We start from the raw sequence: 115,343 nt of genomic DNA, 5'->3' as shown, positions 1-115,343 counted from the left end.
GCAGGCAAACCCAATGATTGGCAGATAATCAATGATGGGGTGATCACTGCGACAAACATTGCCAGCAGATGTTGGGTTGCGGCAAACAGACTTTGGGCAAAAGGAGGGCGATCGTTTAATCCATAAATAAGATCGCTATTGCGCTTTGGTTGGCTCGACATTGCCATGGTTCCTAATTGTGTTGGCTCAATTGCTTGGTTTTGCTGCGCTGAATGGGCGACAAATGATCAAAGACGCCAATATCTGTGATTGCTGTTACTCAGAACGTCTAAGACCCCAAATGCTGAGCGGTTGAGAGTCGAGCGCTATTGTAGAGTAGTTTCATAAAATAGCAAACGTTTGCGTCTGTTTTGTTTATGGCTGAGTAGGGAGATGTTCATCAGGAATGCTACGGGGGATTTCTGCTGTTGTTGGAAAAGTAGGAACAAGCTAGCTCCTACTTTTCGCGCTTTCTAGACCGATCTTTAGGCGTTAGAGTAGTTTTCTCGATTAGCAAGCCAACGATCAATAATAGCTTTGGCGTTATCTGGATAGTTCTGATGAATATAACGAGCCAGCTTTTGAATTTGTGGAATCATATATTGGTCACGTACCAGATCTGCGACTTTAAATTCAGCAATACCTGTTTGCTTAGTACCTAATAATTCACCTGGGCCGCGAATTTCCAGATCCCGTTGTGCAATAACGAACCCATCGTTACTTTCTCGTAATACACCAAGTCGTTTTTGCGCCGTTTTCGAAAGCGGTGATTTATAAAGTAAGACACAGTGACTGGCAATGTTACCTCGACCTACGCGACCTCGAAGCTGGTGGAGCTGAGCCAAACCTAATCGTTCTGGATTTTCAATCACCATTAAGCTGGAATTAGGCACATCCACGCCCACTTCAATGACCGTTGTTGCGACCAGTAAATCCAATTCACCTGCTTTAAATTGCGCCATGATGTGTTGTTTTTCTTGCGCTTTCATTCGGCCATGAACTAAGCCAATTTTTAGTTCAGGTAATTTTTCCGTTAAATCAGCAGCAGTATCGGATGCGGCTTGTGCTTCAAGCACCTCAGATTCATCTATTAACGTACAGACCCAATACGCTTGACGTCCTTCGGTTTGGCAAGCGTGACGAATTCGTTCAATGATGTCATCACGACGGGAATCAGGTACCGCAACAGTCGTGATAGGCGTTCGTCCCGGTGGTAACTCATCAATTATCGAGGTATCCATATCGGCGTAAGCGGTCATGGCTAATGTGCGCGGAATTGGCGTTGCCGTCATGACCAGCTGATGGGGATAACGACCGTCGTTTGCCCCTTTTTCTCGCAATTCTAACCGCTGGTGGACACCAAAACGGTGCTGTTCATCGATGATCACCAAAGCAAGATTGGCAAATTTGACCTGCTCTTGAAACAGAGCATGAGTACCGACCACCATTTTGACACTGCCAGATTCTATTTTTTCTAACTCTTTTTCTCGTGCTTTGCCTTTTAACTTACCCGCTAGCCAACCGACTTGAATATCAAGAGGGTTAAACCAATTGGCAAAGTTGATCGCATGTTGTTCGGCTAACAGTTCAGTTGGAGCCATTAATGCCACTTGATAGCCATGTTCAATTGCTCGTAAAGCACTGAGCGCGGCTACCAAGGTTTTCCCCGAGCCTACATCACCTTGCACCAAGCGCATCATAGGCTGGGTTAGACTTAGGTCGTTTTCAATCTCAGCCACTACACGTTGTTGCGCGCGAGTTGGGGTGAAGGGTAAGGCGCTAAGCAGCTGTTGCTTTAGGGTATCTGTAGCAGATAACGGCCAACTGTTGTGCTGTTGACCTTTACTGCGTAGAGCCAGCATCGATAAATTTTGCGCTAAAAGCTCTTCTAAGATAAGGCGTTGTTGCGCTGGGTGTTTTCCCGTCTCTAGTTGATCCAAAGAGATATCTGGAGTTGGGCGGTGCATGGTGTGTAGTGCTTGCGCTAGCGTCATTTGTCGATCATAGAGTCCTTCTGGGAGTAACTCTCGCACTGCCGCTTTATCTAATAATTTCAATGCTTGATCGGTAAGGTTACGCAAGGTGAGTTGACGCAATCCGTCGGTAGTTGGGTAGACAGGAGTTAATGTTTCTTCTACCCGCAATTCAGTCGGCTCAGAGAAAACACGGTAATCTGGATGATTGATTTCTAAGCCGTATTGACCCCGCTTGATTTCGCCATAAGCTTTGACCTGACGACCTTCAATAAAGCTGTTTTTCATAGCGGCATTGAAGTTAAAAAAGCGTAATGTCACCGCTCCAGTATCATCGCCGATCTTAACCGTTAGCATTTTGCGTTTGCCAAAGGTCATATTACAAGTTAGGACTTCACCTTGAACGGTTAAGTGCTGGCCTGGTTTTATCTGTCCCATAGGCCAAATACGGGTGCGATCTTCATAACGTAAAGGCAGGTGAAAGAGTAAGTCTTGCACCGAATTTAAGCCTATTTTGCTAAGTTTCTCCGCCATTTTGGCACCAACGCCGCTTAACTCGCTGACTGCGATGGTATCGAGAAGTTGTCCGCTCATCCCGTATCCTATGGTTTATTTTTGTTTGTTTTTCTTTGGTTCGACCGCTTGCATGGTTGCCCACCAAGCATCATCTGCCACAATTTGTCCTTCGGCATCAAGCTCAGGATAAGGCAGCCCTTTACGTTTGGCGACGTTAGCTAGCACAGGGTGGCCACGTTCAAATAAAATACGATGAACCACTTCATCAGGCAATAGTGTTTCTGTGCGCTGATACATCCCAGCATTTTGGCGCTGACGTTGTGCTTCATACAGAATCAAGGCACTGGCTACTGAAACATTTAACGACTGTACCATGCCCACCATTGGAATAATGATATCTTGATCTGCAAGGGCTAAAGCTTCAGGAGTGATCCCATGTTTTTCGCCGCCGAGAATAATTGCAGTCGGTTTTGTGTAATCTATCTCGCGAAAATCAACCGCTCGCTCAGATAAGTTGGTTGCCAGAACCTGCATTCCTTGTGCTTTCATTGCGTGTACTGCATCAGTAATATTGGCGTGAGTTTCAAGTTCTACCCAGTTACGAGAACCGGCAGAGGTGTGGCTATGGAGACGCAGTTGTTCTGCTTGCCATACCGCATGAACTTTATGAACACCAACGGCATCTGCGGTACGAATGATGGCAGAAACATTATTTGGCTTATGGACCTGCTCAAGGCAAACCGTGAGATCGGGTTGGCGTGTGGCTAAGACTTGTGAAATGCGTTCAAAGCGCTCAGGAGTCATAAATAAATCCTATAAGAAAACCCAGCTTTTTTTCTTGCATGGGAGATAAACAAAACGCCCAGTTAAGGGCGTTTGTGATCGTAAATGGCTCAGAAAAATCAGTTCTTTTGACGTGATACTCGTACCACGTTTGGCATAACGCGAATACGGCGCATAATACTTGCCAAATGGACTCGACTCTTGGTGGTCAGTCGAACTGTGATGGTGTAGAGACGACCATCTTTTTCTTCGGTGGCTAAGCCTTGAATGTTAGAGCCTGTTGCTGCAATGGTATTGGTAAGATCTGCCAGTGCGCCTTGGTGGTTGTGCATATCCACTTTTAGGTTGGTGACAAACTCTTGTTCAATATCATCGCTCCATTCTACCGCCATGTACTTATCGGGCTCCTTACGGTGGCCTCGGATATTGGCACATTCTTCACGGTGAATGACTAGACCTCTGCCTGGGCTAACATGAGCAACAATTGGATCGCCCGGAATTGGGTGACAACAGTTAGCATACGTTAGCAAGATACCATCAGCCCCTTGGATAGGTAGGCGGTGGTGGTTATCTTTGGCATTAAGCTCATCGGCATTACCCAATAATCGACGGGCAATAACCACACTCATCAATTCGCCTAAACCAATCTCAGTGAGAAGCTCATCGGTTGATTCAATGCGAAGATCGCTTAGCACTTTATCGATATTTTCACTTGGCAGCTCGTCTAGCTTCACACCACCAAGGGCATGATTTAGCAAACGACGACCAAGAGTAATAGATTCTTCACGGCGCATGGTTTTCAGTACCTGACGAATCTTAGTACGAGCGCGAGAAGTTACCACATAGTTGAGCCAAGCGGCATTTGGACGTGCGCCTGGTGCGGTGATGATATCGATAGTTTGGCCATTTTTCAGTGGCTTGCTTAATGGGTATGGTTGACGTTCAACACGACAGCCGACACAAGAGTTACCGACATCAGTATGAACAGCATAAGCAAAGTCCACCGCTGTTGCGCCCATTGGCAGTTCAACAATACGGCCTTTAGGTGTAAAGACATAAATCTCATCTGGGCAGAGATCAGATTTAACGTTTTCGATGAATTCAAATGAGTTACCGGCACTTTGCTGTAATTCAATTAAACTCTGCATCCAACGTTGCGCTTTTAGCTGAGCAGTTGTGCTAGAGCCTGCGCCATCTTTCTTGTATGCCCAATGTGCTGCAACCCCTTTATCGGCCATTTGATCCATATCTTCGGTACGAATCTGTACTTCAACAGGCACCCCGTGAGGGCCAACTAATGAAGTATGGAGTGACTGATAGCCATTGGCTTTTGGAATTGCGATGTAGTCTTTCATTCGACTTGGGCGTGGTTTATACAGGTTGTGCACCTGACCCAAGACGCGATAGCAGGTATCAATGTCTTTAACCAGTACTCGGAATGCGTAGATATCCATAATGGAGTGGAAACGCAGTTCCTTGTTTTTCATCTTGTTATAGATGGAGTACAGGTTTTTCTCTCGACCTAATACTTGCGCATCAATTCCCGCATCAACGAGGCGACCCTCAATTTCAGCGTGAATCTTATTGATCATTTCTTTGCGGTTGCCCCTGGCCGCGGCGACGACATTTTTCAGCACTCGATAACGGTTTGGGTACAGTGCTTCAAAGCCGAGTTCTTCGAGTTCGGTTTTGATGTTATGAATACCTAAACGGTGAGCGAGGGGAGAAAAAATTTCGAGGGTTTCACGGGCAATACGACGACGTTTGTCCGGACGTAAAGCACCAAGGGTACGCATATTATGTGTACGGTCGGCCAGTTTAATCAGAATCACGCGAATATCATGAGCCATTGCCATGATCATTTTGCGAAAGTTTTCTGCTTGAGCTTCTTTACGGTCGCGGAATTTTAGCTTATCCAGCTTAGAGACCCCGTCTACCAGTTCTGCAACTGTATCGCCAAAGCGTGTTGCCAAGTCATCCTTGGTTACTTCGGTATCTTCAATTACATCGTGGAGAAGGGCTGCCATTAGCGTTTCGTAGTCCAAGCGCATTTCTGCCAGTATACGAGCTACAGCAATAGGGTGGATAATGTAAGGTTCGCCGCTTGAGCGTGTTTGGCCTTCGTGGGCGTCGCGCGCAACTAAATAAGCCTGCCTAAGAGCCTCGATCTGAGGCTCTGGCAGGTACTCAATTGCGACTTCTTTCAGGCTATCAAATAGATACAATTCGCCTGGTTCCCTGAATTAACGGTTGCCGCCAGCAATAGCACTTACAGCTGCAAGTTCAGCAGCTTCTTGCTCTTGCAGTTCCTGACGCTCGCGAGCATCTAGGATGTCTTTAGTAATTAGACCTTCTTCGATTTCACGAAGTGCAATTACTGTGTACTTGTCGTTTTCTTCTGGAACCAGTGGATCCTTTGCGCCAGTTTGCATTTGACGTGCGCGGCGAGCAGCAATTTGGATCAGATCGAAACGGTTGCCAATTTTATCAACAGCGTCTTGAACGGTTACGCGTGCCATGGAGGACTCCAGTGGTTATATAAGTAAAAGAGGGAAAATTGTACAAAAATACTTATTGATCTGCCAGTAGTGCAGCCAACATGCTCTTATATTTAGCAGCTTGTTTCGCTTGCTTCAATCGTTCTGCACGAATAATCGCTTTAAAATCGATTAAAGCTACGTCGAAATCATCATTAACGATCACATAATCGTACTCGTCATAGTGAGAAATTTCAGAACGAGCTTCTTGCATACGGCCCGCAATAACGTCGCTACTATCTTGACCTCGAGCATTCAAACGACGCTCTAGCTCTTCTTTTGATGGTGGCAGGATAAAGATGCTTTTTGCATTAGGCATTAGCTGGCGAATTTGGCGTGCGCCTTGCCAGTCGATATCTAAAAAGATGTCGATACCTTTGCTTAGTTGCTCTTCAATCCATAGACGTGATGTGCCGTAGAAGTTACCAAATACTTCAGCATGTTCAAGGAATGCACCTTGGGCAATCAAATCAGTAAATTCTTCTACGCTAACGAAATTGTAATGAACGCCATGTTCTTCACCCGGACGCATTCCACGTGTAGTGTGGGACACGGATACTTTTATGTCATAGGTCGGGTTTTGTTCCAGAAGGGCGTTAATCAAACTTGATTTACCAGCACCGCTTGGAGCCGACACGATGTATAGAGTACCTTTGCTCATTGCCTATTTTCACTCAGTGATAGAAGGGCGCGCAGATTATCATGATCTGCGCACAATTGAAATTAGCAGCTTGTTTGAAATTTCATCTTTTTTCGCACGAACTGCCATTGCGTTAGCCTTTTTATAAGCCTAGATGAAATGTTTTTTAGTGCCATAACAAAAGAAAGGCTACTAAGAGCCTCTCTTTTTAATAAGTCAGATAGAGCCTGATTTATTCAATATTCTGGATCTGCTCACGCATTTGCTCGATAAGCACTTTTAGCTCAACAGCAGCTGCGGTCACATCGGTATTGATTGACTTAGAGGCTAGGGTATTTGACTCTCGGTTAAACTCTTGCATCATAAAGTCTAGACGACGACCACATGCGCCACCTTTCTTTAGGATTTTTTGTGTCTCTTTTACGTGAGAGTCTAGGCGATCAAGCTCTTCGGCTACATCGCTCTTTTGCGCTAGCATTACTAACTCTTGCTCTAGACGGTTAGCATCAAGTTCAATCTTTGCTTCATCTAAACGAGACATAATACGTTCACGCTGCCAGGTCATGATTTCTGGCATCAATGCACGAACTTTACCTGCTTCTGCAGAGATCGCATCTAAACGCTGCTCGATAAGGGCACGCATGTTATCGCCTTCGCTTGCACGCGCTGCAATAAAGTCATCGATTGCAGCATCAAAGCCAGCAAGAAGATCTTTATTAATAGTATCCAGATCTTGCTCTGGTGCTTCCATTACGCCCGGCCAGTTCAAAACTTGGAACGGATTAATGCTACCTTCACCTGAGGTATCTTTTACCCACTTAGCCGCATTGATTACTTGCTTTGCCAGTGCTTCATTAATCGTTAGGTTAGTATTAGCTGCAGGGTTTGCTTCAAAACGCAGATTACATTCAACTTTACCGCGCGCTAGACGCTGACGGAAACGCTCACGCAATACAGGTTCTAGACCACGAAATTGCTCTGGCATACGTAGGTAAGTTTCAAGATAGCGCTGATTGACGGAACGGATTTCCCATACAGCAGTACCCCAGTCGCCTTTTACTTCGCGACGGGCATAGGCAGTCATACTATGGATCATTGGCTTTAGGCCCCTTTATTAAAACGAGTAGCGACGGCTCAAACTGGCTAACAAGCATGGATAGACAGTGTGTAGTCAATGAGAAAGTGCGTCGATACACAAGTGACTTTGATTATATGCAAAAACCATTTAGCTGCGCTACTTTTGACCAACGTATTCGATGAGTTTTTCGTGCAGTCCCGGCGACATATCGCTATAATCGCCGGTTAATGTTATCCAGCTAAAGGAAAGACCATCATGCGTCCAAGCGGAAGAAGTGCGTCTCAAGTCCGTCCAATTACTATTACTCGTCAATTTACCGCTCACGCTGAAGGTTCAGTGTTGGTTGAGTTTGGTAATACGAAAGTTATCTGTACGGCGAGTGTGGAAGAGAATGTACCACGTTGGCTAAAAGGACAAGGTAAAGGCTGGGTAACGGCAGAATATGGCATGCTACCTCGTGCAACTCATTCACGTAATCGTCGTGAGGCAGCAAGTGGCAAACAGGGCGGTCGCACCATGGAAATCCAACGTCTGATTGCACGTAGCTTGCGTGCTGCAGTAGATTTAGAAGTGTTGGGCGAGCAGATGATCACGGTTGACTGTGATGTTATCCAAGCTGATGGTGGCACTCGTACTGCTTCTATTACTGGTGCTATGGTTGCTTTAGTTGATGCAATTCACTACATGCTAGAGAAAGGCATGATTAAGAAGAATCCTCTGAAAACGATGGTTGCGGCGGTGTCGGTTGGTATTTACAACGGCGAGCCAATTTGTGATTTAGAGTATCTTGAAGACTCTGCGGCAGAAACCGATATGAATGTGGTGATGACCGAAGAGGGTAAGATGATTGAGATTCAAGGTACGGCAGAGGGTGAAGCCTTTAGCCATGAAGAGTTATTAGCTATGCTGGCTCTGGCCAAAGAAGGCATTAACGAAATCATTGCCCAGCAAAAACAAGCGTTAGCTAACTGATTGTAGAGCGGTTCCTATTGGAGCCGCTTTTTTTTGAGCAAAATTTATGGGAGTGAGGAATATCTCCAAAACCCCAGCGTGTTGCCATACGTAATTGGCGTAACATTTAGAAAGTTGTTTAAGGAGACACAATGAAAGCATATCAGCGTCAGTTCATCGAATTCGCTTTGGAAAAGGGCGTACTTAAGTTTGGTGAGTTCACACTGAAATCTGGCCGTAAGAGTCCATATTTCTTTAATGCGGGCTTATTTAATACTGGCCGTGACTTGGCTCGTTTAGGCCGTTTTTACGCTGAAGCTTTAGTTGATGCTGGGATTGAATTTGATGTGCTATTTGGTCCTGCTTATAAAGGCATTCCAATTGCAACAACAACGGCAGTTGCGCTAGCGGATCAACACGATATTGATACGCCTTACTGCTTTAACCGTAAAGAAGCAAAAGATCACGGTGAAGGTGGTAATTTAGTGGGTAGCCCATTAGAAGGCCGCATTATGCTGGTTGATGATGTGATCACAGCCGGTACTGCAATTCGTGAATCGATGGAAATCATCAAAGCTAATGGCGCGGATTTAGCAGGCGTATTAGTGGCTATCGATCGCCAAGAAAAAGGCAAGAGTGAACTTTCTGCGATTCAAGAAGTTGAGCGCGATTTTGGTTGTGCCGTTATCTCTATTGTCTCTTTAGGTGATGTGGTTCGTTATTTGGAAGAACAACCAGGTATGACAGATCACCTTGCTGCAGTACAAGCATACCGCGAACAATACGGCGTGTAATACAGTTATTGAGTAAGCAATAAAATAAACAAGGGCTCAGAATATGAGCCCTTGTTGTTTTTAGTTACTGTTTTTCGCTACTAGCCTCTTAACCAAGTTGTGAACTTAGTAGCTGCCAGTAATCATCAAAGCTTTCGGTCGGCTTGTATTTAAAGTTTGAACGAACAAAACGGTTTAAGCTGCCTTCCACTTGTCCTAATAACTGAGCGGCAAGAATACTTTCATCTACCGGAAAGCCTTTACCTTCGCGCAGTTTACGCTCTCGAAGAATCTGACGCAGTTGAGTTTCAATACGTTCAAATAGCTGATTTATACGAGCTTGAAGACGATCTTGTTCGAACATCAACGCGTGACCTGTCATGATACGAGTCAGACCTGGGTTACGTTCTGCAAACACCAAAATCAGTTGTAACACCATACGCAAGCGGTTTAGGGTGTCTTTCTCGTCATCAAGGATACGGTTAATACGGGTGGTGATTGAGTCTTCAATAAACTCAATTAACCCCTCAAACATGCGAGCTTTACTAGGGAAGTGGCGATACAGTGCCGCCTCAGAAAAGCCGACTTGAGCGGCCAGTTTTACTGTTGTAATGCGTTGGCTACCTTGAGGAGATTCCAGCATTTGTGCTAATGCTTGTAGGATCTCTTCGCGGCGATTATTTTTTTTGTTGCCAGCCATGAATTACCGTTCCTTTTCTCTATGTGACTGCCTGTCGACAGTTTTTGAAACCCGCTCATATTAACGATCACCCTCAATTATGAAAAGATTCAAATCAAGATATTGGGGGCTTAATCAGTAAAAAGCGTAAGCTAACTGCTCACGCTTTTATATGGTTAAGAAAGTATTAGCTCTGATCGATTAAACTGAAAAATAACTCAGCTTACTGACGGCCAGAGTGACCAAAACCACCTTCACCACGGTCTGTTGCCGAAAAATCTTCTACCAAGTTAAACTCAGCTTGTACTACAGGTACAAAGACTAATTGGGCAATGCGATCGCCAGGTTCAATCGTAAATGTTGATTGACCACGGTTCCAAACTGATACCATTAATTGACCTTGGTAGTCAGAGTCGATTAGACCAACTAAGTTCCCTAATACGATGCCATGCTTATGACCTAGGCCAGAACGAGGCAGAATGGTGGCAGCTAAACTGTTATCGGCAATATGGATTGCTAAACCGGTTGGTACGAGGTGAGTTTCGCCGGGTACAACAGTTAATGCCTGATCTAAACAAGCACGAAGGTCTAATCCAGCAGAGCCTTCAGTTGCGTATGCTGGCAGTGGAAATTCGTTACCAACTCGTGGGTCTAGAATTTTCAGGTCGATTTTTTTCATGCTTTTACTCTTAGCTCAATGATGTCGTTGATTGTTGATACAAGGCTGCAATTTCAGCGATAAGTTGCTGGCCAAGCTCTGCTTTAGAGCACAGAGGTAACTCTTTTTGTCCTGTCTGCCAAAATAGGGTTAGTGCATTATTGTCACTATTAAACCCCTGATTTTGGGCTGAGACATCGTTGGCGCAGATAAGATCCAGTTTTTTACGACTTAGCTTATCCATCGCATATTGCTCAACATTTTGGGTTTCAGCTGCAAAGCCTACCGTAAATGGACGCTGCTGCTCAAGGGCGGCAACAGCGGCAATAATATCTGGATTTTTCACCAAGCGGATAACCATCTCATCGCTATCTGCTTGTTTTTTCATTTTTTGCTCAGCTACTTCTGCTGGGCGGAAATCGGCCACAGCGGCGCAACCGATAAAGATTTGGTGTAAGACAGCTTGCTCTAGTGCAGCTTGATGCATCTCTTTAGCGCTAAAGACATTAATGCGTTTTACCCCTGCTGGCGTAGCAAGATTGACAGGCCCGCTAATTAAGGTGACATCTGCACCTTGTTTTGCCGCAGCCTCAGCAATGGCATAGCCCATTTTACCGGAGCTGTGATTGGTTAGATAACGAACGGGATCTATCGCTTCACATGTTGGTCCTGCGGTAATCGCAATTTTTACCCCAGCTAGTGCTTTTGGTGCAAAGAAGTGTTCGATACGTTCAACCAATTGCATCGGCTCTAACATGCGACCTGGGCCCACATCACCACAGGCTTGTTCGCCACTAGCTGGTCCCCAAATTTCAAAACCTCGACGAGCCAGTGTTGCGATGTTCTCTTGCGTGGCAATATTGCGATACATCTGTTGGTTCATTGCAGGAGCAACGGCAATAGGTGCATCGGTAGCAAGACATAATGTGGTTAATAGATCATTACCCATTCCTGCACTGACACGAGCGATTAAATCTGCGGTTGCTGGCGCAAGTAAAACGATATCGGCCCATTTTGCCAATTCAATATGACCCATAGACGCTTCAGCAGCAGGATTGAGCAGACTGTCAGAGACGGGGTTGCCTGAGACAGCTTGCATGGTTAATGGGGTAATAAATTCTTTAGCCGCTTTGGTCATCACTACCTGTACTTGAGCACCACGCTCAATTAAGCGACGAGTCAGTTCGGCACATTTGTACGCGGCTATACCACCACTGATCCCTAAGAGAATCTTTTTTCCTGCTAATGTCTGCATCATTTAGCCTGTTTCTGTGAGCCTTAAGAAGTGCAACAAAATAGCACCAAAACCGAAAGAGGTCATGAGCTGAAATCAAAGTCGACCAACAAAGTCGGCTAGCTTGGGTATATTTCGACCGAGTTAGGTTTTTCCTGAAAGGTAGATCGGCAAAAGATCCTTGGATCGTGAAAAAGATCTCACCATAGAGGCAATTCATTAGATCTATATTGAATTTCGTTGGTAAATCTTGTCCTCTGCTTGGTTCAATTAGGAAGCGAGCGATGTCACTTAAATTATTACCCAATGAATCTTTGCCTCGAGAAAAATTATTGGCTCGTGGTGCTCAAGCGTTAACCGATGCCGAATTACTGGCGATTTTTTTGCGAACGGGAATTGCTGGAATGAACGCCATTGAGTTGGCTGATTTTTTATTAAAAGAATTTGGCTCATTACGAGCATTGCTTAGTGCCGATCAAAAAACGTTTTGTCAGCATAAAGGATTAGGACCGGCAAAATATGCTCAACTGCAAGCCGTGATTGCGATGAATGAACGGCATTTAGAAGAGACATTAAAACGTTTCGATGTCTTATCATCTCCTCAACAGACCCGAAATTACCTCAGTCATAAGCTGCGCGACCAACACCGAGAAGTTTTTTTTGTTCTTTTTTTAGACAATCAGCATCGAGTTATCTGTGGAGAAGCGCTTTTTTTCGGCACAATTGACAGTGCAAGCGTATATCCGCGAGAAATTGTAAAAAGATCGCTAGAACTTAATGCAGCCGCGGCCATTTTAGCGCATAATCACCCATCAGGCGTTGCGGAACCTAGTCAAGCTGACCGCCGAATTACACAAAAGATCAGTGATGCACTGGCTTTAGTTGATATTCGCGTCCTAGATCATTTTGTCATTGGTGATGGGGAGTTAGTCTCGTTTGCTGAACGAGGTTGGCTATAATCTGCACTATTTTTCATTAAAAAAGTGAGAAAGGATCTGCTCGGGACTTGAGCAACAGGTTTAGACTTAGTATAATGCGCGACCTTTGATAGCTGTGGTTATTCGTGAAAGCATTTTTTCACACTTATATTTGACCACGGTTGATATCGAGCTGAAACGATTTGGAGAAGACAGTAATGTCCCGAGTATGCCAAGTAACTGGTAAGCGTCCTGTAACGGGTAACAACCGTTCACACGCACGTAATGCCACCAAGCGTCGTTTTCTGCCGAACCTGCAAACTCATCGTTTCTGGGTAGAAAGCGAAAAACGCTTCGTTAAACTACGCCTTTCTGCGAAAGGCATGCGTATCATTGACAAGAAAGGCATCGATGCTGTTCTTGTAGATATGCGTGCTCGCGGCGAGAACGTTTAAGAGGAATCTAAGCAATGGCTAAAGGCATTCGTGAGAAGATCCGTCTAGTATCATCTGCTGGCACAGGTCACTTCTACACAACTGACAAAAACAAGCGTAACATGCCAGGCAAATTTGAGATCAAGAAATTTGATCCAGTAGTTCGCCAGCACGTTGTGTACAAAGAAGCTAAAATCAAGTAATTGGTTCTCTGCTTTTTTGATAAAAACCCGGTTATTAGTAACTGGGTTTTTTTATATCTAAAATCTATGCTATACCCAATCACCTTGAAGGCTATTTCGCCTATTTAATGTTATTAGGTAAGGAAACGTTATGAAACTCACTCGTCGAGGCTGGAATAATGTCATGATTATCGGCGTCATCAGTTTTATTGCGATTATTCAACTTCCTGAGTTAATTAAGGCTCACTTAGCCAAAACAAGTACGCCTCAAGCTCCCCAAGCTCATATCATTTCACTATTACCTGCCAACGCTCATATTAATCAATTGCGTTTTCGCCAGCATGATATTGATTTATTACCCCATGGTTGGCGTATCAGGCCGAGCTCACCACAAGCTCCTGAGACGTTCGTTAACCACTGGCAATCATTACAAGGTACCGAAGTTCTGCCTGAGATGTTGGCAAAACTTAAGCCGCTTCTAACAGACCCACAAACGGTTGAAATAGGTTTAGTTGGTCATAATGAACCAGCACGCATTACGGTTTATCAACTACCTAAGTTTTGGTTAATGCAAAATCCACAAGGTAAATGGCTAGCAATTAGTGTCGATAACGGGTATTTATTTCCTTAAAAGAATAAAAAAGGAAGTCATTTCATGCCTGAATTACCTGAGGTTGAGGTAACCCGTTTAGGAATTACCCCACATGTTTTACATCAAACAGTAACGGATATTGTTATTCGTAATGGACGCTTACGTTGGCCAATTCCAGATGATATTAATCAAATAAAGCAACAGCCGATTACTAAAGTACGCCGTCGAGCGAAATATTTGTTGTTAGATACGCCTGTTGGTAGTGCCATTGTGCATTTGGGAATGTCGGGGAGTTTGCGTGTTTTACCTGCTGGAACGGCTCCTGAAAAGCACGATCATGTTGATTTGGTACTATCGAGCGGGGAAATCCTACGTTATAACGATCCACGTCGTTTTGGTGCTTGGTTATGGCAACCTGTTGATACAAAACATCATGTCTTAGCGAAATTAGGTCCTGAGCCGTTAACCGATGCATTCACTGCTGATTATTTACAGCAAAAAGCGAAGGGTAAGCGCACCGCGATAAAGCAATTTATTATGGACAATCACATTGTGGTGGGTGTTGGTAATATCTATGCCAATGAGTCACTGTTTTCGGCGGGTATCCATCCTCAAAAAGCGGCTGGAGAGGTAACTCCTCAAGCATTGACTGTGCTGGTGGATGAAATTAAAGCCGTATTAGCTTTTGCCATTCAACAAGGTGGTACAACGCTAAAAGATTTTAAAAATGCTGATGGTAAACCTGGCTATTTTGCTCAAGAACTACAAGTGTATGGCAAAGGTGGCCTGCCGTGCCCTAAGTGCGGTACTGAGCTTGCCGAGGTGAAAATAGGCCAGAGGGCAACGGTTTATTGCCCACAGTGTCAGCAATAACAAACTATAGGTTCAGTAATATTGATGGTAAGTGGTTTACCTAAAGATATCTCTTAACAGGTGATAGTGCTATGATCAAATCAGTATTGATAATTGGTTGATCATTTCAGCAATGATCTCGTAAGGAAGTAAGCAATGAAATATTTAGTGACCGGTGCTGCGGGCTTTATTGGAAGTGCAGTAACTGAGCGTTTATGTGCTTTAGGCCATCAGGTTGTTGGTGTTGATAACCTTAATGACTATTACGATGTGTCTTTAAAACAAGCGCGTCTGCAGCGTGCCGCTAATCCATTGTTTACTTTCATTGAATTGGATCTTGCGGATCGTGAAGGCGTGGCTCAGTTATTTGCAGATCAGCAATTTGATAAAGTGATCCATTTGGCGGCGCAAGCAGGAGTTCGTTATTCTATTGATAATCCTCTGGCTTACGCCGATAGTAACTTGGTGGGGCATCTAACGATTCTAGAAGGTTGTCGCCATCACAAGGTTAAACATTTGGTTTATGCCTCTTCTAGTTCGGTATATGGCTTAAATCACAAGACGCCTTTTAATACCTCAGACAGTGTTGATCACCCAATTTCGCTTTATGCTGCGACCAAAAAATCCAATGAATTAATGGCGCATACCTATTCTCATCTTTACGGTGTTCCAACGACGGGTCTACGCTTCTTTACCGTATATGGTCCATGGGGCCGTCCCGATATGGCGCTATTTAAGTTCACTAATGCCATTATGGAAGGGAAAGAAATTGATGTGTATAACCACGGAGATATGCGTCGAGACTTTACCTATATCGATGATATTGTCGAAGGGGTTATGCGTATTCAAGATGTGATTCCTGAACCAAATCCAGATTGGACAGTAGAGACAGGCTCTCCAGCGACCAGTTCAGCACCTTATCGAGTGTATAACATTGGCCATGGTAGTCCTGTAAAACTGATGGATTACATCGAAGCGCTTGAAGAGGCGCTAGGCATCGAAGCGAAGAAAAACTTTATGGATATGCAGCCGGGTGATGTTTACATGACTTATGCTGATACAGAAGATTTATTTAACGCAACAGGCTACAAACCTGAAGTGAAAGTAAAAGAGGGTGTAAAAGCCTTTGTGGATTGGTATCGAGCTTACTATCAGAAGTAATGATTCGCTTAAATAAGAAGGAGGCCTGATGAGCCTCCTTTTTTTATTCAAATGATAATGTCTTGCCTTGTTGTTGGGATAATGGACTATGTTCTCTTGCCCAGTAAAATTCACCCTGCTTGATAATTTTGGCTGGAATTCCCGCAGCAATAGTATGGCTAGGGAGCGATTTTGTAACAATACTGCCAGTTCCAATCACGGAGCCTTTCCCGATTGTCACTCCTTTTAGAATCTTAGTATCTTGCCCTATCCAGCAATGGGGCTGTAGAACAAGATCTCCTTTACCACTGTTAAGCAGTTGATCGTTTAAATCGTAGAGCGGGTGCGAATCAAAAGTTCGTAAACTGACATTAGAAGATAGCATGCAATCACGACCGATTTTGATCATAGGTGAGGCTGCAACATCATTTAGACTGATTTTATTTTCGCGGCCAATAGTCACGTTATCTTCAATAATTAGCCGGCTGTTATTTTGGGTAATGTTGATAGAGCTATGATCTAACGAAACATTTTTACCTATATATACGTGGTTATTATTACCACTAAAATTAAGGGTGAGGTGGCCCTGAAAATTTTCATCAATTATGACGCGGTTTTGTTGTGATTTTTTAAATCGTATTTTAATCAGCGATTTTTTAGGGGCTGTAATTTCAACCTGATTTGTATGCAGTTTACTGATATAAATTACGGATTTTTTTATAAAGCAGGCTAAATGAGATTGAATGCGCTGAATGAATGCGATGGGGTTTTTATTGGAAAAAAGATGGGTTTTCATCTCTACTGTTAACTAATGCTGATAATTTATGGTGATAATATCAGTATTAGGAATAAGAAGCTTGTGTTCCTACTTCTTATTCCTCAATATTTCTAGTGTTTGAATGCTAATTTTTTGTATAGTTGTATGCTAACTTCTTGGGGAACAAATTGGCTCACATCACCCTTATGAAGCGCGACTTCTTTAACTATGGTCGAAGATATAAATGAGTTCTCTTCAGCTGGGGTCAAGAAGACGGTTTCTAGCTCTGGCATCAAGCGGCGGTTCATATTGGCTAATTGAAATTCGTATTCAAAATCCGATACTGCGCGTAAACCTCGTACTAAAACATTGGCATTGTGTTCTTTGGCAAAATTGACTAGTAATCCTGAAAAACCAACAATTTCTACATTAGGAAGATGTTGAGTTACAGACTGAGCCAGTGCAACACGTTCGTCTAAATCGAAAAGTGGTTTTTTGGTTGGATTATATGCCACACCGACAATGACCGTATCGAACATCGCTGCTGCTCGCTCAATTAGATCAAGATGACCATTGGTGATGGGATCAAAAGTGCCTGGATAAATTACGCGTGTGGTCATGTGATTTTCCAAATAATGTCTAAATAAATTTATTAAGTTGTTCAATAACAGCATCAACTGTGATCGCTTGCATGAGGTTATCCCCCTTAACGCGAGTTCCCCAAGGCAGTTCTGCTACCGATTTTCCGTATTGCTGCTGAGCAAATTGATCGTACACACTAACAACGGTATCTAAGCTATTATAAGGGCCGGTTCGCTGAGGGTTACTGTGTGCATACAGGCCAATAACCGGGGTAAGTTGAGTTGTTGCTAAATGAGCAGGTCCAGTATCTGGCGCAATAACAACAGTCGCTTGCCCCAATAAAGCTGTGAGTTGTTTTAAGCTTGTTTTACCAATGAGGTTCAGAGGCTTGTGATTGCATAAAGCACAGATATCTTCGCCTAATTTCACCTCTCTTGCTGCAGGAGAGCCACATAAAATCACCTGTAGCTGTTTCTCTTGTGCATAATCGGCAATCGCAGCATAACGCTCTGTTAACCAGTTACGTTCATCTTTACTTGCTGCAGGTGATATGATCAGTGTTGGTTGTTGTATATGTGCTTGAGCAAATTGAATATCATCTTTGCTTTGCGGTATATGCCAGCTTGGTGTTGTAAATGGTACGCCAAGATAGCGAGCAAAATCGGCAAAATTATCTAGAACATGAAAGCTTTGTGTATCTGGTAGATGGCGATTGGTAAACCACCATTGACCTTCTTTTGTTCTATTTTTACTAAAACCAATACGATATTTTGCTTTAATGCCTAAAGATAGCGCGCTGGCACGCAATGCCACTTGCATATCAAGTAAGGCGTCAAAACGTTCCGACTTTAGTTGCTGCCAAACTGATTTCATGCCTTTATAACCCGCTTTTTTATCAAAAATGACAACACGGATATTAGGTAAATCACCAATTAATTGGGCTTCAATTTTACCGCACACCCAAGTGATTTTTGTCTTTGGCCAGTGCTTTTGAATTGCTTGTACCACGGAAATGGCATGACAAACATCGCCAATAGCTGAAAGTCTTAAGATACAAATAGACTGTGGTTGGGCAGAAAATAACGCCATAAATCGGTTCTCAACAGATGAATTAACACAAATTATGCAGTTCGATGAACTGATTGTAAAATACTCTGATTGCCATTGATGGAGATAACTTGTGCAAATCATACAAACGAAACAGCAATATATCTGTTACAACCCTGAATTATTAACTGAAACCCCAGAAATGGCATTTTCATCAGAGTTTTGGCAACAACAGAATAAGATCATTGGCAGTGCACAAGGTCGCGGTACAACATGGTTTGTCCAAGGTGAAAAATTGGCTATGGCACTGCGCCATTATCGTCGTGGTGGTTTGTTTGGGAAATTAGTGGCAGACAGTTATCTGTTTTCATGCTGGGATAAGACTCGTAGTGTGGCAGAATTTTCGTTATTGAACCATCTGATTGCACATCAAGTGAATGTACCTAAACCAGTAGCTGCTCGAGCTGTTCGCTTGGGGTGGTTTCGTTATCAAGCGGATATATTGGTTGAAAAGATCGCAAATAGTCGAGACTTGGTTGGAATTCTTGGCCAAGAAACACTATCTCAGCAGGTTTGGTTTGATGTCGGCGCCATGATTAAGCGAATGCACGATGCTGGCGTGTGCCATACAGATCTTAACTGCCATAATATTTTACTCGACGATCATAAGACCGTATGGATTATTGATTTTGATAAATGTTATCGCCTAGAAGGTGCGAACTGGCAGGAAAAAAATCTGGCTCGCTTGCATCGTTCTTTTATTAAAGAGCAAGGCAAGCGAGGGATCTTATTTAACGAGGATAACTGGCAGTGGTTATTGCAAGGTTATCATGGTTAATGGCAATAAGGAGCAATAGCTGCAACGGTGTTTGCAACGGCACCTTGGTTTGATTTTACAACATGTAAGGCTGCTTGCCCCATCTGCTGTTGAAGATCTTTTTGGCTTAACAGCTGACATATATTATGACTGATCTCTTCACTATTTTGACAGATGATCAATCCATTAGCGTGTTCTAATTGCTCTGAAATATCTGTAAAGTTATAAAAACTTGGCCCTGTCAAAATAGGTTTAGCAAGGGCTGCTGGCTCCAGCATATTATGTCCACCGACTGCATCCCCAATGAGACTGCCAGCCATAAAGACCACATCAGCGGCACCCATAAGCGTCAACATTTCACCCATAGTATCACCAAGATACACATCACTATTTAGCAAGCCATTATGATCTTGCGTTCTTCTTTGGGTGACAAAACCGTATTGCTGACATAGTGTGAAAACAGAATCAAAACGTTCTGGATGACGAGGGACTAAAATCAGTAAGGCATTAGGGATGTTTTGTTTTATGGTTTTAAAGGCGGCCAGAAGTTGCTCATCTTCGCCTTTATGAGTACTTGCGGCAATCCAGATTGGTCGTTCCATCCCCAGTAGTTGGCGTAATTGTTGAGCTTGTTGTCGAACCTGAGAGTTAATTTCTATATCAAACTTTACTGAACCTGTGACAGCAACTTTATCTCGGTCTATACCCAATTGAATAAAGCGGTTGGCATCATCTTGATGAAGACATAATACGTGATTTAAGTAAGGGCCAATGTGGGCAAATAACCAAGAGAATTGTTGATATCGTTGTGCTGAACGCTCTGATAAACGTGCGTTAATAACAGTAATTGGAATATTAGCTGTAGCAACCGTTGCTAACGTATTGGGCCACAGCTCAGTTTCCATGATAAGCAAGGCACAAGGCTCAATAGTGTTGATAAAGCGCTGTACACAACAGGAAAAATCAATCGGCATATAGCGGTGCTCCACCAAATTACCTAATTTTGCGATTTGCTCAGCACCTGTCGTTGTGGTTGTGGTAACAATAATCGTCTTATTAGGATAGGCCTGCTTAAGTGCTTTTATAACAGGAATAGCGGCAATCGATTCACCGACAGATACGGTGTGAAGCCAGATAGGGGCGGTTGCGTTTATCTTAGGTGTAATACCAAAATGTTCACGCCAGCGAGATCCAATTTGTGGTTTTCCAGGCTTCTTTTTATACAGCGAGTACAATAAAAAAGGTGCAGCACAAGCTAATAATAGGGAATATAGCAGGCGAAATAGCATAAAGTTATCATCATTTTTCATGTCGTTAGGCGTTATTATAACGAACTTAATCTGCAATATGATGGTATTGGTACAGAATCCCTATTGCGCTAACAAAAAAATCACGGAGTTAAGGTAGAATACCTCTCTTAATGTCCATTAATAACATCAGGTTAATGCTGCTATGGCCAAACGATATTTAATGTATATCGCTCAAAACTATTCCTATGCCATTTTGCGACCATTGCAAGAAGCTATTTTGCATCGAGGTGGTGAAGTATGTTGGTTCTTAGAGGGAAAAGAGGTTGATGCCAATTTCCTTCTTCCCAATGAGCGCCGTCTAAATACGATAGCGGAGGTTAAAGCGTGGCAACCTGATGCTGTCTTTGTTCCTGGAAATGTAGTTCCTCGCTTTGTTCCAGGTATTAAAGTTGGCGTTTTTCATGGCTTTGATGCCGGAAAAATGAATCGTCGAGGGCGTGAAGATCATTATGAAATTCGAGGATGTTTTGATCTCTACTGTACTCAAGGCCCAAACACGACATTACGATTTGAACAATTAGCCAAAGAGTATGGTTTTTTCAAAGTGAAGCAAACGGGCTGGCCGATGATGGATCCTCTGTTTCAACCGAGCCATGATAATCCTTATCTTGATAAGAAAGATGAGCGACCTACGATTTTAATGTGTTCAACATTTTCCCGAAATCTGACGTGTGCGCCACATCTTATTGAAACAATTAAACGGCTGTCTCAGTCGGGTAAATGGCGTTGGCTGATTCAATTTCATCCGAAGATGGACTCTGCCATTGTGGAACAATATAAGGCACTACAAGGCCCTAATTTGACCTTTGTCGAAACTGATAATGTTATTCCTCTGTTGCAAGCAGCTGATGTTATGTTATGTGATACTTCTTCGGTTCTATTGATGTTTTTATTGCAGCGAAAGCCTGTAGTGACTTTTCGAAATCAATCGCCAAAGCCTCACTTAATCAATATTGAGCAAGCTAACTTAGTTGAAGATGCATTAACACAAGCTTTAACTCGACCGCCCGAATTAATGGCAGAAATAGAGCAATATTGTCAGATGATTCATCCTTACTATGATGGTAAATCAAGTGAGCGAGTATTAGCCGCTGCTGATGAGATGATAGAATCAGGGCTAGTAGGATTAAAAAATAAGCCATTAAATATGATTCGTGAATTCAAAATGCGTAAAAAATTACATTTTTGGGGGATATAGTGGAAAAAAAACATACATTATCAGTCATTTTAATCACCAAAAATGAAGCAGATCGTGTTGAGGTTTGTTTACGTTCAGTGGCTGATATTGCTGATGAAATTATTGTGCTAGATAGTGGTTCTACCGATGATACGGTCGAAATTTGCCGCCGTTATACCGATGACATTACGACTACCGATTGGCCAGGATTTGGTAAGCAAAAGCAACGAGCGTTAGATAAGGCAAGTTGTGATTGGGTTTTATCTATTGATGCAGATGAAGCTCTTGATGATGAGATGAAGCAAGCATTGATTCAATTATTATCACAACAGTCGATCCAAGAAACGGCTTATCGCCTACCTTGGGGCGTAACTTTATATGGAACAACATTAAAGTATGGTCGTAGTGCTCGTTCAGTATTGCGTTTATTTAAGCGCGAAGGGGCAAAATATACTTTAGATGAAGTGCACGAAACGGTTATTCCTGCCACAGGTGATATCGGAACATTAAAGGGATTATTGCTGCATTACACGCATCGAGATTATGGGCATGGTCTTGATAAAGCCGCACAATATGCATGGCTTGGTTCACAGAAGTATCATCGCAAAGGGAAAAAGTCTCACGGTTTAGTACTGGCTTTACTCCGTGCGATATGGACATTTTTCCATATTTATATCATTCGCCGCGGCTTCCTAGATGGCAGTGTTGGATTTATCGTTGCGATGACCTATGCGCAGGTGAACTTTAATAAATACGTTGGTTTATGGTTGTTAGAAAACGACCGAAGTTAGAAAAATTAGGCATGGAATTAATCCCATGCCTTTGTTTTATCTGTGTTTAAATCTAGATGATAAGTTACTTAGTGGTAATTTAAAGGCTCGACGAATCTCTAGTAACCATTGGTGATAATTTTTAGGGATAGTGATCGAGTGATCGCAATATTTTTTATAAAGTTTGAGCCAATCGATATGACTAAATTCATTTGCTCGTTTTAGTTTTCGTTTGGATATCTTTCGTAATCCAAGACCCATTGTTTCAGGATCTGCAATGATAATATTACTTGCTAGAAACCGCTCCCACGCAATAATATCTTTTTGGGTGTAATCAAAGCGATGCTGCATTACTTTGGTTTTAGGATTTAATGCTTTAAGCCATATTTGACAATAAAATTGTTCAGCTTCAAGAGTGCAACTTGTTATGGAAGCTGATTTCATTATTGTAATCATTTCTTCAGCTATAGGTTGTTCTGCAATTAAAGGAAGCTGCCAAATTTTCTTTAGATCCTCTGTTGTTCCAAAATAAAAGAAATCACTAGGGCTCATTAAAACCGTTCGTCCATGCGAAGTTCGACGAAATAGGTTTGAGTTAATCACTACTTTTTCATTAAAAAGTTTCTGATCGCTTTCGTATTTTGAAAATGTTTGTTGAATTGAAACAAAATCATTACCAATTAGATAGTTATCTGAACGCAGTTTGATTGCATAAGGGGTTGTTACTTGTGCAAGACCCGCTTGTGTTGATACTAATTGGCGATCATAATTTTTTGGAAATTGCGGCAAACCATCAACTAAATTAACACCAGGATCTTGGCTAATCACAAGTTGGTCATAGCTTAACCCCGTTAAATCTTGATCCGGCCAGGTTGATAGGATGATTTTCGCACCGGGTAAATGTGTTCTAATACTTTCTAGGCAACGCTGAGTTATCCCTTCTTCATGATGGGTTCGCCCTTGGTAATTTTGAACGGGGCCTTGTACGACCACGGAGATCTGTTCAAATGTTTGTTGCCTCAAAAGGATGTCTCCAAAAATGCTGTGTATTCATCTGGTACGCCACAAAAAATAACATCATCACGCTGAATCAAATGGTAGTGAATATTTTTGTTTTGCTGAATTAAATAGTTGTATAAGGGCGCAATATAAAGTTCGCCTTTCGCCCATGTTTCTACTGGTTGCTGTATATATTGTTGGTAACTTTCAATAAAAAATGCGCTATCTGAAAAGTAATACAACCCTGTACTGCATAAGTCAGAAATAGGTTCTTTTTCCGCTGTTTTAATGACTTTTGTTGATAATGGAGATTCTGCTTTTGCAAATGACCAGTTATCACCTTCACCTTGAAATACTTCTAAATATCCATCCCATAGCTTAAGTTCTTCTGGGTAATGGAAATTAGGACGAAAAGTATCAATATTAAAAATCGTGATAGAACCTTGATACTCAGGCACTGAGTTTAAGCCTAAATAGACGGTTTCTGCTTGGCCTCGAGTGGGTTCCTGCAAAACATAAATATGACTTTGTTGGATTCCCAGTTTTTCGACTGACTGTTTAACAAAATCTACCGTACCGTCGATATCTCGCACGATAAACAAAAATGGCTCTGTTGCAAAATATTGCTCAAAACTATTGAGGGCATGGTCAAATAATGTTTTCCCGTGGGCCTGAAGCATATATTTAGGTTGAGTATAACCTGCTTTATAAAAACGAGAACTTAACCCTGCCATTGGAATAACAATCATGATGTTGAATCCTTTATCAGTAAATATAGGCGAAATGCATTAGCCATAAGAGCTTGTTGGCGCTTAGGATCATCAGCATGCAAAGGCAGCATTGAAAGAAAAAGTTGAATTTGCATCGCATATAAAGCATTAGCAGATAGTTGATAACGCTCGGCAATCATTTCAATGAATAATGTTTGAATTGCAGCAATGCCGCCAGATGGCTGAATATCAAATTGAATATGATGGTTAGTATAGTCGATATCAACTTGATAATAACCAGCAATAATCCAGTCATAGAGTCCTAATATTGAGTGACTTAGTTTGGCTAGATCATAACGTGTATCACCAAAAATGGTTAGATTACCTTGTAAATCAATACCTCGAGGATCAATCGTTTTTACTTTATTACTGCGAAAATCATACAAGATATTACTAAAGCAAAAATCGCCATGCATCACTGTACCTAGTTGATTTTCTGTTGGTAAGTACTGCTCACTTTTAGCCAATAAGTCTGAAAAAGAGGCGGAAAGGTTGCCGTTATATGTCCATGGTGTATTCAATTGTACCTGAATGGACTGACAGTATTCATTGAGCCTTTGGTGGGTCTTATTGCCAAATAAATCTTGTAATTGATTTGTATGGCTGTCGTCTACTGCTTGGTGCATTCTGCACTCATCAATAAACTCAAGACAACTGGTTAAAATTCGTTGCCATACCAATTCGGGTAAGTCAGAGAAAACATAAAGCTCATTTAAGGCTGTATTGTACAAATATTCTAGTCGGTAGGAGAGTGTATTGCCCACTTCACTTGAACCTAAGTACTGAGGTAGGTAAATCCGCAATGGAGCTGGAACAGTAGCAAACCAGTTTGCTTCAGCTGCAATTTTATTATTTTTAACACTGGATTTCTGAATCCATTTGTCGTTTATTTTTAACTGGTTAAATGCTCGTTGTGTTGTGAATTTAGCCTTAGAGCTGTAATAGGTATTAAGGTGACCAAAATCGAGCCATTCTTGGGTTTCAACTGCGTTTAATTGGTGCTTTTCATGGTAATAATTAAGACTTTGGATAAAGTCCCAATGAGCCATGGTGAGTGCTTTAACTAAGTGTCGTGGCTGATTAAATTTAAAATAACCGCAAACTACATTATTTGAATTAAGCTGCTCTCGATCTTCTGCTGTATTCAGCCAATAAGAGTGATCATGTGTGACCATCGCCCAGTCATAGCTATTTTCAACTTGTGAAATAGTGACAAGATCATTTCCTGAAGGAAGTTCTGTTAGTAATGTATCGCCAAATAATATGTGTAGTGGTGTTTCTGATGCTAAATCAGACAAGGCTAATGCAGACATCAATGAAGCCCCTAAAGATAGACCTTCAGGGATGCGAAGTAGATTTACATTATTGATTTTTAACCAGTTAGTATCATATTCGCTCACGCGATAGGTTTCAGGGATACTCAGGTAAACGTTAGCTCCCTTAGGCGCTAGTTTTATTTGGTGTTGAAATAAGCGACGATTACCAAGCGGCAGAAAAGAGGGCGGTATGGTACCAAATTCGGATTCTAGCTCTGAAGTAATATAAGCCGCTGACATGATCAGAAACATGCTTTTTCCTTTTCCAATAGCGTATTAATTTCATCTAATGTCATAGATGAAAATTCTGATGGACGAATCGCACGATCATCAATGTAAAAACCATCATGTCCACACCATGGTTTGCCAACTAAAATCTCATCATAAGGTACCTGATGTTTATCTAGCCATTGAGTAATGATTGGTAGAGTATGAATATTAATCATACCGACATTACCTTGATAAGTTCGCATGTTTCTTGCTGTGCTAATAGTAATAGTAAAGCCAATCTCTTTATAGTGACGTAATTGTTTTATGACTGCTAAATTAGGTGCTACATTTGCGTAATCATTGGTATTAGCTAAGGTGATGGTGCCATCTAAGTCGACCACTAACTTTTTCATCTTATATCCTTACTTGATTATTACTTTTTGAGTAGCAGCTCGAAAAATTCAATATGATGTTTAACTGTCATTGCAGCATTAAATTCTCGGTCTAATTTTTCTTTAGCAGCGATACTAAATTGTTCGATCTTAGATCTATCATGAATCAGTTTATTCATCGCTTCAGCAAACGCTTTTGCATCACCTGTTGGCACCACAAATCCAGTTTGACCATCATCAACCAATTCTGGCGAACCTCCAGTTGTTGTTACTACTGATGTTGTACCGTTTGCCATAGCCTCCACGATTGTTCGTGGTAAGCCTTCACCGCTAATGGATGGTTGAACCTGAAAATCAGCCATTGCCATAATTGACGGTACATCTTGACGATGGCCAACGAGATGAATTCGCTCAGCCATAGGGCTTTGTTTTATTTCATCAAAATGAGGCTCAAAACCACTGCCAACTAATAAAAGATGAAAATTAGGGTTATTGATATGATGAGTGGCTTCAATAAGTACTGAGATACCTTTACTTGGTCGAACATGAGCTGCACATACTGCGATGATATGGTCATCGGTTAAACCAAATTCGGAACGTTCAGTTTGAGGTACTTGATACCAAGCTAGTTGATGACCTTTATAAATTGTAACTACTTGATCTTTATTGTGCCAAACATGTTTGCGCACATCATCACGCACTGCATTTGATACACAAACAACCCCTTTGACTTTTGGGTGTAAGTGGGTGAGGTAAGCGCTTGGGTCGTGACGATATAAACCACCTGTTGTACCGCGATAGGTGACTAACTTTGCTTTGGTACCAATAGATGCAAAAGCCAGATTTGGAATGGTTTTTGAGTTAAAACCATAACAGATGTCATAATTGCCATCTTTTAATTCATGATGCAGCATTTTAATTGTTTTGAGGCAGATTTTTTTGCTTGGATAGCAATCAATAACTTTTACCCCACAATCGCGAAAGCGAGCAACATAGTCTGCATCGCCTTGAGTCGCAATCGTTACTTCATGACCTTGTTTGACCATCTCAATAAACATTTCTGCTTCAGGTCGCACACTGTTCCATGCGTGTTTGTAAGAACTGGCAATTAAAATTTTCATCGTTATGGTTTTCTCTTCATTCGAATTCTGTAGCAAGCATTATGATATTCGCGGCGAAAAAGCTCCGCCAAATTGAAAACTTCGCGTTTTAAACGACAATATAGATCTCGTTTAGGTTTGGCTCCATAACCAATATCGGAGTCAAATTTAGGGTCATTACTTAAGCAAGCAGGAACGGTGCCGTGAACATTGACATCATTAATCCAAAATCGATCCATATAGATATCAACTGCAAGATACCAAGCTTGAGAGTGTGCAAGAAATTTTTTTGCTCCTGTTGGAGTTAAAAAATATCCTGTAGCGCTCATGTGCCCCTTACTAAACTTGTGGACTGCTGTATGAGGTAATGGGTATTCTTTGGCATGTCTAAATGTTTTGCGCTTATTATCAAAAAGACGAATACATTCGAAGTGTTCTGCTAATTTACTCGCATTTTCAACAATATCTAAGAATGGTTCTGAATAGATAAGAGCATCATCTTCCAGAATGATGATAGGCTTATTTATCTCGACACATTTCTGCCACAATAAATAGTGGCTGGCATAGCATCCTAATTGTCCTTTACTAAGCGATTTCCCACGGTATTGTTGGCTTAACGCTTCATCATAGAGATTAAACAGTGGCGATGAATCTTTATGTCCATTTACCGCTTCAAACAGCTTAAAATCTAGATTTAATTTTACCAACTGTTGGGTAATATTTTCTTTACGCTCCACGGAAGAGGGGATATTGATAACAAAAATATCGATCATGGATTGAGTTCTCTTTGGGCATCTTGAGAGTAACAACAAGCACCAAAAATATAAAAGAAATACATAAATAAAGTCTGTCCGTGATTAAGCGGTACATCCGTTAAGGAGGCACTGATATATACAGTGATAATCCCGAGTAATATGTATTGTTTAGTATTATTTAGTTTTTTTATTTGTGTTATTGGGCAAAGTAATAGCGCTAAAAGTAGGATTAAACCTATCACGCCATTTTTTACAAATCTATCTAGATACTGGTTGTGATAGTGCGCAGGCTGATATTGATATAAGCATTTTTCGATACGGCCTTGATGATAGAGTTCATCTAATTTTTGGATATGAGCATCTCCAGTGCCTAAAATAGGATCATCTTCCACTAATATAGATGCAGCCTGCCACATTTGTAGTCTTAAGCCGATAGAGGTACACATATTTCCATTTTGAATAGCTTGGTACTCTTGTTCAGTCTGCTGCCATCTAGCTTCTAGTTGAGGTTTTAAGACGATACCCATAGATCCAATCAGTATTACTAGGCCCATAATATACAGCCAGTATTTAGGTTGGTAAAAACGTATCATGCTATATATTGCGAAGGTGAAAAGTGTTAACGCAAGAGCCAACCATAGGCCGCGGCTTTCACCAATGATAAGAGCAAGGCAACTAAAACTAAAGCAGACTGTAGTGATAACCTTAACTCTTTTATCGGTTGATGCTAGTGCAAAACTCAGTGACATTATTGCAAAAGAGACAATTAATGTGCTGTATGGAATAGGGTTCATTGGCCATGAACGACCTAGCCCCAAATAAATCCCGTAATACCAAGCATATAATGAACTAACAATGGAACCTAAAACGACTAACCCAATTAAACGGTTTTGCGTAATTAACTGTGTTGGTAAAAACAATAAGAAAAGTAACGAGCCGATAATTGCCCTTAGCTCTCTAGAACTCAGTCCATGATAAGCATAGGAAAACAGAGTGTAAGCTGCGATGGCAATGACAAGCCATAACATTTTGTTCGATAGATTTTGTTTAATACTGGTTAAGCCATATCGGCAGACTGTTGCAATAATTGAAATAATAATCATTGCGACCATAGTCTTATCGCCATTTTTTAGGATCAACATTCCTGTTGAGAGCCAAATAAAAGGCAATAAGATAAAAAACGAAAATACTCTATCTTTCATTAGGTCCATCACTGTTTATGATAAGGATTGCACTCACCCTCTGGGCGTGTTTTTAGGAGGCGTAAAATCCACATGTACTGCTCAGGACGTTCGGTTACGTACTGTTCAATACATTCATTCATCATTCGGGCATCTTGTTCTTCACTGTCAGTTGGAAATGGCAGTGCAGGGTAAAAATCTAATTCATAATTCCCCGTCTCACTGTTATACATAGAAAACAGCGGAACAATCTTAGCTCGACTTAGTTTTGCGACACGACCAAGGCCGGACATAGTGGCTTTTTTAGTTGCAAAAAAATCAACAAAAACACTGTGTTCTGGGCCTAAATCCTCGTCAGGAAGGTAGTAACCTAAGTAACCTTCACGAATCGATTTAATAAATGGCTTAATGCCACCACTGCGTTCATAAACTCGACCACCGTACTGTACACGTTGTTTGTGCATGAGCCAGTCAGAGACTTCATTTTTCTGTTTTTTTGCCATTGCAGAAACAGGAAGGCCACGGGAAGCAAGTAACACAGCAGGAATATCGATTGCCCATGTATGAGGCACTAGCAAAATAACACTCTGTCCTTGCTCGGTTAGTGAAGTAAGGTTGTCCATACCTCGAATGACGGTATGATCTTCTAACCATTGGCGGTTGCGCATACTTAATGCTGCAAAGCCCAACAAGAAAGAGCCCGCAGTAATTAGGTTCTGCAGTAAAATCTCTTCACGTTCAGCCTCTGTTTTGTCTGGGAAGCAAAGGGCTAAATTTACTCTTGCTCGAAGATTGGCCCCTTTTTTAATTTTAATGGCTTGTTTAGCAAAGAGGGTTGCTAAAGCACGACGTGCATTATGGGGCAGTAAACAAAATAGCGCTGAAAAAAATACAGCTAGCCAAGTTCCCCAATATTTTGGATGAAGAAAGTGCCAAGAAAATTGTGGGTGATAAGCTTGTTTATCGTAGTGATCTAACATAAAGGCCGTATCTGTATTAGTGGTATTGAGTAAATCGGTGCTCTAAGGTTATAGCGCTTTTAATAGTAAAATGAGATTCTTGAACCTTAGCTTACCGCTACTATTGTAAATATTCGCTGTTATCTATGATACCATTATGTATCAATTAATGGGCGAAGGAAGTCTGTCATAATGAAAACACGAGATCGAATTATTTTGGCTTCGCGTGAGCTCTTTAATGAGCAAGGTGAGTCAAATGTTACGACTAACCATATCGCCGCCCATTTAGGAATTAGCCCAGGTAATCTCTATTATCATTTTCGTAATAAAGAAGAGATTATACACTGTATTTTCGATGAATATGCTCAAGAGCTCAGTGTGCGCTTTCAGCCGCAGAATATGGATGAATCCTCTGATGGCTTATTAGGCTACCTCGATGGCGTATTTTTTTTAATGTGGCGTTATCGTTTTTTCTATGCCAACTTACCCGATATCCTACGTCGAGATGAAGTGCTACAAGTTAAGTATTTAACCGCTCAAGAGCAACTTCACTATAATATTGCCCGACTAATGCAAAATTTTCGTCAAATGGGATTAGTTAATCTCAATGATGAAGACCTACAAGCTCTTGCTGATACCTTAAAGCTTGTTGCCTCAAGTTGGATTAGCTATCAGACCACACAAGCTCCAGGTGCAAAAATTACTAAAAAGGTGATTTACCATGGTGTGATTCAAATGCTAAATATTGTGCGACCACTGGCAACAGAAAAAGGGCGGGAACGGGTTGAACAGTTACGCGAATACTACAATTCACAGCAGCAAGAACATCAGTAACTACTTGGTTAATATTGATTGCAATAAAAAGAAACCCCGCTAGAGTAACGGGGTTTTTTAGTCTTTATTTCAGCCAACTTCTTGGGTTAACGGGTGATCCTTTACGACGGATCTCGAAATACAATCCAGATCGATCTTGGCCACCACTATCACCAACCAGTGCAATAGGTTCACCCGCCGAGACAGGATCACCTACTTTCTTAAGTAAGGTCTGGTTATAACCATAGATACTCATATCACCTTTGCCGTGTTCGATTACGATCATCAGACCATAACCACGTAGCCAGTCGGCAAAAACTACGCGACCTGAGCTTATTGCTGTCACTTGGCTACCTACAGGCTTAGCAATCACCATACCTTTCCAGCGTAGTTCACCTTGTTGACGGTCACCATAATTGTGAATAACACTGCCACGAACAGGCCAAGGTAATTTACCTTTACTACTACTTAAGCCATTCATAGGTAGGCGTTTGGCCGCTTCAGCTGCTTTTTTCGCGGCAGCTTCAGCCCGAGCTCTCGCTTCTGCCTCTGCTTTGGCTTTTGCGATGGCAGCTAACATTCGCCGCTCGTTAGCTTTTAAATCGTTGATGTAGTCGTTGCTAGTGCGAATTTTACCTTTAATACCTGCTAAGGTTTTTTCTCGGGCTTTTTGTTGACTATCAAGCTCGGCCTTTTCTTGTTGCAGTTGGCTTAACATAGCACGTTGTTGTTCGCGCTGTGTTGAAAGCTGATGCAACTTCATCTGTAGCTCGGTATTGGTGACTTCTAGATTTTCTAGAGCTTTGGTCTGCGCTAAGCTGAAAGTTTCAGCATAGGCTGTCATTCGATCTAAGGTTGATGAGTTTTCACCACTTAATAAGTTGGCGATTTCACTGTTTTTACCCTGTCGGTACTGAGCATCCAGTAAAGCTTTTAGCTGTTGCTGTTGCTTTTTCTGTTCGGCTTCTAGCTTCTTTTGCTCCGATTCTAATTGAGCAATAGAGCGCTTTAGGGTTTCCAGTTGTGCTTGTGCCTGATGTATTTGCTTCGCGGTTTTACCGATACCTAGCTCATGTTGGCGAAGTTCCTTTTGCAAGGCAGCAAACTCTTGTTGCTTTTTAGCCAGCTGACTTTTCTGGCGTGCAATTTCCTGTTTCACGCTATCAAGCTGGTTTGGGCTAGTGGCATAACTTGGCGTTACAAATGCAAGACATAGCAAAGCGCCAGTGCATAAAGCACCGGCGCGGATAGTTTGGTTGAGGTGTTTAATCATATCTCGCATGAAGGAGATTATTTCAGATCAAACAGCACCTGACCAGACATCTCTGAAGGGATTTCCATATCAGACAGTGCAAGCATAGTTGGCGCAAGGTCTGATAGCTTACCGTTATCTTTTAATGTTAGAGACTTATCACCAACATAGATTAATGGTACTGGAAGGTTAGTATGTGCTGTGTGGATTTCACCCGTTTCTGGGTTAATCATCATTTCAGCATTACCGTGGTCTGCAGTGATCAGTAGCTGACCGTTAACTTCACGGATTGCTTCAACTACACGGCCGATACAACCATCAAGAGCTTCACACGCTTTAACCGCTGCATCATAAATACCTGTGTGACCAACCATGTCACCGTTAGGGTAGTTACAGATGATAACGTCAAACTCGCCGCCTTTAATTGCAGCAACCAGTTTGTCTGTTAGCTCTGGAGAACTCATTTCTGGTTGTAGGTCATATGTTGCTACTTTAGGAGAAGCAACTAACTGACGTGATTCGCCATCAAATTCGTTCTCAACACCGCCATTGAAGAAGAAAGTTACGTGAGCATATTTCTCTGTTTCAGAGATACGTAGCTGCTTTTTGCCTTTCTTAGATAGCCACTCACCTAGAGTATTTTCTAGGCTTGCTGGTGGGAATGCTGTTGATAGCTCGATATCTGCAGCATACTGCGTCAACATTACGAAATCAGCAAGTTGTGGGAATTGCTTACGAGCAAAGCTTTCAAAACCAGCTTCAAATGCACGAGTAATTTGACGAGCACGGTCAGCACGGTAGTTCATAAAGATTACCGCATCACCATCTTGCATTGCAGCGTCTTCTTGACCTTCAGCGCGGATAACCGTTGCTTTTACAAATTCATCGTTTTCGTTACGAGCGTAAGCCGCTTCTAGACCTGCAACTGCGCTCTCAGCTGTAAACTCGCCTTGTGCTGCGGTTAGTAGATCGTATGCTTGTTCTACACGATCCCAGTTGTTGTCACGGTCCATTGCATAGTAACGACCAACAAGTGATGCAACACGGCCTTTGCCTAGTTTTGCAAATAGCTCTTGGAAACGCTCTAGAGAGTGTTGTGCACTACGTGGTGGAGTATCACGACCATCTAGGAAGCAGTGTAGGTAAATTTTCTCTGCACCACGTTTAGCTGCCATTTCAACCGCAGCTTTGATGTGATCTTCATGGCTATGTACACCACCTGGTGACATTAGGCCCATGATGTGAACTGCTTTACCTTCTTTGATTGCCGCATCCATCGCAGCAACAAGAACGTCGTTTTCGAAAAACTCACCATCAGAGATAGCTTTAGTAATACGAGTTAGGTCTTGGTAAACCACACGGCCTGCACCAATATTAGTGTGACCTACTTCTGAGTTACCCATTTGACCGTCAGGAAGACCAACATCCATACCTGATGCAGAGATCAGAGTATGAGCTTCGTTAGCCATTAGGCTGTCCATTACTGGTGTATTTGCATTAGCGATTGCATTGTTTGCAGCATCTTCGCGGTAACCCCAACCATCTAGGATTACAAGAGCCAGTGGCTTTTTAGCAGACATGTTCTGTCCCCTCGTACAGTAAATGAAAATTCATATCAATTGCCTTAACTTTCTGAGTCAAAAGCAAAACTAAGGCAATTGCTATCGTTGTTGACGTAATTTTACTACAGAATTGGAACAAAACTGTAGCTTAAGATCAAACAAACCTGTCAACGGAATGTTATCTTTCAATGCAAAATATATTCATTTATGACAAGAAGTGTAAGTCTTAAATCACAGTTTTTTTCTATTTTAGTAATAGGTGACAGCGAATTTCGCTTTTATACTGGCTGTAGGATGCGAGAGAGAGCGCTCAGAATCGGTGGGGAAATCTGTACAAGCCGATGTTGATGGGTATACTCGATCGTCTTTTATTATGTACCCCTTGACTGTTATTGCGAACGGTCAGACTTAAGCAGAGCGATAAACATGCAACAATTTATGGAATTTGTATCAAGCCACTCAATGCTATCTATAGTTTGGATTGGTCTGGTTGTGGCAATCATTGCCTCATTAGTAAAACAAAAAACAGCAGGCTACCAAGTAGTGACTGCCAATGACGCCACTTTGTTGGTTAACCGCGAAGAGGGTGTTTTTGTCGATATTCGTTCGCAAGAAGAGTTTCGTAAGGGCCATATTGCGGGTTCTGTTCACATTTTACCGAGCCAGATCAAAGATCAGAATTTTGCAAACCTTGAAAACTACAAAGACGCCCCAATTGTAGTTGTATGCAAGACAGGTCAAACAGCACAAGAGAGTGCGAACCTGTTACATAAAGCCGGTTTTACCAAAGTAAACTTGCTAAAAGATGGTCTAATCTCTTGGAATGAAGCGAATCTTCCTTTGGTTCGCGGTAAGAGCAAGAAGTAATTAAAACAAAGATTAAGCGACGGTGGGATACCGCAGTTGCATGTATATTTTCCCTGGTTTGACAGGATCAGATAAAAAGAAGGATTTCCACCATGGCAGAAGCTGCAAACAACGATGCACAACAAAACTTCCAAATTCAACGTATCTTCCTAAAAGACGTGTCTTTTGAAGCGCCAAACTCTCCAGACGTATTCCAAAAAGAGTGGAATCCTGAAGTTAAACTAGACCTAGATACTCAAAGCCGTGAGCTAGGTGAAGGCGTATACGAAGTTGTGCTACGTCTTACTGTAACTGTACAGAACGAAGGTGATAACGCGTTCCTATGTGAAGTTCAGCAGGGCGGTATTTTCACAGCTCTAGGTATGGAAGCTCCACAGCTTGCACATTGTCTAGGTGCATTCTGTCCAAATATCCTATTCCCATATGCGCGTGAAACAATTTCAAGCCTAGTGGTTAAAGGTACGTTCCCTCAACTAAACCTTGCACCAGTTAACTTTGATGCATTGTTTATGAACTACCTACAAAGCCAAGCAGAAGCAAATACAGAAGCTGACGCATAATTTAATTAAATAGTGTGACCAAGATGAATACAAACGCAGATTCACCGATTGCCATGACTGTTTTAGGTGCTGGCTCATACGGTACCGCTTTGGCCATTTCTCTTGCCCGTAATGGTGCAAATGTTGTGTTATGGGGCCATGAGCCTGAACATATGGCACAGCTAGAAATTGATCGAGCAAATGAAGCGTTTCTTCCTGGCGTTGCTTTTCCTGACTCTTTGATTGTTACCGCAGATCTTAAAGCTGCGGTACAAGCCAGCCGCGACTTATTAGTGGTTGTGCCAAGCCATGTGTTTGGTACGGTGCTACGCCAAGTGAAACCGTTTTTACGCGAAGATTCACGAGTTTGTTGGGCAACCAAAGGGTTAGAGCCAGAAACTGGTCGCTTATTGCAAGATGTGGCAACAGAGGCACTAGGTGAAGAGGTTCCGCTAGCGGTGCTGTCTGGGCCTACATTTGCCACTGAACTTGCAGCAGGTATGCCAACGGCGATCGCTGTGGCGTCACCTGATAGTCAGTTTGTCGCAGACTTGCAAAATAAAATTCACTGTAGTCAGACATTTCGTGTCTACAGCAACAGCGACTTTATTGGCATGCAATTAGGTGGCGCAGTTAAGAACGTTATCGCAATTGGTGCTGGTATGTCTGATGGGATTGGTTTTGGTGCCAATGCTCGTACTGCGTTAATTACTCGAGGCCTTGCTGAGATGTGCCGTTTAGGTGCAGCTCTAGGCGCTCATCCAGAAACCTTTATGGGGATGGCTGGCCTTGGTGATTTAGTATTAACTTGTACCGATAATCAATCTCGTAACCGCCGTTTTGGCCTTGCTTTAGGTAAAGGCGAATCGGTTGAACAGGCGCAAATCGATATTGGTCAAGTTGTTGAAGGCTATCGCAATACCAAAGAAGTGCACGCATTAGCAGAGCGCTTTGGGGTTGAAATGCCAATTACGGAGCAGATTTATCAGGTGTTGTACCAAGGTAAAGATGCTCGTATCGCGGCAAAAGATCTGCTGGCTCGTGAGAAAAAATACGAATAATTAGATGCTTGGTTTAACGGCTAAACATTTAAACAAAATCAAACAACGTGAGTGCTAAGCTCGCGTTGTTTTTTTTTTAGAAATGGTTAAAGTTAAGTAAATACCCTAAATCAAAAGAGCTTGAGGACGTTGTGAAGGTATGTCATCAACACCAAGTTTGGCAAGCAATCAAGCAAGAAGCTCGAGAGCAAGCTGAACAAGAGCCGATGCTGGCAAGTTTCTATCATGCCACTATCATTAAACACGATAATCTTGCTGCAGCATTAAGTTACATTTTAGCCAATAAATTGGCCACCCCTTCGATGCCTGCAATGGCGGTTCGTGAAGTAATAGAAGAGGCGTTTGCCGCAGACTGTATGATCACAGAATCTGCAGCTCATGATATTCGTGCGGTAGTTGAGCGTGACCCAGCTGTAGCTATGTATTCTATACCGTTACTGTACCTAAAAGGTTTCCACGCTTTGCAAGGTTACCGCGTGGCTAACTGGTTGTGGAAACAAAATCGCGTTGCTTTGGCTGTGTATCTGCAAAATCAGATTTCGGTGACTTGCCAAGTTGATGTCCATCCAGCTGCAAAAATTGGTCAAGGGATCATGTTTGACCATGCAACGGGTATTGTTATTGGTGAAACAGCGGTTATCGAAAATGATGTCTCAATTCTGCAAGATGTGACGTTAGGCGGTACCGGTAAAGAGAGCGGTGATCGTCATCCGAAGATTCGTGAAGGTGTCATGATAGGTGCAGGTGCTAAGATTCTTGGTAATATCGAGGTTGGCGAAGGGGCTAAAATTGGCTCTTGTTCGGTAGTCCTCAATCCCGTGCCATCACATACTACTGTTGCAGGTGTTCCGGCTAAAATTGTGGGGCGACCAAGTAGCTCTAAACCCGCAATGGATATGGATCAGCAATTTAATGGCAATGCTCAGACTTTTACCTCTGGCGATGGTATTTAAATGTTATAACAACAAGAAAGGCGATCTTAAGATCGCCTTTTATTAATCTATCGTTGAATTAAATTGCGCCTGCAAAGTCCATTTGTCGCCAAGCTTCAAACGCGATAATTGCAACCGCATTAGAAAGGTTTAGGCTGCGACTATCGGGTTGCATCGGAATACGTAGACGTTGCTCTAATGGTAGGCTTTCGATAAATTCAGCGGGTAATCCACGAGTTTCAGGACCAAAAATCAACACATCACCTTGCTCGAACTTTGCATTGGTATGGTAATTGGTCGTCTTTGTGGTACAGGCAAATAAACGACGATCGCCCATCGCTTCTTTAAATGCCGCAAAATCTTTATGACGGTATACATGTGCTAAGTCATGATAATCAAGACCCGCGCGACGTAGCTTTTTCTCTTCTAAATCAAAACCTAAAGGCTCAATTAAATGTAGGTTAGCTCCGCAGTTTGCACATAAACGGATAATATTACCGGTATTTGGAGCAATTTCTGGTTCATAAAGTGCAATATCAAACATGATCTTTGGTACTTATTTAAACATTAGCGATGTGATACCGCATTGTGACAAGGCTTAAGTCAACAAGCAAATATCTCGTCATCAATTGTACTGCTATTTCGCTAATGGCAGTTGCAGTGTGATACGTAATCCACCAAGAGGGCTGCGACTTGCCTGTGCGCTACCACTGTGTTGGCGTAAAGCACTTTCCGTTATCGCAAGACCTAATCCCGTACCGCCACTGCTGCGATCGCGAGCGGTTGATACGCGATAAAAAGGGCGGAAAATATCGTTTAGTTCCTCTTCTGGAACGCCTTCTCCATTATCATCAACGGTTATAATCAGTTGATTGTGCTGCTGGTGAAAATGGATCTCGATTTGATCGTTACCATATTTAATGGCATTACGGATGATATTTTCTAACGCGCTGATCAATAAATTGGGGTTGCCACAAATAGGCCAGTCTTCTAGTTGATTATAGGTTAGCTGTTTATGATTTTGCTCTGCTTCAAAACGAGCATCTTCCAGCATTTCAAACCAGAGAGAGTGAGCATCAAAGTGTTGGCGTTCTTGGTGACTATTGACCTGCATTCGCGAGAGTTCTAATAGTTCTCCGATCATTTTTTCAAGTCGCTCAGCTTCGGTGTCGATACGATCGAGCTCTTTGCTACTGCCTTGCTTTCGGGTCGCAAGCGCGGTTGCCATCCGTAATCGTGTTAGGGGTGATCGCAACTCATGAGAAATATCAGATAACAAGCGCTGTTGACCTGAAATCATATGGTTAAGGGCTCCGACCATCTGATTAAAACTTGCGCCAGCTTGCTTAAATTCACGAGGCCCTTGCTCTAATTTAGGGTCCACTTCAAATTCTCCTTTGGCGACACGTTCAGCAGCCTGTTGTAAGCGATAGGCTGGGCGTGACACAACCCAAGCTAGCCACAGTAAAAAAGGAGTACTGACAATCATGGTCGCTAGCAGTAATTGAAATGGCTTATCTAAAATTTGAATGAAAAAGGGTGGCGGCTCACGCCAGACTCGACCAACATATAGCAGAAGATTTTGCTGCTGAGTCTGAACAACAAAGGGGCCAGCCATCATCCAGCGGCCATACAGTCGTTGGCGAGGTGATTTAGGGTTATCAGCAATAGTAATAAAGTTGCGCAGCGCTCGATTGCGTTTGAGTGGCGCTAAGATTTCGCCGTCTTCTGTAGTGAAATAGAGTTGTGCACTACGGTGTTTTTCGTGGCTGGTTAACTCTTTGAGTGTTCTCGGTAGTGATATTGGCGATTGATCTATTTCTTCACCAATATTGTGCGCCATCTGCTGTAAGCGTTTTAAGTGAGAGGTAGGAATGGTGTGCTGCGCTCTTGGATCAAGATTGGGTAACAAGAGTACCGCAATGACGACCACTAATAGGGTGAGCCAAAAAATAGTAAAAATACGACCATAGAGACTGTTTAAAGCAGGAAATCGCATTAACCTTCCTCAACTAAAAGATAGCCTTTGCCACGTAATGTTTTAATTCTCGGTTTATCATCTAAGCGTTCCGGCAGCTTTTTACGTAGATTCGAGACATGCATATCGATCGCGCGATCAAATTGAGCCAGCCGTTTGCCTAAGACTTCTAAGCTAAGCTCCTCTTTTGAGATGATTTTTCCTGGATGCTGAATAAAGTAACTCAATAATGCTAATTCAGTACCTGTAACATCGAGAGCTCTGTTTTGACAAAAAGCTTCTTGTCGACCTGGATAAATAGTAATGTCTTGATAATCAATGGTATCTCCATGTGTAACTCGGTTATCTAAAGCTTGAGTTCGACGTAAAATCGCTCGCATACGTGCTAACAATTCTCTATCACTAAAAGGTTTAGGCAGATAGTCATCAGCACCAAGTTCCAAACCTAGTACACGATCAATTTCATCACCTTTAGCAGTAAGCATTAATACTGGTGTACTGTATTTCTCACGTAACCGGCGTAGCATTTCAGTACCATTCATTTTTGGCATCATGACATCAAGTAGCACTAGATCGATGCTAGCATTGATCTTTTCCAGTCCTTGTTCACCATTGTTGGCTTGCTCAACCTCAAAGCCTTCCATTTCTAAAATATCGTGTAATAGTGCTGTTAATTCGGTGTCGTCATCGACTAGGAGAACTTTTGCCATTATCTGACCTTATATATCGAGCGATTATCTGACTCTAGTATCGCGAATCTTTGTGAAAGCGCCAAGTTGTCTATTTTAGCTTTACGCAGCTTTACGTTTGTTAGACAGCCATTTACTTTATAGGGTGTAGTATTTATCTCAAGCACAGGGGATAGCCCTGCTAACCGAATAACACTTGGAGATAACTCTCATGGCTAAATTAAATAAAGTTCTTGTAATGGCGATTGCTCTACCAATGGTTGTAGGTTCAGCATCTGCAATGGCTTTTGGTGGTAAACATCATGGTGACCATGGTTCGGATAAATGTGGAATGCATGGCGGGAAAAAAATCTTCAGCCAACTAAACCTTACTGACGCGCAACAAGAGAAAATGAAAGAGCTGCGCCAAGAAAACCGAGCTGAAATGAAGAGCCATCGTGGTGAACACCGTCAAGAGATGAAGGCGTACCATGATCAGATGCAAGATTTAGTTCTATCAAGCTCTTTTGATGAGGGCCAAGCGCGTGCTCTAGCTGAAAAAATGTCACAGCAACAAGTTGAGCGTCGTGTTCAGATGTTAGAAAATCGCCAAAAAATGTTGAATATTTTGACTCCTGAACAAAAAGAGAAGTACAAAGAGTTACGTCAGCAAAATCTTGAGCAGTGTGCGGAACGCTGGAGTAAAGACGCGGAATAATCTTGAGTTTATGTTGCCTTAAGCCACAGTTATTGCTGTGGCTTTTTTGTCTTTGGTCGAAAATTTGTTAATAAATAACAAAAGATGAATAGAAAAATGACAGTTACATCGGGTTTTGTGATTAAGTTTTCAATAAAAACCGCTATACTTCGGCAAGAGATAATATAAGCGATGGCTTAAAATAGTCATCATGAGTTTGCCAGTTTGTTACTAACTCTCTACTACTGTCAAAGGACGAGGTTAGCTTATTGTGGTTTCGTAACAAAAAATACGTTTTCGATAATTACAATAAACAGGGTAAACTAGCGCACAATCTACATATCTCACGGCTATTGGTTGAGCGAATTATTCGTTTCATTGCTTTAATTGTTATCAATTTATGTAACATAAGATTGGTAACTTTAGTCATTTTGTCGCCAGTGATCGTGATATGAATCAACGAAAAGTTTTAGCAAAATTGTAATATTTCGACAATAGTAAGAAAGTTACAGTTTTCACGAGTAGCGAAGCATCATAGTGGTGCTTGATCGATAGGGGGGAACTTCGATCACTCGTCTCGGATTTGATTTTTCAATTCCCAATATCAGAGGGTAACCATGATTAAGAAGATCGGTGTTTTGACCAGTGGTGGTGACGCACCTGGTATGAATGCAGCAGTTCGCGGTGTTGTTCGTGCAGCACTAACAGAAGGTCTAGAAGTATTTGGTGTGTTTGATGGCTACCAAGGCCTACACCAGAACAAAATTAAGAAGCTGGATCGTCAAAGTGTTTCTGATGTAATCAACAAGGGCGGTACTTTCCTTGGCTCAGCACGTTTTCCTGAATTTAAAGATGAAAGCGTTCGTGCTCAAGCAATTGAGAACCTAAAGCTTCACGGTATCGATGCTCTTGTTGTTATCGGCGGCGACGGCTCTTACATGGGCGCGAAGAAGCTAACTGAGATGGGCTACCCATGTATCGGCCTTCCAGGCACAATCGATAACGACGTTGCAGGTACTGATTACACTATCGGTTACATGACAGCAATGAATACTGTTATCGATGCAATTGACCGTCTACGAGATACTTCTTCTTCTCACCAGCGTATTTCTATTGTAGAAGTGATGGGTCGTCACTGTGGTGATCTAACTCTAATGTCTGCAATTGCAGGTGGTTGTGAGTACATCATTACGCCGGAAACAGGTCTAAATAAAGACAAGCTTCTAGAGCGCGTTAAAGAAGGTATCGATAAGGGCAAGAAGCACGCTATTATCGCAATCACTGAGCTAATGACTGATGTTAATGAACTGGCTAAGTTCATTGAAGATGAAACAGGCCGTGAAACACGTGCTACTGTTCTTGGTCATATCCAGCGTGGTGGTCAGCCAACTGCATTTGACCGTATCCTAGCGTCTCGCATGGGTGCTTATGCTGTTGACCTTCTACTTCAAGGTGAAGGTGGTCGTTGTGTTGGTATTCAACACGAAGAGATGGTTCACCACGACATCATTGATGCAATTGAAAACATGAAGCGTCCAGTTCGTAAAGATCTATACGCTCTTGCAGATAAACTATTCTAATAAAATAGTTATTATTCTGCATTAAAGCCGATGTTTATCATCGGCTTTTTTGTTTTAATTCAAATACAAAAAAGGCCACAATCGTGGCCTTTTGTTTATCGAAATATCGATAAATTATTTTTTCGCTTCAGCTGCTGCTTTTGCGATTGCAGCAAAGCTTGCTGCATCTAGAGCTGCGCCACCAACTAGAGCACCGTCGATGTCTGGTTGTGCGAAGTATGCTGCTGCGTTTTCTGGCTTAACAGAACCGCCGTATTGGATAACAACGTTCTTAGCAACTTCTTCACTTTGCTCTGCAATGTGAGCACGGATTGCAGCGTGGATGCGCTGTGCATCTTCAGCTGTAGCTGCTTTACCAGTACCAATAGCCCAGATTGGTTCGTATGCGATGATTGCACCGTTTAGCGCGTCAACGCCTTGAGTTTTGATCACAGCGTCGATTTGACGAGCACATACAGCTACTGTTTCGCCAGCTTCGTTTTGTGCTTCTGACTCACCGATACATAGAACAGGAGTTAGGCCGTGCTCTTTAAGGAATGCAAACTTCTGAGCAACAAACTCATCAGATTCGTTGTGGTAATCACGACGCTCTGAGTGACCAATGATGATGTGAGTTGCACCGAACTCTTTAAGCATTGCAGGAGAGATATCACCTGTGAATGCACCACTTTCGTGGATGTCTACGTTCTGTGCACCAAGAATGATCTTGTTGTTTGCTTTGCTGATTAGCTGCTCAGCTAGGTCTAGGAACATAACTGGTGGAGCAATCGCTACATCTACACCTTCAACACCGTTTAGTTCAGCGTCTAGGCCCTTAATTAGGTTAGATACCATTTCCTTGCTACCGTTTAGCTTCCAGTTACCCATAACCACAGGATGGCGCATAGCTTTTCTCCAAGTCAATTTGATGAAATAAATGAAATCAATTAAGTAAAAATATATCAGTCATTATGCATATTTTTACTGTCCAAAATCATTAATGTGCTTGTTTGTACCTTTTTCCACAGCAAATGTGAATGGAACGTTCGCAATATTTTTGCAAAAACAGTTTCTACCGTTTGATTCCAGAAAGGTCATCGACACACTCGAATGGGAATTATTATAGCCTGAGTTCAAGGCAAGATGGCACCCTTATTTGATCTTCTTCACTTTACGGCCTTCTGCAATGTGATGGAGTTTGGCGCTGTGCTGACTAAGTTGTTCAGGACTGTCAATTGCTAGGGTTAGTCGTTGTAATAAACGCAACAGTTCTTGACGAAGTAGAGCATTGGTATGAAGTGGGTGCTGGCTGCGAGCAATTAGCAGATTTAAGCGATGTTGTTGTGCTTGTAGCTGTGTTTGGTTAGATGCAGGACAAGAGGCAATAAATTCTTGGCACAACTGCTGACGTAATATGGTCAGTTGTTTGTGGTCATCTTTAGCCAGTTGCATTAAGTCATCGAAAGAGGGAAGTGATGCCATAGGTACCTACCAATATCTCATGCCTTATTTGAGTATAGTCAGCAATGAAATATTGGTAAGTATGAAGTTTTACTGAGATTTCGGCTTGATTACCAGTAATTTTCCATCGTAATCTGCCCGGGTTTACGACGAAGATTTTTCTTAAACCCTTTGCCTTCTAGCGCTTCTCTAGTATCGCGAACCATTTGTGGATTACCACATAACATGATTTGACTGTGCTCAGGAATGAGTGACAGTTCTAAGACTTGCTCAAGACTGCCATTACTGATTGCTTGAGGGATTCGTCCGGCTAAGGTATTGGCAATCGATTCTCGGCTAACAAATGGTTGATAGTAAAGCTGATTAGGATGATCGGCTTGGAATTTGGCAACGGTTTGTTGATAGCTTAGGTCTGCTTGGTATCTAACCGCATGAACTAATACAATGGTGTTAAAACGCTGCCACACAGTAGGCTCACCTAAGATTGATAAGTAAGGGCCAATTGCGGTTCCGGTAGCAAATAACCATAAGATATCACCCTCTGGAACCTCATCTAATGTGAAGAAACCATTGGCTTGGGGCGTAATGAAGACTTTATCACCTTCTTTTAATGCGTGGAGTTTTGGTGACAACAAACCATCAGCGACTCGAGTTGCGTAAATCTCAAGTGGGGCATTAGGGGAATTAACATAAGAATACGCACGTTGAACTCGAGTGCCATCAATATCGAGGGCCAGTTTAGTAAATTGACCTGCCGTGAACGTTTCAACAGGAGCATCTAACGTAAGACTAAATAAATCGTCATTCCAATGATGATTTTTGATAACAGTTGCTTCAACCCAGTTAGCCATAATGACCTCCTAAGACATGGGATAAATCCAATAAGCGCAGCGGCGTTGTCCTGCCACAATATGTTCTGACCGTTCTATTTGATATTGCTTTCCTAATACTTGAGTCAAAATTGAGAGTTCAGATTGGCATAAATTGGGGCAGCGCGTTGCTGCTTGGCAAATAGGGCAATGATTTTCTACAAAGAGGAAGCCGTTTTCTTGAGGGATCAGCTCTGTGATATATCCTTCTTGATCTCGAAGAGCACTAAAAAGCTTAAGTTTTTCTGCGAGTGTGGCATCTGCTGGTATATGCGCTTGATAGTGCAATAAACTTTGCTGTTCTCGCTCTTTGATCACCCGAGTAAGACCATCATGACCAAATAGATTTTCTACTGCGTCAAAGGTTTGAATTAACAGATCGTCATGGCGGTCACTGAATTGGTTATGGCCTTGTTGACTGAGTTGCCAATGACGTTGTGGACGACCTACCTTCACTTTAACATCAAAATATTCCACTAAGCCTTGTTGCTCTAAAGCTTGTAATTGGAGACGGATCCCCATCGTGGTCAATTCAAAACGCTCTGCAATACTTTTTGCTGTAGTTGCGCCTTCGCGTTTAAGTAAGTGAAGTATTTTGTCGTTGGTTTTCATGCGACTCCCAGCAAGGTCCTGATGATCAAGTTCAATGTAGAGTATTATCCCTATGGCCTAGTAAATAAAGCAATTACTTTACAAAATCAACAGCGATAAAAAAAACGTGCCGAAGCACGTTTTTATATTTGCGATAGCTTTTGCTTTTATTGTGCAAAAACCTTATAGAATATGTTGTTTGATCGCGTCATCTTTGCGCTCAAGATAGTGAGTCGATTTAATGCGACGAATGGTGCGACATTTACCACGAATCAATAGAGTTTCTGTTGTGGCGATATCACCTTGGCGATGGATACCTTCTAACAGATCACCTTTAGTAATGCCTGTACCAGCAAAGATTACGTTATCGCTCTTTGCCATGTCTTCCATGCGCAGTAGAGTATTAGGTTCAATCCCCATTTCATGACAGCGGCGAATTTCATCTTCACCTAAGCGACGGTTCTCTTCACAGTCTCCCTTAACCTGATGGCGGGGAAGAAGACGACCATGCATATCACCACCTAAAGCGCGAATAGCAGCAGCTGATACCACACCTTCAGGGGCGCCACCGATGCAGTACATCACATCAACTTCACTGTCTGGCATACAGGTAAGAATAGAAGCTGCAACATCACCATCTGGTACTGCGAATACGCGAACACCCATGGTTTGCATTTGAGCAATAACTTCATCATGACGTGGTTTTGCTAAAGTAATGACCACTAACTCATGGAGTGATTTATTTAAAGCGGTTGCGATTTTTTCTAAGTTGTCAGCCAGCGGTGCATCTAGGTCAATAACCCCTTTAGCAGCAGGACCGACAACCAATTTTTCCATGTACATATCAGGGGCTTTTAAGAAGGCGCCTTTTTCCGTTGCGGCAAGAACAGCAAGAGCGTTATTCTGACCCATAGCCGTCATGCGAGTCCCTTCAATTGGGTCAACCGCAATATCAACTGCATCGCCACCTGTTCCCACTTTTTCACCAATGTACAGCATTGGCGCTTCATCGATTTCACCTTCACCAATCACGATTTCACCATCGATCTCAGTTTGGTTTAGCAAAGTACGCATTACTTCAACCGCTGCATTATCGGCAGCGTTTTTATCACCTCGGCCCAGCCACTTATATCCGGCCAGTGCAGCTCCCTCGGTAACACGAGAAAATGCCATTGCTAAATCGCGTTTCATGATCACTCCAAAATAAAACAATTGCGGGATATTGAACTGGCGCGAAGTGTAACACAATTGCCAGTGAATCGTTTGCGTATTTTAAAAAGATCCGATTTTCCGTGATCTAGATTAATTTGCTTAAGTCATCAGAAATAAAAATAGGAGAGAACACAGTAGAGGTAGTAAATATCAAAGACAGGCATAAAGCAGGGGTAATAAAAAAGGGCTTAAGAAAATACCCAAGCCCTAATGTTACTTATGTGATAGAGAGGATTACTCTTCGTCTAGCGCCCAACCTTTGGCACATTCAACGGCACGTTTCCAACCACGGTAACGGCGATTACGTTTATTATCGTCTTGGCAAGGTACAAATTTACGATCTAGCTGTGCTTTGCCTTGGAGTTCATCAATTGAATCCCAGAAACCAACCGCAAGACCTGCTAAGTATGCAGCCCCTAATGCGGTCACTTCAGTCACAACTGGGCGATGTACTTCTGCCGCTAGAATGTCTGATTGGAACTGCATTAAGAAGTTATTAGCTACTGCACCACCATCAACGCGCAATGTGCCCAGTTTAATACCTGAGTCTGCCTGCATAGCATCAAGTACATCACGTGTTTGGTAAGCCACACTTTCAAGCGTTGCGCGGATAATATGGTTTGAATTCACACCGCGAGTTAGACCTACGATTGCACCACGAGCATACGGGTCCCAATATGGCGCGCCAAGACCTGTAAAGGCAGGTACAACATAAACACCATTTGCACTGCCAACTTTTTCGGCAAAGTATTCAGAGTCTTTTGCATCATCGAGTAACTTCACTTCATCGCGTAGCCACTGAATGGATGCGCCACCCATAAAGACCGCACCTTCAAGAGCATAAGCTACATCGCCTTTTGGACCACAAGCCAGTGTCGTTAATAGACCATTGCTAGAAGAGACTTTCTCTTTGCCCGTATTCATAAGCAAGAAGCAGCCAGTACCATAGGTGTTTTTCGCTTGGCCTGGTTCTACACACATTTGACCAAATAGTGCCGCTTGCTGGTCACCTGCAATACCTGCGATTGGAATACGAGTACCACCTTTACCACCAATATTTGTTTGGCCATAGACCTGAGATGATGGTTTTACCTCAGGCATCATTGAAAGTGGAATATCTAACGCTTTGAGTAGTTTTTCATCCCACTCTAGCGTATTGATGTTAAATAGCATGGTACGAGATGCGTTGGTGTAATCTGTTACATGGACACGGCCTTGGGTCATCTTCCAAATTAGCCAAGTGTCGACAGTACCAAACAATAAGTTACCAGCTTCTGCTTGTTCGCGAGCACCTTCTACATGGTCTAAAATCCATTTGATCTTAGTACCAGAGAAGTAAGGGTCGACCACAAGACCTGTGTTATCACGAATATAATCCGTTAGGCCTTGTTGTTTTAAATCTTCACAAATATAGGCCGTACGACGGCATTGCCATACGATCGCGTTATAAACCGGTTTGCCGGTAGTTTTATCCCAAACGATGGTGGTTTCACGCTGGTTGGTAATACCAATTGCAGCAACCTGATCGCTGCGGATACCTGCTTTTGCTAAAGCTTCAACTAAGGTCGAGCTTTGAGTTGCATAAATTTCGAGAGGATCGTGCTCAACCCATCCTGATTTTGGATAAATTTGGGTAAATTCACGCTGAGAGCTACAAATGATATTGGCATTTTGATCGAGTACAACTGCTCGAGAGCTGGTGGTGCCTTGATCCAGTGCCACAATGTATTTTTGCTCAGTAGTCATGATCAATTCCTCTAATGGGTCTCTATATAGGGTAGTAGGTTGGTGGCAATCCTTTTAGGTTGCCACCTATAGTTATGTTCGTTTTCTTAACGCAGAGGGGGGATTATGCCGCCTCTTGTTTGATCTCTTCTGCGCCTTCACATTGATTTGGTAAAGTGCAGTTATTGCCTGGTAAGTAAACACCAATAGCTTTTGGATATAGCCAGCCACCAAAAAGTGCACCACAAATAGGCGCTAAAATTGGGACGATAAAGTAAGGGATATCTTTACCACCAGTCAGTGCCATGTCACCCCATCCAGCTAAGAAAGCAAAGAATTTAGGGCCAAAGTCACGAGCAGGGTTCATTGCAAAGCCTGTTAGTGGACCAAGAGAACCACCAATTACGGCGATTAATACACCAATTAGGATTGGGCCTAGAGCACCACGCGCAGCCCCATTTTTTTGGTCGCCAATGGCCAAAATAGCAAACATCAAAACAGCGGTAATGGTGAACTCAACTGCAAATGCACCGAAGAAGCTTAAGGCTGCATGAGGGTAGGTTGAGAAGATACCAGCAGTCGCTAAGCTCTCTTGTGAACCGCGAACAATTTGATGAGTTGCTTCATACTCGGTGAATAAATTGCTGTATAAACCGTAGATTAATGCAGCAGAACAAAATGCACCTAAAAGTTGGGCAATAATGAATGGAGCAATTTTGCGTTTATCAAAGCCATGAAAAGCGGCTAGGGCAAGTGTGACGGCTGGGTTTAAGTGGGCACCGGAAACGCCAGCGGTACAGTAGATAGCCAAGGCAACGCCTAGACCCCACATAACGCTAACTTCCCATTGACCAAAGTCTGCGCCAGTCAATTTCAGTGCGGCAACACAACCAACACCAAAAAAGATCAGCAAACCTGTTCCGATAAACTCAGCGATACACTCGCCCATCAGGGTGTGTTGCTTCGAAGTCGTCATCTCTCAGTCCTTATAATGATTGTAGGGGTAGTGCTTATTATTTTTATGGTCGGTAATGTACCCGACTTCATTATTATTAAAATATTCTTAACTGAAAAATGTGCGTTCGAGCATGAAAACAATTTCGCTTTGACTGTTTTGGCAATCGTTTGCTCATTTCATGATTAAACTCTCATTTTCTAAAAAATAGCGGGTGGGAGAGTGTTAAAAATTGACCAGAAAGGCAAAGAGATTTGAGGTCGCTAAAGGCATAACAAGTGGATTTTATAATCGAATCGCACTTAAAGGGGGAACTATTGTAAATATTGTTAGTCTGTTAACATTACTCAAGCCATCTTTGGTTGTGTGAACAGCATCAATGTGCGTCTTCTCTGTTGTGATAAGTTAGCGATAACTTGCTTTTATCATATTGATATAAGATGGCTTGAGTATTTATTATTATGATGATTGCAAGAATTCAATCAATATTGAACAAAAAGTCAGCGATTACCACAAACTACGGGATTAGTAGATGCTCAAAGTGTTCTGCCCCGTTAGAATAAGGTAATAGGAATTAAAACCATGCTCGTGTGGTATTGTCCTAAATGGGTTAGGATAATGATATGGGCTTAGATCAGGTGAACAATATGTCTCTAGAAATGTTGGAAATGCTGGAAGCCAAAGTCCAGTCTGCTGTAGATACTATCGCTCTTCTACAAATGGAAATTGAAGAACTAAAAGAAAAAAATGAGAGCCTAGCAGCTGAAGCGCAAGATCTTCGTTCTGGTCGCGAAACATTAGTTCATGACAACGATAAGCTGCGTGAAGATCACAATGCATGGCAAGAGCGTGTACGTGCTCTTCTAGGTAAAATGGAACATGTAGAATAAGAGACGAGGTTTTTTACATCGTCTTTTATGGCCCTGCCGATTGTCTTCAGGAACAACAATCTGCAGGGTCTTTTTCTATCTGTTCGTTAATCGAGATCAAGTGGCTCTGGCGAAAGAATTACACCGGTATTATCCGCATACAGATGATCTTCAGGTAGGAATGTAACCCCACCAAAGTTAACCGGAACATCAACTTCTCCCACGCTCTGATTATCAGCGCCAACAGGCATAGAAGCGAGGGCTTGAATACCCAAATCTAACTCATCTAGCTCATCAACGTGGCGAACACAGCCATAGACGACAATGCCTTCCCATTCGTTCTCTGCTGCAAGTTGTGCAATGTCGATGTCTATTAGAGCTCGACGAAGTGAACCGCCACCATCAACCAGTAAAACACGACCCACTCCAGATTGTTCTAGGACTGAGCGTAGTACACCATTATCTTCAAAACATTTAACCGTCGTAATTTGACCGCCAAATGATCCACGACCACCATAAGAGTTGAACATTGGTTCGACAACATCCACTTGGTCCAGGTAGATATCACATAACTCAGAGGTATTGTATTCCATAAGCACACTTCTTATATCGGCAAAAAGAAAATGGGTAATTAAAGATAAGCTTTGTACTTATCTTTAATTAAAAAATGAGCCGTGTCTTGATGAAAGTATAATCAGTTGCATAGCCATTGCAATGCTAAGCTGTCGCTAAAATTAGACCTGCGGCAAATAATAGATTCGTGATTAATGCGCATTTCACCATAGTGGCCATCATAGGACGTAATGCAGCACCATCAGTTGATTGGAAGACTTGCTTACCATGTTTAAACAACAATGGTGTGCTGAGAATAAACAACCAACCAAAAGGTGAGTGAAGCTCAAATAGGGCGAAAAGAGCCATACAGAGAACACTACCTGCTAATAAGAACAGATGGTATTTGCGCCCCCAAAGAGGTCCCATACGAACAGCTAACGTTAACTTGCCACACTCACGGTCGTTGTCGATATCACGTAGATTATTGATATTAAGCACACCAACTGCGAGTAAACCACAAGCGGTTGCGGGCAACATAACTACGGAGTCAATTTGGCCAGCTTGCAAGTAGTAAGTTCCTGCAACGCCTAGCCAACCAAAAAACATGAGTACGGATAAGTCTCCAAGACCTTGATAACCATAAGGCTTGTTACCAACGGTATAGGCAATTGAGGCGGCAATGGCCATTAAGCCTAATAGTAAGAATCCGAACATTTCATGGGCATTGTCGCAAGCGATATAGATTAGCGAAAGGCCACTTATTGCCGTTAAGACAATATTGAGTCCCATCGCTTTGCGCATTGCATTTGGGGTAACTAAACCCGATTGAATCGCTCGTTGTGGACCTAAGCGGTTGTCATTGTCAGTTCCTTTAACGGCATCTCCATAATCGTTAGCTAAGTTCGACAAAATTTGTAGCAAAAGGGCGGTCAACAGAGCGAGAAGCGAGATTGCAGCAGAAAAACTACCATGCCATGCTGCGACAGCACTACCACAGACAATGGACGCAACCGCAAGAGGTAAAGTTTTCGGACGGGCTGCATCAAGCCAGATTGCAAATGAAGAAGATGCTTTCATAAACTCTCAACTTAAAAAAAGATCGAACAGCTATTATGGCGAAAATATAGCCTAGAGCAAATAAATCTGATCAACAGTTTGCTTAAAAACAAAAAAAGGTGCTCGTTTGAGCACCTTTTGATATGTTTTTTAGGTATGAATTAAAGAATAAAACGACTTAGGTCTTCATCTTCAACAAATTCACCTAAACGCTCTTTCACATATTCTGCGGTAATTTTGAAGCTCTCGCCTGATTTTTCAGTTGCATCATAGGATAGATCTTCCATTAGGCGCTCCATCACTGTATGCAAACGACGTGCACCAATATTTTCAGTACGCTCGTTTACTTGCCATGCAGCATCAGCCAGAGCATCAATACCTTCTTCTGTAAATTCGATATTGACAGATTCTGTTGCCATTAAGGCTCTGTATTGCTCAGTAAGAGAAGCATTAGGCTCGGTTAGAATACGTTTGAAGTCATGGCTGCTTAACGCTTCTAATTCTACGCGAATCGGTAGACGACCTTGCAATTCTGGGATCAAATCTGATGGTTTTGCGACTTGGAATGCACCAGATGCCACAAACAGAATATGGTCTGTTTTTACCATGCCATGTTTGGTCGATACTGTACTACCTTCTACAAGAGGAAGTAGGTCACGCTGTACACCTTCACGGGAAACATCAGGGCCAGAGCTTTCGCCACGCTTACAGATTTTATCGATCTCATCAATAAAGACGATACCGTTGTTTTCTACTGCGTGGATCGCTTGCTCTTTTAGTTCTTCTTGATTCACTAATTTAGCTGCTTCTTCTTCGGTTACAGCTTTTAGTGCATCTTTAATTTTTAGTTTGCGTTTTTTGGTTGTGTTACCGGCAAGGTTTTGGAACATACCTTGTAGTTGGTTTGTCATCTCTTCCATACCTGGAGGAGCCATGATCTCCACACCCATTTGCGGCGCTGCGATGTCTAATTCAATTTCTTTATCGTCTAATTGACCTTCACGCAGTTTTTTACGGAATGACTGACGTGTTGCTGAATTAGTGTCGCTATTTTCGTTTTGGCCCCAAGCATCACGAACAGGTGGAAGTAATACATCTAAGATGCGATCTTCTGCCAGTTCTTCAGCTCGGTAACGGACTTTCTCCATTGCTTGCTGATGTGTCATTTTTACTGCAACATCAGTGAGATCACGGATAATTGTCTCAACTTCTTTACCAACATAACCCACTTCGGTGAATTTTGTCGCTTCTACTTTGATAAATGGTGCGTTAGCTAATTTTGCTAAACGGCGAGCAATTTCGGTTTTACCTACGCCCGTTGGACCAATCATCAGAATATTTTTTGGTGTTACTTCTACTCGTAATGCTTCAGGAAGCTGCATACGACGCCAGCGGTTACGTAGTGCGATTGCTACAGCGCGCTTAGCTTTATCTTGACCAATGATATGACGGTCAAGCTCATGAACAATTTCGCGAGGTGTCATTTCCGACATAGCCACTTCCTTACTTGTAGTCTAATTCTTCGATGGTGTGATGATGGTTTGTGAATACACAAATATCACCTGCAATATTCAGCGATTTTTCGGCGATTTCGCGTGCATCTAAATCTGTGTTTTCCAATAGAGCACGAGCCGCTGCCTGCGCAAAGTTACCACCAGAACCAATAGCAATTAGGTCATTTTCTGGCTGAACTACGTCACCATTACCTGTGATGATCAGCGAACCTGTTTCATCAGCAACAGCCAGTAACGCTTCAAGCTTACGTAGCATGCGATCAGTACGCCAATCTTTTGCTAGCTCTACAGCCGCTTTTAGTAGATGACCTTGGTGCATCTCAAGTTTGCGCTCAAAGCGTTCAAATAGAGTAAATGCATCAGCAGTACCGCCTGCAAAACCGGCTAATACTTTGTTGTTATAAAGACGGCGAACTTTACGGGCGTTACCTTTCATTACGGTATTGCCTAGTGATACTTGGCCATCACCAGCAATGACCACTTTACCGTTGCGACGTACAGATACGATAGTTGTCACGGTGTAATCCTTCTGTTTCTCTTCGGATATGGTTCCGAATTAGACGTTATTTATGATCTTGGGGAGGATTGGTTTTTTTTCAAGGGGGAGAAGAGGAGAAGTTGATATAAAAAAAGATGCCCGAAGGCATCTTTCTCTATTATTTCCAGCTTAGAATTGCGCAAGGCTCAATACCAGAACTCTGTAAACGACCTCTGGCTTTTAGCGCTTGGTCGCGATCTGGATAAGGCCCTATATAGACTTTATGCCAGGTACCAGAAGAGGTTTTTACCATACTGACTTGGCTGTTAAAGCCTTGGAAAGCAATAGTCGCTTTACGTTCATTGGCTTGATCTGCTGAGTGATACGCACCACACTGAACGATATAACGCACACTAGGTTTCGTGACGGGTTTTGTCTCAGGTTTTGGTTGTGGCTTAACAGGCTCGGTTGGGACAACAGGTGTCGTTGGCTGAACCGGCTTTGGTTTTGCTACATCCGCGACTTTATCTGTTGCTGGACTTACCGTCGGTTTTGCAGCGTCTGATTTCTGTGTCGCTTCTTGCTGTTGCTTGCGACGTTCGGCTTCTGCTTTGTCTCGAGCTGCTTTTTCAGCTGCAATACGAGCTCTGTCTGCTTGAGCTTTTTCTGCCGCTAAGCGTTGTTTTTCATCTTGGGTCGGTAGTTGGATAACTTTATTTTCCAACTCTTTGATATATCGCCATTTCTCTTCAGGTTTAGGCGGTAATTGATCTTTTTTCTGCTCTGTTTGCTGTACTTTTTCAATCAGTTGATCGAGCTGCTTTTGCTCTTTTGTGACTGATGCTTCAGGTGTTTTATCTTCAGGGGCTGGAGAGTGCGAAAGGTAAAAAAGTCCATAACCGAGTAAACCGGTTAAGACAAGCGCCAGCGCTCCTAATTTTTTAGGAAACCTATCTGCTACAGTTGTTGGAGCCTTTCGGCTTTGGCGTGTCGGCGCTTTTTTCTGCACTCGACCGCGTTTTACATAATCTTTAGTGGCCACGATAACAACAAATAAGTTAAGGAACGATATAGGATATATGGTACAAACTTGAACGGAAACTGACTAGTCATTGCGACGTAAAACCGCCAAAGTTACGTCAAAATGGTGCAAAATATGAGGAGGGCTTAGCAAATCAGTAAGCCCACAGTATCTTATCCCTTAAGAATTAGCGCAAAGGCGGAGCGGCACTTTCACGAATAACAAGTTTCGCATCAAGTAAACGGGAACCCGCCTGCACTTCTTTTCCTTTCAGTAATTCCAATAACATCAACATGGCTTGACGACCAATCTCATAACGAGGTTGGGAAACCGTGGTTAATGGCGGATCGCAAAACTCAGCAAATTGAATATCATCAAAGCCGACAATGGAAATATCTTGAGGTACCCGAAGTCCAAGACGTTTAGCCTGCTGCATAGCGCCAATAGCCATCACATCTGAGTGACAGAATATGGCTGTTGGTGGCTCTGGTAGTGACAATAAATTGGTAACAGCACGAGCGCCTGCGGCAAATGAGAAATCGCCGGTGATGGTATAGGCAGGGTTGAGTTCAATCCCACCTCTGCGTAGGGCTTGTTGATAGCCTTGTGCGCGAAACTCTGATAATGCAGCTTTGCTAGGACCAGAAATTTGAGCAATACGACGGTGACCCATTTGAGTTAAGTAGTTCACAGCTTCAAATGCGGCGGTCAGGTTATCGATATGAACAGTAGGCAGTTCAAGCTCTGGGGCATATTCACACGCCATAACCAATGGTGGAAGATTCTTTTGCTCAGGTTTACTTACATCAAACGGCAGGTCAGTTCCTAGTAGGAGCATGCCATCAGCTTGTTTGGTGAAGACCAAATTAACAAAGGAATTTTCTCGTGTTTTTTGCTGACCACTGTCACCAAGCAGAACAAGATAACCGTGTTCCATCGCAGCTTCTTCTATGCCACGAATAATCTCAGTGAAATAGGGGTCGCAAATATCAGGCACGATAGTTACGATAGTTTTGGACTCGTTACGACGTAAATTACGTGCTAACGAGTTAGGGGAATATCCCGCTTCCATGACGGCTTGCTCGACTTTTTTTCTCGTCGAGGCCGACACTTTTTCTGGGTTCATTAGGGCTCGTGAAACCGTAGCCGTTGAAACTCCAGCAAGCTGGGCAACATCCTTCATTGTCGCCATAGTGCAGTTCCTCTCTAAATTCTTTCTCTCAAATAAGGTCTATCGGAGGATCTTGGCCAACTTAGCAGATACCAAACCCGATAAGATAAATCACCGCTGAGCAAAATTGCAGCGTTCATTGTAGAGATTATACAAAAGATTAAACATGCTCCGAATAGCATTAATTACATGCTTAATGTGATCTTGTTCCCATTCTTCGCGTTAAGTTAGATCCTGTGGCTCAACATCAATTGACCAGCGTACTTTTTTCGCTAATGGCAATAAATTGATAGCAGGCTTTGCGATATTTAGCATATTTTGCAGCACCTTACGGCTTGGCGCTTGTACTATGAGCTGCCAGCGATAACGACCAGCACGGCGTGCCAGAGGGGCTGGATTTGGGCCCATTACAAAACTGTCGCTATCAAACAGAGGGCTCGATTCAAAAATTGAGCGCACTTGCTGCAAAAATTGTTGAACTTGATCACTGTGGTTCGATTCCGCCCGAAACAAAACTAAATAGCTGTATGGCGGTAGCATCGCTTGTTTGCGTTCAATAAGAGCATGTTCGGCAAATGAACCATAACCTTGGCGCAATAGCGATTGCAGTAGAGCATGTTCAGGGTGATGGGTTTGTAATAACACTTCGCCTGGCTTACTGGCACGTCCAGCTCGACCAGCCACTTGCACATAAAGTTGGGCTAAACGTTCAGAAGCACGAAAATCATTGCTAAACAGAGCTCCATCAACATCAATAAGACCAACTAAGGTGACGTTGGGAAAATGATGCCCTTTAGCCAGCATCTGGGTTCCAATCAGAATTTGATATTCATTGCGACGGATAGCTTCTAAATAATTTTCTAGACTGCCTTTGCGACGGGTGCTATCGCGATCAATTCGTACCGTTTTATATTCAGGGAAAAGCTCAGCCAATTGTGCTTCAAGTTGTTCAGTACCCACACCGACCGCATGCAGTTGGGTTGAACCACAATTTTGACACTGATGCATAATCGGGCGTTGTGTTGCGCAGTGATGACAGCGGAGCTCACCTGACTGTTGATGTAAGGTGTAGTATGCGTCACAGCGTGGACATTCAGCTAACCAGCCACACTCATGGCACATTAAAGCTGGGGAGAATCCGCGGCGGTTAAGAAACAAGATAACCTGATTTCCCGCTGTTAAGTGTTTGCGCATCTCAGCGATTAAGGGGGCCGATAATCCAGCCTCTAGATACAGACCTTTGACATCAATAACACCTTGTCGAGCTTTACTGGCATTACCTGCTCGTTTGGTTAAAGTGAGATGATGATACTTACCGCTTTTGGCGTTGTTGATGGTTTCTAATGCGGGTGTTGCTGAGCCAAGCACAATGGGAATATTATCTTGGCTTGCTCGCATTACGGCTAAATCTCGGGCGTGATAGCGCAAACTATCTTGTTGTTTGTAAGAAGCATCGTGTTCTTCATCAACAATAATAATCCCTAAATTTGCAAAAGGGGTAAATAGGGCAGAGCGAGTACCGATAATGATACCTGCTTGATTATCTCGCCCAGCAAGCCAAGCTGTTAGTCGTTCGGTATCGTTGAGCCCTGAGTGAATGGTCTTTAAAGGCACATTAAAGCGGCGGCGGAAGCGGTTTATAGTTTGGGGCATTAAGCCAATTTCTGGAACTAAAATAAGCGCTTGTTTTCCAGCAGCAAGAACCGGTTCTAATAGATTGAGATAAACCTCAGTTTTTCCTGAACCTGTGATGCCTTCTAGAAGATAACAACCAAAGTTTGGGTTGGCATTTACCGTCGCAACAGCAAGAGCTTGTTCGGTATTGAGTTGAGGCTTTTGCTCTGTAATTGCAAACTGCTGTGGCCAATCTTGTGTTTTTGGTTTTTGCTCAAATGTGGTGATCCACTGTTTTTCGTTGAGTGTTTTTAGCGCAGCAGGGCTCACTTCTGCATCAAGAAGTTGTTCATGACTCATATTGCCTGCATGTAATAAATTAAGAATTTGCGCTTGTTTGGGCGCTTTTTTGGTAACTGAGGTGAGCTCTTGATTTTTACCTTCTTCAGTAATTGACCAATATTTAATACTGCTTAACTCAGCCACTCGCCCTTTACGCAGTAATGTAGGCATAGCATTGGCAAGCGTATCACCTAAAGGGTACTGGTAAAATCCACTGGCCCAATTGAGTAATTGGTAGAGAGAATCAGACCATAATGGTTGGCTGTCAATCACCTCATTAATCGCTTTTAATTGCTCAAGTGGAAAGTCAGATCTATCGCTAATTTTGGTTACAATGCCAACCAGTTGTTGGCGACCAAATGGGACTTTTACACGACCGCCAACAACCGGACATTGCTGTGGATGGATCTTATAGTCAAAGCGTTTATCTAGTGGGACAGGTAACGCAACCTGAGCAATATTTCCAGTCATTAAGTCGCCATGAATTTGAGAAAAACAGCTCATCATAGCAGGAAGCAAGATAGGGGATAAGAGGATGAACGAGGACGATGAAAAAAGTGGTGAAAAAACTAGCGTATTAGTTGATCTGTGACGTGTGATTGATTACTATACGCCGCCTAATTTGTCACATCAGTGGCAACTATTTTTAACGACGTGTGGTGCCCGGCTTTGGATCGGGAGAGCGACACGGCCTTACTACTGAGGTTATCCCATGAAACAAGGTATTCACCCAGAATACACTGCAGTGAACGCTCGTTGTTCTTGCGGCAACACTTTCGCATTCAACTCTACTCTAGGTAAAGATATCAACCTAGACGTATGTGACAAGTGTCACCCATTCTACACTGGTAAGCAGCGTCAAGTTAGCACTGGTGGTCGTATCGACAAATTCAACAAGCGTTTTGGTGCGCTATCTAGCAAGTAATTGCTCGATTGAATTTCGAAAAAAAGGATGCTTAGGCATCCTTTTTTTTATGTTTTTTTTGAGGTACTACTCAGAATCTGGCCATGTATAGCCAAATAGTAGATCGGGAGATGCGGAGGTTGTGAAGGTCAGTAGAGCCAAAAAGATCATTAAAATGTATTTTCCACCGATTAAGCACATTCCTATTGTGGTGATAAGCGAATCGAGCATAAGCCACCTCTATATTATGGGTAAATTGGCAAACTAATCTGTTTTCGGTTGTAGTGTAGTTTTTCTAATAAAAATATATATCGATCTTAATCACTATTTATTACTTCGTTACTTTCGATTAATGATTTTATCTTTTAATCGATAGCTATATCTTATTTTTACTTATTATTACAAAAAATAACTTTTATAAATCCATAATTATCTGTATTAATTAACCTTAATAAATACTATTTATTATCACTGTTAAATTAAATATTAATTTCGTAAAAAACGAATAATTACTTCAACCTAACCTACCTCTTATTAATTTAATTTTACATTAAGTTGCATCTCGATATTCATTTCAGATGATTGGTTTGATATTAATCATAGAAGCACGGTATTTCCGCTATATTACTGTGATGTTCCGCAAATATGCTGTTTTTTACGTTAACTTTAATAGCAACAAACAACTTTTAATTTTGCTGTTATATTTAACGTTATTGCGAGGTGTTGAGTGAGGAAAGTTATTGTCTACTCATTATTATTAATTATTGGTTTATTTGGCTCTCAACTTTTGCCAAATATTTTTACTCATTATAATCAGTTGCAACCATTAATTATGATATCAACGATGACAGCATTGTCTTATATTATGATTAATGTAGGGCGTGAATTTGAAATTGATAAAAATAATTTAAAACAATATCGTTGGGATTATATTGTTGCGATGACAACCGCCACATTCCCTTGGATTGCAGTAGTTGTTTATTTTATTTTTGTCTTATTTCCAGCAGAACTCTGGACTAATGCGGATGCATGGAAAGAGACACTCGTTATTGGACGCTTTGCCGCTCCTACATCAGCGGGTGTTTTATTTGCCATGTTAGCAGCGGCTGGGCTTGGTGCGACTTGGATGTTCAGTAAAGCTCGTATCTTAGCGATTTTTGATGATCTCGATACCGTCCTGCTTATGATTCCATTGTCTATTTTAGTTGTAGGCTGGCAGCCAGCACTTGGGGTTACATTATTTTTGATGTTTGCTTTGCTGATATTAGGCTATCGCTATTTACATCAATGGAGTATTCCGTCATCGGCTCGTAGCATTTTATTTTATTCTGTCATTATCGCTGTCGTTTGTGAGCTGTTTTACTTACGCTCTGGGGTACATTTCGAGGTACTTCTTCCTGCCTTTGTTCTGGGATGCCTGATGAAATCACAGCATGAATCCAAGCAAGATGAAAAAGTCTCTACTTGGATTGCAGCAATATTTATGGTGCTGGTGGGATTAAGCTTACCGCCTCTGTTTAATGCTGTGAGTGAGACCGTTGCCACAACATCATTGTCAATGGCGATGCTTGCGATGGGAATGAAAGAAATTATCTATCATGTTTTAGTGATATCGGTGTTGGCTAACCTAGGCAAAATGTTTCCACTGTTTTGTTACCGTAAAGAGGCGACGTTACGTGAGCGTCTAGCGTTATCTATTAGTATGTGGCCAAGAGGTGAGGTTGGCGCAGGGGTATTGATGATCAGCCTGGGGTACGGATTTGGTGGGCCGATGATCACGATCAGTATGCTATCTCTGGCGTTGAATTTAGTGATGACGGGCTTATTTATTATGGTTGTTCGTTATCTGATTGTAACTCCAACGAGCCAAAGTGAGGAGGAGCGTTATGAAGAGTCGAGAGCTTAAACTGTTAGCTGCGGTGATCAGTATCTTTTTATTGAGTCTATTGGTCGGTCGAGTCGCTTAGTGGTAATAATATGCCACGGTTGTAAATCAAAAACAGCGCCTATAAATGGGCGCTGTTTTTATCGAGTTAAGCGGTGATCTGTGATGAGTTATTCATCTGGATTTTCGTAGCTGATCCCCATTTCATCCATCATTGCTTTGGCTTCTGACGGAATATCGTCTGGACGATCTTTACGAATGTCATCGTCAGTTGGCAGTGGTTGCCCAGTGTATGCATGAAGGAATGCTTCGCATAGCAATTCGCTGTTTGTTGCATGACGCAAATTATTTACCTGACGACGAGTACGTTCATCAGTAAGAATTTTGAGCACCTTTAATGGAATAGACACAGTGATCTTTTTTACTTGTTCGTTTTTCTTACCGTGTTCTGCGTATGGGCTAATATATTCGCCATTCCACTCTGCCATGTCTTACCTTCTTTTACTTAATCGACAATCTCAGTTAGCTATTGATGTGCGCTGTTATAATGAGGGCGCGATATTACGTCAACATTACCTATTTGTCTTGTCTAAAGAGTAATAACTGTGGTCTGTCGTCGATAACAAGAGCCAAATAGACCTAAATTTTAGCTGGACTTACTGCTATATGTAAAGGTGTTTAGCCGTCTAGAAGTATTGACGTCCTAAATGTTAGTGGTTAAGGTGGGAACAGGATGAATAAAAACTCAACAACAAAGAGCTTAGGGATGGCAAGTATGAGTAATAAACAGAGTGCAACCATTGCGGTGCGTAGCGGTATTGATTGTGATAGCCAATACAATGCGGTCGTACCGCCGATCTATCTTACCTCAACTTACAGCTTTAATGCATTAGGAGAAGTGCCTCAATACGACTATTCTCGCTCTGGTAATCCTACCCGTAATACTTTAGCTGAGGCATTAGCTCAGTTAGAGCAGGGAGCTGGCGCGATAGTGACTAACTGTGGTACTGCAGCGATCAATTTGTTGGTGTCTGCGCTACTTGGTCCAAATGATCTGGTTGTTGCTCCTCATGATTGCTACGGTGGTACATATCGTCTTCTAAATACGCGGGCACAAAAAGGGGATTTTAAGGTTCGCTTTATTAATCAAGGCGATCCTCAAGCGTTAACTGAAGCGTTAAGTCTTAAGCCTAAACTGATTTGGGTCGAAACCCCCTCGAATCCGCTGCTTCGCGTGGTTGATATTACTAATATTTGCCAACAGGCTGAGGCGGTTGGGGCACAAGTCGCGGTTGATAATACATTTCTCTCTCCAATATTACAGTTACCACTGACACTCGGTGCTGATTTTGTCGTGCATTCAACAACTAAGTACATTAATGGCCACTCTGATGTTGTTGGTGGGGTATTAATTAGTAAAGATTCACAGCAAGCAGAAGATATTGCATGGTGGGCAAATTGTATTGGTGCAACAGGGGCGGCCTTTGATGCTTATTTAACATTGCGAGGTCTACGTACGCTTGCTCCTCGGATTCGTCTTCATGAAGAAAATGCCCAAGCCGTGATGGGGTTTTTACAACAGCATCCACTAATCGGGCCCCTTTATCATCCCAGTTTGCCCGAGCACCCTGGCCATGAAATCGCTAACAAGCAGCAATTGGGTTTTGGTTCTATGCTTAGCTTTGAATTTGCTGGAAGCTTTGAGCAGTTACAGTGTTTTGTTAAAGCCTTAACGTTATTTTCATTAGCAGAGTCTTTAGGCGGAACAGAAAGCTTGATTGCTCATCCTGCGAGTATGACTCATCGAGCAATGTCGGATGAAGCTCAGCAAGAAGCTGGAATCACCTCTCAGTTATTACGTTTATCGGTTGGATTAGAAGATAGTCGGGATCTGATTGCCGATTTAGAACAGGCGCTATCGGCAGCCCAGCGTATTTAAGCTTGTTGTTATTTATAGATAAAACAAAGCCGCCCATATTGAGCGGCTTTGGCAATCTGTCATTGTTGTAGCAAGATTAGTTAATTGCTACTGCACTTGAAGAACTGTCCATATCTTTAAGTTCAGCTAGTACTTCTTCAGCCCAGTAAATCCAAGCCTGACGATTGTGGATACCACGACGTAGTGTTAAACGCTCAAGACGAGTTTGGCGATCAAGGCTACGGTGATTTGGGAAATGTACTTTTTCCAATTCATGGTAATGGTTAATTAGAGCGCGAGATTCTTCAATCAGTGCTTCTAATTGTTGCTGCATTGGTTCTGAGTTATGAACTCCACAAACCAGCAGTTTTGCTGAGAATTCATCACGAGTGGTTGGGTTTTGTGCTGGCTCTTGGAACCAAGCAAACAATGCCTGACGACCCAAATCGGTAATGGAGTATACTTTACGGTCTGGTTTACCCTCTTGAGGCTCAAGGCGACAAGTTACCAGATCGTTAGTAGCCATTTTATTCAGTTCGCGATATACCTGTTGGTGGCTCGCTTTCCAGAAATAGCCGATGCTGTGTGAGAATTCTTTAGTAATATCGTACCCTGTTGCTTCGCGGTTGCTCAGCACAGTTAAAATAACGTGTGGTAGTGACATCTCTTCTATCCGTTAAAATTATAATTAGTAAAAACTCAATATAAGGCAGCGACTTTTTGTTACGTTTCTTGTTGACGTTTTATAATCGCTTTGTTGCAGTGCCAAACTGAGACTTCCTAGGATATCATCGTTTTCAATCCTAGATATACAGATTACTCTGCATATCTTTGAGACTTTATACTACAAAAATCGATTTTTTGTAGTGTTGCATCCTATTTGAGTGCTATTAATTTATATGCTGTATGTTTCTAGCCTAGCGTAGAAGTAGAAAAAATGGATGTGTCATTTTTGAGTCATTGGACAAATATCATAAAAAAAGGCCACAAACAGTGACCTTTTTCGATTTAATTTTGTTGTTTGCTGATTAATTAACCAGTATTACGCATCCCTGTAGCAATACCTGCTATGGTCACCATTAATGCTTCTTCCATCATTGGGCTGCTCTCTTGTTGCTGGCGGTTACGGTACAGTAATTCAGCCTGCAGCATGTTCAATGGTTCAACATAGATGTTACGCAAACGAATCGCTTCAGCGCCCCATGGGTCTTGCTCCATCAGGTGATCGTTATTTTCTACCGTAAGAACCGTTTTAATATCTTGCTGCAATTGATCGCGCAGTTTTTGTCCTAATGGCCATAACGCTTCATCGGTGAGTCGTTGATCGTAGTACTGTGCGATACCAACATTGGTTTTGGTAAATACCATTTCTAGCATCCCCAAACGTGTTGAGAAGAATGGCCATTCACGGCACATTTCTTCAAGCAATTCAGTGTGGCCTTGATCGATAGAGTTTTGAATCGCTTCACCAGCACCAAGCCAAGCAGGAAGCAGTAAACGGTTCTGACTCCAAGCAAAGATCCATGGAATCGCACGTAAACTTTCAACGCCACCCGTTGGATTACGTTTGGCAGGTCGAGAACCGAGAGGTAATTTACCCAGTTCCAGTTCAGGTGTTGCTGCACGGAAGTAAGGGACAAACTCAGGATTACCGCGGACCACATCACGATACGCTTTACAAGATACTTCAGAAAGTGAATCCATTAATTCACACCATTCCTGTTTCGGCGCTGGAGGTGGCAGTAAGTTAGCTTGCAGTGTTGCACTAGCGTATAAGCTTAAGCTGTTTACTGCTACTTCTGGTAATCCTAACTTAAAGCGAATCATTTCCCCTTGCTCAGTGACGCGCAATCCACCTTTTAGGCTACGTGGTGGTTGAGATAATAGAGCCGCATGAGCAGGAGCTCCACCTCGACCAATTGTGCCGCCACGGCCATGGAATAGCGTTAGTTCAACGCCAGCCTTCTCACATACATCAACCAATTTTTCCATGGCGTGATATTGAGCCCAACCCGCAGACATAACACCCGCATCTTTAGCTGAGTCTGAATAACCAATCATGACCATTTGATGGTTTTGAATAAAGCCACGGTACCAGTCGATATTAAGAAGCTGCTCAATAACATCTGCGCCATTATTTAAGTCATCTAAGGTCTCAAATAATGGGCAGACATCCATTCTAAATGGACAGCCAGCTTCTTGCAGCAGTAGGTGTACGGCCAGTACATCTGATGCAGTACGTGCCATCGAAATAACATAAGCACCTAGCGCATCTTTAGGTTGTTTGGCGATCGTTTTACAAGTATCGATCACTTCCTGAACTTCAGGAGATGGCTGCCAATGACGAGGCAGAAGAGGGCGCTTTGATGAGAGTTCACGAACAAGGAATGCAACCTTATCTTGTTCACTCCACTGATCGTAATCACCCAAACCAAGGTAGCGAGTCAACTCTGAAATTACATCTGAGTGGCGAGTGCTTTCTTGGCGAATATCAAGACGAACTAGATGAATACCAAAACACTTAATACGGCGTAGGGTATCAAGCAGTAAACCATCAGCAATAATACCCATACCGCACTCATGCAGAGACTGGTAGCAGGCATACAGAGGATCCCAAAGTTGTGACTCATCCGAAATAATCGGTAGCAGGGCAACACTCTGTCCTTTGATCTGAGCATCTAGGATGTCGCGGGTGTGGGTCAACTGCGAACGAAGGTTCTTTAAGATCGCACGGTATGGTTCGTGTTCATCCCCGGCAAGTGCGCGAACTTGATCGTTACACTTAACCATAGAGAGTTCGCTAACGAGCTCTTGGATATCCTTAAGGTAGAGATCGGCTGCTTTCCAGCGAGAAAGAAGCAGTACTTCACGGGTAACTTGTGACGTCACAAATGGGTTACCGTCGCGGTCACCACCCATCCATGATGAAAATGTCACAGGAGCTGCATCAATGGGTAAGCCTTCACCAATGTGCGCTTCCAACTTATCATCAAATTGGCGCAAGAAGTCTGGTACGGCTTGCCATAGTGAATTTTCTACTACCGCAAAGCCCCATTTTGCTTCATCAAGAGGGGTTGGGCGCTGCTGACGAATGACATCGGAATGCCATGCTTGAGCAATAAGTTGTTCAAGGCGAGTTTCGATGCGTTGACGCTCGGCAGAAGAAAGCTCACTGAGTTCTAATTTTGATAGACACTTATTGATTTGCACCAGTTTATGGATCATGGTGCGGCGAGCAATCTCTGTTGGGTGAGCAGTTAAAACCAAATCAATTTTAAGATTGCGAATGGCATTAATGGTATCAAACTGGTTGATGTCACCTTGCTCTAACTGAGTAAAGAGTCCATCAATTGAGTCAGGGCTGCAAACACTGGTTTCACAGTGGCGAGAAACCGTATGGTATTGTTCAGCAATATTCGTGAGGTTTAAAAATTGGCTAAAAGCACGAGCGACAGGAAGTAATTCATCATCAGGTAGATTCTGAAGCTCATTGATCAATTTAGCACGATCATCGCTATTGCCTGCGCGAGCAGATTTTGACAATTTTCGAATGGTTTCTACTTTATTAAGTAACTCTTCACCGTGGGCATCTTTGATGGTGTTACCCAACAGGTGTCCCAACATACTGACGTTACTTTTTAACGCACTGTATTTTTCGTTCATATCGTTATCCATCTCGTAATTTTGTTACATCCTTGCACTAAGGCTTGGTAACAATCTAGCTGTGATCGCACTTCAAGGTCAATATACATTACATTTACGAGTAATAAACCGAAACTACATTGATTTTGGTCATAATTCTGTCCTGAATCTGTAATTTTGTTTCTAAATTAAACGGTTAAGCACATTTGGTATGTGCTTGATATTAGAAGATAACTCTTTCTGTTGATTGTTACATTGGGTTTGCTAAGAATAAATGATAATAAAATGTAACAAAAAGATTGTATGAAAAATGGCTAACTAAGTGTTGACAGCTCAATAAATAGACGGTAAACATATTAATGCAAGAAGGTTGAATAAAAAATCAAATCTCTACTTGTGAATTTAATATTGATTATGATCAGGATGGTCTACTCCTTTCGATGATTAGGATGCTTTTGTTATGAACCAGGCGAATCTTCACAATTTTATCTCGTTACGACGACGTTAATTCTTCGCTTGGGGCGTCTGCGCCTACCTCTTTAGCTGTCTCTCTGGCAGCAATATCTCGACCTATACGGTTACTTTTTAGATAAATGGATTTACCTATGCTTAAAACCATTGTAATTGGTGCAAGTGGTTATACCGGCGCTGAGTTAGCGACGCTTGTTCAACGTCATCCACACCTTGCTCTAACGGGCTTGTATGTTTCAAGTCAAAGTCTTGATGCTCATAAATCAATAGCGCAGCTACATCGTCAGTTAAGTGGTGTAGTAGAAATGCCGTTGTTACCCCTCGATGATCCCCAAGCGGTAGCGGGTTCGGCAGATGTCGTTTTATTAGCAACAGCGCATGAGGTTAGCCATCAATTAGCGCCTATTTTTTTAGCCGCTGGTTGCCAAGTGTTTGATTTGTCTGGAGCGTATCGGGTAAATCAAGCCAGCTTTTATCAAGATTTTTATGGCTTTACTCATCAATTCCCTAATTTACTTGATGAAGCCGTGTATGGATTGGCTGAGTGGAACTATCAGGCTATTGCTAAAGGTCAACTTATTGCGGTGCCTGGCTGTTATCCGACTGCAAGCCAATTAGCGCTAAAGCCAATCTGTAACGCACATCTACTTGATCCCCAAGTTCCACCCGTTATTAACGCTATTAGTGGTGTATCAGGAGCGGGGCGTAAGGCGAGTCTCAATAATAGCTTTTGTGAAGTGAGCCTTCAGGCTTATGGGGTATTTAATCATCGTCATCAGCCAGAAATTAGCACTCATCTTGATTGTCCTGTGATTTTTACGCCGCATTTGGGCTCATTTAAGCGTGGCATTTTGGCCACCATAACCGCCAAGCTAAAACCGGGAGTGACTCTTGCTGATATCACTCAGGCGATGGAGCAAGCTTACCTTACTAATGATAAAGCCCATGCAGTTCGTTTGTGCTATCAAAATACGGCCAATTTACAGGCTGTTGTTAATACCGGTTTTTGTGACTTGAGTTGGCATGTTAATGACCAGCATCTCATCTTAACTTCAGCTATTGATAACCTGCTTAAAGGGGCTTCATCACAGGCTGTTCAATGCATAAATATTCGTAACAATTTTCCACCCATGACCGCGGTTGTATAGGAGCAAACCATGGCAGATTTATGTCCTTTAGTGATCAAATTAGGCGGTGCTGTGCTCTCTTGTCAGGAGACATTGAGCAAGTTATTTCTCGCAATTAGCCAATATCAAGCAGCAGCGCATCGTCCAATTGTCTTGGTGCATGGTGGTGGATATTTGGTTGATGAGCTTTTAAAAAAACTGGCTCTACCAACGGTAAAAAAACAGGGATTGCGAGTTACGCCTAACGACCAAATCGAGTTAATTACGGGGGCACTAGCGGGCACGGCCAATAAGTTACTGCAAGCTCAAGCGATAAAAGCTCAAGTACCAAGTGTTGGTCTCAGTTTGGCAGATGGTGGCTTATGTCAGGTGAGTCAACTCGATCCCGAATTGGGGGCGGTCGGACAGGCGCAAGCAGGTGATGGATTGTTAGTTCTGAGCCTACTACAAAACGGCTACCTTCCTATTGTGAGCTCAATTGGTTTAACCGCAGAGGGTGAGCTGATGAATGTTAATGCGGATCAGGCAGCGGTAGCAGTGGCAAAAGCCATTGATGGTGAGTTGGTGTTACTGTCCGATGTGAGTGGGGTACTTGATGGTAAGGGGCGGTTAATTGCGTCATTAACCCAAAATGATGCTGAGGCGCTAATTGCTCAGGCGGTAATTACCGATGGTATGGTCGTTAAAGTACGTGCTGCTTTTTTAGCGGCGCAAGAGTTGGGGCGTTCCATTGAGGTAGCCAGTTGGCGCTACCCTGACAAGCTTGCACTGTTATTTGCAGGCCAAAGTATTGGAACCAAATTTTCAGTTTAAGGCGAATTGCCAAATTTAAGACATTGTAATTAATTCGCCTGTGATGTGAGACCGTCAAGGTGACAAGGAGAGTAATGATGAGTCAAATTAATAAAGTAGTATTAGCCTATTCTGGCGGTCTGGATACCTCAGCTATCATTCCATGGTTAAAAGAGAACTATGATTGTGAGGTCGTTGCATTCGTCGCTGATGTGGGTCAGGGGGAAGCAGAGCTTGATGGTATTGAAGCCAAAGCCATCGCATCAGGGGCTTCTAGTTGTTATATCGCCGATCTCAAAGAAGAGTTTGTAAAAGATTATATTTACCCGAGCCTAAAAACAGGCGCGACATATGAAGGTAAATACCTGCTCGGAACCTCAATGGCTCGTCCTATTATTGCGAAAGCACAAGTTGAGTGCGCCCTCGCAATAGGGGCCGACGCTTTGTGTCATGGCTGTACTGGTAAAGGTAACGATCAGGTTCGTTTTGAAAGTACTTATGCCGCTTTGGCTCCGCAACTGTCGGTTATTGCCCCTTGGCGTGAATGGGATTTACGTAGTCGTGAGGCCTTGCTCGACTATTTGGCAGAGCGTGGGATCCCATGTAGTGCATCGCTTGAAAAAATTTATTCTCGAGATGCCAATGCATGGCACATTTCAACCGAAGGTGGTGTATTAGAAGAAACATGGAATCAGCCGAATGAGCATTGTTGGGTTTGGACGAACGATCCTGAACAAGCTCCTGAACAAGCCGAATTTGTCGCACTTACCGTTGAGCATGGTGAAGTTGTCGCGGTAGATGGTGAGCCAATGACGCCATATAACGCCCTGGTATACCTTAATGAGAAAGGGGCTCTGCACGGTGTGGGTCGAATCGATATTGTCGAAAACCGTCTGGTTGGGATGAAATCTCGTGGTTGTTATGAAACTCCAGGGGGCACCATTATGATGGAAGCTCTGCGTGGGGTAGAACAACTGGTTCTCGATAAAGAGTCTTTTGAATTTCGTCAAACCGTGGGTCTCAAAGCATCTCACTTAATTTATGACGGTCGTTGGTTTACTCCTTTGTGCCAATCGTTGTTTGCTGCGGCAAATGAATTGGCAAAAGATGTATCGGGTGAAGTCGTGATTAAACTCTACAAAGGCCAAGCAACCGTGGTGCAGAAGCGCTCAAATAACAGTTTGTATTCTGAACAATTTGCAACCTTTGGTGAAGACGAAGTCTATGATCATAGCCATGCCGGTGGCTTTATTCGCCTGTATTCTCTAGCCAGTCGTATTCGTGCGATGAACAATCAAAATAAAGCGTAATCGATAAATTATGATCGAACTCGAGCTCTTTAGTCACCAATTGTATAAAGAGCTCTATAACGACTAGAGTAAGCAGATAGGTCACAGCAAGGAGAAGCAATTATGGCACTATGGGGTGGACGTTTCAGTCAAGCGGCTGATATCAGATTTAAGCAGTTCAATGACTCTTTACGCTTTGATTACCGTCTAGCAGAACAAGATATCATAGGGTCTATTGCGTGGTCTAAAGCCTTGCGTCAGGTTGGGGTATTAGGAGAGCAAGAGCAGCTAGATTTGGAACTGGCATTAAATGAGATCAAATTAGCTGTGATGGAAAATCCGGCGCAGATATTACAATCGGATGCCGAAGATATTCACAGTTGGGTTGAGCAACAATTGATTGCTAAGGTCGGTGATCTAGGTAAGAAATTGCACACCGGGCGCTCTCGTAATGATCAGGTTGCAACTGACCTCAAGCTTTGGTGTCGCCAGCAAGGTCAGCAGCTGTTGTTAATGCTAGATAAATTACAAAACCAGCTAGTGACTGTCGCACGAGCTCACCAAGCTACTGTTTTACCTGGTTATACCCATCTACAACGAGCACAACCGGTGACTTTTTCCCACTGGTGCTTAGCGTATGTTGAAATGTTCGAGCGTGATTATTCGCGCTTGCATGATGCTTTAGCACGACTTGATACCTGTCCATTGGGGTCTGGTGCATTGGCTGGGACTGCATATCCAATTGATCGTGAACAATTAGCACATAACTTAGGTTTTTCCCGTGCGACACGTAACAGTCTTGATTCCGTTTCCGATCGTGATCATGTGATGGAATTGCTATCAACCGCTTCTATTTCGATGCTGCATTTATCACGGATGGCAGAAGATCTGATCTTTTATAACTCGGGTGAGTCAAATTTTATTGAGCTATCAGATACAGTAACCTCAGGTTCGTCTTTAATGCCGCAGAAGAAAAATCCCGATGCTTTAGAGCTGATTCGCGGTAAATGCGGTCGAGTATATGGGGCTATGGCTGGGATGATGATGACAGTTAAAGCTTTGCCATTAGCGTATAACAAAGATATGCAAGAAGATAAGGAAGGGCTGTTTGATGCTCTAGATAGCTGGCATGAATGCATGGAAATGGCTGCGCTGTGTTTTGAAGGGATCAAAATCAATCAAGAACGGACCTTAGAAGCCGCAATGCAAGGTTACTCTAACGCAACAGAGTTAGCCGATTACTTGGTGGCTAAAGGGATCCCATTTAGGGAAGCGCACCATATTGTGGGTGTTGCCGTGGTGATGGCGATTGATAAAGGCTGTGCATTAGAAGCGCTTTCCCTTGAAGAGTTGCAGAGTTTATCTCCTGTTATCAGTGAGGATGTGTATCCTATTTTGACTATAGATTCTTGTTTGGAAAAACGCTGTGCTCTTGGCGGGGTTGCGCCAAATCAAGTTGATTATGCGATTGGTCAAGCCGAGAAACGTTTAGAGCAGCGCTATTCGCCAAGTGTTAAAGTGCGAGGGGCACGGTTAACTGATCTTGATGCCATTGAAGGTATGGTGGTTTACTGGGCTGGACTGGGTGAGAATTTACCGCGCAATCGAAATGAGTTAGTTCGAGATATTGGCTCGTTTGCTGTCGCTGAGCATCACGGTGTTGTGACGGGATGTGCCTCGCTGTATGTGTATGACTCTGGATTAGCTGAGATCCGGTCTTTAGGCGTCGAAGCTGGTTGGCAGCAGCAAGGTCAAGGTAAAGCCATTGTTGATTACCTGATTGAAAAAGCGAAACAAATGGCAATCAGCAAAGTGTTTGTACTGACCCGAGTACCTGAGTTCTTTATGAAGCAAGCCTTTATCCCGACCTCAAAATCATTATTGCCAGAAAAGGTGATGAAAGATTGCGATCGTTGTCCTCGACAGCACGCCTGTGATGAAGTGGCGTTAGAAATGCGCCTTGATCAATCACAGAAAATCCCCACCATTAATGTGGCTTAAACCACAATATTAAATAGCCTAAATATAAAAAAGCCCTCATCGACAAGAGGGCTTTTCGTAGGAAATGCGAGGTAATTGTGGTTGTTTTATTACTTAGCAACCAGGACCACAGTCTAGGCAGTGCTTGATCATCTCAGGGCCTAAGTTGAGTTTTGCATTGAGATCGCGCAGAGCAGTACGTAAACCTTCTTCAATGACCGGATGGTAAAATGGCATATCCAGCATTTGAGATATTGTCATCTGATTTTGGTGCGCCCATGCCAGTAAGTGAGCCAAGTGTTCAGCATCTGGGCCAATCATTTCAGCGCCAAGGAAACGACCCGTACCTTGTTCACCATAAACATGCAACATGCCTTTGTTACGTAGCATGACACGTGAGCGGCCTTGATTTTCAAATGAAACATCGCCTGTTGCGAAACAACCACAAGTTCCTAAACGTATTGTGATCTCTTTATATGTTTCACCTACCATCGCAATCTGTGGATCGGAGAATACCGCAGATAGCTTAGAGCGACGAAGACCAGCTCGAATATCTGGGAAGCGACCTGCATTATCACCTGCAATACGAGCTTGATCGGCTGCTTCATGCAATAGTGGAATTTGGTTGCTTGCATCACCTGCGATGAAAATCGTATCAACAGAGGTTTGCATAGTGTAGTAATCCGCTTTTGGCACTCCACGATCATCCAGTTCTAAGCTGGTGTTTTCAATCGCGAGTTTATCAACATTTGGACGACGACCTGTTGCTGCAAGAACATAATCAACGGTGATCTCTTTTAGCTGACCATCTTTACCCAGATATTTGATCTCAACAGCATCGCCATTGCGAACCATACTTTCTACTTTAACATCAGGGTCTAGATAGAATTCTTCATTAAAGGTTTTGTTCGCGTAAGCCATCACCTCAGGATCAGTTAATGGGCCGACTTGACCGCCAAGACCGAACATCACCACTTCAACACCAAGGCGCTTAAGTGATTGGCCAAGCTCTAAGCCGATAACACCAGGACCAAATACAGCCACTGAGTTTGGTAGATCATCCCACTCAAAGACATCATCGTTAATCACAAGGCGATCACCCAGTTCATTCCACACCGCTGGGTAGGCTGGACGAGAACCTGTCGCGATAACGATGCGTTTAGCGATAATTTTTGTATGGTCATCCACCATTAAGGTGTTGTTATCGATGAATTTTGCGTATCCAGAAATCTTATCTTCGGCAGGGATTTCGTCTACACCTTCAAGCACAAAGCCAACAAAACGGTCACGTTCGCGTTTAACACGATCCATCACTTCACGACCATTAATGACAATTTCACCTTGAGGGTGTACACCAAAGCCAGGAGCTTTTTCAATTTGGTGTACGCTTTCTGCCGCAGCAATAAGTAGTTTTGATGGCATACAACCAACACGAGCACATGTTGTACCATACGGACCACCTTCAATCATTACCACACTATCAGTGTAAGCTTTTGCCGCACGGTAAGAGCCTAGACCTGCAGTACCGCCACCAATTACAGCAACATCAACGTTTAGGGTTTTCATGACTTTCTCTCTCGTTGGAATAAAAAAGGAGCTGCAATCAGCTCCTTAAAATAAGCAATTGTTATTATTAATTTTGACTACTTAGCCTAGGAAAGCTTCTAGCTCTTCACTACCACCGATGTGTTTACCACCGATAAATACTTGAGGAACTGTGCTGCGGCCAGAGATTGCACGTAGAGATACCGTTGTTGCATCTTTACCTAGGATAATCTCTTCATACTGTAGACCTTTGTCGATTAGATTCTGTTTTGCTTTTGCACAGAAAGGACAGCCAGGTTTAGTAAATACAGCAATAGATTCTTGTAGTTTCTGCTCAGGAGCGATGTACTTCAGCATAGTGTCTGCATCAGATACTTTGAACGGGTCGCCTGGTTCTTCATTTTCGATGAACATTTTTTCGATTACGCCGTTCTTAACTAGCATGCTGTAACGCCATGAACGAGGACCAAAACCTAGGTCTTCTTTCTCAACTAGCATACCCATACCTTGAGTGAACTCACCATTACCATCTGGAACGAAAATGATGTTCTCTGCTTCTTGGTCTGCTTTCCAAGCGTTCATTACGAAAGTATCGTTTACTGATACACAAAGAATGTCATCTACGCCATTTTCAGCAAATACTGATGCTAACTCATTGTAACGAGGTAGATGGCTAGAAGAACAAGTTGGTGTAAATGCGCCAGGTAGGCTAAATACGATAACTGTTTTGTTAGCAAATAGGTCGTTAGTTGTTACGTCAACCCACTGGTCACCTTGACGAGTGTGGAAAGTAACTTGTGGTACTGCTTGACCTTCTTTAGATGCGAACATAATTAATTCCCCTCAGATTATTTAAATTCTTGATTCAAATGGAGTCTCTCATACTGTACTCCGTTTTGATGTGACCAGTATGTGATTTTTCACTTGATAGTTCCAATCGTTTGCTGCTATGGTTTTGATAGTTAATTTCTATCAGAAGAAGTCATCACAATGAACATTCGCGATTTAGAATACCTTGTAGCCCTTGCTGAGCATAAGCACTTTCGTAAAGCCGCTGAAGCTTGTTATGTTAGCCAACCTACCTTAAGTGGACAGATTCGCAAGTTAGAAGATGAATTGGGTGTCTCTTTATTAGAGCGAACCAGTCGTCGAGTTCTGTTCACTGATGCCGGACTTAGTTTGGTCGCCCAAGCGCAAAAAGTGCTACTGGAAGTAAAAATTTTGACTGAGCTTGCTAGTATGCAAGGGGAGTCAATGACAGGTCCTCTTCATATTGGATTTATTCCAACTGTAGGTCCTTATTTATTGCCGCACATTATTCCAACCTTAAAAGAAGCCTTTCCTGATCTTGAGCTGTTTTTACATGAAGCTCAGACCCATCAACTGGTACAACAGCTGGAAGACGGCAAACTGGACTGCATTATTTTAGCTGCGGTTAAAGAGACAGAGCCGTTTATTGAGTTACCTTTGTATGATGAGCCGATGGTGATCGCTGTTCCTGAAACGCATCCATGGGCCAATAAAGATGAAGTGGATATGGCGCAGTTGCATGGTGAAAGCTTGCTGATGCTAGAAGATGGACACTGTTTACGTAATCATGCGATGGGATTTTGTTTAGCAGCAGGTGCGCATGATGATGGTCGTTTTAAGGCAACGAGCTTAGAGACACTACGTAATATGGTAGCAGCGGGTAGCGGTATTACGTTACTGCCTCAACTTGCGACACCGAAAGAGCATTGTCGTGATGGGGTTTGTTACATTAAAGCTAAACAACCAGTACCGACTCGTCTGATAACGTTAGCTTATCGACCTGGTTCACCACTAAAAGCACGTTATGAAAAATTAGCCGATGTAATTCGAGAGCGAATGCCAGAGGTATTAGTTAAATAATCTTTGTTATATTTTCTGGTTTTAAGACAAAAAAAGAGCGCTAATTTAGCGCTCTTTGCTATTTAGGAAGCTGCAATAGCCTTGATATTAGAATAGCTCTTCAGCGGTATCAGTATCGAAACTGGTCTCTTTTTTCACTTGAATAACCGTATGCTTAGGTTCGGTACCTTCAATGAAATACTCATACATTGAGCTTGAGTTATTAGCATTTGATAATTGACCTGTTGAACGATCAATACGAACGCTAATAATACCATCTGGAATTTGCTTTTCTTGCTCTGGTGTATCTTGCAATGCCTGCTTCATAAAGGCGATCCAACCAGGTTGTGCCGCATTACCACCAAACTCGCCACCCATGGTCTGGTTTTTACCTAAGTTATTGTTCCAACTGGTACGGCCTAAATTACGGCGGTGGTCATCAAAACCAACCCAAGTTGTTGCGACAATTCCCGGTCCAAAGCCTGAATACCATGCGTCTTTTGCATTGTTAGTTGTACCTGTTTTACCACCGATATCGTGGCGTTTTAGTACCTTAGCGCGCCAACCAGTACCATTCCAACCTTGACCACCCCAGATGTTACTTTCTAACATTTCACGGACTAAGAAGGCATTCTGTTCCGTGATAACTTGTGGGGCGTATTTAACGAGACTCTCTGTGGTTGTGTCGGTTGCCACATCGTGATCGCTATCACTTGCTTGAGTAATCTTTTCAACAACTTGTGGGTCATCAATATTAGGATCGACCGTAATTGGGTGCAGATTCTTTTTCTGACAACTTTGATCACAGGCAATGGCAGGATTAGCTTGGTAAATAACATGGTCATAAGCATCTTCAACATGGTCGATAAAGAAAGGCTTAACCAAGTAACCACCATTAGCAAACACCGCAAAACCTTGTGCCACTTCTAATGGAGTTAAACTACCAGCACCCAATGCTAGAGGCTCAGCACGAGGTAAGTCTGAACGTTTAAAGCCAAAACGAGTTAGATAATCAATTGTAAAATCAAGCCCTGCAATACGAAGGGCGCGGATTGCCATAACGTTAATTGAGCGAGCTAGACCAATACGAGCACGAGTTGGACCGCCGTAACGGTTGTTAGCATTTTTTGGACGCCAAACCGTACCTTGCCACTTATCCCACTTCGTAATCGGAGCATCATTAATTAGCGTGCCTAGAGTCAGTCCTTTATCAATTGCCGCTGAATAAATAAATGGCTTGATACTTGAACCAACTTGGCGAATAGACTGGGTTGCACGGTTAAACTTACTGTGGGCGTAGTTAAAGCCACCCACCATCGCAAGTACCGCACCATTTTCAGGCGAGATAGCAACAAATGCCGTATTTGCACTTGGGATCTGGCTTAGCATCCAACTTGTGTGAGTCACAGCTGCTTTCGTATCGGTAGCAGCTGTTGTTGTGGTCTTTTCTTGGACCCAAATCTCTTGACCTGCGGTTAAGATAGCGCCAGCACTTTTCGGTGCAGAACCTTGACGAGTATCTGAGATGTATTTACGAGCCCAGTTCATGCCGGACCAATCAATTGTCGCTCGAATTCCACCTTTAACAACAACCTCTGCAGACTTAGCGTGAACTTTAGTCACAACCGCTGGAATAAGCTTGCCATACTGTGGTTGTTTCGCCAGATAGTTGACCAGTTCATTGATGTTCCATGCTGCTTCACCTGATTTCCAGACCGTTGCAGTTGCACCGCGGTAACCGTGACGATGGTCGTAATTGATTAGGTTATCAATCGCAGCATTTTGCGCATCAAGTTGTAGCTTAGAACTTACTGTAGTAAAGACTTTTAGCCCAGAAGTATAAGCATCTTCACCATAACGGTTTACAGCCCAAGCACGAGCTCGTTCGGCAAAGTAAGGGGCATATAACTCGATTTCTGCACCATGGTAACGAGCAATAATTGGCTCAGAGCGTGCTTGGTCCATTTGTGCTTTGGTGATGTAGCCTTCATCAAGCATTCGACCTAGTACCACATTACGACGGGTAGTTGAACGATCCAACGAGTAAATTGGGTTCATGGTTGACGGTGCTTTTGGCAGACCTGCAATAACGGCTATTTCACTGAGCGTAAGTTGGTCGACTGTTTTCCCAAAATAGACTTGTGCCGCAGCACCTACACCGTAAGCACGGTAACCGAGGTAAATCTTATTTAAGTAAAGTTCAAGAATTTCATCTTTTGTTAGCAATTGCTCGATATGAACAGCAATAAAGACTTCCTTGATCTTACGCATTAGGGTTTTTTCGTTAGACAAAAAGAAGTTTCGTGCTAACTGCTGGGTAATCGTACTGGCACCTTGACGAGCAGAACCTGAGGTTAAAACCACAAAGGCTGCACGAGCAATACCAATTGGATCCACGCCATGGTGTTCATAGAAACGACTGTCTTCGGTGGCAATGAAAGCATCAACCAACAAAGGTGGCATCTCTTTAATTGACAACGGGATACGTCGTTTTTCACCAAATTGCGAAATCAACTTACCGTCTGAGCTGTAAACCATCATCGGGGTTTGGAGCTCAACATTCTTTAAGGTTGCAACATCTGGGAGTTCAGGTTTTACGTAAAGGTACAGACCAAAAATTGTACCGACTCCAAGAATTATGCAAATAAATGCAAATATTACTAATCGCTTTATGAACTTCACTTGAGTTTTCCCGTTACGCCATCGTTCAACTGGGCATTATCCATTATCTTTCACACATTAGTATAAAGATAACGAAAAGAAAATTAATGCCTTAACTGGCGTTTATTTGAACTAGTTTGCTTTTCCGTGATTGAGGGAGCATAGCACGGTATGTTTCGAAACCCATTAAGTGTTGGGATAGATATTGGTAGCCACAGCATAAAAGCTGTTGTTGTGCAGCAAAAAAAAGAACAGTTAGAACTTGCAGCATTTGCCGAAATCGTACTATCGACCCCAGCAGTAAACGATCAGCATAGCGTAAATAGTACAGTGTTGTTGTCAGCTATGCGTAAATTAAAAAAGCATCTACCAAGAGCTGCAAAACGTGTGGTTTTGGCATTACCAGATAGTGCAGTGATCAGCAAAATTGTCCAACTGGATACATCGCTCAGTGATGATGAAACTGAATTTGCTATTAGCCAAGCGTTGGGGGCTTCATCGCCATTCCCCCTTGATGAGTTATGGCTAGATTTTTATCCGCTTAACAACAGCGATCGCTTTCAAGATATTGGAAGTACCGTTCCATTCCAAATTTTTGCGGCCCGGCGTGACACCATTTCTGCTCGATTAGAGGTGGCCAAAAAAGCAGGATTTAAAACACAGGTGATGGAACTGCAAACCAATGGTCTGTTATGGCTTGCTGAGCATTTAACGGAAATGTCGGGGTTGCAAGAGCAGTGGGGCGTGATTGATATCGGTAAACGTCATACTGAATTTTGTGTAAAACCCGCAATGGGTGGGGTGTATCGTCGTGAAATTGCTTTTGGTGCAAGACATGCAAAACACCTAGATAAAAATACACCGACATTACTGTTAGCTGATGAAGAAGAGACTTTTACCCGTCAGCTTATTGATCATCTAAAACGGCAAATTCAGCTCTATAACTCAACCCAACCTCGTTCGCCGTTACAAGGGGTGTGGCTATGTGGGGGCAGCCAAGCATTGGTGATTGAGCAAATGCTGCAAGATGCTCTTAAGATCCAAGTGGAGTGGGTCCAGCCATTTTCCTATTTGCCTGTTGGAAAAGAAGTAGAGTACTTACCAAGTACCGTGATGACGAGTCAGTATGCGGTAGCAATGGGTTTAGCTCTGAGAGGGTTTGAAGCATGATTCAGAAGCTTAACCTCCTGCCATGGCGAGAGCAAAAACGTAAACAGCATCAACAACGATTCTACGCCATTCTTCTGGGCTCGGTCCTGTTGAGTTTAGGTGGCGTGTTTACGGCTGGTAGCTATCTAGAGCAACAACAACAGATTCAACAACAGCGTAATGCCATCATTTCGCAAGAGATTCAAAAGCTAGAACAACGTTTGGCTCTGCTGCCAAAATTGGATAAGCAGCGTGCTGAATTAAATAAGCGGCTTGCGGTGATCACTGAAATTCAGACCGAGCGTAATCGAGTCACCAACTTATTTAGTGTATTACCAGAACTCGTACCGCATGGAGTGTATTTAAATGATCTGAGTTTGAAAGCCGGTAATGTTTCAGTAACTGGGCATGGCGATTCAAATGGCCGTTTAGCGAATCTTTTATCGAATGCGGAACAGTCATTGTGGCTTAAAGATGTTTCTATGCACTCAATTTTAGCAACTAAAGGGGTAAATGCAGAAGATATCACTAAATTTAGTGCTTCGTTCTTTATGTTAAAGCCTCACGAACGTGCCTTAAAAATAGCGCAACAGATTGAAGCAAATAAAAAGGCCGTCACTGCACCACAGCATCAGGAGTTAAAGGAAGTTACGCAATGAAAGAGTGGCAGGATTTAGAGCTTGATGAAATGGCTGATTGGCCTTTGCTGCCTCAATGCTTGGTGGCGTTACTGCTTGCAGGGTTATTAATTGCTGTTGGGTATTGGTATTGGTTGACCCCTAAAAGTGAGCAGCTTGCTCAGATTAAACAGCAAGAGGTTGAGCTTAAAATGCGTTTGACTAACCGAGCGTCTCAAGTTGCCGCTCTGCCGATTATGAAAGAGCAGATTGAAGAACTTAATCGACGTTACGACAAAGTGATGAAGCAGCTACCGGTAGAGAAAGAACTCGCCACGCTACTGGCTGGGATAAATGATATTGGTGTGCGTAGTGGTTTGGAGTTTCAGTCGATTGAGTGGGCACCTATTCGGGAACAAGAGTGGTATTACGAATTGCCAATCAACATGCAGTTAACGGGCAGTTACAAACAGATGGGCCATTTTGCAGCATCAGTCGCTCGGCTGTCCCGAATCGTTAATCTTAAAGATATTGATCTAAAGATGATAGAGCAAAAGGGATTGCAAGAGACCCTTGCCATGAAGGTTTCTGCGAGCACTTATCGCTTTAAAGCACCCAAAACGCAATGAGGTACACGATGAAGCAATCTATTGTTTGGGTACTGATGTTGGGGTTGATGGGTTGTCGAGCAAATGATGATTCGTTAACGCAATTTATCCAAGATGCGCATCAAACTGCGCGAGCAAAAGTGGAACCGCTTCCTCAAGTCGATGATTTTGTCGCTGATGATTTTGTGATGACGCGAGATCGCGTGCCGTTCTTACGTCCATTACCTGAGCATCAAGAAAGTGGTGATGGTGGCAATAAAGCGTGCTGGCAACCTAATTTAGCTCGGATTAAAACGCCACTAGAAACTTTCCCCTTAGAGCAGTTAGCCATGAAGGGCGTGTTAGGCGATGGGTCTCAGCTTTGGGCATTAATTTATACCCCAGAAGGCAAGTTAATGAAGGTCACCACAGATTCATATATGGGATTGAACCATGGTCGAATTGTTGAAGTGACTTCTCGTAAAGTCAGTGTAGAAGAAATTTTGCCAGATGGTACAGGATGCTGGATTAAGCGAACTGTACCGTTAATGTTGGCGCAGCAGTAATGATGGAAGAGGCAAATTTACGCATGAAAAGGATGTTATCGGTCAACTTGGGTTGGCAACGTTGTTGGGTAGTTATGTTGTGCTGTTGGCTTGGTCTCTCCCAAGCTGCCATTGCTGCTGGCATGAATATTGTGAATAACCAAATCACCGGCTTAGATTTTAAGCGTGATAACCGTGGACGAGGCGTGCTCACTGTTCAGTTAGCCAAACCTCAATCTTTGGTTGATATGCGCCGTTCAGGAAAGCAATTACACATCGATATCTTTGATACCGCGATTAAAGATGACATGTTGTATGTACTCGATGTGGTCGACTTTGCAACGGTTGTCCGTTCGATTGAAACATTTCGCACCGAGAAAGGCAGTAAGCTTATTCTCAATATGGCTGGCGTGTTTGACTATGATTACCAATTAAAAGGCTCTCGTCTTGAAGTTGTTTTGAACGCCCAGAAAAAGAAAGCCAGCAGTACAGCCAAGGCTAAGCAAGGCAAAATTGATTATAAAGGTAAGCCCATCTCCATTAACTTCCAAGATGTTCCTGTGCGTAACGTATTGCAGTTGGTTGCCGAATATAATGATTTTAATCTCGTGGTTTCCGATACTGTGCAGGGTAATGTGACCTTACGTCTTGATGATGTGCCTTGGCCACAAGTACTCGATATTATTTTGCAATCAAAAGGCTTGGATAAACGAGTTCAAGGTTCTGTGGTACTGATTGCGCCAAAATCTGAGTTGGCAACCAATGAGCGTCAAGAGATGGAAGCCAAACGTAAAGAAGATGAGTTAGCTTCGCTTCGTTCGGAGCTGATTCAAATTAATTACGCTAAAGCAGGAGATATCGCAGACCTTTTACTCGGAACGAAAGATGGAGTCAGTATGCTATCTCAACGCGGGTCTTTGCATGTTGATGAGCGTACTAATGCCATTATCATCAAAGATATCCCTGAGAGTATTGATAGCATTGAAGAGATTATCACGGCACTGGATATTCCCGTTAAACAGGTTCAGATAGAAGCTCGTATTGTTACTGTTGATGAAGGGGATATTGACGAGTTAGGGGTACGTTGGGGTGTCGTTAATCAAAACGGTAGTACAACCATTGGGGGCTCAATTGAAGGTAACTTGGCCAGTTCGGGCTTATTGGGTGATGACGCGACTGTTGATGATTTCTTAAATGTAAATTTAGGTGCAATTACTCCTGGGGCATCGAGTATTGCATTTCAGGTGGCAAAACTGGGCGATATTTTGCTCGATCTTGAATTATCCGCTCTACAGGCAGAATCGAAAGCAGAGATTATTTCTAGTCCTCGATTAGTAACCACCAATAAAAAAGCGGCTTACATCGAACAAGGTACAGAGATCCCTTATTTAGAAGCGGCGTCTAGTGGTGCGGTATCGGTAGACTTTAAAAAGGCCGTATTGAGTTTGATGGTCACACCACAAATTACCCCTGATGATAAATTGGTGCTCGATCTGCTGGTAACGCAAGATAAAGTAGGGGAAACAGTTGTTACCGGAACCGGAGAAGCGGTCGCTATCGATACTCAACGAATTGGCACGCAAGTTCTGGTCAATAATGGCGAGACTGTAGTCTTAGGGGGTATCTATCAGCATCAGGTGAATAATTCTGTCCGTAAAGTCCCTTTGTTGGGCGATATTCCAGGATTGGGCGTATTGTTCCGTCATAAGCTGCAAGAGATGGGCAAGCGTGAACTGTTGATTTTCGTCACACCCAAAATTATCACCCAGTAATCACTATTATTGTTTAATTAATAGCCGAATTATCGTGTTATGATAATTCGGCTATTTTGTTATTTGGTATGAGTCTGTCGCTATTGAACTGAAAATACGTGAACTTTCGCATGATTGATTAGCTGAAACATGGTGATAAGCTGCTGAAAGTTAGTCTCTGTGATAATTAAATGCGCTTTGCTCGGTGTTAACTATTGCCAAATGACGGCCAGTCCTGAGATAATTTTCTGTCTTATCACGAATTATATGTGAGGAACTCGGTGCCTCGAGCTTTTTGAACAAGCTTGCGGGGCAGTGTCGTTTTACTAACCGCGCGTAAATTGCTAAAAATGGCTGAAAAACGAAATATTTTCTTAGTCGGTCCTATGGGTGCCGGCAAAAGCACAATTGGTAGACATCTAGCTCAACAGCTACATATGGAATTCTTTGACTCAGACACTGAGATTGAAGAGCGTACTGGCGCTGATATTAGCTGGGTTTTTGACGTTGAAGGTGAAGAAGGCTTTCGTGTTCGCGAAGAAAAAGTCATTGACGATTTAACGCAAGAGCAAGGCATTGTTCTTGCGACAGGTGGTGGCTCGGTTATGAGCAAAGAAAACCGTAACCGTCTGTCTGCTCGAGGTGTTGTTGTTTATCTTGAAACGACCATCGAGAAGCAGTTAGCTCGTACTCAACGTGATAAAAAGCGTCCTCTTCTTCAAACAGATACGCCTCGTGAAGTACTAGAAGCTCTAGCTGAAGAACGTAACCCACTGTACACAGAAGTGTCAGATTATGTGGTTCGTACTGATGATCAAAGCGCGAAAGTCGTAGCTAACCAGATCATCAAAATGCTAGAAGAGCGTTAATAGCCATCAGATTTAAAGAGAGGCAGACCATGGAAAGGATCGACGTCAACTTAGGTGAGAGAAGCTATCCGATTTCAATTGGAGCGAAGTTGTTTGCAACTGCAGCTTTATTTGAATCTTCAATTACTGCAAAACAACGAGTTGTGGTGATCAGTAATGACACCGTGGCACCTTTGTATGCAGAGCAGATAATAGCGACGCTACGCCAAATAAGTTCTGATGTTGTTCTGCTGTCTCTCTCTGATGGTGAACAATACAAAACCCTTGATACGTTTAATCAGATCATGACGTTCCTGTTACAAGGAAATTATGGTCGCGATGTCGTATTAGTTGCGTTAGGTGGCGGTGTGATCGGCGATATCGTCGGATTTGCTGCAGCTACCTACCAACGTGGGGTCGATTTTATACAGGTACCAACCACATTGTTGGCTCAAGTGGATTCTTCTGTTGGTGGTAAAACCGCAGTGAATCACCCTTTAGGCAAAAATATGATTGGTGCTTTTTATCAGCCAAAGGCAGTAGTGATCGATAATCATTGCTTACAAACCTTACCTGCTCGTGAGTTTGCGGCAGGAATGGCTGAAGTGATCAAATATGGCATCATTGCCGATTACGATTTCTTTTGTTGGCTTGAAGAGAATTTAGCTGCATTACAAGCACTGGATAATCAAGCTTTATCTTATGCCATCGCCCGTTGTTGTCAGATCAAAGCGGATGTTGTGGCGGCAGATGAGAAAGAGTCAGGTGTTCGAGCATTGTTGAATCTAGGCCATACTTTTGGTCATGCAATTGAAGCTGAAATGGGCTACGGAAACTGGCTGCACGGTGAAGCGGTATCGGCAGGAACAGTTTTGGCAGCAAATACAGCTTTAGCACAAGGTATGTTAACTCAACAGGATGTTACTCGTATCATTCGACTACACGAGCGTGCTAATCTTCCGGTAAAAGCTCCGGAATCAATGACCTATGATAGTTTTATGCAGCATATGATGCGTGATAAGAAAGTGCTATCAGGTCAGTTACGTTTAGTGTTACCAACAGCCATTGGCTCGGCTGAAGTGGTGTCGGATGTACCTCACGATGTTTTGCGTCGTGTCATTAAAGCGTAGTGTGAACAGTCATTATGATTGGTCACGATGCAACAACTCGGTTGGATCTGGATAGCCAGATCCAATTCCTATCTCGCTTACAGTTTGTTACTCAGTTTAGTTCTCACCTAATTCAAATCTCTGGCCCATTTGGTGCAGGGAAAACTGAATTACTTCATTGTTATCTTGAACATTTCTCGCCAGAACAGCATCAAGTGTTATTGAGTGCTGAGCCTGATATGTCTCTTACCAGCGTTCGAACTCAATTACTGCAACAGTTGGTACCAACCAAACCCTTTAATGAGCAAGATTCTTTGTTGCAAAGCGTCAGTCACATGTTAAGCAGTGACCGATTACATTGCTTGCTGGTGGTTGATAATGCCCATTATCTTTCTATTCCGATTTTGGCAGAATTGTGGGAACTGGTCTGTCATGCTAATCAACAGGCAGACTGGCAGCTCAATGTTCTATTATTTACAGAACCCGATGTGATTGCTCAGCCTCTTGCCAAAATGACCCATGGGCAGAGCGAAATACCGTTAGAGCTTGAAATTGCCCCTTTGCCAGCCAATGAAGTGTTACAACTGATTGAACATTGTTATGAGCAGGACCTACAAAAGCGACGCGAGCTTAAGTTACGCTATCAGCACAGTTTCGCATTTCCCGGTCAACTCGACGAGGATACTCAACCACCAGGGGAGGAGGTTAGTATGACAGCATCACACCAATTATCGCCACGAACCGGGCTATTGATAGGAGTCCTGTTTGCATTAGTAGTTGCATTATTGTGGTTATGGCCCGAATCGAAACCATCGGAAGATTCTGCTATCGATTCTTCGGCAAGCCAAGTCATGGAGGGAAAAGAGTTAATAAGCTCTGGTGAGCCAACTGAGGATACGGCCGCTTTACCTCCAGAAGTGACTCAAGAAGGGTTAACGGTAGGTCGAACTGACACTGATAAGCGTGTTGTTGTACCGGCTCAAGTCGTTGATGCCATGATGGGCGATCAGGCTCTTGGATTAGTAGGAGCACAAACCCATTTTAGTGATGCTGAGATTAATGCTTTAGATCCGGCTAACGTTCATCCATCTTCTGTAACTTCACCTCAGGCAACAACTACGCCGTTAAGTGAATCAGAACCTATATCTGAAAGTGTTAAGCCAGAGCCGGAGCAACCAGCAAAGAGTTTGGATAAATCACTCAAGCAGCACGATACGCCTCAGCCTATATCTCATAATAATCAGCATAGTGATAAGCAGATCTTACAGCAGGTCAACTCACGTCATTACGCATTACAATTGGCCGCGGTGCATTCATGGCAACAAGCGAAGCAATTCGTAGCTAAGTATGGAGTCACGGAATCGGCCCATATTTACCAAACTGAACGTCAGGGCAAAGCATGGTTTATTGTCGTAATCGGTGATTACTCTTCAGCAACACAAGCAAAACGGGCAAAAAACCAGTTATCTCATGAGGTTCAAGCCTTAAAACCTTGGCCAAAATCTTATGCGCAAATTCAAAAAGAAATGAATCGAGTAAAATAAGACCATTGGGTGAGATATTTAGCGCAATAGGTATCAGAGGCGGGGGGAAATGAGGTACAATCCGCCACCTTTCATGACAAACGTGGTATTGGTGGTAGGTTAGCTGAATGAAAAAGCATCGTGCATTCCTAAAATGGGCTGGAGGTAAATATTCTCTGGTTGAGGATATCGAGCGTCATTTGCCACCTGCGCGCAAGTTGGTCGAGCCGTTTGTAGGGGCTGGCTCTGTGTTTTTGAATACAGATTTTGAGCACTACTTGTTGGCCGATATCAATCCTGACCTTATCAATTTATACAATATTCTCAAAGATCGTCCTGAACAGTTTATTGCAGATGCGAAGCGATTGTTTACGCCTGAATTTAACTGTAAGGAAGAGTATTTGCGTATTCGTTCCGAATTCAATAAAAGTCATGACCCATATCAACGCTCACTGTACTTCCTTTATATGAATCGTCACGGCTTTAATGGTTTGTGTCGATACAATAAAAAGGGCGGTTTTAATGTGCCATTTGGCTCTTATAAAAAACCGTATTTCCCTGAGCAAGAAATGTATTATTTCGCAGAAAAAGCCAAACGTGCCACATTTGTGTGTGAAGGTTATCAGCAGACTTTTTCTCGAGCTCGAAAAGGCAGTGTTATTTACTGCGATCCACCGTATGCTCCGTTATCAACAACGGCTAATTTTACCTCTTATGCGGGAAATGGCTTTAGTTTAGACGATCAAGCCGCATTGGCTGATGTGGCTGAACGTGCAGCGCGAGAACGAGATATTGCAGTTTTGATTTCAAACCACGATACAACATTAACTCGCCGTTTATATATCGGTGCCGAGTTGTCGGTTGTCAAAGTAAAACGCACCATCAGTCGCAATGGCAATGGACGCAATAAAGTCGATGAGTTGTTAGCGCTGTTTCGTCCAACAAACAGTGACACTACAATCTCTGACTGAGTACATAGCTTAAGGTGATCAGCAGGATAACCAATACTGCGATCATCACAATGGCGACCATAATTACTTGCCAAGGCGTTAACTGAGCAAAATCTTTTTGTTGGTTATGCCTTGATTGCACGCCAAAGAGTGCGGCTGCCACACTGAGTATGGTTTGCTTGAGTGGTTTCCTCTTCTTCATCTTTCCCTCCCATACCCACTTTCATCTTAGTGTAGTTGACCATCGCCTTTGTCAACCAGAGCAATCATTAAAACCATTAAGACAAGATATCCCCAATCAGGTAGAATGAGCGCCAAATTTCGTATCTTTGGTATAGAGGCTGAACATGAAGGACTTTTTGATCGCTCCATCGATTTTATCTGCAGATTTTGCGCGTTTAGGGGAAGACGTTGAAAAGGTGTTAGCATCAGGCGCTGATGTGGTTCACTTTGATGTCATGGATAACCACTATGTGCCAAATTTGACTTTTGGTGCTCCTATTTGTCAGGCTCTTCGCAATTATGGCATTGATGCACCTATCGATGTTCATCTAATGGTTAAGCCTGTTGATCGTATTATTCCTGACTTTGCTAAAGCGGGCGCGAGTATGATCACGTTTCATGTTGAAGCAACGGAACATCTAGATCGCACCTTACAGCTAATTAAAGAGCATGGCTGTAAAGCGGGTGTGGTCTTTAATCCTGCAACACCACTCCATCACTTAGACTACATCATGGATAAGATTGATATGATCTTATTGATGTCAGTAAACCCAGGTTTTGGTGGTCAGTCCTTTATTCCAGCAACACTGGATAAGTTACGTGAAGTGCGTCGCCGTATTGATGAGTCAGGTTATGATATTCGTCTTGAAATTGATGGTGGCGTGAAAGTTGATAATATTCGCGAAATTGCAGAAGCTGGTGCAGACATGTTTGTTGCAGGCTCTGCAATCTTTGGTCAACCCGACTACAAAGAAGTGATTGATCAAATGCGTGCGGAACTGGCTAAGGTTAAGCGTTAATGAAACAGCTTGAAGGCATTAAATTTATTGCTTTTGATTTAGACGGTACGCTGCTTGATAGCGTACCTGATTTGGCATTGGCAGCCGATCAAACGATGAAAGCATTGGGTCGTCTAAGTGTCTCTTTAGAGCAAGTCACCACTTGGATTGGTAATGGCGCGGATATCTTAATTGGTCGCTGTTTATCGATGAATTCAGATATTGATCCGAATTTAGACCCAGAATTGCATCGTCAGGCTCGACAGCTGTTTGATCAGTTTTATCATGATGGTGGTCATAAGCTAACGAAGCTTTACCCTGATGTTGTAGCAACACTTGAGAAGTTACATCAAGCGGGTATGCCAATGGCCGTGGTTACCAATAAGCCGTCGCAGTTTGTCCCTGGCATTTTACAAGAATATGGCATTGCTCCATTTTTTGTTGATGTGATTGGCGGTGATACCTTTGAGTTGAAAAAGCCTGATCCTTTTGCGCTACATTGGTTGATGGAAAAACATCAACTTGCTGCCAACGAATTGTTGATGGTGGGTGATTCACGTAATGATATCTTGGCTGCTAAAGCGGCGACATCACCAAGCGTGGGCTTAACCTATGGTTATAACTATGGTGTGCCAATTAGCACCAGTGAGCCAACCATCGTACTGGATCACTTTAACCAACTCACTGATGTGCTTAGACTAGGTAACTAGTACATTTCGGTGTAAACTGAATTCCATTACAACGGTGCTGTCTAACAGTGCCGTTATTGTTTGAATAAATTTTACTTAAAGAACAGGATTATCCCTCATGAGTAAACCCATTGTACTAAGTGGCGTGCAGCCTTCTGGTGAATTAAGTATCGGTAACTACCTAGGTGCGCTGCGTCAGTGGGAACAGATGCAAGATGACTATGACTGTCAGTACTGTGTAGTAGATTTGCACGCAATTACTGTACGTCAAGATCCAAAAGCCTTGCACGAAGCGACACTGGATGCGTTAGCGATTTGTTTGGCGGTAGGTGTTGATCCTCAGAAAAGTACCCTGTTTGTTCAATCTCACGTACCTGAGCACGCTCAACTTGGCTGGTTGCTTAACTGTTATACCCAAATGGGTGAGTTGAGCCGTATGACGCAGTTTAAAGATAAATCAGCGCGTCATGCAAATGATGTTAATGTCGGTCTGTTTGATTACCCTGTATTGATGGCCGCTGATATCTTATTGTATGGCGCACATCAAGTACCTGTAGGTAGCGATCAGAAGCAACACTTAGAGCTTGCTCGTGATATCGCAACTCGCTTTAACAACATCTACGGTAGCGAAGAGAGCCCAATTTTCCAAATTCCTGAACCGTATATTCCAACGGTAGGTGCTCGCGTGATGAGTCTACAAGATGCGACTAAGAAAATGTCGAAATCTGATGACAACCGTAAGAACGTGATCACCTTGCTAGAAGAGCCTAAATCTATCATCAAGAAGATCAATAAGGCGCAAACGGATGCAGAAACACCGCCTCGTATCGCCTTTGATATCGAAAACAAAGCGGGTATCTCTAACCTTATGGGTCTGTATTCGGCAGCAACAGGTAAGACTTTTGCTGAAATCGAAGCGCAATATGCTGGCGTTGAAATGTACGGCCCATTTAAGAAAGACGTTGGTGAAGCTCTGGTTGCTATGCTAGAGCCAGTACAAGCTGAGTACCACCGCATTCGTAGCGATCGCGCTTATCTAGATAGCGTGATGAAGCAGGGCGCTGAAAAAGCATCTGCTCGTGCGGCAGAGGTATTGAAAAAAGCATATCAAGCAGTAGGTTTTGTGACTCGTCCTGAGTAATTTCACCCATCAGATTGCTGGTAAATATTACTGAAAAAGCTGCTCATTTACGGGCAGCTTTTTTATTGCAGCTCGTTATTATTGAGTGTCTAGTCAATACAGTCTGTTTTTATTCTTTCTGAAGCAGAGTCAAAAAAATGCTTTTTAGTTATATAATCTAGTGGCGTTTTGTTGCGTCTATCACATTAAGGTGACGCTGCTTTGCTTAATAATTGCTCTCCATTTTGACATTGTCCACAAATGTAAAGGATTGCAATATGAACAAGCTCTGTTATAGCCCAATCGCTTTGGCTTTAGCGGTTACTCCTCTTCCTTCTCTGGCAGATTCATTTACCTGCCAAGATCAAGTATTAACGCCTATCTATCAATTGCAAGGTGATGGTGAACGCAGCCCATTAGTTCCTGCGGGTCAGTACCAAAGTAATGAAAGTTATTTTGTGCAAGGCGTGGTTACAAAGAAGGTAACTGGGCTTTATCAGGGTTTCTTTATTCAAGATGCGCAAGGGGATAACAACCCTCAAACCTCAGATGGGATCTTTGTTTATACTGGCTCAAAGTTAAATGTTGATGTGAAACCCGGTATGCAGGTCTGTTTGCTTGCCCCGGTTAAAGAGCATTACCAGCAGACCCAATTGGTAGCTCACCCAGATCAGATTGAATTGGGGGCGATGACACAACCTTTAGCGCCAACTCCAGTTGTTATCGAAGCGGACGAAACATTAGCTCAGGCTATGGAACGCTATGAAGGTATGTGGGTTAAGTTGACCAAACAAAGCCAGTTAACGGTGACACGAAACTTTGGTTTTGATTACAGCTCATATCGAAATAATATGGTGCTTTCTCATCAAGCACCACTGCTCAAACCGACCCAAATCTATATTGCTGGGAGTGAGCAAGCTCAAGCACTGGCAAACGCCAACCGTAGCAATCAACTCTATATCGATACCGATCAAAAGCCCGCAAATGGCGTGATCCCATATTTTCCAGATTTCGATCCTGAGCAGGGTTATATTCGAGTCGGCGATGGTCTCGTCAATCTGGAAGGGGTTATTGGCTTTAGTTACAACAACTATCGTCTTTTACCAACTAACAGCGTAACAAGTGCAGACTTTATTCATTATCAAGACCGTACCGTTGCACCTGAGATCGTCACCGACAGCAATCTTAAAGTGGCCAGTTTTAATGTTTTAAACTTCTTTACTAGTGCCAGTAGTATCGGCGGCGATCTCAATGTGACTTGCCAAGATCAGGCGGATGCAGATGCAAGTAAAGGATGTAACCGCGGAGCAAAAACGGAAGCTGATTTTGTACTGCAACGCACCAAAATTGTAAATGCATTAACCGCAATGGATGCCGATATTGTCGGTATTATGGAGATGGAAAATAACGGGTTTGGTGATAACAGTGCTATCGCTAACTTAGTTGAACATCTCAACGCACAATGGAGTGATACCTCGCAACACTACCGCTTTATTGAAATTGCCGCCAAAGATAAAAACCAAGGTCAATATTTCGGTTCCGATGCGATTATGGTGGCGATGTTGTATCGTCCAGCCAAGGTAACGCCAAAGGGCGATGCTGAAGTTATTCGGATGCCAGAGCAGCACATTGTTGGAACAAGCCCTGAGGGAGAAGAGAAGCAGTTAGATAAGTATCAGCGTGATAGTTTATTACAAAGCTTTACGGTAAATCATGCTAAACAGAAGCAAAAAACGTTAACCATAGTGGTAAACCATCTGAAGTCTAAAGGTTCAGGCTGTTATGAAGATTGGGTTAATGGCGAGTTTGATTCTGATCCTGCTGATCTACAAAGGCGTTGTAATGCATTTCGAGTTTCAGCTGCTCAAGTACTGGCTAATTCGCTAAAGAAAGTAAAAGGTGATTTGCTTGTGATTGGTGATATGAACTCTTATGGTATGGAAGATCCTATCCGAGTTCTTACCAATTATAAGCCAAATCAAGCGCAGCGTAAGATCATGACCGCCTCAGGTACCTCAATTGCGGGTGTTCCGTATCAAGCTGTCGGACAAGAAGTGGGTAAGGGGCTAGGGCTGAAAAACTTGGCGACCCAATGGCATGGTAAAGACAGTTACTCTTATAGCTTTGGTGGCGAGCTAGGGAGTTTAGATCACGCTTTAGCCAATAAATCACTGGCCAAAAAAGTGGTGGGTATTGAAGACTGGCACATTAACTCAGTAGAAAATGCTTTGTTTGAATATTCTCGCAAATACAGTGGTGAATTGGCTAAATCAGAAGGTCCATACTCAGCGTCTGACCACGATCCCGTTATTATCAGTCTGCATTACAAAATGAAACAACCCGGCTTTAATCTCACTATTCACAATCGCAGCGAGCAACCGATTTATCCAGTATTTGACCGCTGGTATTGGGATAGCACTAAGCCATGGTTATTCGGGGGAGACTCGCGTCACTATGACGAACAAGACAGTTTCTTAAAATGGATGGGGATCTCAACGGGTGATAAGGTGCGCTTAAGTGTGCTGGCATACGGTGTGTATGAAGTCCCATGCGGTTATAGTCCATTAAAACTGACTGGTAAGTTAACCGCAGTGTATAACGGCGATCATTGCCGAATTAAATAGATAAAAAAGACAGTAAAAACATGAGGCAAGTTCAATTGGGCTTGCCTTTCTTATTTGCAAAGGCACAATAAGTCGACTTTGTTGTAAGAGCCTATAACCATGCTACTGATTATCGATAACTACGATTCGTTTACTTATAATTTGTACCAATACTTTTGCCAATTGGGTGCAGAAGTCAAAGTGGTAAGAAACGATGAGATCGATATAGCGGGTATTGAAGCCTTAAATCCCACTCATTTGGTGATCTCTCCCGGCCCTTGTACTCCTAATGAGGCTGGAATATCATTGGCTGCAATCCAACATTTTGCCGGAAAGTTACCGATACTCGGTGTGTGTTTAGGTCATCAAGCGATGGCACAAGCATTTGGTGCTACGATTGTTCGGGCTAAACAGGCGATGCATGGTAAAACCTCACCTATAACTCATACCGGCCAAAGTGTGTTTCATGGCTTAAATAACCCTCTAACCGTCACCCGTTATCACTCGTTAGTGGTGCAAGCCGATACGCTTCCAAGTGAGTTTATGGTAACAGCATGGACCACTACCTCAGATGGTAAGCGGGATGAAATTATGGGGATTTGCCACAAAGAGCTGGCTTTAGAAGGGGTTCAATTTCACCCGGAAAGTATTTTGACAGAACAAGGCCATCAACTGCTCGCCAATTTTCTTCGTCGTAAGGCGTAATAACAATACTGAGTGATACTGCTTTCACTCATCTAGGGTAGAGACTGAGAAAATAAGTGGCTCAGTCTTTTTGAGCTCGGATCAACATCACATTTGCTGCATTTTCCTTTCTGCATAACCTCTCATCTTTCTATGCGACCCCATCAATAATATCTGCCTATTTATTTGATTTAGTATAAATTTGAATAAAAATACTTCATTGTTTTGCTATTTTGATGCATAACTAAGCATAACGTTTGCGATTAAAGAAACGTTATTGAGATAAAAAGAATATTCTGCGCTTGGAAATGGTTAAAAAAATGTAAATACTAAGGTTAACCCCTTAATCACAAAAGGAAGGTGTGATGATGGCTGAAAACAAAGTACAACGTAATGTGTTCGATCAGGTGATGGTGCCTTGTTACTCACCGATGGCGATGATCCCTGTTCGTGGTGAAGGTTCCCTAGTATGGGATCAAGACGATAAAGAATATATTGATTTTGCCGGTGGTATTGCCGTGAGTTGTCTTGGTCACTGTCATCCTTCTTTAGTTCAGGCTCTGACCGAACAAGCGCAAAAACTGTGGCATTTAAGTAATGTGATGACAAATGAGCCCGCTTTAGAATTGGCTCAATTATTGGTTGCTAATACGTTTGCCGATAAAGTGTTTTTTGCTAACTCTGGAGCGGAGGCGAATGAAGCTGCGCTCAAATTAGCAAGACGCTATGCTGTGGATCATTTTAGTACTGATAAAGACCAAATTATCGCATTTAAACAGGGGTTTCATGGTCGAACCTTCTTCACTGTGACCGTCGGTGGGCAGAGCAGTTACTCCGATGGCTTTGGTCCCAAACCGCAAGCGGTAATCCATCTTCCTTATAATAATCTAGATGCTCTATCGCAAGTTATCTCCGATAAAACCTGTGCCGTTATGATGGAACCTCTGCAAGGCGAAGGTGGGATTATTTCACCAGATGCTGAATTTATTCAAGGAGTACGTGAGCTGTGTGATAAACACCAAGCCTTACTTATCTTTGATGAAGTGCAAACGGGTAACGGTCGTACTGGTTCTTTATATGCTTATCAACAACTGGGGGTTACGCCAGATATTTTGGCCACTGCAAAATCATTAGGAGGTGGTTTTCCTATTGGTGCGATGTTAACAACCGAAGCTATTGCCCAATCAATGAAGGTTGGCACTCACGGTTCGACATATGGTGGTAATCCTCTTGCTTGTGCCGTTGCTAAAGCTGCGATCAGTGAAATTATTAAACCTGAATTGTTAGCTGGCGTGAAAGAGCGTGAGTCATGGTTTAAAAAGGGGCTCGCAGATATCAATCAACGCTATCCTATCTTTCAAGATATTCGAGGACATGGCTTACTGCTTGGCGCTGAATTAGCCCCCGAATGGCATGGCCGAGCTCGAGATATCTTGTTAGCAGCCGGTGAGCAAAGGCTACTGGTTTTAGTGGCAGGTCCTAATGTGGTGCGCTTTACTCCCTCTTTAGTGATCAGCAAATTAGAGGTTGAACAAGGATTGGCTCGACTCGAACAAGCCATTGCTCAGCTTTATCAAAATCACTAGCTTAGCCATAATTTGAACGGCTCATATAAGCATGGTTGGCATTGACCATGCTTTGCTAAAGAGCGTTATCTCTGTATACATCAATGAGCATAGGAGGGAATATTATGCTGGTTGTTCGTCCTATATCGGTTCAAGATTTTGAGGCACTAAAATTATGTGCACAAGAGTCTGGTCATGGGTTTACCTCTTTACCTGTTAATGATGAGCTGTTGCAACGTCGAATTGATAATTCAGTACGCAGTTTCAATAAGAGAGTCACTCAACCTTGTAGTGAAGGTTATTTGATGGTGGCAGAAGACAGTGAAACGGGAGAAATCGCTGGGACAACAGGGATTGAGGCGGCCATTGGTTTAGACATTCCGTTCTATTCTTATCACATCAGCAAAGTGGTGCATTCATCGCGTAAACTCAATGTGCACAATGTGGTGAAAGTACTGACTTTTGGTAATAACTACACAGGAAACAGCGAGCTTTGTACGCTATTTTTGCGTAATGAGTGGCGCCAAGGTTTGAATGGTCGGCTGTTATCAAAAGCGCGTTTTATGTTGATGGCAGAATATCCTGAACGGTTTTCTGAGGTGGTATTTGCTGAGATGCGAGGTGTTTCTGATGAGCATGGGAGCTCACCATTTTGGCACTGGCTTAAAGAACACTTTTTTTCGATAGATTTTACTCAAGCCGATTATTTAACGGGGATTGGTAAGAAAGGGTTTATTGCCGATCTGATGCCCAAACTGCCTATTTATGTCAATTTACTTAGCCCTGAGGCCCAAGCGGTGATAGGCCAAGTTCATCCTCAAACGCTTCCAGCCTTAAAACTTTTAGAAAAAGAGGGGTTTTGTAATCGAGGTTATGTCGATATTTTTGATGCAGGACCTACCGTTGAATGTGATGTTCGTAATATTGAATCGGTACGTCACTCGCAACGGGCAAAAGTGAAAATTGGTGAGCCTAGTTTGCGCCGCCAGTATCTTATCAGTAATACCTCATGTAAAGATTTCCGAGCCGTTGCCGCACCTCTATCATTTGATGAGGAAAGCCAAACCGTGGTGTTATCTCAGCAAGTTGCTGACGCTTTGCGGGTTACGACAGGAAACAGTATTCGCTTTGTTGCGCTAACTTAAGGAGGCGACAATGAGTCAATGGATTGCAGGACAATGGATAGCAGGGCAGGGAGAGACTCATATTTCTCTCAATCCTTATACTGAACAAGCAATATGGCAAGGAAATGAAGCTACTTACGAGCAAGTTCATCAAGCCATTGAAGCGGCAAGGGTTGCTTGGTTAACATGGCGTAACCGAGACTTTTCTGAGCGACGAGCTTATGTTGAACGCTTTGCTCAATTGATTACCGAACATCAAGAGCAGCTCGCGTACACCATAGCTGAAGAAACCGGTAAGCCGTTATGGGAAACCAAAACTGAAGTCAGTGCAATGGTGGGGAAGGCGGCCATTTCGGTACGAGCTTATCAAGAGAGAACGGGGCTTTCACGGCAACAACAAGGGAACAACACTATGGTGTTACGCCACCGGCCTCTCGGTGTTATGGCGGTGTTTGGGCCTTATAATTTCCCCGGTCATCTGCCTAACGGTCACATTATTCCCGCACTTTTAGCTGGCAATACGGTGGTATTTAAACCTTCAGATCTGACGCCAAAAACCGCAGAAGTCACAATGAAATTATGGCAGCAAGCCGGATTACCTGATGGCGTAATTAACTTAGTTCAAGGTGGCCGAGCAACAGGAGAAGCTCTAGCCCAATCTCCACTGATTGATGGGTTACTTTTTACAGGTAGTGCGCAAACGGGCCATTTACTTCATCAGCAATTGGCGGGACAACCAGAGAAAATGCTTGCCTTGGAGATGGGCGGAAATAACCCTCTGATTGTAACTGACTTGTGCAGTGATGATATTAATGCAACCGTTTATACCATAGTGCAGTCAGCATTTTTGAGTGCAGGTCAGCGTTGTACTTGTGCCCGTCGGCTGTATCTCCCTATTGGTGATAAAGGTGATGCTTTACTTGAACAACTGGTTAATGTGACCCAACAACTGCATGTTGGTGACCCATTTTCCGCTGAGCAACCTTTTATGGGGCCGCAAATATCAAGTGGGGCTGCAGATAAAATACTATCGGCTCAAGCATATTTAGCCACGTTAGGTGCTGAGGTACTCCTAGCGGCTAAGCGAGGAAAAGGGGCCATTATTACCCCTGCTATTTTGGATGTAACTAAGTTAGTTACGCTTCCAGATGAAGAGTACTTTGGCCCTTTACTGCAAGTGATTCGCTACAGCAGTTTTGAGCAAGCGGTCGAATTGGCCAATCAAACTCGATATGGCTTATCTGCTGGATTGATTTCACTGGATGATGGGCAGTGGGACTACTTTGTTGCCAATATTCGAGCCGGTATTGTTAATCGTAATCGACCATTAACCGGAGCCAGTGGCAGTGCTCCATTTGGTGGGCTTGGCGCATCCGGCAATTTACGTCCAAGTGCATATTATGCCGCGGATTATTGCGCCTACCCGATGGCCTCCGTTGAAGGGGATGATGTCGAATTGCCTGAGCAGTTACTTCCCGGAATTGTGCTACCTTAAATAGAATCCAAGTGATATCAAGGAGTCGATATGGAGCGAGCCCAATTGTTATTTTCCCAGTTGTGGCAAGATTACATTACCCGGTTATGTCCTTCTGCGGAGAAGGTTCAGCAGTTGCTGACAGAAGATGATCCTCTGATGAACGATCATATTGCTTTGCGCACCTATAACTTGCCTCGTTGCGGGTTAGATCGGGTAGCTGCTGCTTTTATCGCGGTAGGATATGAGCCAAAAGGTCAGTATAAGTTTGAGGAAAAGAAACTGTATGCTGAGCACTTTGAACATCCAAATCCAGTTTTGCCCAAGGTTTTTATTAGTGAGCTCCAGTTAGGGCAGTGTTCTAGCCAATTACAACTGTTGGTACGCAAACTGTTAGACCAAGTTCCCCATGGCTATTTTTCTAACTCAATGTTTTTATCCCAAGGAAGACCGTGGACGTTGAGTTATCAAGAATATCAAATGCTAGCTCAAGAGAGTGAATATGCAGCTTGGGTGGCGGCCCATGGTTTTGGCGCTAATCATTTTACCGTCAGTATTAATCCACTGGAGCAATTTACTGAAGTGGCGGAAGTGAATCATTATCTGACTCACAATGGTTTTGCGATTAACCAAGCTGGTGGCGCAGTAAAAGGTAGTGCTGCATTAATGTTGGAGCAATCTTCAACCATGGCAGATAAAGTTATGGTGGAGTTTAGCGATGGGAAGCAGCTAATACCGGGTGGTTTTTATGAGTTTGCTAAACGATACCCAATGGCAAATGGCGATCTCTTTTCTGGGTTTGTAGAAGCTTCAGCCAATCGTATTTTTGAAAGCACTTACCAAAATAATGAGAATTGATGAGGTATTAGCTTAGGTTGGTAGTATTTGGACGACTGAGTATGATTTAGGTGCGGAGGCGTTTTCCGTACCTAAATCATTTAGACTGAAGTTAATTAATATTAGCGTTCAAGAGGGGTTGCCCAATAAGGCGTTTCTTCGCTAAATGATCGAGCTTGCGGCGGTTGCTGAGAGAGAAGATAGCGACGGGAAGTAAATCCTGTCATTTCTACAGTAGCAGGAAGATCCATAATGATGGCGGTTGCCGGACTCTGTCCATGGTCGGTGAAGCGTTCAATATCCATATATCACACTCAATGCTTAAATTATTGGTTCGCATTAACTGTAGCAAAACTTTTCTTTGCTGCAAGTGAAGAGTCTGTGACAGTGGTGGCTATTTAGGCACAAAAAAACCGCATAGTAGAATATGCGGTTTTTTTTGTATCTCGTGAGCTATAAAGCTTAACGAGTACCGTATACAACGATGGTCTTACCGTGAGCAGAGATTAGATTCTGCTCTTCTAGCATTTTCAGAATACGACCCACTGTTTCACGAGAACAACCAACGATTTGGCCGATTTCTTGACGAGTGATCTTAATCTGCATACCGTCTGGGTGAGTCATTGCATCTGGCTGTTTAGCCAAGTTTAGCAATGTCTGAGCGATGCGACCTGTTACGTCAAGGAATGCAAGGTCACCCACTTTTTGGCTAGTCACTTGTAGACGACGAGCCATTTGCGCTGAAAGACGCATTAAGATATCTGGGTTCACTTGAATTAGTTGGCGGAACTTTTTGAAAGAGATCTCTGCAACTTCACATGGGGTTTTAGCACGAACCCATGCAGTACGCTCTTGACCTTCTTCAAATAAGCCTAGCTCACCAATAAAGTCACCTTGGTTTAGGTAAGACAGGATCATTTCCTTGCCTTCTTCATCCTTGATTAACACCGCAACAGAACCTTTCACAATGTAGTAGAGAGTTTCTGCTTTCTCGCCCGCGTGAATCAAAGTGCTCTTTGACGGGTACTTGTGAATGTGGCAATGGGAAAGAAACCACTCAAGAGTTGGATCTGTTTGAGGTTTACCTGGAACCATATTTATAACTTCCTCTGCATTTGTTGCCTAACAACGCATTCCTTTTAAGTCTAAGGGCCAAAGGACTACTCGTTGACAGGGTATTCATATCGCTGCAATTTGCAAGCTTCTTTGAATAGTTACAGAGTGTATCCTTTTTCTTTGGGTTTTTCTTGATATTAATCTAACGGAGTCGCTCATTTTGTACTCATAAGTGTGCACATGATCACACCGTTAGCAGTTAATTATAAATTGCTTAATATTTCATCACAAAAGTTTGGCTGAAAGTGTGCTACAAGTCATACTTCATTTTGCGATGTTGGCTTAAATTTAGAGGTTTACACCTGCTGTTTTATCATCAAGAATGAGGTTTAAAACGTATATTCTGTCTGAAAATGGAGTCAAAGATGCAGTCACGAGTGAAATGGGTTGAAGGGATGACGTTCTTAGGTCAATCAAGCTCAGGCCATAGTGTTGTGATGGATGGTAATGGTGGTGATAAGGCGCCAAGTCCAATGGAATTAGTCTTAATGGCAGCAGGTGGTTGCAGTTCTGTTGATGTGGTTGAGGGATTAAAATCGGCAGGACAAAAAATTACAGCTTGTGAGGCTCAAGTTTCAGCGACCCGTCGTGAACAAGCGCCTCGTCTTTTTACACAAGCTAACTTACATTTTGTGGTGACAGGCGTTGATCTTGATGAAGCATTAGTTGCTCAAACGGTGGCTAACTCTCTAGAAAAATACTGCTCTGTCTGCTTGATGCTAGGTAAAGGCGTTGAGTTGACGCACTCCTATCAAGTGGTTGCTGTATAAGCTTTCTTATAATTATGGCGAGAATCTTTATCTCGCCATATGGTTTTCTTTAGCCTATTTTCCCTTTTTCGATCAACTGCTGTAATAGTGGTCGCATGATCAATTCCATCGCAAATCCCATTTTACCGCCAGGTACAACTAAGGTGTTATGGCGAGACATAAAGGCACCTTGGATCATTGCCAGTAAATAGGGAAAATCGACATTTTTTAGCCCGCGGAAACGAATTACAACAAAGCTTTCATCGAGTGTTGGTATGCCTTTGGCGCTAATTGGGTTTGAGGTATCAACCGTAGGGACTCGTTGAAAGTTGATATGGGTTCGAGAAAACTGAGGGGTGATATAGTTGAGATAATCATCCATAGAACGAACGATAGATTCTGTGACCGCTTCTCGTGAATGACCGCGATCTCGGGTGTCACGGACAATTTTTTGAATCCATTCTAAGTTTACAATGGGCACCATGCCGATCAGCAGATCCACATGCTGAGCAACATTGATATCACCGTCAACCACACCACCATGTAACCCTTCGTAAAACAGGAGATCTGTGTTCTCTGCCAGTTGTTGTTTAGGGGTGAACGTTCCGGGCATTTGATTATAAGGGACCGCCTCATCAAAGGTATGAAGATAACGACGATACTCCCCTGAACCATCTTCGCCATACTGCTTAAAAAATTGTTCAAGCAGGGGAAAGTCGTTGGCTTGGGGTCCAAAATAACTGATATGTCGACCTTGTTCTTTTGCTTTACGGATTTCGACATCCATTTCAGGACGGGTGAAACGGTGAAAGCTATCACCCTCAAGCCATGCCGCTTTAATGTTCATCATATTAAACATTTTACGAAACGCTTCTGAAGTCGTTGTCGTACCGGCTCCTGATGAACCAGTGACAGCGATAATGGGATGTTTGGCTGACATAAGATCCCTGCATATCCTTTGCTATAGTTGGCTATTTATTAACAACATGTTAAGGAATATGCAAGGAGAGGGCGTTTTTTTCGCTGCAATTTGCCACAGCACGCATATAACAGAAGAAATTTATCTTCGCTATTAGCAAAGTTGAGAGCGCAATTTAATATCAACAGTCTCATGAAGTTCAGAAAAAACAATGACCGCTTCACCATGTTCTAATTGTTGACGAACATGAGCTACTTTATCTGCAAGGCTTAACTCTTGTTCGCCATAGTCGGTTCCTTCTCGCAGAACAAAATGTTCAATCAAGTTGGTGAGTGTCTCACTATCAATTTGTTGCCAAGGAATAATCATTATAACTTGCCACTAAAGAAAACATTGGCAGATTATAGTATTAAACCTAACTACCATGCGATGATTGTTTGTTTAAGGCTAATTGTTCCGTAAACCAGACTGGAATTGTTTTTTCTAACCACATTTTAGGTTTTAAGAGACTGCCTGTAACAAAACCAACATGACCACCGTGTTGATATAAGGTGTATTCAATATGCGGTGGTAATGACATGGTTGGAATCACCTCATCGGTCATAAAAGGATCGTCTTTCGCATGGATGAGCCTCAGTGGTGTTGATACTTGAGCAAGATATTGCATGCCACTGCACTGTTGGTAGTAATCATCGGCATTCTGGAACCCATGAAGGGGGGCCGTGACCAAATCATCAAATTGGCGCAGTGAAGTTATCTGTTCGGCTTGCTGCTTAGTAACTGGCATTGTATTGCCACCACGTTCAATTTTTCCGATAAGACGCTTTTTTAATGATCCTAACAGATAGCTGCGATAGACCTTAGAAAATCCTTGCTCAATTCTGCCAGCGCATGCTTGTAATTGCAGAGGCGCGGAGACTACTTGAGCGGCGGTAATACCACTATTTCCCCCAGTTTGAGCCAGATAATTTACTAGCATATTTCCGCCCAGAGAAATGCCAACAGCAAGCAGAGGTTGGTTTGGAAAACGGCGCTTTAGATGTTGAATAAAAAAGTGGGCGTCTTCCGTTTCCCCTGAGTGGTAAAAACGGTCTTGGCGATTAAGTTCATGGCTGCAGCCGCGAAAATGCATCATCACCCCAAGCCAACCATAGCGTTTCGCTACATGCAATAAACCATGGGCGTATGGGCTGCGAATACTGCCTTCTAAACCATGAAATAACACTAAAATGGGCTTATCGGGAGTTATATTATGGGGCGACTCTGTCCATGCGATATCCAGAAAATCATCATCAGGAGTCTCAATACGTTCCATCTCTGGTGTGAATTGGGGGTTGCGATGGATAAACCGTGGCAATAAGGTTTGCAGGTGTGGATTAGCAAGGCCAAAGGCGGGTGTAAATGTCATCATTAAATCTTATCCTTGATTTCGACGAGCTAATGATAGCACGTGAAGATGACCCACAGCTTAATCTATTGCACAAAGGAATTGTCAGATTGGCATAAAAATGCCCAAGAAAGTATCCTGGGCATGATGTTGTTTTGTTGGTAGATGTTATGGTCTAACTTTCACCACGAAATTCAGCTTCCATCGCTTCGAGTTGTTCTTGGCGATCCATCCAATCCATTTCCACATCATCTAGCTCACTTTTGGCATCGCCTTGACGCTTCAATTGTTCGGCTAAACGCACTTTGTTTTCCGCATTATAGATACTTGGATCAGAAAGTTCGGTTTCTGCCTCACTGATAATTTGCGACAGTTTTTCTATTTTTTTATCTAGCTTCTCAATTTCTTTGCGCAGTGGTGCCGTTTGTTTACGAAACTCTGCTTCAAGACGTTTTTGCTCTTTACGGTTAGCGGCGCTGTGTTCTTTAACTTCATCGCCTTCCTTATTACCTTGAAGTTCACGACGCTCAATACGTTGTTGTTCAGTTAACCACTTATGGTAATCGTGTAGGTCACCATCAAAAGGCACCACTTGATGATCATGTACCAAATACAAGTCATCGGTTGTGGCTCGTAGTAGATAACGGTCGTGACTGACAATAACCATTGCACCTTCAAAGGTTTGTAGCGCCATGGTCAAAGCTTGTCGCATATCTAAATCTAAGTGGTTAGTCGGTTCATCGAGTAGCAATAAGTTTGGTTTTTGCCACACGATAAGCGCAAGTACCAAACGTGCTTTTTCACCACCAGAGAATGGCCCCACTTTTTCCAGTGCCTTATCCCCGTTAAAACCAAAGCTACCTAGATAATCACGCAGTTGTTGCTCGGTTGCTTCGGGCGCTAAACGTACCATGTGCTGGAGTGGACTATCATCTAGATAGAGGGTTTCAAGTTGGTGCTGGGCAAAGTAACCAATTTTAACCCCTTGTGAATAGCGCATTTCACCGGCAAGGGCTGGGAGCTCTCCTGCTAGCATCTTGATTAAGGTTGATTTACCCGCGCCATTACGACCTAGCAGACCAATACGACTACCAGGGACTAAGTTAAGGCGAATTTTATCTAGAATGACATTATCACCATAACCAGCACAAACATGATCCATCATTAAGATAGGGTTAGGTAGCGATGCAGGCTCTCTAAACTCAAAAGTAAATGGGTTATCAAATTGCGCCGGTAAAACTTTTTCCATTCGTTCAAGAGCTTTAATTCGACTCTGAGCTTGACGCGCTTTACTGGCTTTATAGCGGAAGCGGTCGATGTATGACTGCATGTGCGCCATTTGTTTCTGTTGGCGCTGGAACATCGCTTGTTGCAAAACTAGCTTTTCGGCGCGCTGGTTTTCAAACGAAGAGTAGTTACCCGTATAAGGATTCATAGTTTGGTTTTCAATATGAATAATACGGTTAACAATTGGGTCTAAAAAGTCACGGTCATGGGAAATCAGTACTAGTGTGCCACGATAGCTTTGCAGCCACTTTTCTAACCACATTACTGCATCTAAGTCTAAGTGGTTGGTCGGTTCATCTAGCAGCAAAAGATCAGAACGACAGATTAGTGCTTGGGCTAGGTTCAAGCGCATACGCCAACCACCACTAAACTGAGTTAGGTTCCACTCCATCTGCTGTTGAGAGAAGCCCAAGCCATCAAGAAGCTCTGCCGCTCGTGCTCGAATACTGTAACCACCAATGGCGTCGAGTTTACCGTGAAGTTCTGCGACTTTAGTACCATTGCCAGCTTCTTCTGCGTGTTGCAGTTGACGCTCAAGATCTCGATATTCACGATCGCCATCAATAACGTATTCAATCGCAGCGCGTTCAAGTGCTGGTGTTTCCTGAGCAACCCATGCCATTTCCCAGTTATTTGGAAATTGGCAGTTGCCTGCATCGAGTGTCAGCTCATCTTTTAATAACGCAAATAGGGTAGATTTACCGCAGCCATTTTTACCCACAAGGCCGACTTTATCGCCTGGGTGAATGGTGGCTGTTGCATTATCTAATAGAATTTTGCCGCCACGCAGCAATTGCATATCTGAAAAGGTAATCATGAATAGTGCCGGAGAGACCCGCTCCACTGAAATTTACACAAACTGTTCGCAGTCTACCGTAAACCGCCGCAACAGGCGAAATTTCCCTCTTGTTCTGGCTTAATTTCGTTAATTTAATAGAAGTTTATTGGTGAGAGACCCAATTAATTGCTAATAAGTTGATCAAATTTAGTAACAATTCTGTATGATGAAACAGAGGTTCACGTGATAAGACAGATAAGGATAGTATGGATTATCAGGGAAAATTAACCATTTTAGTCATTTACGCCCATCCGGATCCCCAACAGTCGGTGGCCAATCAAGTCATGCTTGATCATATTGCCGATCTGCCCCATGTCACCGTTCACGACCTCTACGCTGCTTATCCTGACTTCTTTATTGATTGCCACCAAGAACGCGCATTAGTTGAGATGCACGATATTATTATCTTTCAACATCCACTCTATATGTATTCTTGTCCGGCACTATTAAAAGAGTGGATTGATGTCGTACTCAGCAAAGGGTTTGCCCATGGTGATGGTATAGCAACAAAAGGTAAGTATTGGCTGTCTGTTATTACCACAGGTGGAGCAGCAGAAGCGTATACACCACAAGGTTACAACCAGTGCAGTCTTGATGACATTTTAAAACCGTTTCAATTGTGTGCTGATTTGTGTCAGATGTATTGGTTACCTCCGCTGGTTCTGCATTGGGCTCGTAAAGTACCAGAACAACAACGACAACAGCATGGCGAGTATTATCGTCAGTTATTGTTACATCCAGAATTACTGATTGCTCCTATTAAGCCGGAGGATCGTGATGGCCAGTGATCTTTTAGCCGTTTCTGTGACCTTTTTAGCGGCAGCAGTCGTCGCGGTGCCGATAGCTCAACGGCTGGGGTTAGGGTCTGTTTTGGGCTATTTATTGGCAGGTATCGCGATTGGCCCTTGGGGACTGGCATTGATCTCAGATGTTGATGCTGTTATGCACTTTGCTGAGTTTGGTGTTGTTCTCTTGCTATTTCTTATCGGTTTGGAGCTCAATCCTAAGAAATTATGGCAGATGCGAAAACCCATTTTAGGGTTAGGTGGCAGCCAAGTGTTAGTAACCAGTTTAGTGATCACCGCATTGATGATGCTACTGGCATTACTGGTTCCAAGCTCATGGCTAATGCAGTTGCAATGGCAAGATGCTTTGGTGGTAGGAATGGGACTTGCGCTGTCTTCAACTGCCATTGCATTGCGAGTTATTGAGGAGCAACAACTTTCAGGTAGTGGTACTGGCAAGGCGGGATTTGCGGTGTTGCTCTTTCAAGATATAGCTGTGATCCCTATGCTTGCTATATTGCCTATTTTAGCAGGTGGTGGCGGTGGAAGTTGGCTTGATCTCGCATGGATGTTTGGTGGTATCGCTACCTTACTTATTGGTGGTCATTTTTTATTAAGACCGCTCTTTCGATGGGTGGTGCTAAGTGGCGTTCGAGAGTTATTTAACGTAGCTGCGTTATTGCTGGTAGTGGGTATTGCGTGGGCAATGCAATCCTTAGGGCTTTCAATGGCGTTGGGCACTTTCTTAGCGGGGGTGCTACTGGCCGAAAGTGAGTATCGCCATGAATTGGAAATTGCCATCGAGCCATTTAAAGGTCTATTACTCGGCCTGTTTTTTATTTCCGTGGGAATGGCGGTCAACCTTGGTTTATTAATTACTTATCCTATATTGATTCTGACTGCAGTCTTGGCTCTTGTGAGTATTAAAGGATTACTGCTTTACATTCTAGCGCGTCTATTTGGTATAGGTGCTAAATCTCGCAGTCAAATGGCTGCAATCTTGAGCCAAGGGGGTGAATTTGCTTTTGTGTTATTTACGGCCGCGTTTTCACAGGGATTGCTCGGTGCCGAATTAACCTCCTTACTGCTTGTTATTGTCAGCCTATCTATGGTGACGACACCTTTTTTACTGATGGGGCAGAATTATTGGTATCGTCGTAGCTTTGCATTAGAGCAGAAACCTGAGCTGGACGAGACCGTAGAAGATCGTAAACCCCGAGTCATTATTACCGGGTTTGGCCGCTTTGGGCAGGTTGTTGGGCGTTTACTGTTTGCCAATAAAATTAAAGTGACCATCCTAGAGCGAGACCCGAGTCAAATCCAATTTTTACGTAAGTTTGGCTATAAGGTTTATTATGGGGATGCAACCCAAATTGACTTGTTACGAGCCGCTGGAGCTGAGAAAGCTGAAGCCATTATTATTTGTACCGATGATCCAGCAGAGGTCATGGAAGTGGTCACTTTATGTCAACAGTATTTCCCTCATTTACAGGTGTTAGCAAGAGCTCGAAGTCGGATTGAAGCCCACCAACTATTAAGTCATGGGGTGAAAGGATTTTCCCGGGAAACTTTTGCTGGTGCTCTTGATTTAGGCCGACAAGCCCTCATATCTTTGGGTATGCATCCTTACAAAGCCAAGCGCGCTGCAGAGCACTTTCAAAAACTTGATGCTCAGGCTCTTTATGATTTATTGCCGCATCATTCAGAAGATGTGCATTTAACGTCGAGAGCCAAAGAGGCCCGTAAAGAGTTAGAAGAGTTATTTGATCGAGAAATGCGTGGTGAACAAGAACGTCACCACGGTTGGGATTGAATCTACTCTTAGTCGTTGTAGGTATTGGTGGAGTAAGGTAATGAAGAAACGTTTTATTGCCGGTGCGACGTGTCCTGATTGTCATCAACAAGATACGTTACGCTGGTGGCAAGAACACCAGATAGAGAAAGTGGAATGTGTTGTCTGTCAGTTTTCAGATCAGCGTGTACCGCAAGCGTTAGAGCAGAATGCTTCGCTCTCTACTTTTACTAAACAACAGGTCATTGGAATATTTACCCCTGATGAGTAAAAGGTATTCCTGATAGGGAATATTGCTGTATCATGCAGGTAACGAATGGCACTCAGCTCAAATTGGAGTAAACATGAAAGTCGCTAAAGACGTCGTAGTAAGCCTAGCTTATCAAGTTAAAAATGAAGATGGTGTAGTAGTTGATCAGGCTACTGTTGAAGCACCTCTAGATTACATTCATGGCCACAACAACCTAATCGTTGGTCTAGAAAATGCAATCGAAAACCACGAAGCGGGTGATAAGTTTGAAGTAACTGTTGCTCCAGAAGAAGCATACGGTGAGTACCTAGACGCAATGGTTCAGCGCGTTCCTGCTGAAGTATTCCACGGTGTTGATGAGATCACTGTTGGTATGCGTTTCCTAGCTGATACTGACCAAGGTCCAATCCCAGTTGAAGTAACTGAAGTTGATGGTGACTTTGTTGTGGTTGATGGTAACCACATGCTAGCAGGTCAAACTCTGACTTTTGATGTAGAAGTTGTTGCTCTACGTCCTGCAACTGAAGAAGAAATTGCTCACGGTCACCTACACCAAGGCGGCGGTTGTTGCGGTGGCCATGGTGATTGTGGCGATCACGACCATGGTAACGATGAAGGCTGTTGTGGCGGTGAAGGCCATGGCGGTTGTGGCTGCAGCCACTAAGTCTTGCTCGCAAGATAATAAAAAAGGAAGCTTCGGCTTCCTTTTTTTGATCTTTAAATCGGGCTTATCTAAGTATTCATTAATAATGAGGTGGTGGCGTCTCTTCCGATTCTCTAGCCATGTTACTTGGCTCCATGCCTTTTACTTTTCCTACCATAAACTTCATCTGAAGCATTAATTTCTCAATGAGAAACTGTTGCTCAGTAAGGGCTTGATTAAGCTCTTCAATGGTCTGCTCTTGGAAGGCTTGTTTCATCTCAAGCTCATCAATACGAGCAAGTAGTTGTTGCTGTTCTGTCATTGTCTTTTACTCGGTTGACCATGCATTTATAAGACCTGCTGAGGTTCCAGCGATGGCAGTTGTATTGGGTGATATGGCAACATCATACACTAGGGTTGCAGCAGGGCGGGTATTTTTCCGTCCTGACATTTGCCAGCGCTTAATATTTTTTCCTGTTAGTGCACTCCAAAGTTCAACTCTTCCGGCCGGGGTTCCGGTAATAACGTGATCCCCCGAGAGAGAGAAACGGGCACTCGAAATGATTTGTTGTCGCAGTTTTACGTTTAGTTTGCTCTGTTGTTGGCCTGTTTTAAGGTCCCAAATAGCGATATGTTTTGTGCTATCTCCAACCAGTGCAAAACGTCCATCTTGCTGTAATGCAACTTGCGTAATTCTTGATTTCATGGGAAAAGGATAGATCACTTGCCCTGTTTGGGTACTCCATAAAAAAGCATTATTGTCGCTCCCTCCCGATAAGACGTATTTACCATTTGCGGACATGTCCACACTATTCACCTTTTCTCGATGACCAAGGAACTCTAATCGTCGACCTGTGCCTAAGTTGAGATATAACACCTTGTTGTTTGAAAGGGCGAGTGCAATTTTCTCTCCATTATTGGCAATAGCGACGTCTTCAATGATTGCGTCATCAATGGACCATAAGCCAAGAGCTCTGCCCCACCCAAGATCCCAAACGGTAAATGTTTGAGCTGTTGCGGTGATGGCGAAGCGGGAGTTGTTAGAAAAAGCCGAGTGTAAAATAAGATTGTGGTCAGGATCTTGCCAACCAAGTGTGGCAAGCTTTTTTGATTGATGTAAATCCCACAAGCTTAATCCTTGCGTGCTAGATGCAACAAGTGCGATTTGACCTTGAGGATTGAGACTTAGCGTTGTCGCCCCTTGTGGATCAATATCCCAACCTTGTACGGCTTTTTCATTAAAAAGACAGCCTGTTAGAGAAAAGCATGCCACAATAAGGAAGAGTAAAACTGTTACTTGGCGCATTCAGCTGAGGTTCCGCTTTACTTTGTTATATGGAAATACCACTAGAGTGATTAACTAACTGAAATAATGGTCATCAAACAGTTACTTAATGAACTGGTAGTAGTATATTGGTAACAATTGCTTTTCATATTGTAATCGAAAAGTTTAATAAAAAAATGAGGCATTCCTCTGCCATAAATGGAGAAATACATGAAACCTGTTCTAAAGATGTCTGTGCTTGCTGCAACGATTTTTTTAGCTGTAGGCTGTCAGGACGAAAATAAAGCAGATACAAAACCTGCTGAGCCTGTAAAAGCGGAGCAAACTGTATCAGCGGCAGCACCTGCTGAAAAAGCGACTGCGGTTGAGTTTAAAACAGAAGACCAAAAAGCAGCATATGCGATTGGTGCCTCTTTGGCTCAATACTTGGCAGCTAATCTAGATCAACAACAAGAGCTTGGTATTAAGCTAGATCGTAAAGATGTTCTTGCTGGTGTTGAAGATGTATTTGCAGATAAGAGCCGTCTAACTCCAGAGCAAACTCAACAGGCACTACAAGATCTTGATAAGCGTGTATCTGAAATTGTTCAACAAAAAGCAAAACAAGAATCTGAGCAAAACTTAAAAGCGGGTACTGAGTTCCGTGAGAAATTTGCAAAAGAGCAGGGCGTTGTAACTACTAAATCTGGCCTAATGTACAAGATTGAAAAAGAAGGTACAGGTCCAAAACCAGTTGCAACTGATACTGTTGAAGTCCATTACAAAGGTACGCTAATTGATGGCACTGAATTCGATAGCTCTTATAAGCGTAATCAAACAGCAACTTTCCCTCTAAACCAAGTTATTCCTGGTTGGACTGAGGGTGTTCAGCTAATGCCTGTGGGTTCTAAGTTTGAATTTGTGATTCCACCACAATTGGCTTATGGCTCACAAGCTAACCCAAGCATTCCAGCTAACTCAACCTTGGTATTCCAAGTAGAGCTTGTTGGCATTAAAGGTAAAACTGAAAAACCTGCAACAGAAGCAGCTAAAGAAGTAACAAAAGCGGCATCTCAAGCAGAAAGTGCAGCTAAAGCTCAGTAACTTAGCTCGCATTTGTTGCAAAAAATATTCAACTACCTTTCAGACCCGGCATTTGCTGGGTCTTTTCTTATCAATAATCTGATAAACTTACTCACAAGTTTTTAAATGTTGCCCATTCTATTGATAATCTATTTATACCAAAGTGGACAGTTTTAGGCTGTGAATGGAATGGGTATTTACATGGAAGATAAAGAATCGTGATGTCGACAGAAAATTTAAATACAGAACTAATGGTTGAGAGCGACATTATAGAAACGCGCACCTTTACGGAACATGACTATATCATTTTGCGCTCTTACGAAGCGGTTGTTGATGGTTTAGCGGCTCTTATTGGTCCGTTTTGTGAAATCGTTTTGCATTCATTAGCAGATTTAAATACCTCAGCGATAAAAATTGCGAATGGTGAGAACACCGGGCGTAAAGTGGGTTCTCCTATCACCGATTTAGCCCTGCGTATGCTACGTGATATCGAGGGCTCTGAACGCAACTTTTCTCGCGCTTATTTTACTCGAGCAAAAGGCGGCGCCTTAATGAAATCGATCACTATTGCTATCCGTAATGGTGATAATAATATCGTTGGCCTTTTGTGTATTAACGTTAATTTAGACGCACCTTTTTCACAGATACTACAATCCTTTATGCCAACCGATGAAGCAAAACAGGCGGCATCGTCAGTCAATTTTGCCAGTGATGTGGATGAGTTGGTTGATCAGACAGTTGAGCGAACTATCGAAGAGATTAACGCCGATAAAGCCGTATCAAATAATGCTAAGAATCGTCAGATTGTGATGGAGCTGTTTGATAAGGGCATTTTTGATATTAAAGATGCGATTAACCGTGTTGCTGATCGCCTCAATATCTCGAAGCATACGGTGTATCTGTATATTCGTCAGCGTAAAACCGAGGATGGCGAAAAATGAGTTTAAATTATGCGCTGGTTGTTAATGGGCCTGCTTACGGCACTCAATCGGCTCGTTCAGCGTATCAATTTGCCTTAGCGCTATTAAAGCAAGGTCATCATATTAGCCGCATCTTTTTCTATCAAGATGGTGTCTATAATGGCTCATCTCTCACTGCACCTGCCAGTGATGAGTTTGACCTTGTGAAAGCTTGGCAAGAGTTAGCTTCTTCGCATCAAATTGAGTTGCAAACCTGTGTCGCAGCGGCTTTGCGTCGCGGTATTGTCGGGCGGCAAGAAGCTCAACAAAATCAGCTAAGTGGTCATAATCTTGCTGATGGTTTTGAACAAGCTGGGTTAGGGGGGTTAACAGAGGCCCTACTGACCGCAGATCGCGTGATGCAATTTTAAAGGGCGATAAGATGAAAACATTAGGCTTTATTTTTCGCAGTAGTCCTCATGGTAGCAGCTGTGGGCGAGAAGGTCTCGATGCAGTATTAGCAGCATCAGCCTATTGCGAAGATATTCAGGTCTTTTTTATTGGTGATGGCGTTTTGCAGCTAGTGTCAGGTCAGCAACCACAACAGATCTTAAGTCGTGATTATATTGCAACTTTTAAAATGTTTGACCTTTATGATATTGAGCAGGTTTATGTGTGTGAACAAGCATTGAAAGAAAGAGGGCTGACAGAAGCGGATCTTTTAATTGATGTTACCGTATGCCCAAGAGCCGATATCATGCAAAAAGCCCATCAAGTTCAGCGCTTACTCACTTTTTGAGAATAACATGCTTCATACTGTTACAAGTTCACCATTTAGCAGCCAATCTTTACTGGATTGTCTAAACTTTAGTCATTGTGATGACGAAATTATCCTGTATCAGGATGCTGTTATTGCAGCAGTTGATGAAAATATTTGGCTGGATCAGATAAAAAATTCTCAGGCGAAAATTTATTTTTTAAATGAAGATATTATTGCTCGTGGATTAATAAATAAAATATCAAACCTAATTAATGTTATTGATTATCAAGGGTTTGTTGATATTTCCAGTCGTCACGAAAGTCAATTGCATTGGAATTAAATTAAGTGAAATGTCGCTTAATTGTGCTCTTATCAGCGATTGTTTAAGAAATGATCATCTATTTGATCGCTGGTTAGATCTTGACACCCTAGTGTGCCACGCCTAAAATTTCGCGTCCTCCTGTTGTTGGGAGGCAGATTTTTCACCTTACGAAAGTAATATTCAGGAGCTATTTAATGGCAACTATTAACCAGTTGGTACGTAAGCCACGTGCTAAGCAAGTTGTAAAAAGCAACGTGCCTGCACTAGAAGCGTGCCCACAGAAGCGTGGTGTATGTACTCGTGTATACACTACTACTCCTAAGAAACCTAACTCAGCACTACGTAAAGTATGTCGTGTACGTCTAACTAACGGTTTCGAAGTAACTTCATACATCGGTGGTGAAGGCCACAACCTTCAAGAGCACAGCGTTGTTCTTATCCGTGGTGGTCGTGTTAAAGACCTTCCAGGTGTGCGTTACCACACTGTTCGCGGCGCACTAGACTGTGCTGGCGTTAATGACCGTAAACAAGGTCGTTCTAAGTACGGTGTGAAGCGTCCTAAGTCTTAATGGATTCCGTTAAGTAAGGCCAAACACTAAATTATTTTTAATTTTTTGAAAAAACTGAAAAGTTTTGGAAAAAACCTGAAGAAGACAACGGAGAATTTCCATGCCACGTCGTCGCGTAATCGGTCAGCGTAAGATCCTTCCAGATCCAAAATTCAAATCTGAATTGCTGGCAAAATTCGTTAACATCCTAATGGTTGACGGTAAGAAATCTACTGCAGAAAAAATTGTTTACACTGCACTAGACACTATGGCTGAGCGTTCTGGTGAAGAACACCTAGCTGTATTCGAAAAAGCTCTTGAAAATGTACGTCCTGCGGTAGAAGTTAAATCTCGCCGTGTGGGTGGTTCAACTTACCAGGTGCCTGTAGAAGTACGTCCAGTACGTCGTAACGCACTAGCTATGCGTTGGTTGGTTGAAGCTGCGCGTAAGCGTGGTGAAAAATCTATGGCTGCTCGCCTAGCTGCAGAAATGCTAGACGCGGCTGACAACAAAGGTTCTGCTGTTAAGAAACGTGAAGACGTTCACCGTATGGCAGACGCGAACAAAGCGTTCGCACATTACCGTTGGTAATCATACCTACTCGGTAAATAAAAATTGGGCACAGCAAGCTTGGCTTGCTGTGCCTAAACCATACTCTAAGGTTCACCTTAGTAAGAGGATACAACCGTGGCTCGTAAAACGCCTATCGAGCGCTACCGAAATATTGGTATCTGTGCTCACGTTGACGCTGGTAAAACTACAACTACCGAGCGTATCCTGTTTTATACAGGCATATCTCACAAGATCGGTGAAGTACACGACGGCGCTGCTACTATGGACTGGATGGAGCAGGAGCAAGAACGTGGTATCACGATCACCTCTGCTGCAACAACCACCTTCTGGCGTGGTATGGACAGTCAATTCGACGAGCACCGAATCAACATCATTGATACTCCAGGACACGTAGACTTCACAATCGAGGTTGAACGTTCACTTCGCGTACTTGATGGTGCTGTTGTTGTGTTCTGTGGTTCTTCAGGTGTTGAGCCTCAGTCTGAGACTGTATGGCGTCAAGCTGATCGTTATGAAGTTCCACGTATGGTTTTCGTTAACAAGATGGACCGTACCGGTGCCGATTTTATTCGTGTCATCGAGCAAATTAAAACCCGTCTTGGCGCAAACCCAGTGCCTATTCAGCTGAATATTGGCTCTGAAGACGAATTCAAAGGTGTAATTGACTTGATCAAAATGAAGGCCATTAACTGGTCAGAAGCTGATCAAGGTACTAGTTTTACCTATGAAGACATTTCTGCTGACATGCAAGAGTTGGCAGAAGAGTGGCGTATGAACTTAGTAGAGTCGGCAGCAGAAGCTAACGACGAACTAATGGATAAATACCTTGAAGAAGGTGAGCTGTCTGAAGAAGAAATCAAGGCAGGTCTTCGTCAACGTACCCTAAACAATGAAATCGTAGTAGCAACTTGTGGTTCTGCATTTAAGAACAAAGGTGTACAAGCCGTACTTGATGCTGTTATTGATTTCCTACCTTCACCAACAGAAGTAAAAGCAATTACAGGTGAAGATGAAAACGGAAACCCTGTTGAGCGTCATTCAGACGATAAAGAGCCGTTTGCAGCTCTTGCATTTAAAATTGCAACAGACCCGTTTGTTGGTACATTGACTTTCATGCGCGTTTACTCCGGTGTTGTGAACTCCGGTGATACTGTCTTCAATACCATTAAAGAAAAACGCGAACGTTTAGGTCGTATCGTGCAGATGCACGCGAATAAACGAGAAGAGATCAAAGAAGTACGTGCTGGCGATATTGCCGCAGCTATTGGTCTTAAATTCGCAACAACAGGTGATACTCTTTGCGATCAGAATCATAAAGTGATTCTAGAGCGTATGGACTTCCCTGAACCAGTAATTCAGATCGTTGTAGAACCTCGTTCAACAGCAGATCAGGATAAGATGGCTATCGCATTAGCTAAGCTAGCGGTTGAAGATCCATCTTTCCGTGTTGAGAATGATGAAGAATCTGGCCAGACATTAATTTCTGGTATGGGTGAGCTTCACCTCGACATCATCGTAGATCGTATGAAGCGTGAATTTAGCGTCGACTGTAACGTAGGTAACCCTCAAGTTGCTTACCGTGAAGCTATTCGTGGTACTACAGAAGTTGAAGGTAAGTTCATTCGTCAAGCTGGTGAAACTGGCGGACGTAACCAATACGGTCATGTATGGTTACGCCTAGAACCATCAGAACCAGGTGAAGGTTTTGTATTTGTTGATGAAATCGCTGACGGTAGCGTACCAAAAGAATTTATTGGTGCGGTAGCGACAGGTATTGAAGAACAAATGAAGAGTGGTGTATTGGCTGGCTATCCTATGGTTGATGTGAAAGCAACACTATTTGATGGCTCATACCATGATGCTGACTCAACAGAAATCGCATTTAAAATCGCTGCATCAATGGCACTAAGACAAGGTGCGCTTCAAGCTGATCCTGTTCTTCTTGAGCCAATGATGAAAGTAGAAGTTACAACCCCAGAAGATTGGATGGGTGATGTTGTAGGCGATCTAAACCGTCGTCGCGGCATGATCGAAGGTATGGACGAAGGCTTAGCGGGTATTAAGATTATCCGCGCTAAAGTTCCACTATCTGCCATGTTTGGGTATGCAACGAGTTTGCGTTCGGCAACTCAAGGCCGTGCGTCTTATTCAATGGAATTTAGCGAATACGCTGAAATGCCAAAGAATGCCTCTGATAAAATTATTGCAGAGCGATCTTAATTGAATCTTGCGTCAAGCTAAATTGGCGCATAAAATACAAACTTCGGACGCGTCCCCGACCTAGTAGGGGACGTATCTTAACTAGGAAGGAACACGACTGTGTCTAAAGAAAAATTTGAACGTACGAAACCGCACGTTAACGTTGGTACAATCGGCCACGTTGACCACGGTAAAACAACTCTAACTGCAGCAATCTGTACTGTACTTTCTAAAGTATACGGCGGTTC

At 42.9% G+C, this 115,343-nt stretch carries 115 protein-coding genes and 1 pseudogene (1 of these 116 running past the window's edge); 59 read left to right on the top strand and 57 right to left on the bottom strand.

All coding sequences use genetic code 11. The features are described 5' to 3' along the window. From CTN07_RS09945 to CTN07_RS09915, 7 genes are all read right to left on the bottom strand, one after another. Positions 1-161, bottom strand: partial view of a uracil-xanthine permease family protein gene (locus CTN07_RS09945; protein WP_005302508.1) — the 5' portion only. 1,246 nt of this gene lie to the left of the window's left edge; only the first 161 of its 1,407 coding nucleotides appear in the window; the start codon lies at positions 159-161; its stop codon lies off the left edge, out of view. Between the two features lie 303 nt (positions 162-464). Continuing rightward, on the bottom strand, positions 465-2,546 hold the full coding sequence (gene recG, locus CTN07_RS09940) for an ATP-dependent DNA helicase RecG (protein WP_005302510.1): 2,082 nt from the start codon (positions 2,544-2,546) through the stop codon (positions 465-467). A gap of 15 nt (positions 2,547-2,561) precedes the next feature. Continuing rightward, positions 2,562-3,272, bottom strand: coding sequence for a tRNA (guanosine(18)-2'-O)-methyltransferase TrmH (gene trmH, locus CTN07_RS09935; RefSeq protein WP_005302512.1), 711 nt, complete (start codon positions 3,270-3,272; stop codon positions 2,562-2,564). Positions 3,273-3,370: 98 nt separating this feature from the next. Further along, positions 3,371-5,476, bottom strand: coding sequence for a bifunctional GTP diphosphokinase/guanosine-3',5'-bis pyrophosphate 3'-pyrophosphohydrolase (gene spoT, locus CTN07_RS09930; protein WP_005302514.1), 2,106 nt, complete (start codon positions 5,474-5,476; stop codon positions 3,371-3,373). An 18-nt stretch (positions 5,477-5,494) separates the two neighbouring features. Beyond that, positions 5,495-5,770 carry a DNA-directed RNA polymerase subunit omega gene (gene rpoZ / locus CTN07_RS09925; RefSeq protein WP_005302516.1) on the bottom strand — a complete coding sequence of 92 codons (276 nt, stop codon included), beginning with the start codon at positions 5,768-5,770 and terminating at the stop codon, positions 5,495-5,497. 52 nt (positions 5,771-5,822) lie between these two features. Continuing rightward, positions 5,823-6,449, bottom strand: coding sequence for a guanylate kinase (gene gmk, locus CTN07_RS09920; RefSeq protein WP_036764682.1), 627 nt, complete (start codon positions 6,447-6,449; stop codon positions 5,823-5,825). Positions 6,450-6,660: 211 nt separating this feature from the next. After that, a complete protein-coding gene (locus CTN07_RS09915) occupies positions 6,661-7,524 on the bottom strand; it encodes a YicC/YloC family endoribonuclease (protein ID WP_036764686.1) in 864 nt (287 codons plus the stop codon). A 237-nt stretch (positions 7,525-7,761) separates the two neighbouring features. Between CTN07_RS09915 and rph the strand changes: the two genes are divergently transcribed. Continuing rightward, the gene (gene rph / locus CTN07_RS09910) at positions 7,762-8,478 is read left to right on the top strand and encodes a ribonuclease PH (protein ID WP_005302522.1); all 717 of its coding nucleotides are present in this window, start codon (positions 7,762-7,764) and stop codon (positions 8,476-8,478) included. A gap of 131 nt (positions 8,479-8,609) precedes the next feature. Then, on the top strand, positions 8,610-9,251 hold the full coding sequence (gene pyrE, locus CTN07_RS09905; RefSeq protein WP_005302524.1) for an orotate phosphoribosyltransferase: 642 nt from the start codon (positions 8,610-8,612) through the stop codon (positions 9,249-9,251). Between the two features lie 88 nt (positions 9,252-9,339). On the opposite strand, the gene slmA is transcribed toward pyrE, so the two are convergent. The 3 genes from slmA to coaBC form a co-directional block, all read right to left on the bottom strand. Further along, positions 9,340-9,930 carry a nucleoid occlusion factor SlmA gene (slmA, locus tag CTN07_RS09900; protein WP_005302526.1) on the bottom strand — a complete coding sequence of 197 codons (591 nt, stop codon included), beginning with the start codon at positions 9,928-9,930 and terminating at the stop codon, positions 9,340-9,342. A gap of 202 nt (positions 9,931-10,132) precedes the next feature. Further along, positions 10,133-10,588, bottom strand: a complete 456-nt coding sequence (gene dut / locus CTN07_RS09895; RefSeq protein WP_005302528.1) for a dUTP diphosphatase — start codon at positions 10,586-10,588, stop codon at positions 10,133-10,135. Positions 10,589-10,598: 10 nt separating this feature from the next. Then, on the bottom strand, positions 10,599-11,822 hold the full coding sequence (coaBC, locus tag CTN07_RS09890; protein WP_005302530.1) for a bifunctional phosphopantothenoylcysteine decarboxylase/phosphopantothenate--cysteine ligase CoaBC: 1,224 nt from the start codon (positions 11,820-11,822) through the stop codon (positions 10,599-10,601). A 263-nt stretch (positions 11,823-12,085) separates the two neighbouring features. Here coaBC and radC point away from each other — a divergent pair, with 263 nt between their 5' ends. The 6 genes from radC (at position 12,086) to CTN07_RS09860 (ending at position 15,939) form a co-directional block, all read left to right on the top strand. After that, entirely contained in the window at positions 12,086-12,760 is a 675-nt protein-coding gene (gene radC / locus CTN07_RS09885) for a RadC family protein (RefSeq protein ID WP_005302532.1), read from the top strand. 176 nt (positions 12,761-12,936) lie between these two features. Continuing rightward, positions 12,937-13,173, top strand: coding sequence for a 50S ribosomal protein L28 (gene rpmB / locus CTN07_RS09880; protein WP_005302534.1), 237 nt, complete (start codon positions 12,937-12,939; stop codon positions 13,171-13,173). A 14-nt stretch (positions 13,174-13,187) separates the two neighbouring features. Further along, positions 13,188-13,355 (top strand): 50S ribosomal protein L33, encoded by a 168-nt coding sequence (gene rpmG / locus CTN07_RS09875; RefSeq protein ID WP_004728408.1) that lies wholly within the window; start codon positions 13,188-13,190, stop codon positions 13,353-13,355. A 130-nt stretch (positions 13,356-13,485) separates the two neighbouring features. Then, the gene (locus CTN07_RS09870) at positions 13,486-13,965 is read left to right on the top strand and encodes a hypothetical protein (protein WP_036764688.1); all 480 of its coding nucleotides are present in this window, start codon (positions 13,486-13,488) and stop codon (positions 13,963-13,965) included. Between the two features lie 24 nt (positions 13,966-13,989). Further along, on the top strand, positions 13,990-14,799 hold the full coding sequence (mutM, locus tag CTN07_RS09865; protein WP_005302542.1) for a bifunctional DNA-formamidopyrimidine glycosylase/DNA-(apurinic or apyrimidinic site) lyase: 810 nt from the start codon (positions 13,990-13,992) through the stop codon (positions 14,797-14,799). A gap of 135 nt (positions 14,800-14,934) precedes the next feature. After that, positions 14,935-15,939: an NAD-dependent epimerase gene (locus CTN07_RS09860; protein ID WP_005302545.1), complete on the top strand. Its 1,005-nt coding sequence runs from the start codon at positions 14,935-14,937 to the stop codon at positions 15,937-15,939. Between the two features lie 43 nt (positions 15,940-15,982). Here CTN07_RS09860 and CTN07_RS09855 read toward each other — a convergent pair whose 3' ends face one another. The 3 genes from CTN07_RS09855 to CTN07_RS09845 form a co-directional block, all read right to left on the bottom strand. Continuing rightward, positions 15,983-16,714, bottom strand: a complete 732-nt coding sequence (locus CTN07_RS09855) for an acyltransferase (RefSeq protein ID WP_005302547.1) — start codon at positions 16,712-16,714, stop codon at positions 15,983-15,985. A gap of 92 nt (positions 16,715-16,806) precedes the next feature. Then, positions 16,807-17,295: a pantetheine-phosphate adenylyltransferase gene (gene coaD, locus CTN07_RS09850; protein ID WP_005302549.1), complete on the bottom strand. Its 489-nt coding sequence runs from the start codon at positions 17,293-17,295 to the stop codon at positions 16,807-16,809. A 19-nt stretch (positions 17,296-17,314) separates the two neighbouring features. Continuing rightward, on the bottom strand, positions 17,315-18,346 hold the full coding sequence (locus CTN07_RS09845; RefSeq protein WP_036764690.1) for a glycosyltransferase family 9 protein: 1,032 nt from the start codon (positions 18,344-18,346) through the stop codon (positions 17,315-17,317). A gap of 91 nt (positions 18,347-18,437) precedes the next feature. On the opposite strand from CTN07_RS09845, the gene CTN07_RS09840 reads away from it, so the two are divergent. Next, the gene (locus tag CTN07_RS09840) at positions 18,438-19,142 is read left to right on the top strand and encodes a 3-deoxy-D-manno-octulosonic acid kinase (protein WP_005302553.1); all 705 of its coding nucleotides are present in this window, start codon (positions 18,438-18,440) and stop codon (positions 19,140-19,142) included. Here CTN07_RS09840 and waaA read toward each other — a convergent pair. Continuing rightward, complete coding sequence (waaA, locus tag CTN07_RS09835) at positions 19,139-20,410, bottom strand: lipid IV(A) 3-deoxy-D-manno-octulosonic acid transferase (protein WP_005302555.1); 1,272 nt, start codon at positions 20,408-20,410, stop codon at positions 19,139-19,141. The two genes, CTN07_RS09840 and waaA, sit on opposite strands and share 4 nt — an antisense overlap. Before the next feature lie 163 nt (positions 20,411-20,573). On the opposite strand from waaA, the gene CTN07_RS09830 reads away from it, so the two are divergent. Further along, positions 20,574-21,629: a CDP-glycerol--glycerophosphate glycerophosphotransferase gene (locus tag CTN07_RS09830; protein ID WP_005302557.1), complete on the top strand. Its 1,056-nt coding sequence runs from the start codon at positions 20,574-20,576 to the stop codon at positions 21,627-21,629. Continuing rightward, complete coding sequence (locus tag CTN07_RS09825) at positions 21,629-22,399, top strand: glycosyltransferase family 2 protein (protein WP_005302559.1); 771 nt, start codon at positions 21,629-21,631, stop codon at positions 22,397-22,399. Before CTN07_RS09830 ends, CTN07_RS09825 begins: the two co-directional genes overlap by 1 nt. A 36-nt stretch (positions 22,400-22,435) precedes the next feature. On the opposite strand, the gene CTN07_RS09820 is transcribed toward CTN07_RS09825, so the two are convergent. Genes CTN07_RS09820 through lpxM form a run of 8 tightly spaced genes read right to left on the bottom strand, consistent with a single transcriptional unit; the run spans position 22,436 to position 30,081 of the window. Further along, positions 22,436-23,371: a WavE lipopolysaccharide synthesis family protein gene (locus CTN07_RS09820; protein WP_158135447.1), complete on the bottom strand. Its 936-nt coding sequence runs from the start codon at positions 23,369-23,371 to the stop codon at positions 22,436-22,438. Positions 23,372-23,397: 26 nt separating this feature from the next. After that, positions 23,398-24,126: a glycosyltransferase family 2 protein gene (locus CTN07_RS09815; RefSeq protein WP_005302562.1), complete on the bottom strand. Its 729-nt coding sequence runs from the start codon at positions 24,124-24,126 to the stop codon at positions 23,398-23,400. Further along, a complete protein-coding gene (locus CTN07_RS09810) occupies positions 24,123-25,715 on the bottom strand; it encodes a hypothetical protein (protein ID WP_005302565.1) in 1,593 nt (530 codons plus the stop codon). The genes CTN07_RS09815 and CTN07_RS09810 overlap by 4 nt, the downstream gene beginning before the upstream one ends. Then, positions 25,706-26,086: an HAD family hydrolase gene (locus CTN07_RS09805; RefSeq protein ID WP_036764691.1), complete on the bottom strand. Its 381-nt coding sequence runs from the start codon at positions 26,084-26,086 to the stop codon at positions 25,706-25,708. The genes CTN07_RS09810 and CTN07_RS09805 overlap by 10 nt, the downstream gene beginning before the upstream one ends. Positions 26,087-26,106: 20 nt before the next feature. After that, on the bottom strand, positions 26,107-27,186 hold the full coding sequence (locus tag CTN07_RS09800; RefSeq protein WP_005302567.1) for a glycosyltransferase family 4 protein: 1,080 nt from the start codon (positions 27,184-27,186) through the stop codon (positions 26,107-26,109). 2 nt (positions 27,187-27,188) lie between these two features. After that, a complete protein-coding gene (locus tag CTN07_RS09795; protein WP_005302568.1) occupies positions 27,189-27,938 on the bottom strand; it encodes a glycosyltransferase family 25 protein in 750 nt (249 codons plus the stop codon). Continuing rightward, a complete protein-coding gene (locus CTN07_RS09790; RefSeq protein ID WP_005302570.1) occupies positions 27,935-29,122 on the bottom strand; it encodes an O-antigen ligase family protein in 1,188 nt (395 codons plus the stop codon). The genes CTN07_RS09795 and CTN07_RS09790 overlap by 4 nt, the downstream gene beginning before the upstream one ends. A gap of 8 nt (positions 29,123-29,130) precedes the next feature. Continuing rightward, the gene (lpxM, locus tag CTN07_RS09785) at positions 29,131-30,081 is read right to left on the bottom strand and encodes a lauroyl-Kdo(2)-lipid IV(A) myristoyltransferase (protein WP_005302571.1); all 951 of its coding nucleotides are present in this window, start codon (positions 30,079-30,081) and stop codon (positions 29,131-29,133) included. A 171-nt stretch (positions 30,082-30,252) separates the two neighbouring features. Between lpxM and CTN07_RS09780 the strand changes: the two genes are divergently transcribed. Further along, the gene (locus CTN07_RS09780) at positions 30,253-30,894 is read left to right on the top strand and encodes a TetR/AcrR family transcriptional regulator (RefSeq protein WP_005302573.1); all 642 of its coding nucleotides are present in this window, start codon (positions 30,253-30,255) and stop codon (positions 30,892-30,894) included. Positions 30,895-30,958: 64 nt separating this feature from the next. Here CTN07_RS09780 and CTN07_RS09775 read toward each other — a convergent pair whose 3' ends face one another. Further along, a complete protein-coding gene (locus CTN07_RS09775; RefSeq protein ID WP_005302575.1) occupies positions 30,959-32,146 on the bottom strand; it encodes a peptidoglycan DD-metalloendopeptidase family protein in 1,188 nt (395 codons plus the stop codon). A gap of 17 nt (positions 32,147-32,163) precedes the next feature. After that, entirely contained in the window at positions 32,164-33,705 is a 1,542-nt protein-coding gene (gpmM, locus tag CTN07_RS09770) for a 2,3-bisphosphoglycerate-independent phosphoglycerate mutase (protein WP_005302577.1), read from the bottom strand. Positions 33,706-34,113: 408 nt separating this feature from the next. Between gpmM and CTN07_RS09765 the strand changes: the two genes are divergently transcribed. The 4 genes from CTN07_RS09765 to cysE all read left to right on the top strand — a co-directional run bounded on the left by CTN07_RS09765 (position 34,114) and on the right by cysE (position 37,107). Further along, the gene (locus CTN07_RS09765) at positions 34,114-34,554 is read left to right on the top strand and encodes a rhodanese-like domain-containing protein (protein ID WP_036764692.1); all 441 of its coding nucleotides are present in this window, start codon (positions 34,114-34,116) and stop codon (positions 34,552-34,554) included. Between the two features lie 92 nt (positions 34,555-34,646). Further along, on the top strand, positions 34,647-35,114 hold the full coding sequence (gene secB, locus CTN07_RS09760) for a protein-export chaperone SecB (protein ID WP_005302581.1): 468 nt from the start codon (positions 34,647-34,649) through the stop codon (positions 35,112-35,114). A 23-nt stretch (positions 35,115-35,137) separates the two neighbouring features. After that, positions 35,138-36,154 carry an NAD(P)H-dependent glycerol-3-phosphate dehydrogenase gene (gpsA, locus tag CTN07_RS09755; protein WP_036764694.1) on the top strand — a complete coding sequence of 339 codons (1,017 nt, stop codon included), beginning with the start codon at positions 35,138-35,140 and terminating at the stop codon, positions 36,152-36,154. Between the two features lie 131 nt (positions 36,155-36,285). Then, the gene (gene cysE, locus CTN07_RS09750) at positions 36,286-37,107 is read left to right on the top strand and encodes a serine O-acetyltransferase (protein ID WP_005302586.1); all 822 of its coding nucleotides are present in this window, start codon (positions 36,286-36,288) and stop codon (positions 37,105-37,107) included. Between the two features lie 58 nt (positions 37,108-37,165). On the opposite strand, the gene trmL is transcribed toward cysE, so the two are convergent. The 3 genes from trmL to CTN07_RS09735 form a co-directional block, all read right to left on the bottom strand. Next, positions 37,166-37,630: a tRNA (uridine(34)/cytosine(34)/5-carboxymethylaminomethyluridine(34)-2'-O)-methyltransferase TrmL gene (gene trmL / locus CTN07_RS09745; protein WP_005302588.1), complete on the bottom strand. Its 465-nt coding sequence runs from the start codon at positions 37,628-37,630 to the stop codon at positions 37,166-37,168. Between the two features lie 93 nt (positions 37,631-37,723). Then, entirely contained in the window at positions 37,724-39,085 is a 1,362-nt protein-coding gene (gene cpxA, locus CTN07_RS09740; protein WP_005302590.1) for an envelope stress sensor histidine kinase CpxA, read from the bottom strand. Next, positions 39,085-39,774 carry a response regulator gene (locus tag CTN07_RS09735; RefSeq protein ID WP_005302592.1) on the bottom strand — a complete coding sequence of 230 codons (690 nt, stop codon included), beginning with the start codon at positions 39,772-39,774 and terminating at the stop codon, positions 39,085-39,087. Before CTN07_RS09735 ends, cpxA begins: the two co-directional genes overlap by 1 nt. 190 nt (positions 39,775-39,964) lie before the next feature. Between CTN07_RS09735 and CTN07_RS09730 the strand changes: the two genes are divergently transcribed. Together CTN07_RS09730 and pfkA are read left to right on the top strand one after the other, a co-directional pair. Next, positions 39,965-40,450: a CpxP family protein gene (locus CTN07_RS09730; protein WP_005302594.1), complete on the top strand. Its 486-nt coding sequence runs from the start codon at positions 39,965-39,967 to the stop codon at positions 40,448-40,450. A gap of 596 nt (positions 40,451-41,046) precedes the next feature. Beyond that, positions 41,047-42,009, top strand: coding sequence for a 6-phosphofructokinase (pfkA, locus tag CTN07_RS09725; RefSeq protein WP_005302595.1), 963 nt, complete (start codon positions 41,047-41,049; stop codon positions 42,007-42,009). 114 nt (positions 42,010-42,123) lie between these two features. Here the strand turns inward: pfkA and tpiA are convergent, their stop codons facing one another. From tpiA to CTN07_RS09690, 7 genes are all read right to left on the bottom strand, one after another. Next, entirely contained in the window at positions 42,124-42,894 is a 771-nt protein-coding gene (gene tpiA, locus CTN07_RS09720) for a triose-phosphate isomerase (RefSeq protein ID WP_005302597.1), read from the bottom strand. Positions 42,895-43,140: 246 nt separating this feature from the next. Then, positions 43,141-43,470 carry a DUF3135 domain-containing protein gene (locus CTN07_RS09715; protein WP_050787782.1) on the bottom strand — a complete coding sequence of 110 codons (330 nt, stop codon included), beginning with the start codon at positions 43,468-43,470 and terminating at the stop codon, positions 43,141-43,143. An 89-nt stretch (positions 43,471-43,559) separates the two neighbouring features. Further along, positions 43,560-44,300: a ferredoxin--NADP reductase gene (locus CTN07_RS09710; protein ID WP_005302602.1), complete on the bottom strand. Its 741-nt coding sequence runs from the start codon at positions 44,298-44,300 to the stop codon at positions 43,560-43,562. Between the two features lie 9 nt (positions 44,301-44,309). Continuing rightward, the gene (locus CTN07_RS09705) at positions 44,310-44,930 is read right to left on the bottom strand and encodes a helix-turn-helix transcriptional regulator (protein WP_005302604.1); all 621 of its coding nucleotides are present in this window, start codon (positions 44,928-44,930) and stop codon (positions 44,310-44,312) included. 162 nt (positions 44,931-45,092) lie between these two features. Next, a complete protein-coding gene (gene glpX / locus CTN07_RS09700) occupies positions 45,093-46,100 on the bottom strand; it encodes a class II fructose-bisphosphatase (protein ID WP_005302606.1) in 1,008 nt (335 codons plus the stop codon). A gap of 255 nt (positions 46,101-46,355) precedes the next feature. Next, on the bottom strand, positions 46,356-47,867 hold the full coding sequence (gene glpK / locus CTN07_RS09695) for a glycerol kinase GlpK (protein WP_005302608.1): 1,512 nt from the start codon (positions 47,865-47,867) through the stop codon (positions 46,356-46,358). A gap of 103 nt (positions 47,868-47,970) precedes the next feature. Beyond that, positions 47,971-48,822 carry an MIP/aquaporin family protein gene (locus tag CTN07_RS09690; protein ID WP_036764695.1) on the bottom strand — a complete coding sequence of 284 codons (852 nt, stop codon included), beginning with the start codon at positions 48,820-48,822 and terminating at the stop codon, positions 47,971-47,973. 626 nt (positions 48,823-49,448) lie between these two features. Here CTN07_RS09690 and zapB point away from each other — a divergent pair. Beyond that, positions 49,449-49,691, top strand: coding sequence for a cell division protein ZapB (gene zapB / locus CTN07_RS09685; protein ID WP_005302611.1), 243 nt, complete (start codon positions 49,449-49,451; stop codon positions 49,689-49,691). An 86-nt stretch (positions 49,692-49,777) separates the two neighbouring features. Here the strand turns inward: zapB and rraA are convergent, their stop codons facing one another. The 7 genes and pseudogenes from rraA to priA all read right to left on the bottom strand — a co-directional run bounded on the left by rraA (position 49,778) and on the right by priA (position 57,892). Next, positions 49,778-50,263 (bottom strand): ribonuclease E activity regulator RraA, encoded by a 486-nt coding sequence (gene rraA / locus CTN07_RS09680; RefSeq protein WP_005302613.1) that lies wholly within the window; start codon positions 50,261-50,263, stop codon positions 49,778-49,780. Positions 50,264-50,387: 124 nt separating this feature from the next. Then, the gene (locus CTN07_RS09675; protein WP_005302615.1) at positions 50,388-51,302 is read right to left on the bottom strand and encodes a 1,4-dihydroxy-2-naphthoate polyprenyltransferase; all 915 of its coding nucleotides are present in this window, start codon (positions 51,300-51,302) and stop codon (positions 50,388-50,390) included. Between the two features lie 140 nt (positions 51,303-51,442). Further along, the gene (hslU, locus tag CTN07_RS09670; protein WP_005302617.1) at positions 51,443-52,774 is read right to left on the bottom strand and encodes an ATP-dependent protease ATPase subunit HslU; all 1,332 of its coding nucleotides are present in this window, start codon (positions 52,772-52,774) and stop codon (positions 51,443-51,445) included. Between the two features lie 10 nt (positions 52,775-52,784). Beyond that, positions 52,785-53,312: an ATP-dependent protease subunit HslV gene (hslV, locus tag CTN07_RS09665; RefSeq protein WP_005302619.1), complete on the bottom strand. Its 528-nt coding sequence runs from the start codon at positions 53,310-53,312 to the stop codon at positions 52,785-52,787. A gap of 139 nt (positions 53,313-53,451) precedes the next feature. Further along, complete coding sequence (gene ftsN / locus CTN07_RS09660; protein ID WP_036764696.1) at positions 53,452-54,315, bottom strand: cell division protein FtsN; 864 nt, start codon at positions 54,313-54,315, stop codon at positions 53,452-53,454. A gap of 166 nt (positions 54,316-54,481) precedes the next feature. Next, positions 54,482-55,489, bottom strand: a pseudogene (cytR, locus tag CTN07_RS09655) (DNA-binding transcriptional regulator CytR); the annotation flags it as partial. Between the two features lie 198 nt (positions 55,490-55,687). Beyond that, positions 55,688-57,892 (bottom strand): primosomal protein N', encoded by a 2,205-nt coding sequence (priA, locus tag CTN07_RS09650; protein ID WP_005302625.1) that lies wholly within the window; start codon positions 57,890-57,892, stop codon positions 55,688-55,690. Positions 57,893-58,133: 241 nt separating this feature from the next. Here priA and rpmE point away from each other — a divergent pair, with 241 nt between their 5' ends. Next, on the top strand, positions 58,134-58,346 hold the full coding sequence (gene rpmE, locus CTN07_RS09645; protein ID WP_005302627.1) for a 50S ribosomal protein L31: 213 nt from the start codon (positions 58,134-58,136) through the stop codon (positions 58,344-58,346). Between the two features lie 66 nt (positions 58,347-58,412). Here rpmE and CTN07_RS22770 read toward each other — a convergent pair whose 3' ends face one another. Next, positions 58,413-58,556, bottom strand: a complete 144-nt coding sequence (locus CTN07_RS22770) for a hypothetical protein (RefSeq protein ID WP_168443814.1) — start codon at positions 58,554-58,556, stop codon at positions 58,413-58,415. 613 nt (positions 58,557-59,169) lie between these two features. On the opposite strand from CTN07_RS22770, the gene CTN07_RS09640 reads away from it, so the two are divergent. Next, positions 59,170-60,231, top strand: a complete 1,062-nt coding sequence (locus tag CTN07_RS09640) for a cation:proton antiporter (protein ID WP_107183704.1) — start codon at positions 59,170-59,172, stop codon at positions 60,229-60,231. A gap of 149 nt (positions 60,232-60,380) precedes the next feature. Here the strand turns inward: CTN07_RS09640 and metJ are convergent, their stop codons facing one another. Beyond that, a complete protein-coding gene (gene metJ / locus CTN07_RS09635) occupies positions 60,381-60,698 on the bottom strand; it encodes a met regulon transcriptional regulator MetJ (RefSeq protein ID WP_005302629.1) in 318 nt (105 codons plus the stop codon). Between the two features lie 287 nt (positions 60,699-60,985). Between metJ and CTN07_RS09630 the strand changes: the two genes are divergently transcribed. Further along, positions 60,986-62,149: an O-succinylhomoserine (thiol)-lyase gene (locus CTN07_RS09630; RefSeq protein WP_036765238.1), complete on the top strand. Its 1,164-nt coding sequence runs from the start codon at positions 60,986-60,988 to the stop codon at positions 62,147-62,149. A gap of 76 nt (positions 62,150-62,225) precedes the next feature. Here the strand turns inward: CTN07_RS09630 and CTN07_RS09625 are convergent, their stop codons facing one another. Then, positions 62,226-62,792, bottom strand: a complete 567-nt coding sequence (locus CTN07_RS09625; protein ID WP_036764698.1) for a PadR family transcriptional regulator — start codon at positions 62,790-62,792, stop codon at positions 62,226-62,228. A 368-nt stretch (positions 62,793-63,160) separates the two neighbouring features. Next, the gene (ppc, locus tag CTN07_RS09620) at positions 63,161-65,791 is read right to left on the bottom strand and encodes a phosphoenolpyruvate carboxylase (RefSeq protein ID WP_005302636.1); all 2,631 of its coding nucleotides are present in this window, start codon (positions 65,789-65,791) and stop codon (positions 63,161-63,163) included. A gap of 584 nt (positions 65,792-66,375) precedes the next feature. Between ppc and argC the strand changes: the two genes are divergently transcribed. The 4 genes from argC (at position 66,376) to argH (ending at position 71,450) form a co-directional block, all read left to right on the top strand. Further along, positions 66,376-67,389 carry an N-acetyl-gamma-glutamyl-phosphate reductase gene (gene argC / locus CTN07_RS09615; RefSeq protein WP_005302638.1) on the top strand — a complete coding sequence of 338 codons (1,014 nt, stop codon included), beginning with the start codon at positions 66,376-66,378 and terminating at the stop codon, positions 67,387-67,389. A 9-nt stretch (positions 67,390-67,398) separates the two neighbouring features. Then, positions 67,399-68,181 carry an acetylglutamate kinase gene (gene argB / locus CTN07_RS09610; RefSeq protein ID WP_005302640.1) on the top strand — a complete coding sequence of 261 codons (783 nt, stop codon included), beginning with the start codon at positions 67,399-67,401 and terminating at the stop codon, positions 68,179-68,181. Positions 68,182-68,258: 77 nt separating this feature from the next. Next, entirely contained in the window at positions 68,259-69,470 is a 1,212-nt protein-coding gene (locus CTN07_RS09605) for an argininosuccinate synthase (RefSeq protein ID WP_036764699.1), read from the top strand. A gap of 102 nt (positions 69,471-69,572) precedes the next feature. Then, positions 69,573-71,450 carry an argininosuccinate lyase gene (gene argH, locus CTN07_RS09600; RefSeq protein WP_005302645.1) on the top strand — a complete coding sequence of 626 codons (1,878 nt, stop codon included), beginning with the start codon at positions 69,573-69,575 and terminating at the stop codon, positions 71,448-71,450. Positions 71,451-71,543: 93 nt separating this feature from the next. Here the strand turns inward: argH and CTN07_RS09595 are convergent, their stop codons facing one another. Together CTN07_RS09595 and CTN07_RS09590 are read right to left on the bottom strand one after the other, a co-directional pair. Further along, positions 71,544-72,995, bottom strand: a complete 1,452-nt coding sequence (locus CTN07_RS09595) for a dihydrolipoyl dehydrogenase (RefSeq protein ID WP_005302646.1) — start codon at positions 72,993-72,995, stop codon at positions 71,544-71,546. An 81-nt stretch (positions 72,996-73,076) separates the two neighbouring features. Continuing rightward, positions 73,077-73,805, bottom strand: a complete 729-nt coding sequence (locus CTN07_RS09590; RefSeq protein WP_005302648.1) for a glutathione peroxidase — start codon at positions 73,803-73,805, stop codon at positions 73,077-73,079. A gap of 159 nt (positions 73,806-73,964) precedes the next feature. On the opposite strand from CTN07_RS09590, the gene oxyR reads away from it, so the two are divergent. Beyond that, entirely contained in the window at positions 73,965-74,864 is a 900-nt protein-coding gene (gene oxyR, locus CTN07_RS09585) for a DNA-binding transcriptional regulator OxyR (RefSeq protein ID WP_005302650.1), read from the top strand. 87 nt (positions 74,865-74,951) lie between these two features. Here the strand turns inward: oxyR and CTN07_RS09580 are convergent, their stop codons facing one another. Beyond that, positions 74,952-77,525 (bottom strand): penicillin-binding protein 1A, encoded by a 2,574-nt coding sequence (locus tag CTN07_RS09580; RefSeq protein ID WP_036764701.1) that lies wholly within the window; start codon positions 77,523-77,525, stop codon positions 74,952-74,954. 150 nt (positions 77,526-77,675) lie between these two features. Between CTN07_RS09580 and pilM the strand changes: the two genes are divergently transcribed. The 9 genes from pilM (at position 77,676) to dam (ending at position 86,604) form a co-directional block, all read left to right on the top strand. Next, complete coding sequence (pilM, locus tag CTN07_RS09575) at positions 77,676-78,674, top strand: type IV pilus biogenesis protein PilM (protein ID WP_005302654.1); 999 nt, start codon at positions 77,676-77,678, stop codon at positions 78,672-78,674. Next, positions 78,671-79,312, top strand: coding sequence for a PilN domain-containing protein (locus tag CTN07_RS09570; protein ID WP_005302655.1), 642 nt, complete (start codon positions 78,671-78,673; stop codon positions 79,310-79,312). The genes pilM and CTN07_RS09570 overlap by 4 nt, the downstream gene beginning before the upstream one ends. Then, positions 79,309-79,899, top strand: a complete 591-nt coding sequence (locus tag CTN07_RS09565; protein ID WP_005302656.1) for a type IV pilus inner membrane component PilO — start codon at positions 79,309-79,311, stop codon at positions 79,897-79,899. The genes CTN07_RS09570 and CTN07_RS09565 overlap by 4 nt, the downstream gene beginning before the upstream one ends. Positions 79,900-79,907: 8 nt before the next feature. After that, positions 79,908-80,423, top strand: coding sequence for a pilus assembly protein PilP (locus tag CTN07_RS09560; RefSeq protein ID WP_036764704.1), 516 nt, complete (start codon positions 79,908-79,910; stop codon positions 80,421-80,423). Between the two features lie 23 nt (positions 80,424-80,446). Then, the gene (locus CTN07_RS09555; protein ID WP_418005554.1) at positions 80,447-82,174 is read left to right on the top strand and encodes a type IV pilus secretin PilQ; all 1,728 of its coding nucleotides are present in this window, start codon (positions 80,447-80,449) and stop codon (positions 82,172-82,174) included. 329 nt (positions 82,175-82,503) lie between these two features. Continuing rightward, on the top strand, positions 82,504-83,022 hold the full coding sequence (gene aroK / locus CTN07_RS09550) for a shikimate kinase AroK (protein ID WP_036765246.1): 519 nt from the start codon (positions 82,504-82,506) through the stop codon (positions 83,020-83,022). Positions 83,023-83,051: 29 nt separating this feature from the next. Beyond that, positions 83,052-84,131 (top strand): 3-dehydroquinate synthase, encoded by a 1,080-nt coding sequence (gene aroB / locus CTN07_RS09545; protein ID WP_005302661.1) that lies wholly within the window; start codon positions 83,052-83,054, stop codon positions 84,129-84,131. A 14-nt stretch (positions 84,132-84,145) separates the two neighbouring features. Beyond that, a complete protein-coding gene (locus CTN07_RS09540) occupies positions 84,146-85,654 on the top strand; it encodes an SPOR domain-containing protein (protein WP_005302662.1) in 1,509 nt (502 codons plus the stop codon). 107 nt (positions 85,655-85,761) lie between these two features. Next, positions 85,762-86,604, top strand: a complete 843-nt coding sequence (dam, locus tag CTN07_RS09535) for an adenine-specific DNA-methyltransferase (RefSeq protein ID WP_005302664.1) — start codon at positions 85,762-85,764, stop codon at positions 86,602-86,604. On the opposite strand, the gene CTN07_RS09530 is transcribed toward dam, so the two are convergent. Beyond that, on the bottom strand, positions 86,588-86,785 hold the full coding sequence (locus CTN07_RS09530; protein WP_036764707.1) for a DUF2970 domain-containing protein: 198 nt from the start codon (positions 86,783-86,785) through the stop codon (positions 86,588-86,590). The two genes, dam and CTN07_RS09530, sit on opposite strands and share 17 nt — an antisense overlap. Before the next feature lie 145 nt (positions 86,786-86,930). Here CTN07_RS09530 and rpe point away from each other — a divergent pair, with 145 nt between their 5' ends. From rpe to CTN07_RS09485, 9 genes are all read left to right on the top strand, one after another. Next, positions 86,931-87,605 carry a ribulose-phosphate 3-epimerase gene (gene rpe / locus CTN07_RS09525; protein WP_005302667.1) on the top strand — a complete coding sequence of 225 codons (675 nt, stop codon included), beginning with the start codon at positions 86,931-86,933 and terminating at the stop codon, positions 87,603-87,605. Next, positions 87,605-88,294 carry a phosphoglycolate phosphatase gene (locus CTN07_RS09520; protein ID WP_005302668.1) on the top strand — a complete coding sequence of 230 codons (690 nt, stop codon included), beginning with the start codon at positions 87,605-87,607 and terminating at the stop codon, positions 88,292-88,294. Before rpe ends, CTN07_RS09520 begins: the two co-directional genes overlap by 1 nt. A 97-nt stretch (positions 88,295-88,391) precedes the next feature. Next, positions 88,392-89,414 (top strand): tryptophan--tRNA ligase, encoded by a 1,023-nt coding sequence (gene trpS, locus CTN07_RS09515; protein WP_005302669.1) that lies wholly within the window; start codon positions 88,392-88,394, stop codon positions 89,412-89,414. A 257-nt stretch (positions 89,415-89,671) separates the two neighbouring features. Further along, complete coding sequence (locus CTN07_RS09510) at positions 89,672-92,017, top strand: ExeM/NucH family extracellular endonuclease (protein ID WP_005302670.1); 2,346 nt, start codon at positions 89,672-89,674, stop codon at positions 92,015-92,017. A 99-nt stretch (positions 92,018-92,116) separates the two neighbouring features. Further along, positions 92,117-92,701, top strand: a complete 585-nt coding sequence (locus tag CTN07_RS09505; protein ID WP_005302671.1) for an aminodeoxychorismate/anthranilate synthase component II — start codon at positions 92,117-92,119, stop codon at positions 92,699-92,701. A 344-nt stretch (positions 92,702-93,045) separates the two neighbouring features. Further along, the gene (locus tag CTN07_RS09500; RefSeq protein WP_005302672.1) at positions 93,046-94,266 is read left to right on the top strand and encodes an aspartate aminotransferase family protein; all 1,221 of its coding nucleotides are present in this window, start codon (positions 93,046-93,048) and stop codon (positions 94,264-94,266) included. A 104-nt stretch (positions 94,267-94,370) separates the two neighbouring features. Further along, the gene (gene astA, locus CTN07_RS09495; protein WP_005302673.1) at positions 94,371-95,390 is read left to right on the top strand and encodes an arginine N-succinyltransferase; all 1,020 of its coding nucleotides are present in this window, start codon (positions 94,371-94,373) and stop codon (positions 95,388-95,390) included. 10 nt (positions 95,391-95,400) lie between these two features. Next, positions 95,401-96,864 (top strand): succinylglutamate-semialdehyde dehydrogenase, encoded by a 1,464-nt coding sequence (gene astD / locus CTN07_RS09490; protein ID WP_005302676.1) that lies wholly within the window; start codon positions 95,401-95,403, stop codon positions 96,862-96,864. Between the two features lie 30 nt (positions 96,865-96,894). After that, positions 96,895-97,701, top strand: a complete 807-nt coding sequence (locus CTN07_RS09485) for a DUF1338 domain-containing protein (RefSeq protein WP_005302677.1) — start codon at positions 96,895-96,897, stop codon at positions 97,699-97,701. 101 nt (positions 97,702-97,802) lie between these two features. Here the strand turns inward: CTN07_RS09485 and CTN07_RS09480 are convergent, their stop codons facing one another. Beyond that, positions 97,803-97,985, bottom strand: a complete 183-nt coding sequence (locus tag CTN07_RS09480; RefSeq protein WP_036764709.1) for a hypothetical protein — start codon at positions 97,983-97,985, stop codon at positions 97,803-97,805. 157 nt (positions 97,986-98,142) lie between these two features. After that, complete coding sequence (gene crp / locus CTN07_RS09475; RefSeq protein ID WP_027250650.1) at positions 98,143-98,775, bottom strand: cAMP-activated global transcriptional regulator CRP; 633 nt, start codon at positions 98,773-98,775, stop codon at positions 98,143-98,145. Between the two features lie 386 nt (positions 98,776-99,161). On the opposite strand from crp, the gene CTN07_RS09470 reads away from it, so the two are divergent. Beyond that, on the top strand, positions 99,162-99,566 hold the full coding sequence (locus CTN07_RS09470; protein ID WP_036764711.1) for an OsmC family protein: 405 nt from the start codon (positions 99,162-99,164) through the stop codon (positions 99,564-99,566). 49 nt (positions 99,567-99,615) lie between these two features. On the opposite strand, the gene CTN07_RS09465 is transcribed toward CTN07_RS09470, so the two are convergent. The 4 genes from CTN07_RS09465 to CTN07_RS09450 form a co-directional block, all read right to left on the bottom strand. Then, positions 99,616-100,485 carry a phosphoribulokinase gene (locus CTN07_RS09465; protein WP_005302684.1) on the bottom strand — a complete coding sequence of 290 codons (870 nt, stop codon included), beginning with the start codon at positions 100,483-100,485 and terminating at the stop codon, positions 99,616-99,618. 132 nt (positions 100,486-100,617) lie between these two features. Next, positions 100,618-100,833, bottom strand: a complete 216-nt coding sequence (locus CTN07_RS09460; RefSeq protein ID WP_036764712.1) for a YheU family protein — start codon at positions 100,831-100,833, stop codon at positions 100,618-100,620. A 46-nt stretch (positions 100,834-100,879) separates the two neighbouring features. Beyond that, positions 100,880-101,875, bottom strand: a complete 996-nt coding sequence (locus CTN07_RS09455; protein WP_005302686.1) for a hydrolase — start codon at positions 101,873-101,875, stop codon at positions 100,880-100,882. A 151-nt stretch (positions 101,876-102,026) separates the two neighbouring features. Beyond that, positions 102,027-103,955 (bottom strand): ABC transporter ATP-binding protein, encoded by a 1,929-nt coding sequence (locus CTN07_RS09450; protein WP_005302689.1) that lies wholly within the window; start codon positions 103,953-103,955, stop codon positions 102,027-102,029. Between the two features lie 227 nt (positions 103,956-104,182). Here CTN07_RS09450 and kefG point away from each other — a divergent pair, with 227 nt between their 5' ends. From kefG to slyD, 4 genes are all read left to right on the top strand, one after another. Next, positions 104,183-104,764, top strand: coding sequence for a glutathione-regulated potassium-efflux system ancillary protein KefG (gene kefG / locus CTN07_RS09445; protein ID WP_005302691.1), 582 nt, complete (start codon positions 104,183-104,185; stop codon positions 104,762-104,764). After that, positions 104,754-106,574 carry a glutathione-regulated potassium-efflux system protein KefB gene (gene kefB / locus CTN07_RS09440; RefSeq protein ID WP_005302693.1) on the top strand — a complete coding sequence of 607 codons (1,821 nt, stop codon included), beginning with the start codon at positions 104,754-104,756 and terminating at the stop codon, positions 106,572-106,574. The genes kefG and kefB overlap by 11 nt, the downstream gene beginning before the upstream one ends. A 40-nt stretch (positions 106,575-106,614) precedes the next feature. Then, entirely contained in the window at positions 106,615-106,824 is a 210-nt protein-coding gene (locus CTN07_RS09435; protein ID WP_036764713.1) for a YheV family putative zinc ribbon protein, read from the top strand. 73 nt (positions 106,825-106,897) lie between these two features. Continuing rightward, complete coding sequence (gene slyD / locus CTN07_RS09430) at positions 106,898-107,467, top strand: peptidylprolyl isomerase (protein ID WP_005302695.1); 570 nt, start codon at positions 106,898-106,900, stop codon at positions 107,465-107,467. Positions 107,468-107,546: 79 nt separating this feature from the next. Here the strand turns inward: slyD and CTN07_RS09425 are convergent, their stop codons facing one another. Together CTN07_RS09425 and CTN07_RS09420 are read right to left on the bottom strand one after the other, a co-directional pair. After that, the gene (locus CTN07_RS09425) at positions 107,547-107,768 is read right to left on the bottom strand and encodes a SlyX family protein (RefSeq protein ID WP_005302697.1); all 222 of its coding nucleotides are present in this window, start codon (positions 107,766-107,768) and stop codon (positions 107,547-107,549) included. A gap of 6 nt (positions 107,769-107,774) precedes the next feature. Next, positions 107,775-108,752, bottom strand: a complete 978-nt coding sequence (locus CTN07_RS09420; RefSeq protein ID WP_005302698.1) for a WD40 repeat domain-containing protein — start codon at positions 108,750-108,752, stop codon at positions 107,775-107,777. 189 nt (positions 108,753-108,941) lie between these two features. Here CTN07_RS09420 and fkpA point away from each other — a divergent pair, with 189 nt between their 5' ends. The 9 genes from fkpA to CTN07_RS09375 all read left to right on the top strand — a co-directional run. Then, positions 108,942-109,814: an FKBP-type peptidyl-prolyl cis-trans isomerase gene (gene fkpA / locus CTN07_RS09415; protein WP_005302700.1), complete on the top strand. Its 873-nt coding sequence runs from the start codon at positions 108,942-108,944 to the stop codon at positions 109,812-109,814. 197 nt (positions 109,815-110,011) lie between these two features. Further along, positions 110,012-110,734, top strand: a complete 723-nt coding sequence (locus CTN07_RS09410; protein WP_036764714.1) for a helix-turn-helix transcriptional regulator — start codon at positions 110,012-110,014, stop codon at positions 110,732-110,734. After that, positions 110,731-111,123, top strand: a complete 393-nt coding sequence (gene tusD, locus CTN07_RS09405; protein WP_036764715.1) for a sulfurtransferase complex subunit TusD — start codon at positions 110,731-110,733, stop codon at positions 111,121-111,123. Before CTN07_RS09410 ends, tusD begins: the two co-directional genes overlap by 4 nt. An 11-nt stretch (positions 111,124-111,134) precedes the next feature. Continuing rightward, on the top strand, positions 111,135-111,491 hold the full coding sequence (gene tusC / locus CTN07_RS09400; RefSeq protein WP_036764716.1) for a sulfurtransferase complex subunit TusC: 357 nt from the start codon (positions 111,135-111,137) through the stop codon (positions 111,489-111,491). A 7-nt stretch (positions 111,492-111,498) separates the two neighbouring features. Continuing rightward, the gene (gene tusB / locus CTN07_RS09395) at positions 111,499-111,792 is read left to right on the top strand and encodes a sulfurtransferase complex subunit TusB (protein ID WP_036764718.1); all 294 of its coding nucleotides are present in this window, start codon (positions 111,499-111,501) and stop codon (positions 111,790-111,792) included. A 176-nt stretch (positions 111,793-111,968) separates the two neighbouring features. After that, positions 111,969-112,343, top strand: a complete 375-nt coding sequence (gene rpsL / locus CTN07_RS09390) for a 30S ribosomal protein S12 (protein ID WP_004399892.1) — start codon at positions 111,969-111,971, stop codon at positions 112,341-112,343. 100 nt (positions 112,344-112,443) lie between these two features. After that, positions 112,444-112,914 (top strand): 30S ribosomal protein S7, encoded by a 471-nt coding sequence (rpsG, locus tag CTN07_RS09385; protein ID WP_005302777.1) that lies wholly within the window; start codon positions 112,444-112,446, stop codon positions 112,912-112,914. Positions 112,915-113,010: 96 nt separating this feature from the next. Next, a complete protein-coding gene (fusA, locus tag CTN07_RS09380) occupies positions 113,011-115,116 on the top strand; it encodes an elongation factor G (protein ID WP_005302779.1) in 2,106 nt (701 codons plus the stop codon). Positions 115,117-115,215: 99 nt separating this feature from the next. Beyond that, positions 115,216-115,343: GTP-binding protein (locus CTN07_RS09375; protein WP_247437801.1), on the top strand; the 128-nt coding region annotated here is incomplete at its 3' end.

This window comes from Photobacterium damselae (assembly GCF_003026815.1).
Taxonomy (GTDB): domain Bacteria; phylum Pseudomonadota; class Gammaproteobacteria; order Enterobacterales; family Vibrionaceae; genus Photobacterium; species Photobacterium damselae.
This window is presented reverse-complemented; position numbering and strand designations above follow the sequence as displayed.

Excerpts from the sequence above, each read along its gene's own strand:
- recG (WP_005302510.1), bottom strand. The coding sequence starts at position 2,546 with ATGAGCGGACAACTTCTCGATACCATCGCAGTCAGCGAGTTAAGCGGC.
- trmH (WP_005302512.1), bottom strand. The coding sequence starts at position 3,272 with ATGACTCCTGAGCGCTTTGAACGCATTTCACAAGTCTTAGCCACACGC.
- rpoZ (WP_005302516.1), bottom strand. The coding sequence starts at position 5,770 with ATGGCACGCGTAACCGTTCAAGACGCTGTTGATAAAATTGGCAACCGT.
- gmk (WP_036764682.1), bottom strand. The coding sequence starts at position 6,449 with ATGAGCAAAGGTACTCTATACATCGTGTCGGCTCCAAGCGGTGCTGGT.
- CTN07_RS09915 (WP_036764686.1), bottom strand. The coding sequence starts at position 7,524 with ATGATCCATAGTATGACTGCCTATGCCCGTCGCGAAGTAAAAGGCGAC.
- rph (WP_005302522.1), top strand. The coding sequence starts at position 7,762 with ATGCGTCCAAGCGGAAGAAGTGCGTCTCAAGTCCGTCCAATTACTATT.
- pyrE (WP_005302524.1), top strand. The coding sequence starts at position 8,610 with ATGAAAGCATATCAGCGTCAGTTCATCGAATTCGCTTTGGAAAAGGGC.
- slmA (WP_005302526.1), bottom strand. The coding sequence starts at position 9,930 with ATGGCTGGCAACAAAAAAAATAATCGCCGCGAAGAGATCCTACAAGCA.
- dut (WP_005302528.1), bottom strand. The coding sequence starts at position 10,588 with ATGAAAAAAATCGACCTGAAAATTCTAGACCCACGAGTTGGTAACGAA.
- coaBC (WP_005302530.1), bottom strand. The coding sequence starts at position 11,822 with ATGCAGACATTAGCAGGAAAAAAGATTCTCTTAGGGATCAGTGGTGGT.
- radC (WP_005302532.1), top strand. The coding sequence starts at position 12,086 with ATGTCACTTAAATTATTACCCAATGAATCTTTGCCTCGAGAAAAATTA.
- rpmB (WP_005302534.1), top strand. The coding sequence starts at position 12,937 with ATGTCCCGAGTATGCCAAGTAACTGGTAAGCGTCCTGTAACGGGTAAC.
- rpmG (WP_004728408.1), top strand. The coding sequence starts at position 13,188 with ATGGCTAAAGGCATTCGTGAGAAGATCCGTCTAGTATCATCTGCTGGC.
- CTN07_RS09870 (WP_036764688.1), top strand. The coding sequence starts at position 13,486 with ATGAAACTCACTCGTCGAGGCTGGAATAATGTCATGATTATCGGCGTC.
- mutM (WP_005302542.1), top strand. The coding sequence starts at position 13,990 with ATGCCTGAATTACCTGAGGTTGAGGTAACCCGTTTAGGAATTACCCCA.
- CTN07_RS09860 (WP_005302545.1), top strand. The coding sequence starts at position 14,935 with ATGAAATATTTAGTGACCGGTGCTGCGGGCTTTATTGGAAGTGCAGTA.
- CTN07_RS09855 (WP_005302547.1), bottom strand. The coding sequence starts at position 16,714 with ATGAAAACCCATCTTTTTTCCAATAAAAACCCCATCGCATTCATTCAG.
- coaD (WP_005302549.1), bottom strand. The coding sequence starts at position 17,295 with ATGACCACACGCGTAATTTATCCAGGCACTTTTGATCCCATCACCAAT.
- CTN07_RS09845 (WP_036764690.1), bottom strand. The coding sequence starts at position 18,346 with ATGGCGTTATTTTCTGCCCAACCACAGTCTATTTGTATCTTAAGACTT.
- waaA (WP_005302555.1), bottom strand. The coding sequence starts at position 20,410 with ATGCTATTTCGCCTGCTATATTCCCTATTATTAGCTTGTGCTGCACCT.
- CTN07_RS09830 (WP_005302557.1), top strand. The coding sequence starts at position 20,574 with ATGGCCAAACGATATTTAATGTATATCGCTCAAAACTATTCCTATGCC.
- CTN07_RS09815 (WP_005302562.1), bottom strand. The coding sequence starts at position 24,126 with ATGATTGTTATTCCAATGGCAGGGTTAAGTTCTCGTTTTTATAAAGCA.
- CTN07_RS09810 (WP_005302565.1), bottom strand. The coding sequence starts at position 25,715 with ATGTTTCTGATCATGTCAGCGGCTTATATTACTTCAGAGCTAGAATCC.
- CTN07_RS09805 (WP_036764691.1), bottom strand. The coding sequence starts at position 26,086 with ATGAAAAAGTTAGTGGTCGACTTAGATGGCACCATCACCTTAGCTAAT.
- CTN07_RS09800 (WP_005302567.1), bottom strand. The coding sequence starts at position 27,186 with ATGAAAATTTTAATTGCCAGTTCTTACAAACACGCATGGAACAGTGTG.
- CTN07_RS09795 (WP_005302568.1), bottom strand. The coding sequence starts at position 27,938 with ATGATCGATATTTTTGTTATCAATATCCCCTCTTCCGTGGAGCGTAAA.
- CTN07_RS09790 (WP_005302570.1), bottom strand. The coding sequence starts at position 29,122 with ATGAAAGATAGAGTATTTTCGTTTTTTATCTTATTGCCTTTTATTTGG.
- lpxM (WP_005302571.1), bottom strand. The coding sequence starts at position 30,081 with ATGTTAGATCACTACGATAAACAAGCTTATCACCCACAATTTTCTTGG.
- CTN07_RS09780 (WP_005302573.1), top strand. The coding sequence starts at position 30,253 with ATGAAAACACGAGATCGAATTATTTTGGCTTCGCGTGAGCTCTTTAAT.
- CTN07_RS09775 (WP_005302575.1), bottom strand. The coding sequence starts at position 32,146 with ATGATTAAACACCTCAACCAAACTATCCGCGCCGGTGCTTTATGCACT.
- gpmM (WP_005302577.1), bottom strand. The coding sequence starts at position 33,705 with ATGTCTGCTAAAAAGCCACTGGCTCTTGTAATCCTAGATGGTTGGGGT.
- CTN07_RS09765 (WP_036764692.1), top strand. The coding sequence starts at position 34,114 with ATGCAACAATTTATGGAATTTGTATCAAGCCACTCAATGCTATCTATA.
- secB (WP_005302581.1), top strand. The coding sequence starts at position 34,647 with ATGGCAGAAGCTGCAAACAACGATGCACAACAAAACTTCCAAATTCAA.
- gpsA (WP_036764694.1), top strand. The coding sequence starts at position 35,138 with ATGAATACAAACGCAGATTCACCGATTGCCATGACTGTTTTAGGTGCT.
- trmL (WP_005302588.1), bottom strand. The coding sequence starts at position 37,630 with ATGTTTGATATTGCACTTTATGAACCAGAAATTGCTCCAAATACCGGT.
- cpxA (WP_005302590.1), bottom strand. The coding sequence starts at position 39,085 with ATGCGATTTCCTGCTTTAAACAGTCTCTATGGTCGTATTTTTACTATT.
- CTN07_RS09735 (WP_005302592.1), bottom strand. The coding sequence starts at position 39,774 with ATGGCAAAAGTTCTCCTAGTCGATGACGACACCGAATTAACAGCACTA.
- CTN07_RS09730 (WP_005302594.1), top strand. The coding sequence starts at position 39,965 with ATGGCTAAATTAAATAAAGTTCTTGTAATGGCGATTGCTCTACCAATG.
- pfkA (WP_005302595.1), top strand. The coding sequence starts at position 41,047 with ATGATTAAGAAGATCGGTGTTTTGACCAGTGGTGGTGACGCACCTGGT.
- tpiA (WP_005302597.1), bottom strand. The coding sequence starts at position 42,894 with ATGCGCCATCCTGTGGTTATGGGTAACTGGAAGCTAAACGGTAGCAAG.
- CTN07_RS09715 (WP_050787782.1), bottom strand. The coding sequence starts at position 43,470 with ATGGCATCACTTCCCTCTTTCGATGACTTAATGCAACTGGCTAAAGAT.
- CTN07_RS09710 (WP_005302602.1), bottom strand. The coding sequence starts at position 44,300 with ATGGCTAACTGGGTTGAAGCAACTGTTATCAAAAATCATCATTGGAAT.
- CTN07_RS09705 (WP_005302604.1), bottom strand. The coding sequence starts at position 44,930 with ATGAAAACCAACGACAAAATACTTCACTTACTTAAACGCGAAGGCGCA.
- glpX (WP_005302606.1), bottom strand. The coding sequence starts at position 46,100 with ATGAAACGCGATTTAGCAATGGCATTTTCTCGTGTTACCGAGGGAGCT.
- glpK (WP_005302608.1), bottom strand. The coding sequence starts at position 47,867 with ATGACTACTGAGCAAAAATACATTGTGGCACTGGATCAAGGCACCACC.
- CTN07_RS09690 (WP_036764695.1), bottom strand. The coding sequence starts at position 48,822 with ATGACGACTTCGAAGCAACACACCCTGATGGGCGAGTGTATCGCTGAG.
- zapB (WP_005302611.1), top strand. The coding sequence starts at position 49,449 with ATGTCTCTAGAAATGTTGGAAATGCTGGAAGCCAAAGTCCAGTCTGCT.
- rraA (WP_005302613.1), bottom strand. The coding sequence starts at position 50,263 with ATGGAATACAATACCTCTGAGTTATGTGATATCTACCTGGACCAAGTG.
- CTN07_RS09675 (WP_005302615.1), bottom strand. The coding sequence starts at position 51,302 with ATGAAAGCATCTTCTTCATTTGCAATCTGGCTTGATGCAGCCCGTCCG.
- hslU (WP_005302617.1), bottom strand. The coding sequence starts at position 52,774 with ATGTCGGAAATGACACCTCGCGAAATTGTTCATGAGCTTGACCGTCAT.
- priA (WP_005302625.1), bottom strand. The coding sequence starts at position 57,892 with ATGACTGGAAATATTGCTCAGGTTGCGTTACCTGTCCCACTAGATAAA.
- rpmE (WP_005302627.1), top strand. The coding sequence starts at position 58,134 with ATGAAACAAGGTATTCACCCAGAATACACTGCAGTGAACGCTCGTTGT.
- CTN07_RS22770 (WP_168443814.1), bottom strand. The coding sequence starts at position 58,556 with ATGCTCGATTCGCTTATCACCACAATAGGAATGTGCTTAATCGGTGGA.
- CTN07_RS09640 (WP_107183704.1), top strand. The coding sequence starts at position 59,170 with ATGACAGCATTGTCTTATATTATGATTAATGTAGGGCGTGAATTTGAA.
- metJ (WP_005302629.1), bottom strand. The coding sequence starts at position 60,698 with ATGGCAGAGTGGAATGGCGAATATATTAGCCCATACGCAGAACACGGT.
- CTN07_RS09630 (WP_036765238.1), top strand. The coding sequence starts at position 60,986 with ATGAGTAATAAACAGAGTGCAACCATTGCGGTGCGTAGCGGTATTGAT.
- CTN07_RS09625 (WP_036764698.1), bottom strand. The coding sequence starts at position 62,792 with ATGTCACTACCACACGTTATTTTAACTGTGCTGAGCAACCGCGAAGCA.
- ppc (WP_005302636.1), bottom strand. The coding sequence starts at position 65,791 with ATGAACGAAAAATACAGTGCGTTAAAAAGTAACGTCAGTATGTTGGGA.
- argC (WP_005302638.1), top strand. The coding sequence starts at position 66,376 with ATGCTTAAAACCATTGTAATTGGTGCAAGTGGTTATACCGGCGCTGAG.
- argB (WP_005302640.1), top strand. The coding sequence starts at position 67,399 with ATGGCAGATTTATGTCCTTTAGTGATCAAATTAGGCGGTGCTGTGCTC.
- CTN07_RS09605 (WP_036764699.1), top strand. The coding sequence starts at position 68,259 with ATGAGTCAAATTAATAAAGTAGTATTAGCCTATTCTGGCGGTCTGGAT.
- argH (WP_005302645.1), top strand. The coding sequence starts at position 69,573 with ATGGCACTATGGGGTGGACGTTTCAGTCAAGCGGCTGATATCAGATTT.
- CTN07_RS09595 (WP_005302646.1), bottom strand. The coding sequence starts at position 72,995 with ATGAAAACCCTAAACGTTGATGTTGCTGTAATTGGTGGCGGTACTGCA.
- CTN07_RS09590 (WP_005302648.1), bottom strand. The coding sequence starts at position 73,805 with ATGTTCGCATCTAAAGAAGGTCAAGCAGTACCACAAGTTACTTTCCAC.
- oxyR (WP_005302650.1), top strand. The coding sequence starts at position 73,965 with ATGAACATTCGCGATTTAGAATACCTTGTAGCCCTTGCTGAGCATAAG.
- pilM (WP_005302654.1), top strand. The coding sequence starts at position 77,676 with ATGTTTCGAAACCCATTAAGTGTTGGGATAGATATTGGTAGCCACAGC.
- CTN07_RS09570 (WP_005302655.1), top strand. The coding sequence starts at position 78,671 with ATGATTCAGAAGCTTAACCTCCTGCCATGGCGAGAGCAAAAACGTAAA.
- CTN07_RS09565 (WP_005302656.1), top strand. The coding sequence starts at position 79,309 with ATGAAAGAGTGGCAGGATTTAGAGCTTGATGAAATGGCTGATTGGCCT.
- CTN07_RS09560 (WP_036764704.1), top strand. The coding sequence starts at position 79,908 with ATGAAGCAATCTATTGTTTGGGTACTGATGTTGGGGTTGATGGGTTGT.
- CTN07_RS09555 (WP_418005554.1), top strand. The coding sequence starts at position 80,447 with ATGAAAAGGATGTTATCGGTCAACTTGGGTTGGCAACGTTGTTGGGTA.
- aroK (WP_036765246.1), top strand. The coding sequence starts at position 82,504 with ATGGCTGAAAAACGAAATATTTTCTTAGTCGGTCCTATGGGTGCCGGC.
- aroB (WP_005302661.1), top strand. The coding sequence starts at position 83,052 with ATGGAAAGGATCGACGTCAACTTAGGTGAGAGAAGCTATCCGATTTCA.
- CTN07_RS09540 (WP_005302662.1), top strand. The coding sequence starts at position 84,146 with ATGATTGGTCACGATGCAACAACTCGGTTGGATCTGGATAGCCAGATC.
- dam (WP_005302664.1), top strand. The coding sequence starts at position 85,762 with ATGAAAAAGCATCGTGCATTCCTAAAATGGGCTGGAGGTAAATATTCT.
- CTN07_RS09530 (WP_036764707.1), bottom strand. The coding sequence starts at position 86,785 with ATGAAGAAGAGGAAACCACTCAAGCAAACCATACTCAGTGTGGCAGCC.
- rpe (WP_005302667.1), top strand. The coding sequence starts at position 86,931 with ATGAAGGACTTTTTGATCGCTCCATCGATTTTATCTGCAGATTTTGCG.
- CTN07_RS09520 (WP_005302668.1), top strand. The coding sequence starts at position 87,605 with ATGAAACAGCTTGAAGGCATTAAATTTATTGCTTTTGATTTAGACGGT.
- trpS (WP_005302669.1), top strand. The coding sequence starts at position 88,392 with ATGAGTAAACCCATTGTACTAAGTGGCGTGCAGCCTTCTGGTGAATTA.
- CTN07_RS09510 (WP_005302670.1), top strand. The coding sequence starts at position 89,672 with ATGAACAAGCTCTGTTATAGCCCAATCGCTTTGGCTTTAGCGGTTACT.
- CTN07_RS09505 (WP_005302671.1), top strand. The coding sequence starts at position 92,117 with ATGCTACTGATTATCGATAACTACGATTCGTTTACTTATAATTTGTAC.
- CTN07_RS09500 (WP_005302672.1), top strand. The coding sequence starts at position 93,046 with ATGATGGCTGAAAACAAAGTACAACGTAATGTGTTCGATCAGGTGATG.
- astA (WP_005302673.1), top strand. The coding sequence starts at position 94,371 with ATGCTGGTTGTTCGTCCTATATCGGTTCAAGATTTTGAGGCACTAAAA.
- astD (WP_005302676.1), top strand. The coding sequence starts at position 95,401 with ATGAGTCAATGGATTGCAGGACAATGGATAGCAGGGCAGGGAGAGACT.
- CTN07_RS09485 (WP_005302677.1), top strand. The coding sequence starts at position 96,895 with ATGGAGCGAGCCCAATTGTTATTTTCCCAGTTGTGGCAAGATTACATT.
- CTN07_RS09480 (WP_036764709.1), bottom strand. The coding sequence starts at position 97,985 with ATGGATATTGAACGCTTCACCGACCATGGACAGAGTCCGGCAACCGCC.
- crp (WP_027250650.1), bottom strand. The coding sequence starts at position 98,775 with ATGGTTCCAGGTAAACCTCAAACAGATCCAACTCTTGAGTGGTTTCTT.
- CTN07_RS09470 (WP_036764711.1), top strand. The coding sequence starts at position 99,162 with ATGCAGTCACGAGTGAAATGGGTTGAAGGGATGACGTTCTTAGGTCAA.
- CTN07_RS09465 (WP_005302684.1), bottom strand. The coding sequence starts at position 100,485 with ATGTCAGCCAAACATCCCATTATCGCTGTCACTGGTTCATCAGGAGCC.
- CTN07_RS09460 (WP_036764712.1), bottom strand. The coding sequence starts at position 100,833 with ATGATTATTCCTTGGCAACAAATTGATAGTGAGACACTCACCAACTTG.
- CTN07_RS09455 (WP_005302686.1), bottom strand. The coding sequence starts at position 101,875 with ATGATGACATTTACACCCGCCTTTGGCCTTGCTAATCCACACCTGCAA.
- CTN07_RS09450 (WP_005302689.1), bottom strand. The coding sequence starts at position 103,955 with ATGATTACCTTTTCAGATATGCAATTGCTGCGTGGCGGCAAAATTCTA.
- kefG (WP_005302691.1), top strand. The coding sequence starts at position 104,183 with ATGGATTATCAGGGAAAATTAACCATTTTAGTCATTTACGCCCATCCG.
- kefB (WP_005302693.1), top strand. The coding sequence starts at position 104,754 with ATGGCCAGTGATCTTTTAGCCGTTTCTGTGACCTTTTTAGCGGCAGCA.
- CTN07_RS09435 (WP_036764713.1), top strand. The coding sequence starts at position 106,615 with ATGAAGAAACGTTTTATTGCCGGTGCGACGTGTCCTGATTGTCATCAA.
- slyD (WP_005302695.1), top strand. The coding sequence starts at position 106,898 with ATGAAAGTCGCTAAAGACGTCGTAGTAAGCCTAGCTTATCAAGTTAAA.
- CTN07_RS09425 (WP_005302697.1), bottom strand. The coding sequence starts at position 107,768 with ATGACAGAACAGCAACAACTACTTGCTCGTATTGATGAGCTTGAGATG.
- CTN07_RS09420 (WP_005302698.1), bottom strand. The coding sequence starts at position 108,752 with ATGCGCCAAGTAACAGTTTTACTCTTCCTTATTGTGGCATGCTTTTCT.
- fkpA (WP_005302700.1), top strand. The coding sequence starts at position 108,942 with ATGAAACCTGTTCTAAAGATGTCTGTGCTTGCTGCAACGATTTTTTTA.
- tusD (WP_036764715.1), top strand. The coding sequence starts at position 110,731 with ATGAGTTTAAATTATGCGCTGGTTGTTAATGGGCCTGCTTACGGCACT.
- tusC (WP_036764716.1), top strand. The coding sequence starts at position 111,135 with ATGAAAACATTAGGCTTTATTTTTCGCAGTAGTCCTCATGGTAGCAGC.
- tusB (WP_036764718.1), top strand. The coding sequence starts at position 111,499 with ATGCTTCATACTGTTACAAGTTCACCATTTAGCAGCCAATCTTTACTG.
- rpsL (WP_004399892.1), top strand. The coding sequence starts at position 111,969 with ATGGCAACTATTAACCAGTTGGTACGTAAGCCACGTGCTAAGCAAGTT.
- rpsG (WP_005302777.1), top strand. The coding sequence starts at position 112,444 with ATGCCACGTCGTCGCGTAATCGGTCAGCGTAAGATCCTTCCAGATCCA.